This window comes from Polaribacter vadi (assembly GCF_001761365.1).
Taxonomy (GTDB): domain Bacteria; phylum Bacteroidota; class Bacteroidia; order Flavobacteriales; family Flavobacteriaceae; genus Polaribacter; species Polaribacter vadi.
Genome location: NZ_CP017477.1, coordinates 1,060,044 through 1,175,386, shown reverse-complemented (window position 1 = coordinate 1,175,386; position 115,343 = coordinate 1,060,044). Strand labels below are relative to the sequence as shown.

The 115,343-nt window shown below is 29.5% G+C and carries 93 protein-coding genes, 6 tRNA genes and 1 pseudogene (2 of these 100 cut by a window edge); 71 read left to right on the top strand and 29 right to left on the bottom strand.

Features of this window, described 5'->3' with window-relative positions; translation table 11 throughout:
- The 20 genes from LPB03_RS05220 to LPB03_RS05125 all read left to right on the top strand — a co-directional run.
- Positions 1 to 804, top strand: partial view of a zinc-dependent metalloprotease gene (locus LPB03_RS05220; RefSeq protein WP_065318943.1) — the 3' portion only. It extends 996 nt beyond the left edge of the window; the window shows 804 of its 1,800 coding nt (coding positions 997–1,800); its start codon lies beyond the left edge, outside the window; it ends in the stop codon at positions 802 to 804.
- Positions 805 to 922: 118 nt separating this feature from the next.
- On the top strand, positions 923 to 1,342 hold the full coding sequence (locus tag LPB03_RS05215; RefSeq protein ID WP_065318944.1) for a hypothetical protein: 420 nt from the start codon (positions 923 to 925) through the stop codon (positions 1,340 to 1,342).
- A gap of 250 nt (positions 1,343 to 1,592) precedes the next feature.
- On the top strand, positions 1,593 to 1,790 hold the full coding sequence (rpsU, locus tag LPB03_RS05210) for a 30S ribosomal protein S21 (protein WP_026777225.1): 198 nt from the start codon (positions 1,593 to 1,595) through the stop codon (positions 1,788 to 1,790).
- 101 nt (positions 1,791 to 1,891) lie between these two features.
- The gene (locus tag LPB03_RS05205) at positions 1,892 to 2,779 is read left to right on the top strand and encodes a tyrosine-type recombinase/integrase (RefSeq protein WP_065318945.1); all 888 of its coding nucleotides are present in this window, start codon (positions 1,892 to 1,894) and stop codon (positions 2,777 to 2,779) included.
- Between the two features lie 3 nt (positions 2,780 to 2,782).
- Positions 2,783 to 3,091 carry a ribosome hibernation-promoting factor, HPF/YfiA family gene (gene hpf / locus LPB03_RS05200; protein ID WP_065318946.1) on the top strand — a complete coding sequence of 103 codons (309 nt, stop codon included), beginning with the start codon at positions 2,783 to 2,785 and terminating at the stop codon, positions 3,089 to 3,091.
- 105 nt (positions 3,092 to 3,196) lie between these two features.
- Positions 3,197 to 3,270: transfer RNA gene (locus tag LPB03_RS05195), tRNA-Thr, on the top strand.
- Between the two features lie 42 nt (positions 3,271 to 3,312).
- Positions 3,313 to 3,394, top strand: a tRNA-Tyr gene (locus LPB03_RS05190).
- A gap of 14 nt (positions 3,395 to 3,408) precedes the next feature.
- Positions 3,409 to 3,481 (top strand) — tRNA-Gly (locus LPB03_RS05185).
- Positions 3,482 to 3,498: 17 nt separating this feature from the next.
- A tRNA-Thr gene (locus LPB03_RS05180) sits at positions 3,499 to 3,571 on the top strand.
- Between the two features lie 59 nt (positions 3,572 to 3,630).
- The gene (gene tuf, locus LPB03_RS05175) at positions 3,631 to 4,818 is read left to right on the top strand and encodes an elongation factor Tu (protein ID WP_065318947.1); all 1,188 of its coding nucleotides are present in this window, start codon (positions 3,631 to 3,633) and stop codon (positions 4,816 to 4,818) included.
- A 76-nt stretch (positions 4,819 to 4,894) separates the two neighbouring features.
- Positions 4,895 to 4,966, top strand: a tRNA-Trp gene (locus tag LPB03_RS05170).
- A gap of 21 nt (positions 4,967 to 4,987) precedes the next feature.
- Positions 4,988 to 5,188: a preprotein translocase subunit SecE gene (secE, locus tag LPB03_RS05165; RefSeq protein WP_065318948.1), complete on the top strand. Its 201-nt coding sequence runs from the start codon at positions 4,988 to 4,990 to the stop codon at positions 5,186 to 5,188.
- A complete protein-coding gene (gene nusG, locus LPB03_RS05160; RefSeq protein ID WP_065318949.1) occupies positions 5,188 to 5,739 on the top strand; it encodes a transcription termination/antitermination protein NusG in 552 nt (183 codons plus the stop codon). The genes secE and nusG overlap by 1 nt, the downstream gene beginning before the upstream one ends.
- Positions 5,740 to 5,812: 73 nt before the next feature.
- Positions 5,813 to 6,250: a 50S ribosomal protein L11 gene (rplK, locus tag LPB03_RS05155; protein ID WP_065318950.1), complete on the top strand. Its 438-nt coding sequence runs from the start codon at positions 5,813 to 5,815 to the stop codon at positions 6,248 to 6,250.
- 20 nt (positions 6,251 to 6,270) lie between these two features.
- Entirely contained in the window at positions 6,271 to 6,960 is a 690-nt protein-coding gene (rplA, locus tag LPB03_RS05150) for a 50S ribosomal protein L1 (protein ID WP_065318951.1), read from the top strand.
- 19 nt (positions 6,961 to 6,979) lie between these two features.
- A complete protein-coding gene (gene rplJ, locus LPB03_RS05145) occupies positions 6,980 to 7,495 on the top strand; it encodes a 50S ribosomal protein L10 (protein WP_065318952.1) in 516 nt (171 codons plus the stop codon).
- A 50-nt stretch (positions 7,496 to 7,545) separates the two neighbouring features.
- Positions 7,546 to 7,920, top strand: coding sequence for a 50S ribosomal protein L7/L12 (rplL, locus tag LPB03_RS05140; RefSeq protein WP_026777234.1), 375 nt, complete (start codon positions 7,546 to 7,548; stop codon positions 7,918 to 7,920).
- Between the two features lie 145 nt (positions 7,921 to 8,065).
- Complete coding sequence (gene rpoB / locus LPB03_RS05135; protein ID WP_083187094.1) at positions 8,066 to 11,875, top strand: DNA-directed RNA polymerase subunit beta; 3,810 nt, start codon at positions 8,066 to 8,068, stop codon at positions 11,873 to 11,875.
- Between the two features lie 97 nt (positions 11,876 to 11,972).
- On the top strand, positions 11,973 to 16,247 hold the full coding sequence (gene rpoC, locus LPB03_RS05130) for a DNA-directed RNA polymerase subunit beta' (RefSeq protein WP_065318953.1): 4,275 nt from the start codon (positions 11,973 to 11,975) through the stop codon (positions 16,245 to 16,247).
- 142 nt (positions 16,248 to 16,389) lie between these two features.
- Entirely contained in the window at positions 16,390 to 16,701 is a 312-nt protein-coding gene (locus LPB03_RS05125) for a DUF3467 domain-containing protein (protein ID WP_065318954.1), read from the top strand.
- A 136-nt stretch (positions 16,702 to 16,837) separates the two neighbouring features.
- Here LPB03_RS05125 and LPB03_RS05120 read toward each other — a convergent pair whose 3' ends face one another.
- From LPB03_RS05120 to aroC, 4 genes are all read right to left on the bottom strand, one after another.
- Positions 16,838 to 17,608, bottom strand: a complete 771-nt coding sequence (locus LPB03_RS05120; RefSeq protein WP_170324202.1) for a carboxylesterase family protein — start codon at positions 17,606 to 17,608, stop codon at positions 16,838 to 16,840.
- Positions 17,609 to 17,744: 136 nt separating this feature from the next.
- Positions 17,745 to 18,833, bottom strand: a complete 1,089-nt coding sequence (locus LPB03_RS05115) for a heparan-alpha-glucosaminide N-acetyltransferase domain-containing protein (protein WP_083187096.1) — start codon at positions 18,831 to 18,833, stop codon at positions 17,745 to 17,747.
- Positions 18,834 to 18,952: 119 nt separating this feature from the next.
- Complete coding sequence (locus tag LPB03_RS05110) at positions 18,953 to 20,425, bottom strand: glycosyltransferase family protein (RefSeq protein ID WP_065318957.1); 1,473 nt, start codon at positions 20,423 to 20,425, stop codon at positions 18,953 to 18,955.
- 176 nt (positions 20,426 to 20,601) lie between these two features.
- Positions 20,602 to 21,666 carry a chorismate synthase gene (gene aroC, locus LPB03_RS05105; RefSeq protein ID WP_065318958.1) on the bottom strand — a complete coding sequence of 355 codons (1,065 nt, stop codon included), beginning with the start codon at positions 21,664 to 21,666 and terminating at the stop codon, positions 20,602 to 20,604.
- 240 nt (positions 21,667 to 21,906) lie between these two features.
- Here aroC and LPB03_RS05100 point away from each other — a divergent pair.
- From LPB03_RS05100 to LPB03_RS05010, 20 genes are all read left to right on the top strand, one after another.
- Positions 21,907 to 21,991, top strand: a tRNA-Ser gene (locus LPB03_RS05100).
- Positions 21,992 to 22,229: 238 nt separating this feature from the next.
- Positions 22,230 to 23,453 carry a site-specific integrase gene (locus LPB03_RS05095; RefSeq protein ID WP_065318959.1) on the top strand — a complete coding sequence of 408 codons (1,224 nt, stop codon included), beginning with the start codon at positions 22,230 to 22,232 and terminating at the stop codon, positions 23,451 to 23,453.
- Between the two features lie 77 nt (positions 23,454 to 23,530).
- Positions 23,531 to 26,245 carry a hybrid sensor histidine kinase/response regulator transcription factor gene (locus LPB03_RS05090; protein ID WP_231953138.1) on the top strand — a complete coding sequence of 905 codons (2,715 nt, stop codon included), beginning with the start codon at positions 23,531 to 23,533 and terminating at the stop codon, positions 26,243 to 26,245.
- A gap of 243 nt (positions 26,246 to 26,488) precedes the next feature.
- Positions 26,489 to 27,808: a sugar porter family MFS transporter gene (locus LPB03_RS05085; RefSeq protein ID WP_065318961.1), complete on the top strand. Its 1,320-nt coding sequence runs from the start codon at positions 26,489 to 26,491 to the stop codon at positions 27,806 to 27,808.
- An 11-nt stretch (positions 27,809 to 27,819) separates the two neighbouring features.
- Positions 27,820 to 29,361, top strand: coding sequence for a glycoside hydrolase family 32 protein (locus LPB03_RS05080; protein WP_065318962.1), 1,542 nt, complete (start codon positions 27,820 to 27,822; stop codon positions 29,359 to 29,361).
- 10 nt (positions 29,362 to 29,371) lie between these two features.
- Complete coding sequence (locus tag LPB03_RS05075; RefSeq protein ID WP_065318963.1) at positions 29,372 to 32,479, top strand: SusC/RagA family TonB-linked outer membrane protein; 3,108 nt, start codon at positions 29,372 to 29,374, stop codon at positions 32,477 to 32,479.
- Between the two features lie 14 nt (positions 32,480 to 32,493).
- A complete protein-coding gene (locus LPB03_RS05070; RefSeq protein WP_065318964.1) occupies positions 32,494 to 34,188 on the top strand; it encodes a RagB/SusD family nutrient uptake outer membrane protein in 1,695 nt (564 codons plus the stop codon).
- Between the two features lie 24 nt (positions 34,189 to 34,212).
- A complete protein-coding gene (locus LPB03_RS05065; protein ID WP_065318965.1) occupies positions 34,213 to 35,631 on the top strand; it encodes a DUF4960 domain-containing protein in 1,419 nt (472 codons plus the stop codon).
- Between the two features lies 1 nt (position 35,632).
- Positions 35,633 to 37,171 (top strand): glycoside hydrolase family 32 protein, encoded by a 1,539-nt coding sequence (locus LPB03_RS05060; protein WP_065318966.1) that lies wholly within the window; start codon positions 35,633 to 35,635, stop codon positions 37,169 to 37,171.
- A 76-nt stretch (positions 37,172 to 37,247) separates the two neighbouring features.
- Complete coding sequence (locus LPB03_RS05055; RefSeq protein ID WP_065318967.1) at positions 37,248 to 38,141, top strand: carbohydrate kinase family protein; 894 nt, start codon at positions 37,248 to 37,250, stop codon at positions 38,139 to 38,141.
- A gap of 52 nt (positions 38,142 to 38,193) precedes the next feature.
- On the top strand, positions 38,194 to 39,036 hold the full coding sequence (locus tag LPB03_RS05050) for an RteC domain-containing protein (RefSeq protein WP_065318968.1): 843 nt from the start codon (positions 38,194 to 38,196) through the stop codon (positions 39,034 to 39,036).
- 260 nt (positions 39,037 to 39,296) lie between these two features.
- A complete protein-coding gene (locus LPB03_RS05045) occupies positions 39,297 to 39,575 on the top strand; it encodes a helix-turn-helix domain-containing protein (protein ID WP_065318969.1) in 279 nt (92 codons plus the stop codon).
- A gap of 543 nt (positions 39,576 to 40,118) precedes the next feature.
- Positions 40,119 to 40,832 carry a hypothetical protein gene (locus tag LPB03_RS05040; protein WP_065318970.1) on the top strand — a complete coding sequence of 238 codons (714 nt, stop codon included), beginning with the start codon at positions 40,119 to 40,121 and terminating at the stop codon, positions 40,830 to 40,832.
- Between the two features lie 342 nt (positions 40,833 to 41,174).
- Positions 41,175 to 41,846 (top strand): ATP-binding protein, encoded by a 672-nt coding sequence (locus LPB03_RS05035; RefSeq protein ID WP_065318971.1) that lies wholly within the window; start codon positions 41,175 to 41,177, stop codon positions 41,844 to 41,846.
- A 38-nt stretch (positions 41,847 to 41,884) separates the two neighbouring features.
- On the top strand, positions 41,885 to 42,049 hold the full coding sequence (locus LPB03_RS16595; protein WP_157579352.1) for a hypothetical protein: 165 nt from the start codon (positions 41,885 to 41,887) through the stop codon (positions 42,047 to 42,049).
- 197 nt (positions 42,050 to 42,246) lie between these two features.
- Positions 42,247 to 42,861, top strand: coding sequence for a hypothetical protein (locus LPB03_RS05030; RefSeq protein WP_065318972.1), 615 nt, complete (start codon positions 42,247 to 42,249; stop codon positions 42,859 to 42,861).
- Between the two features lie 384 nt (positions 42,862 to 43,245).
- A complete protein-coding gene (locus LPB03_RS05025; RefSeq protein WP_065318973.1) occupies positions 43,246 to 45,441 on the top strand; it encodes a type I restriction-modification system subunit M in 2,196 nt (731 codons plus the stop codon).
- Positions 45,441 to 46,694 (top strand): restriction endonuclease subunit S, encoded by a 1,254-nt coding sequence (locus LPB03_RS05020; RefSeq protein WP_065318974.1) that lies wholly within the window; start codon positions 45,441 to 45,443, stop codon positions 46,692 to 46,694. Before LPB03_RS05025 ends, LPB03_RS05020 begins: the two co-directional genes overlap by 1 nt.
- Before the next feature lie 6 nt (positions 46,695 to 46,700).
- The gene (locus LPB03_RS05015) at positions 46,701 to 50,960 is read left to right on the top strand and encodes an NACHT domain-containing protein (protein WP_065318975.1); all 4,260 of its coding nucleotides are present in this window, start codon (positions 46,701 to 46,703) and stop codon (positions 50,958 to 50,960) included.
- A gap of 6 nt (positions 50,961 to 50,966) precedes the next feature.
- Positions 50,967 to 54,050 (top strand): type I restriction endonuclease subunit R, encoded by a 3,084-nt coding sequence (locus LPB03_RS05010; RefSeq protein ID WP_065318976.1) that lies wholly within the window; start codon positions 50,967 to 50,969, stop codon positions 54,048 to 54,050.
- A 29-nt stretch (positions 54,051 to 54,079) separates the two neighbouring features.
- Here LPB03_RS05010 and LPB03_RS05005 read toward each other — a convergent pair whose 3' ends face one another.
- Positions 54,080 to 54,853 carry an XRE family transcriptional regulator gene (locus LPB03_RS05005; RefSeq protein ID WP_065318977.1) on the bottom strand — a complete coding sequence of 258 codons (774 nt, stop codon included), beginning with the start codon at positions 54,851 to 54,853 and terminating at the stop codon, positions 54,080 to 54,082.
- A gap of 52 nt (positions 54,854 to 54,905) precedes the next feature.
- On the opposite strand from LPB03_RS05005, the gene dinB reads away from it, so the two are divergent.
- From dinB to LPB03_RS16510, 13 genes are all read left to right on the top strand, one after another.
- Positions 54,906 to 56,120: a DNA polymerase IV gene (gene dinB, locus LPB03_RS05000; RefSeq protein ID WP_065318978.1), complete on the top strand. Its 1,215-nt coding sequence runs from the start codon at positions 54,906 to 54,908 to the stop codon at positions 56,118 to 56,120.
- A 3-nt stretch (positions 56,121 to 56,123) separates the two neighbouring features.
- A complete protein-coding gene (locus LPB03_RS04995) occupies positions 56,124 to 59,078 on the top strand; it encodes a DNA polymerase III subunit alpha (protein WP_065318979.1) in 2,955 nt (984 codons plus the stop codon).
- A 1,183-nt stretch (positions 59,079 to 60,261) separates the two neighbouring features.
- Positions 60,262 to 63,141 (top strand): helix-turn-helix and ligand-binding sensor domain-containing protein, encoded by a 2,880-nt coding sequence (locus LPB03_RS04990; protein WP_065318980.1) that lies wholly within the window; start codon positions 60,262 to 60,264, stop codon positions 63,139 to 63,141.
- Between the two features lie 261 nt (positions 63,142 to 63,402).
- Entirely contained in the window at positions 63,403 to 65,832 is a 2,430-nt protein-coding gene (locus tag LPB03_RS04985) for an Ig-like domain-containing domain (protein ID WP_083187099.1), read from the top strand.
- Positions 65,833 to 65,886: 54 nt separating this feature from the next.
- Complete coding sequence (locus tag LPB03_RS04980) at positions 65,887 to 69,003, top strand: SusC/RagA family TonB-linked outer membrane protein (protein WP_065318982.1); 3,117 nt, start codon at positions 65,887 to 65,889, stop codon at positions 69,001 to 69,003.
- A 10-nt stretch (positions 69,004 to 69,013) separates the two neighbouring features.
- Positions 69,014 to 70,933: a RagB/SusD family nutrient uptake outer membrane protein gene (locus LPB03_RS04975; protein WP_065318983.1), complete on the top strand. Its 1,920-nt coding sequence runs from the start codon at positions 69,014 to 69,016 to the stop codon at positions 70,931 to 70,933.
- Positions 70,934 to 70,945: 12 nt separating this feature from the next.
- On the top strand, positions 70,946 to 72,142 hold the full coding sequence (locus LPB03_RS04970) for a DUF4959 domain-containing protein (RefSeq protein WP_065318984.1): 1,197 nt from the start codon (positions 70,946 to 70,948) through the stop codon (positions 72,140 to 72,142).
- Between the two features lie 14 nt (positions 72,143 to 72,156).
- On the top strand, positions 72,157 to 74,847 hold the full coding sequence (locus tag LPB03_RS04965) for a carbohydrate-binding protein (RefSeq protein WP_083187102.1): 2,691 nt from the start codon (positions 72,157 to 72,159) through the stop codon (positions 74,845 to 74,847).
- Positions 74,848 to 75,258: 411 nt separating this feature from the next.
- A complete protein-coding gene (locus LPB03_RS04960; protein WP_170324203.1) occupies positions 75,259 to 76,116 on the top strand; it encodes a glycoside hydrolase family 16 protein in 858 nt (285 codons plus the stop codon).
- A gap of 101 nt (positions 76,117 to 76,217) precedes the next feature.
- Positions 76,218 to 78,014: a glycoside hydrolase family 3 protein gene (locus LPB03_RS04955; RefSeq protein ID WP_231953137.1), complete on the top strand. Its 1,797-nt coding sequence runs from the start codon at positions 76,218 to 76,220 to the stop codon at positions 78,012 to 78,014.
- A 49-nt stretch (positions 78,015 to 78,063) separates the two neighbouring features.
- Positions 78,064 to 79,569 carry a glycoside hydrolase family 30 protein gene (locus tag LPB03_RS04950; protein ID WP_065318985.1) on the top strand — a complete coding sequence of 502 codons (1,506 nt, stop codon included), beginning with the start codon at positions 78,064 to 78,066 and terminating at the stop codon, positions 79,567 to 79,569.
- Positions 79,570 to 79,581: 12 nt separating this feature from the next.
- Positions 79,582 to 81,120, top strand: a complete 1,539-nt coding sequence (locus LPB03_RS04945; RefSeq protein WP_065318986.1) for a sugar porter family MFS transporter — start codon at positions 79,582 to 79,584, stop codon at positions 81,118 to 81,120.
- A gap of 538 nt (positions 81,121 to 81,658) precedes the next feature.
- Positions 81,659 to 81,919 (top strand): SOS response-associated peptidase family protein, encoded by a 261-nt coding sequence (locus LPB03_RS16510; RefSeq protein WP_083187108.1) that lies wholly within the window; start codon positions 81,659 to 81,661, stop codon positions 81,917 to 81,919.
- A gap of 1,082 nt (positions 81,920 to 83,001) precedes the next feature.
- On the opposite strand, the gene LPB03_RS04940 is transcribed toward LPB03_RS16510, so the two are convergent.
- From LPB03_RS04940 to LPB03_RS04925, 4 genes are read right to left on the bottom strand one after another with little or no spacing between them, the layout of a single operon-like run.
- Positions 83,002 to 83,184, bottom strand: coding sequence for a hypothetical protein (locus tag LPB03_RS04940; RefSeq protein WP_065318987.1), 183 nt, complete (start codon positions 83,182 to 83,184; stop codon positions 83,002 to 83,004).
- A complete protein-coding gene (locus tag LPB03_RS04935; RefSeq protein ID WP_065318988.1) occupies positions 83,174 to 83,422 on the bottom strand; it encodes a hypothetical protein in 249 nt (82 codons plus the stop codon). The genes LPB03_RS04940 and LPB03_RS04935 overlap by 11 nt, the downstream gene beginning before the upstream one ends.
- On the bottom strand, positions 83,400 to 83,822 hold the full coding sequence (locus tag LPB03_RS04930) for a DUF5675 family protein (RefSeq protein WP_065318989.1): 423 nt from the start codon (positions 83,820 to 83,822) through the stop codon (positions 83,400 to 83,402). Before LPB03_RS04930 ends, LPB03_RS04935 begins: the two co-directional genes overlap by 23 nt.
- 2 nt (positions 83,823 to 83,824) lie before the next feature.
- Positions 83,825 to 84,580: a hypothetical protein gene (locus LPB03_RS04925; protein ID WP_065318990.1), complete on the bottom strand. Its 756-nt coding sequence runs from the start codon at positions 84,578 to 84,580 to the stop codon at positions 83,825 to 83,827.
- 149 nt (positions 84,581 to 84,729) lie between these two features.
- On the opposite strand from LPB03_RS04925, the gene LPB03_RS04920 reads away from it, so the two are divergent.
- On the top strand, positions 84,730 to 84,927 hold the full coding sequence (locus LPB03_RS04920) for a hypothetical protein (protein WP_065318991.1): 198 nt from the start codon (positions 84,730 to 84,732) through the stop codon (positions 84,925 to 84,927).
- Between the two features lie 418 nt (positions 84,928 to 85,345).
- Here LPB03_RS04920 and LPB03_RS04915 read toward each other — a convergent pair whose 3' ends face one another.
- The 17 genes from LPB03_RS04915 to LPB03_RS04835 form a co-directional block, all read right to left on the bottom strand.
- The gene (locus LPB03_RS04915; protein ID WP_065318992.1) at positions 85,346 to 85,798 is read right to left on the bottom strand and encodes a pyridoxamine 5'-phosphate oxidase family protein; all 453 of its coding nucleotides are present in this window, start codon (positions 85,796 to 85,798) and stop codon (positions 85,346 to 85,348) included.
- 63 nt (positions 85,799 to 85,861) lie between these two features.
- On the bottom strand, positions 85,862 to 87,079 hold the full coding sequence (locus tag LPB03_RS04910) for a metallophosphoesterase (protein WP_065318993.1): 1,218 nt from the start codon (positions 87,077 to 87,079) through the stop codon (positions 85,862 to 85,864).
- Positions 87,080 to 87,670, bottom strand: a complete 591-nt coding sequence (locus tag LPB03_RS04905; RefSeq protein ID WP_065318994.1) for a CDP-alcohol phosphatidyltransferase family protein — start codon at positions 87,668 to 87,670, stop codon at positions 87,080 to 87,082. It abuts the gene before it with no gap.
- A 4-nt stretch (positions 87,671 to 87,674) separates the two neighbouring features.
- Positions 87,675 to 88,586: a mechanosensitive ion channel domain-containing protein gene (locus tag LPB03_RS04900; protein ID WP_065318995.1), complete on the bottom strand. Its 912-nt coding sequence runs from the start codon at positions 88,584 to 88,586 to the stop codon at positions 87,675 to 87,677.
- A gap of 64 nt (positions 88,587 to 88,650) precedes the next feature.
- Complete coding sequence (locus tag LPB03_RS04895) at positions 88,651 to 89,418, bottom strand: energy transducer TonB (protein ID WP_065318996.1); 768 nt, start codon at positions 89,416 to 89,418, stop codon at positions 88,651 to 88,653.
- Positions 89,419 to 89,694: 276 nt separating this feature from the next.
- On the bottom strand, positions 89,695 to 89,991 hold the full coding sequence (locus tag LPB03_RS04890; protein WP_065318997.1) for a chaperone modulator CbpM: 297 nt from the start codon (positions 89,989 to 89,991) through the stop codon (positions 89,695 to 89,697).
- Between the two features lies 1 nt (position 89,992).
- Entirely contained in the window at positions 89,993 to 90,874 is an 882-nt protein-coding gene (locus LPB03_RS04885) for a DnaJ C-terminal domain-containing protein (RefSeq protein WP_065318998.1), read from the bottom strand.
- Positions 90,874 to 91,086 (bottom strand): hypothetical protein, encoded by a 213-nt coding sequence (locus LPB03_RS04880; RefSeq protein WP_065318999.1) that lies wholly within the window; start codon positions 91,084 to 91,086, stop codon positions 90,874 to 90,876. Before LPB03_RS04880 ends, LPB03_RS04885 begins: the two co-directional genes overlap by 1 nt.
- Before the next feature lie 8 nt (positions 91,087 to 91,094).
- Positions 91,095 to 91,547: a hypothetical protein gene (locus LPB03_RS04875; RefSeq protein WP_065319000.1), complete on the bottom strand. Its 453-nt coding sequence runs from the start codon at positions 91,545 to 91,547 to the stop codon at positions 91,095 to 91,097.
- A gap of 73 nt (positions 91,548 to 91,620) precedes the next feature.
- The gene (locus LPB03_RS04870; protein ID WP_065319001.1) at positions 91,621 to 92,295 is read right to left on the bottom strand and encodes an ABC transporter ATP-binding protein; all 675 of its coding nucleotides are present in this window, start codon (positions 92,293 to 92,295) and stop codon (positions 91,621 to 91,623) included.
- Positions 92,296 to 93,558 carry an ABC transporter permease gene (locus LPB03_RS04865; RefSeq protein ID WP_065319002.1) on the bottom strand — a complete coding sequence of 421 codons (1,263 nt, stop codon included), beginning with the start codon at positions 93,556 to 93,558 and terminating at the stop codon, positions 92,296 to 92,298.
- Positions 93,555 to 94,637 (bottom strand): efflux RND transporter periplasmic adaptor subunit, encoded by a 1,083-nt coding sequence (locus LPB03_RS04860; protein ID WP_065319003.1) that lies wholly within the window; start codon positions 94,635 to 94,637, stop codon positions 93,555 to 93,557. Before LPB03_RS04860 ends, LPB03_RS04865 begins: the two co-directional genes overlap by 4 nt.
- A gap of 2 nt (positions 94,638 to 94,639) precedes the next feature.
- Positions 94,640 to 95,728: a site-2 protease family protein gene (locus LPB03_RS04855; protein WP_065319004.1), complete on the bottom strand. Its 1,089-nt coding sequence runs from the start codon at positions 95,726 to 95,728 to the stop codon at positions 94,640 to 94,642.
- Positions 95,729 to 95,741: 13 nt separating this feature from the next.
- Positions 95,742 to 96,353 (bottom strand): WG repeat-containing protein, encoded by a 612-nt coding sequence (locus tag LPB03_RS04850; RefSeq protein ID WP_065319005.1) that lies wholly within the window; start codon positions 96,351 to 96,353, stop codon positions 95,742 to 95,744.
- Between the two features lie 102 nt (positions 96,354 to 96,455).
- Positions 96,456 to 97,157 carry a purine-nucleoside phosphorylase gene (deoD, locus tag LPB03_RS04845; RefSeq protein ID WP_065319006.1) on the bottom strand — a complete coding sequence of 234 codons (702 nt, stop codon included), beginning with the start codon at positions 97,155 to 97,157 and terminating at the stop codon, positions 96,456 to 96,458.
- Positions 97,158 to 97,448: 291 nt separating this feature from the next.
- Entirely contained in the window at positions 97,449 to 97,847 is a 399-nt protein-coding gene (locus LPB03_RS04840; protein WP_065319007.1) for a DUF302 domain-containing protein, read from the bottom strand.
- A complete protein-coding gene (locus tag LPB03_RS04835) occupies positions 97,844 to 98,251 on the bottom strand; it encodes a hypothetical protein (RefSeq protein ID WP_065319008.1) in 408 nt (135 codons plus the stop codon). The genes LPB03_RS04840 and LPB03_RS04835 overlap by 4 nt, the downstream gene beginning before the upstream one ends.
- 128 nt (positions 98,252 to 98,379) lie before the next feature.
- Here LPB03_RS04835 and LPB03_RS04830 point away from each other — a divergent pair, with 128 nt between their 5' ends.
- The 17 genes and pseudogenes from LPB03_RS04830 to LPB03_RS04750 all read left to right on the top strand — a co-directional run bounded on the left by LPB03_RS04830 (position 98,380) and on the right by LPB03_RS04750 (position 113,275).
- Positions 98,380 to 99,621: a PAS domain-containing sensor histidine kinase gene (locus LPB03_RS04830; RefSeq protein WP_065319009.1), complete on the top strand. Its 1,242-nt coding sequence runs from the start codon at positions 98,380 to 98,382 to the stop codon at positions 99,619 to 99,621.
- Positions 99,621 to 100,673 (top strand): response regulator, encoded by a 1,053-nt coding sequence (locus LPB03_RS04825; RefSeq protein WP_065319010.1) that lies wholly within the window; start codon positions 99,621 to 99,623, stop codon positions 100,671 to 100,673. Before LPB03_RS04830 ends, LPB03_RS04825 begins: the two co-directional genes overlap by 1 nt.
- Positions 100,674 to 100,918: 245 nt before the next feature.
- Entirely contained in the window at positions 100,919 to 101,758 is an 840-nt protein-coding gene (locus LPB03_RS04820; RefSeq protein ID WP_065319011.1) for a universal stress protein, read from the top strand.
- Between the two features lie 12 nt (positions 101,759 to 101,770).
- Positions 101,771 to 102,157 carry a hypothetical protein gene (locus tag LPB03_RS04815; protein WP_065319012.1) on the top strand — a complete coding sequence of 129 codons (387 nt, stop codon included), beginning with the start codon at positions 101,771 to 101,773 and terminating at the stop codon, positions 102,155 to 102,157.
- 1,001 nt (positions 102,158 to 103,158) lie between these two features.
- Positions 103,159 to 103,461: a ribosome hibernation-promoting factor, HPF/YfiA family gene (gene hpf, locus LPB03_RS04810; protein WP_065319013.1), complete on the top strand. Its 303-nt coding sequence runs from the start codon at positions 103,159 to 103,161 to the stop codon at positions 103,459 to 103,461.
- A gap of 91 nt (positions 103,462 to 103,552) precedes the next feature.
- A complete protein-coding gene (locus LPB03_RS04805; RefSeq protein WP_065319014.1) occupies positions 103,553 to 104,401 on the top strand; it encodes a universal stress protein in 849 nt (282 codons plus the stop codon).
- Between the two features lie 24 nt (positions 104,402 to 104,425).
- The gene (locus LPB03_RS04800) at positions 104,426 to 105,268 is read left to right on the top strand and encodes a universal stress protein (RefSeq protein WP_065319015.1); all 843 of its coding nucleotides are present in this window, start codon (positions 104,426 to 104,428) and stop codon (positions 105,266 to 105,268) included.
- Positions 105,269 to 105,355: 87 nt separating this feature from the next.
- On the top strand, positions 105,356 to 106,186 hold the full coding sequence (locus tag LPB03_RS04795; protein ID WP_065319016.1) for a universal stress protein: 831 nt from the start codon (positions 105,356 to 105,358) through the stop codon (positions 106,184 to 106,186).
- 68 nt (positions 106,187 to 106,254) lie between these two features.
- Positions 106,255 to 107,091: a universal stress protein gene (locus tag LPB03_RS04790; RefSeq protein WP_065319017.1), complete on the top strand. Its 837-nt coding sequence runs from the start codon at positions 106,255 to 106,257 to the stop codon at positions 107,089 to 107,091.
- A gap of 36 nt (positions 107,092 to 107,127) precedes the next feature.
- Positions 107,128 to 107,979: a universal stress protein gene (locus LPB03_RS04785; protein WP_065319018.1), complete on the top strand. Its 852-nt coding sequence runs from the start codon at positions 107,128 to 107,130 to the stop codon at positions 107,977 to 107,979.
- A gap of 12 nt (positions 107,980 to 107,991) precedes the next feature.
- Positions 107,992 to 108,399, top strand: a complete 408-nt coding sequence (locus LPB03_RS04780) for a hypothetical protein (RefSeq protein ID WP_065319019.1) — start codon at positions 107,992 to 107,994, stop codon at positions 108,397 to 108,399.
- 18 nt (positions 108,400 to 108,417) lie between these two features.
- Positions 108,418 to 109,268 (top strand): annotated as a pseudogene (locus LPB03_RS04775) (ATP cone domain-containing protein).
- A gap of 1 nt (position 109,269) precedes the next feature.
- The gene (locus tag LPB03_RS04770) at positions 109,270 to 110,643 is read left to right on the top strand and encodes an MBL fold metallo-hydrolase RNA specificity domain-containing protein (RefSeq protein ID WP_065319021.1); all 1,374 of its coding nucleotides are present in this window, start codon (positions 109,270 to 109,272) and stop codon (positions 110,641 to 110,643) included.
- A gap of 10 nt (positions 110,644 to 110,653) precedes the next feature.
- Complete coding sequence (locus tag LPB03_RS04765; protein WP_065319022.1) at positions 110,654 to 111,073, top strand: hypothetical protein; 420 nt, start codon at positions 110,654 to 110,656, stop codon at positions 111,071 to 111,073.
- Positions 111,074 to 111,383: 310 nt separating this feature from the next.
- Positions 111,384 to 111,833 carry a hypothetical protein gene (locus LPB03_RS04760; RefSeq protein ID WP_065319023.1) on the top strand — a complete coding sequence of 150 codons (450 nt, stop codon included), beginning with the start codon at positions 111,384 to 111,386 and terminating at the stop codon, positions 111,831 to 111,833.
- Between the two features lie 23 nt (positions 111,834 to 111,856).
- Complete coding sequence (locus tag LPB03_RS04755; protein ID WP_065319024.1) at positions 111,857 to 112,528, top strand: hypothetical protein; 672 nt, start codon at positions 111,857 to 111,859, stop codon at positions 112,526 to 112,528.
- Positions 112,529 to 112,546: 18 nt separating this feature from the next.
- Positions 112,547 to 113,275, top strand: coding sequence for a sulfite exporter TauE/SafE family protein (locus tag LPB03_RS04750; RefSeq protein ID WP_065319025.1), 729 nt, complete (start codon positions 112,547 to 112,549; stop codon positions 113,273 to 113,275).
- Positions 113,276 to 113,279: 4 nt separating this feature from the next.
- Here LPB03_RS04750 and LPB03_RS04745 read toward each other — a convergent pair whose 3' ends face one another.
- The 3 genes from LPB03_RS04745 to hemH form a co-directional block, all read right to left on the bottom strand.
- Positions 113,280 to 114,113: a universal stress protein gene (locus LPB03_RS04745; RefSeq protein WP_065319026.1), complete on the bottom strand. Its 834-nt coding sequence runs from the start codon at positions 114,111 to 114,113 to the stop codon at positions 113,280 to 113,282.
- Between the two features lie 303 nt (positions 114,114 to 114,416).
- Entirely contained in the window at positions 114,417 to 115,016 is a 600-nt protein-coding gene (locus LPB03_RS04740) for a CopD family protein (protein WP_065319027.1), read from the bottom strand.
- 225 nt (positions 115,017 to 115,241) lie between these two features.
- Positions 115,242 to 115,343: the final stretch of a ferrochelatase gene (gene hemH, locus LPB03_RS04735; protein WP_065319028.1), read on the bottom strand. Its footprint extends 918 nt past the window's final position; only the last 102 of its 1,020 coding nucleotides appear in the window; its start codon lies beyond the right edge, outside the window — the gene reads right to left on this strand; it ends in the stop codon at positions 115,242 to 115,244.

Sequence of the window (115,343 nt, the reverse complement as noted above, 5' to 3'; positions counted from 1 at the left end):
GAAAACTTAACAAAGTCTTTAGGGGGAATTTCACCAACAGGAAACACTCCTGCATCTGTTGTAGAAACTACTTGTGTCCCACCAAGTTTAGGTGCTAATATTGGAAATTTTCAATTTGGAATGACTTTAGTTGAAATAGGTAGTATTAAAAATAACAGTGATGCAAGTAATAGTAGTAATTCAAACAAAGCGTATTATGACTATACAACAAATGGCTGTCTAACAAATGCTTATTCTACAGAATTGGTAGTTGCAAATAACCCTCAAACTATTAAATTACAAAACGGGGGGCCAAATCCTGGAATCTATTCTGCTTGGATTGATTATAATAATGACGGTCTTTTTTCTTCTGAGGAGTTAATTGTAACAGATCAATCTATAAGGTCAACAAGTGATGGGGAATTTTCTTTTACAATTCCTTCTGCTAATGTAATATTGGATATTCCTTTAAGAATGAGAGTAATTGGAGACAGGCTAGCAAATAGTACAACACCTTGTGGATCTTTAGAATATGGGGAAGCTGAAGATTATATAGTTATTTTAAGAGCTACTACATTGGGCGTTAAGAATTTTGTTTCTGAATTTGTTATATCACCAAATCCTAGTTTAGGTATTGTAAATATAAATTATGATAAAATTATTTCAGAAGTAACTGTTGTTAACATTGCAGGACAAACTGTATTTAATCAAAAGTATGATGAAAATAAGGTTAGTTTAGATATAAGTAATTTATCTCCAGCTATTTATTTTATTAAAGTTAAATCAGAAAATAAAATTACGACGAAGAAAATTATAAAAAAATAAATTACTATTAACTATTATTAATTAAGGCTACTATGTAAAAGTAGCCTTTTTTCATTTAATTATCGTTTTAAAACTTTAGATATAGTAAATTTACTATACAATTAAAAAAAATACTCTCATGAAAATATTCTTAATCATACTCTCTACGCTATTTTTCGCAAAAGGATGTTCTAACCAAATAAATATTGAAGAAGTAGAAATTCAATATGTTGCAGAAACAAGAGGTTATTATTATTCGATAAAAATTGAAGATAAAAATTTCTATGTTATCAACGCTCGAAATGATAAACCTAAAGAAGTCCATTTAAGCAAAAATGAGTGGAACGTATTATCTAAATTATTTAACGAGATAGATTTAACAACTTTCGAAAAATTAATTGGAGAAACGAATGAACGTGATTTTGATAAAAGACCATTTGGAAATTTATTTATTACGAAAAACGATAAAAAATTTCAAACAAAAGGATTTGATCACACTATCCCTCCAAGAGAAATTAAGCCTTTTATAGATTTGATTTTGCAGTATTCTAAAAAATAATATACATTCTCAAAAATTAAGTGAATTTTCGGGCGTTTCCTAAAAAGGTCGGGCTTTTCACTATATCTTTTTTGTGAAAAACAAAAAAGGATGTCGTTTCAATCCCTAACGCAAAATTCGTCATCAAAAATAATTTAATTAAAAATTTGTAATTCGCAATTAATAACTACATTTGCAAACTCAAAAAAAGATAATCAGCAGTACATCTGCATTAAAATATAAAAGATACGATGAAGGGAGGTGCCAACATATGTTAATTATACCTATTAAAGAAGGAGAAAATATAGATAGAGCTTTAAAACGTTACAAACGAAAGTTTGACAGAACGAAAACAATGAAGAACTTACGTAACAGAAAGAACTTTACAAAGCCATCTGTAGCGAAAAGAGCTCAAAGAATAAAAGCCTCTTACGTTCAAAGACTAAGAACACAAGAAGAAGTAGGATAGTATTATCTTATTTTAGAAAATTAAACTCGCATCAAATAATTTGATGCGAGTTTTTTTATGAGCTATTTTTTGTAAATTTACTTTAATCAAAAACTAAAAAATTGATAAATTCATTTTTAGAGTACATTTCACTTGAAAAAAAATATTCTGTAAACACAATTACAGCATATAAAAACGATTTAATCTCTTTTCGTGATTTTTTACTTTTAGAATATAATCAAGATAACTTATTAGAAGTTCATTACCCTCAAATAAGAAATTGGATTGTTTCTTTAGTAGATGCAGATATTTCTAACAGAACAATTAATAGAAAAGTAAGTTCTTTAAAGTCTTTTTATAAATACCTGCAAATAAGCGAGCAGATAGTTATAAATCCACTTAGCAAACACAAAGCATTAAAAATTGCTAAAAAAGTACAAATTCCTTTTACAGCAAAAGAAATTAATTCTGTTATCGAAAATATTGGCCAAGAGAGTAGTTTTACCTCTATTAGAAATAAACTAATTGTAGAACTATTTTATTCTACAGGAATAAGAAGAACAGAGCTTATCAATATAAAAGAAAACAATATAAGCTTTTCGAATGGAACAATTAAAGTATTGGGGAAAAGAAATAAAGAACGTTTTGTTCCTTTATTAAAATCAGTTTCAGTAACTTTAAAGAGTTATTTAGAAATTAAAAAAAAATACACCCAAAACTTAGAAGAACTTTTCATTACGGAAAATGGAAATAAAATTTATGAAACGCTTGTATACAGAATTATAAATTCATATTTTAGTCAAGTCTCTTCAAAGGTTAAAAAGAGTCCTCATATTTTGAGACATTCTTTCGCAACACATCTATTAAATGAAGGGGCAAATTTAAACTCGGTTAAAGAATTGCTAGGGCATTCTAGTTTAGCCTCAACACAAGTCTATACTCACAATAGTCTTGATGCTTTAAAAAAAGTATATAACCAAGCTCACCCTAGGAGCATTAAAAAAGAATAATTTATGAAAGTATTCACACAATCAGTTAATTTCAACGCAGATAAAGAGTTAATTAACTTTGTAGAAAAGAAAGTTGGTACATTAGTAAAATTTCATGATAAAATTGTAGATGCAGAGGTTTTTTTAAAAGTTCAAAATACTAGTGATAAAGAAAATAAAATTACAGAAATAAAAATAAATATCCCAGGAAATGAATTAATTGTAAAAAGAGAAACAAAAACCTTTGAAGAAGGTGTAAATACAGCAGTAGATAATTTAAAAAGACAGTTAAAAAGATCAAAAGAAAAGCTTCGAGATTCTATGATTTCATAAAAAGTAAAAAAAAATAAAAAAAATATTACAAATAGTTTTTAAATATAAAAAAACTTTATACATTTGCAATCCGTTAGAAATAGCGGATTGTTTTTTTTATAAAAAGCCGATGTAGCTCAGCTGGCTAGAGCAGCTGATTTGTAATCAGCAGGTCGTGGGTTCGAGTCCCTCCATCGGCTCAATAAAAAAGAAAAATAGTTCATTGAAATAGTAAATTTATAGGGGAGATACTCAAGCGGCCAACGAGGACGGACTGTAACTCCGTTGACTACGTCTTCGCAGGTTCGAATCCTGCTCTCCCCACAAATTTACATTTTGCGAAAGTAGCTCAGTTGGTAGAGCGTCAGCCTTCCAAGCTGAATGTCGCCGGTTCGAACCCGGTCTTTCGCTCAAATTAAATCAACAAAGCCGGTGTAGCTCAGTTGGTAGAGCGCATCCTTGGTAGGGATGAGGTCGTGGGTTCAAATCCCATCGCTGGCTCATTTAATAAGTATTATTAGACACTATATATTTAAAAATAAAAATTAAAATCAATAATTATGGCAAAAGGAACTTTTGACCGTTCGAAACCACACTTAAACATTGGTACTATCGGACACGTAGATCACGGTAAAACAACTTTAACTGCGGCTATTACTAAAGTATTAGCTGATGCAGGATTCTCTGAAGCTAGGTCTTTTGATCAGATTGATAATGCACCAGAAGAAAAGGAGAGAGGTATTACTATTAATACTTCGCATGTTGAATATCAAACAGCGAATCGTCACTACGCTCACGTAGATTGTCCTGGTCACGCGGATTATGTTAAGAACATGGTTACAGGTGCTGCACAAATGGATGGAGCTATTTTGGTAGTTGCTGCTACAGATGGTCCAATGCCTCAAACTAGAGAGCATATTTTGTTAGGTCGTCAGGTAGGTATTCCTCGTATGGTTGTTTTCTTGAATAAAGTAGACATGGTTGATGATGAGGAGCTTTTAGAGTTGGTTGATATGGAGGTTAGAGAATTGTTGTCTTTCTATGAGTACGATGGTGATAATGGACCTGTTGTTTCTGGTTCTGCTTTAGGGGCGTTGAATGGAGAGCAAAAATGGGTTGATACTGTTTTAGAGTTAATGGAGCAAGTTGATGCTTGGATTGAAGAGCCTTTGAGAGAAATTGATAAGCCGTTTTTAATGCCTGTTGAAGATGTATTTTCTATTACAGGTCGTGGTACAGTAGCAACTGGACGTATCGAAACTGGAATTGCAAATACTGGAGATGTTGTTGATATTATTGGTATGGGGGCTGAAAAAATGACTTCTACTATTACTGGTATTGAAATGTTTCGTCAGATTTTAAATAGAGGAGAAGCTGGAGATAATGCTGGTATTTTATTAAGAGGTATTGCAAAAGAAGATATTAAAAGAGGAATGGTAATCTGTAAGCCAGGTTCTGTAACTCCACACGCTAAATTTAAGGCAGAGGTTTATGTCTTGAAAAAAGAAGAAGGTGGACGTCACACTCCATTCCATAACAATTATCGTCCACAGTTCTATGTTAGAACTACAGATGTTACAGGTACAATTAATTTACCTGAAGGAGTTGAAATGGTAATGCCAGGAGATAACTTAACAATTACTGTAGACTTAATTCAGCCTATTGCTTTAAATGTAGGTTTAAGATTTGCTATCCGTGAAGGTGGTAGAACTGTAGGAGCAGGTCAAGTAACTGAATTATTAGATTAATATTAATTATTTGTTAATTGATAAATATAAAAGGTATTCCGTTTTTAACGGAATACCTTTATCAATGAATAAATATACGGGCGTAGTTCAGCGGTAGAGCACTGGTCTCCAAAACCAGCTGTCGGGAGTTCGAATCTCTCCGCCCGTGCAATAAAAACATAAATATAATATGAATTTTATACAATATATCAAAGATTCTTTTGATGAGTTAAGTAATCACATGACTTGGATTTCAAAAGAGGATGCACAAAAGACAACAGTAACTGTAGCTGTTTTTACAATATTGTTTGCATTGGCAGTAGCTGGTATAGATTATGTTTTTCAAACAGGATTAGATAGTTTTTTCGAAATGTTTAAACCTAATTCATAATGGCAGCTGATTCAGTAATGAAATGGTATGTTGTTAGAGCCATTGGAGGACAAGAAAATAAAGTGAAAGCTTATATAGAAACTGAAATTTCTAGAGTAGGTTTATCTGATTATGTTAACCAGGTAATTGTTCCAACTGAAAAAGTTATACAAATACGTAATGGTAAAAAAGTTAACAGAGAGAGAGCTTTTTTTCCAGGCTATATTATGGTTGAAGCAAATCTTTCAGGTGAAGTTCCTCACGTAATTAGAGCTATAACAGGAGTTATTGGTTTCTTAGGTGAAGTTAAAGGTGGAGATCCTGTTCCAATGCGTAAATCTGAAGTTAACAGAATGCTTGGTAAAGTTGATGAACTTTCTGTTCAAGATGAAAATATGGCTATTCCGTTTAATATTGGAGAAACCGTAAAAGTTGTAGATGGACCATTCAATGGATTTGATGGTACTATTGAAAAAATAAATGAAGAAAAACGCAAGCTTGAAGTAATGGTAAAGATTTTTGGAAGAAAAACTCCATTAGAATTAAGCTACATGCAAGTAGAAAAGGTATAATTGTTACACAAATATATAGATCGATTTATTTTGATGCTTCCAAAGTTAAAATAAATCATTAAACATTTTTAAAATGGCAAAAGAAGTTAGTAAAGTAGTTAAGTTACAAGTAAGGGGAGGCGCAGCGAATCCATCGCCGCCGGTTGGACCCGCTTTAGGTGCTGCTGGTGTTAACATTATGGAGTTCTGTAAACAGTTTAATGCAAGAACGCAAGACAAGCAAGGTAAAGTTTTACCTGTTGTTATTACTGTTTTCAAAGACAAATCGTTTGATTTTGTCGTAAAAACTCCTCCTGCAGCAGTTCAGTTACTAGAAGCGGCCAAAATTAAAAAGGGTTCAGGAGAACCAAACAGGAAAAAAGTAGCATCAGTTACTTGGGATCAGATTAAAGTAATTGCAGAAGATAAAATGGTAGATTTAAATGCCTTTGAAATTTCTTCAGCAATGCGTATGATTGCAGGTACAGCACGTTCTATGGGTTTAACAGTTAAAGGAAATGCACCAGCATAAGCTTTATAAAAAGTAGTAAAATGGCAAAATTAACAAAAAAGCAAAAAGAAGCTCACGCGAAATTAGATCGTTCTCAATCGTATGATTTAGCAGCAGCTTCAGCGTTAGTCAAAGACATTACTAATGTAAAGTTTGATGCATCAGTAGATTTAGCAATACGTTTAGGAGTTGATCCTCGTAAAGCTAATCAAATGGTTCGTGGTGTAGTAACATTACCTCATGGAACAGGAAAAGATGTAAAAGTTTTAGCATTAGTAACTCCAGATAAAGAAGCAGAAGCTAAAGAAGCAGGTGCAGATTACGTGGGATTAGATGAGTACCTTCAGAAAATTAAAGGAGGTTGGACAGATGTAGATGTAATTATTACTATGCCTGCAGTTATGGGTAAATTAGGTCCTTTAGGTAGAATCTTAGGTCCTAGAGGTTTAATGCCTAACCCAAAAACAGGTACTGTAACTATGGATGTTGCTAAAGCTGTACAAGATGTAAAAGCTGGTAAAATCGATTTTAAAGTTGATAAAACTGGTATAGTACATGCATCAATTGGAAAGGTATCTTTTGATGCTGTAAAACTTCAAGAGAATGCAAACGAGCTAATACAAACTATTATTAAATTGAAACCTACAACTGCTAAAGGCGTATATGTAAAAAGCGTTTTTATGTCTAGTACAATGAGTCCTAGTATCGCTGTTGAAGTAAAAACTGTTTAATACGTTAAAACTTATAATTATGACTAGAGAAGAGAAATCACAAGTAATACAAGATTTAACAGGAGTATTAGCAGATACTAATACGTTATATTTAGCAGATATTTCTGGATTAAATGCACAGACTACTTCTAATTTACGTAGAGCATGTTTTAAAGCAGGTATTCAGTTATCAGTTGTTAAAAATACATTACTTGCGAAAGCAATGGAAGCATCAGACAAAGATTTTGGTGAACTTCCAACAGTATTAAAAGGTAATACTTCTATGATGATTTCTGAAGCAGCTAATGCTCCAGCAAAATTAATCAAAGAATTTAGAAAAAAATCTAAAAAACCATTATTAAAGGGAGCTTTTGCAGAAGAGTCTGTTTATATTGGTGATGATCAGTTAGACGCTTTAGTTGATATTAAATCAAGAGAAGAGTTAATTGGAGAAATCATTGGATTATTACAATCACCAGCTAAGAATGTTCTTGGAGCATTACAATCAGGTGGTCAAAAACTTTCAGGTATTTTAAAAACCTTATCTGAAAAATAAACAAGCGCACAAATAAACTATAATAAACAAAATTTTTAAAAACAATTAAAATGGCAGATTTAAAAGATTTCGCAGAGCAATTAGTTAACTTAACAGTAAAAGAAGTTAATGAATTAGCTACTATCTTAAAAGACGAATATGGTATTGAGCCAGCAGCAGCAGCAGTTGCAGTAGCAGGTCCAGCAGCAGGAGGTGAAGAAGAAGCAGATGAGCAAACTGAATTCGATGTAATTTTAACAGCAGCAGGTGGTTCTAAACTTGCAGTAGTAAAATTAGTTAAAGAATTAACTGGTTTAGGATTAAAAGAAGCAAAAGGTATCGTAGATAGCGCTCCTGCAGCAGTAAAAGAAGGTGTATCTAAAGATGAGGCAGAAGGTCTTAAAAAATCTTTAGAAGAAGCTGGAGCTGAAGTAGAGCTTAAGTAAGCTTTAATCCTGATTTCATTTATTGAAATTAGGACAACAAATTTAGGTTTAGGTACTAAAAACATATGTTTTTAGTCCTAAACCATTTTGTGTATATATTCGTTCTTTATTTTAATTCAGATTTTAATCAAAAAAATATTCTCTTTTGGCAACGAAAAACACTACTGAAAGAATCAACTTCGCCACTTCTAAAATGATTAAGGAGTATCCAGATTTCTTGGATATTCAGGTAAAATCTTTTCAAGATTTTTTCCAACTTCAAACAAAAGCAGAAGAAAGAGGTGAAGAAGGTTTGTACAAAACCTTCATGGATAACTTTCCTATTACAGATACAAGAAATCAATTCGTTTTAGAATTTTTAGATTATTTTGTAGATCCACCAAGATATTCAATACAAGAATGTATTGAAAGAGGTCTTACACACAGTGTTCCTTTAAAAGCACGTCTAAAACTTTACTGTACAGACCCAGAACACGAAGATTTCGAAACTATTGTACAAGATGTTTATCTTGGTACAATTCCTTATATGACAAACTCTGGTACCTTTGTAATTAATGGTGCAGAGCGTGTGGTAGTTTCACAATTACACAGATCACCAGGTGTATTTTTTGGACAATCTTTCCACGCAAATGGTACAAAATTATATTCAGCAAGAGTAATTCCTTTTAAAGGTTCTTGGATAGAATTTGCAACCGATATCAATCAAGTAATGTATGCTTATATTGATAGAAAGAAAAAATTACCAGTAACAACTTTATTCAGAGCCATTGGTTTTGAAAGAGATAAAGATATTTTAGAGATTTTTGATCTTGCTGAAGAAGTTAAAGTTTCTAAAGCTGGTTTAAAGAAAGTATTAGGACGCAAATTAGCAGCTAGAGTTTTAAAAACTTGGCATGAAGATTTTGTGGATGAAGATACTGGAGAAGTTGTATCAATCGAAAGAAATGAAATAATTTTTGATCGTGATACAATTCTTGAAAAAGAACACATTGATGAAATAATAGAAGCAGGTGCTAAAACCGTTTTACTACATAAAGTAGATAACGATTTGGCAGATTATGCTATTATACATAATACATTACAGAAAGATCCTACAAATTCAGAAAAAGAAGCTGTAGAACATATTTATAGACAATTACGTAATGCAGAACCGCCAGATGAAGAAACTGCAAGAGGTATTATAGATAAGTTATTCTTTTCTGAGCAAAGATATAATTTAGGTGAAGTTGGTCGTTTTAGAATGAACACCAAACTTCAATTAAATGAACCTATAGATCAAAAGGTATTAACGAAGTTAGATATTATTACTATTATAAAATATCTAATTGAATTGATAAACTCTAAAGCAGAAGTAGATGATATCGATCACCTTTCTAACAGACGTGTAAGAACAGTTGGAGAGCAGTTAGCTGGTCAGTTTGGTGTTGGTTTAGCTAGAATGGCTAGAACAATTCGTGAGCGTATGAATGTACGTGATAACGAAGTTTTTACTCCTATTGATTTAATTAACGCAAAAACGTTATCATCAGTAATTAACTCATTTTTTGGGACTAATCAGTTATCTCAATTTATGGATCAAACAAATCCATTAGCAGAGATTACACATAAGCGTAGATTATCTGCACTTGGACCTGGTGGTTTATCAAGAGAAAGAGCTGGTTTTGAGGTACGTGATGTTCACTATACTCATTATGGACGTTTATGTCCTATTGAAACACCAGAAGGACCAAACATTGGTTTAATTTCATCACTTTCCGTATTTGCAAAAGTAAACAACTTAGGATTTATTGAAACTCCATATAGAAAAGTTGATAACGGAATTGTTGCTGGTGATGAACCAATCTACTTAAGTGCTGAAGAGGAAGAAGGAATGAAAATTGCTCAATCTAATTTAGAACTAGAAGAAGATGGTACTATCGTTTTAGATAGAGTTATTGCAAGAGAAGAGGGAGATTTTCCTGTTGTTAATCCAGATGAGATTAATTATATGGATGTTGCACCGAACCAAATTGCATCTATCTCTGCATCTTTAATTCCATTTTTGGAACATGATGATGCCAACCGTGCTTTGATGGGATCTAACATGATGCGTCAAGCAGTTCCTTTATTACGTCCTGAATCTCCTATTGTTGGAACTGGTTTAGAACGTAGAGTTGCTAAAGATTCTAGAATCTTAATTAACGCAGAAGGAGCAGGAGTTGTTACTTATGTAGATGCAAATCAAATAACAATAAAGTACGATAGAACTGAGGAAGAAAAAATGGTAAGTTTTGATTCTGATGAAGTTTCTTATAACTTAATCAAGTTTAGAAAAACAAACCAAGGTACTTCTATCAACTTAAAACCGATTGTAGAAAAAGGAGATAGAGTTGAAGAAGGTCAAGTTCTTTGTGAAGGTTATGCAACACAAAAAGGAGAATTAGCTTTAGGAAGAAACATGAAAGTAGCCTTTATGCCTTGGAAAGGGTATAATTTTGAGGATGCAATTGTAATTTCTGAAAAAGTTGTTCGTGAAGATATATTTACATCTATTCATATCGATGAGTATTCTTTAGATGTTAGAGATACAAAATTAGGAACTGAAGAGTTAACTAATGATATTCCTAACGTTTCTGAAGAAGCTACCAAAGATTTAGATGAAAATGGAATGATAAGAATTGGAGCAGAAGTTAATCCTGGTGATATCTTAATTGGTAAAATTACACCAAAAGGAGAATCTGATCCAACTCCAGAAGAAAAATTATTACGTGCTATTTTTGGTGATAAAGCAGGTGATGTAAAAGATGCATCATTAAAAGCTTCTCCATCTTTAAGAGGTGTAGTAATTGATAAAAAATTATTTAGAAGAGCTGTTAAAGATAAGAACAAGAGATTAAGAGATAAAGAGGCAGTTGCAACTTTAGAACAATCTTTCGTTTCTAAATTTGAAACTTTAAAAGATGAATTAATTGATAAATTATTCACTTTAATAAGCGGAAAAACATCTCAAGGAGTTTTTAATGATTTAGGAGAAGAAGTTTTACCAAAAGGTAAAAAGTACACGCTTAAAATGTTAAATTCTGTTGATGATTATATTCATTTAACAGGTTCTTGGACAACTGATAAAGATTTAAATACTTTAGTTGGTGAATTAGTTCACAATTATAAAATTAAAGTAAATGATTTACAAGGTTCTTTAAGACGTCAAAAATTTACAATTTCTGTTGGGGATGAATTACCAGCTGGAATTTTAAAATTAGCTAAAATTTACATCGCTAAAAAACGTAAGTTAAAAGTAGGTGATAAAATGGCAGGACGTCATGGAAATAAAGGTATTGTAGCTCGTATTGTAAGAGCTGAAGATATGCCTTTCTTAGAAGATGGAACTCCAGTAGATATCGTTTTAAATCCATTAGGTGTACCATCTCGTATGAACATTGGTCAGATTTATGAAACTGTTCTTGGTTGGGCAGGTCAAAAATTAGGAACTAAATATGCAACACCAATTTTTGATGGAGCATCTTTAGATCAAATTAATGAAATTACAGATACAGCAGGTGTACCAAGATTTGGACATACTTATTTATATGATGGTGGAACAGGAAAACGTTTCGATCAACCAGCAACAGTTGGTATCATTTATATGATTAAGTTAGGACACATGATTGAAGATAAAATGCACGCTCGTTCTATTGGACCATATTCTTTAATTACACAACAACCTTTAGGTGGTAAAGCACAGTTTGGTGGTCAGCGTTTTGGAGAGATGGAAGTTTGGGCGCTTGAAGCATATGGAGCATCAAGTATCTTAAGAGAAATCTTAACAGTAAAGTCTGATGATGTTATGGGTAGAGCTAAAACATACGAAAGTATTGTAAAAGGTGAAGCAATGCCAGAACCAGGTTTACCAGAATCTTTTAACGTATTAATGCACGAACTGAAAGGTTTAGGTTTAGACGTTAGATTAGAAGAATAATATTAGTAAACAGTTAATCAGTATTCAGTAAGCAGTCAGCTTCTGAATACTGAATACTGAATACTGCCAATTGAATACTGAATACTTATTTAAAGACATGGCAAGAAAACAAGAAAAGTACACTGTAAAAAAGTTTAATAAAATCTCTATTGGTTTATCGTCACCAGAAGCAATTCTAGAAATTTCTAAAGGTGAAGTTTTAAAACCAGAAACTATAAATTATCGTACACACAAACCAGAAAGAGATGGTTTATTTTGTGAGCGTATTTTTGGTCCTGTAAAGGATTACGAATGTGCTTGTGGAAAGTACAAAAGAATACGCTACAAAGGTATCGTTTGTGATAGATGTGGTGTAGAAGTAACAGAAAAGAAAGTACGTAGAGATAGAGTAGGGCATATCAATTTGGTAGTGCCTGTTGCTCATATTTGGTACTTTAGATCATTACCTAACAAAATGGGTTACCTTTTAGGTTTGCCATCTAAAAAGTTAGATATGATTATTTACTACGAAAGATACGTAGTAATTCAGCCAGGTATTGCTAAAGGTCCTGAAGGAGAACCATTACAAAAAATGGATTTCTTAACTGAAGAAGAATATTTAGATATTGCAGATGAACTTCCACAAGATAATCAATATTTAGACGATTCTGACCCTAACAAGTTTATCGCTAAAATGGGTGCAGAGTGTTTAATTGATTTATTAGCACGTATCGATTTAGAATCTTTATCTTTTGAATTAAGACACAAAGCAAACACAGAAACGTCTAAACAACGTAAAACTGAAGCTTTAAAACGTTTAAATGTTGTTGAAGCATTTAGAGATTCTCAAAAGAACAGAGAAAATAATCCTGAATGGATGATTATGAAGGCTGTGCCTGTAATTCCACCAGAATTAAGACCTTTAGTTCCTTTAGATGGTGGTCGTTTTGCAACGTCAGATTTAAATGATTTATACAGAAGAGTTATTATTAGAAACAATCGTTTAAAAAGATTGGTTGAAATAAAAGCTCCTGAAGTTATTTTACGTAATGAGAAACGTATGTTACAAGAATCTGTAGATTCTTTATTTGATAACACACGTAAATCATCAGCAGTAAAAACTGAATCTAACAGACCTTTAAAATCTTTATCAGATTCATTAAAAGGTAAGCAAGGTCGTTTCCGTCAAAACTTATTAGGAAAACGTGTTGATTATTCTGCACGTTCTGTAATTGTTGTTGGACCAGAAATGAAATTGTCTGAATGTGGATTGCCAAAAGATATGGCAGCTGAACTTTACAAGCCTTTTGTAATTAGAAAATTAATTGAAAGAGGAATTGTAAAAACAGTTAAATCTGCAAAGAAAATAATAGATAGAAAAGAACCAGTTGTTTGGGATATTTTAGAAAATGTAATTAAAGGTCATCCTGTTTTATTAAACAGAGCTCCTACTTTACACAGACTTGGTATTCAAGCATTCCAACCAAAATTAATTGAAGGTAAAGCAATTCAGTTACACCCATTAGCGTGTTCTGCATTTAATGCCGATTTTGATGGAGATCAGATGGCTGTTCACTTACCATTAGGACCAGAAGCTATTTTAGAAGCACAAATTTTAATGTTGGCTTCACACAATATCTTAAATCCTGCAAATGGTGCTCCAGTAACTGTACCTTCTCAGGATATGGTTTTGGGTCTATATTATATGACTAAAGAAAGAATCTCTACTCCAGAAGTGAAAATTAAAGGAGAAGGATTAACTTTTTATTCACCAGAAGAAGTTACTATTGCTTTTAACGAAGAAATGGTAGATTTAAATGCTGGTATTAATGTAAGAACTTACGATGTTGATGAAAATGGTGAGCAAGTAAGAAAAATAATAAAAACTACTGTTGGTAGAGTATTATTTAATGAAAAAGTTCCTGCTGCTGCTGGTTATATTAATGAGGTATTAACTAAAAAGAACTTACGTGGTATTATTGGTGCTATTTTAAAAGCAACAGATATTCCTACAACAGGAGAATTTTTAGATGAAATAAAAAATATGGGATATAAATTCGCCTTCCAAGGTGGTTTATCATTCTCATTAGGAGATATTATTATTCCTGCTGAAAAGCAATCTATGATTGATGAAGCAAACAAGGAAGTTGATATTATTGTAGGAAACTACAACATGGGTATGTTAACGCAAAAAGAGCGTTATAATCAGGTAATTGATGTTTGGGGATCTACCAACAACAGATTAACTGAATTATCTATGAAAAACTTACGTGAAGACCAACAAGGTTTTAACTCGGTTTATATGATGCTTGATTCTGGTGCAAGGGGTTCTAAAGAACAAATTCGTCAGTTAACTGGTATGCGTGGATTAATGGCAAAGCCTAAAAAATCGACTGCTGGTGGTGGAGAAATTATTGAAAACCCGATTTTATCTAACTTTAAGGAAGGTTTATCAATTTTAGAATACTTTATCTCTACTCACGGAGCTCGTAAAGGTTTAGCAGATACCGCTTTAAAAACGGCAGATGCTGGTTACTTAACACGTAGATTAGTAGATGTTTCTCAAGACGTTATTATTAACGAAGAAGATTGTGGAACTTTAAGAGGATTAGATGTTGAACCTTTAAAGAAAAATGATGAGATTGTAGAATCTTTATCAGATAGAATTGAAGGAAGAATTTCTTTACAAGATGTTTTTCATCCTTTAACAGATGAACTTCTTTTACAAGCAAATCAACCTATAACATCTAAATTAGCAGATGCTGTACAAGCTTCTGGTATTGATTCTGTTGAAGTAAGATCTGCCTTAACTTGTGAGTCTTTAAAAGGAATTTGTGCAAAATGTTATGGTTTAAGTTTATCAACTCGTAACAAAGTTCAAATTGGTGAAGCAGTTGGTGTAATTGCAGCACAATCTATTGGAGAACCAGGTACACAGTTAACATTACGTACATTCCACGTTGGTGGAGTTGCAGGAAACATATCTGAAGAAAACAAATTAATTGCTAAGTTTGATGGTAATGTTGTTATTGATGATTTAAAAACCGTTATTGGTAAAGATAATGAGGGTAAAGAAGTAGATATCGTAATTTCGAGAACTGCTGAAATTAAAATTATTGATAAGAAAACAGATATTACTCAAAGTACAAATATCTTACCTTATGGTTCTATTATTTTTGATAAAGATAGAAAGACCATCAAAAAAGGAGATGTTATTGTACAATGGGATCCATTTAATGGTGTAATTGTTTCTGAATTTGGAGGTAAAGTGAAGTTTGATAATTTACAGCAAGGTATTAACTACTCTGTTGAAATTGATGAACAAACAGGTTTCCAAGAAAAAGTAATGACGGATTCTAAAAACAAAAAAATCATTGCTTCTTTAATTATTGAAGATAAAGACGGAAATGATTTACGTTCTTACAGTTTACCAGTTGGTGCACACTTAATGGTTGATGATGGAGAAATGGTTGAATCTGGACATACGTTAGTTAAAATTCCAAGAAAATCTGGTAAAGCAGGTGATATTACTGGAGGTTTACCACGTGTAACAGAATTATTCGAAGCACGTAATCCTTCTAACCCTTCTGTAGTTTCAGAAATTGATGGTGTTGTTTCTTTCGGAAAAATAAAAAGAGGTAATAGAGAAATTATTGTAGAATCTAAAACAGGAGATATTAGTAAGTATTTAGTAAAACTTTCTAACCAAATTTTAGTTCAAGAAAATGACTTTATTAAAGCAGGTATGCCATTATCTGATGGAGCAACAACTCCTTCTGATATTTTAAGAATTAAAGGGCCATCTGCAGTGCAGCAATATTTAGTAAACGAAATTCAAGAAGTATATCGTTTACAAGGTGTAAAAATTAATGACAAGCATTTTGAAGTTGTAGTTCGTCAAATGATGCGTAAAGTTAAAATTATTGATTCTGGAGATACTTTATTTTTAGAAAATCAATTAGTACATAAAATTGACTTTATACAAGATAATGACGCTATTTATGGAATGAAAGTTGTTGAAAACGCTGGAGATTCTGAAAACTTGAAAGAAGGTCAAATTATTTCTGCTCGTCAATTAAGAGATGAAAATTCTTTATTGAGAAGAAATGATCAAAACTTAGTTGAAGCTAGAGATGCAAAACCAGCTACTGCTGAACAAGTTTTACAAGGTATTACAAGAGCTTCTTTACAAACAAAATCGTTTATTTCTGCAGCTTCTTTCCAAGAAACTACCAAAGTATTAAACGAAGCTGCTGTAAGTGGTAAAGTAGATACATTAGAAGGCTTGAAAGAAAATGTAATTGTTGGTAAGAGAATTCCAGCAGGTACAGGTATGAGATCTTACGAAAATATTATTGTAGGTTCTAAAGATGAAATGGAACAAAGTTTCTAAATAAAAACGTGTAAACGTTTTAAGTTTTAAAAAGTTGAATTGTTTACTGTAATTTAAATTATAGTATTCAATTCAACTTTTTTATTTTTAGTATTTTTACAATTATAAAGTTCAATAATTATACAATTTGATAACATCAATCATGGAAGAAAATAAAAACAAAGAAGGACAATTAAATATTGAGTTAGATCAAGAAGTTGCTGAAGGAACCTATTCTAATTTGGCAATAATAAATCATTCTGTATCAGAATTTATTGTTGATTTTATAAATATTATGCCAGGAGTTCCTAAGGCAAAAGTAAAATCTAGAATTATATTAACTCCACAACATGCAAAAAGATTGGCAAAAGCTTTGGCTGATAATGTTCGAAAATTCGAACAGCAAAATGGCGAAATAAAAGATTACGAGCAACCTCCAGTTCCGATGAATTTTGGACCTACTGGACAGGCTTAAAAATATAAAATCCTAAACTTTTAAAGTTTAGGATTTTTTTATTTTAGAATTAAATTATCAAGCTTAAAATAAAGAGCAGCGTTTCATTTTTTTTAAACATTAGATAAATAAAATTCAATAAAAATTTCAAGTGTTTTTATATTGCAATTTCAGTTTGTCTATTATTATTTTTTAAAACATCATAATATAAAAAATCAACAATTTCTTTTCTGCATTGGTTCATAGGTCTTCCAGACCAACTATGATTTCCTTTTTTAATAGTGAATAAATAAAAAGGTTTATCAATTTCTTTAAGTTTATTGGCTATAGCTTTTGAGCCATATAATTTTAAATATCCTACACTATTTTTATCACAATAATGATGAGGAGCAATATTATAAGGCACTAACTTATCATCAGTTCCATGAAATAATTGGGTAGGAATTGCTGTTTTACTGTTTATTTTATCCAAAGTAATTATAGCACCAGCCATACTAATAACACCCGCAAATTTAAAATCTTTTGATAATATTTTATTATCGTGCACATAGGCTAAATTCAAAACAGCTTCTGCTCCAGCACTTGTGCCCATTAAGATGATTTGTTCAGGATTAATATTAAATTTCTCTTTATATTTTATTAAATAATTAATAGCATAACTAATATCATTAGATACAGAATTAAATGTATTTATCTTATCTGTTGAATTTGTGTTGCAATCAAAACCAAGGTTTTGCCTGGTTAATTGATAAGAGATTGAAGCAACAGCATAACCACGTTCAGCCATATTATTAGCGAACGATTCTATGTATTCATCATCTCTTTTTCCTCCAGAAAAACCACCTCCATGAGCATATAAAATTAAAGGGGTTTTAGAATCCATTTTTCTTGGTTTGTAAAAATCTAATTTTAATTTAATACTATCCAATTTTTTATAAGTACGTGTTTTTTTCGAAACTTTGGTAACTTCATCTAAAAATAGGGTTTGAGAAAAACTTTTATGTAGAACAAGGCAGCATAAAAAAGTGAAAAATATCTTCATAAATTATAAGTCGTTATTAAGGTTACTTTCCTTTCAAGTTATTAAAAATATTTCTGAAATATTTATATAAAAATGCATTTGTTTTCACATAATAAAAAGAGATAAAACAAACACAAGTAATAAAAGTTAATGCTCCAAAAACAGCTTGCCAAGGAGTTAGTGTTTTGCCAATTAATTTTAAACCAACCCCTGTAAAACTACCATAAATTATAATAAAATGTATTACATAAATAGATAAAGTTTTTTGTCCAATTTTAAGAATTAACGGAAATTTTAAGAATCTTTCTAGGGAATAAAAGAAAGCAAAATAAATAAAAACATTCCCTAACCTTGTAAAAAGATAATTATAACTCGCAGAATCTAAAAACAGTTTGATGTTCGTTACTTTAGAAATTTCAGATAAAATGTATGAAGAATAAAAAATTAGTAGAATACCAGTTATAAAAAAGGATATAATAGCTTTAAGTTTAAACCTTTTTTTATATAAATTTTTGTGAAAAAGTGTAGCCAAAAAAGCCCCAAAAGCAATATAACCAAACCAAGGAATTATAGTAAAAATAGATCCATTATTTTTTGAAATATAGTTACTGATAAATATGGGTAAATTTTCAAAAGATAATCCACGATATAAAGGTTCTGTTAAGAAAATTAAAATACCTATTGATACTGATAGTATTGAAAATAAAGTTGTTTTTTTTGCTGATAAAAAATATAAAATAATTATTAAAATTAAACTTAATCCAATACATTGTAAAACATCTATCACTAAAAAATAGTTGTTAAAACTTCCAGAAAGCCATTGTAAGATTGGAGATCTTATTAAATAGCCAACAAAAATTAAAAAAAAACCTCTAATAATTCCTTTTCGCATTCGTTTTTTTTCATCTCCTTTTTCTTTAGCTCTTAAAAGTAAATAGGTGAAAATTAATCCAGAAATTGTAAAGAAAGTAGGTGCAGTTATCCCTCTAAAATAATACCAGATTGCAAAGGGAATAGTATTTAAGTCTCTATATTCAATAGCTAAAAGTGTATCAATAAAATGCCCTTGCAACATCATGATTATTGCAAAAGCACGTATAATATCTATAAAATATAATCTTTTAGATTCCAATATTTAAAATTTATGCGTTAAATGTAACTATATATTTAGAGACTAGTACATTCAATTAAAATAAAGTAAATGGATTTTTTTATTTTATACAAATAAGTAATTTTTATCAATATAAAACATCAATCACTATAAAGTAAAAAAACTTTATCTCCCATATTTATTTTTTTAAAAAGATGAAAAGAAAAGCTCGGAAATGTTTTAGTAATTTCTTTCATTTTCATTTGTTTAATAATTTTTTTTATTTGATCTTCTTCAATGTCATTTATTGAAGTTATTAAAACATTTCTGGTTTCATTCTTTTCAAAAGAAATTTTACTTAAAGATAAAGTGTCTATATTAATAAAATTAGCATTTTCTTCTTTGTAGAAATTTGAATTTAACAGCCAACGATATTTAGGGTTGTAATCTTTAGTTATAAAAATATTTAAATTTGGTTTATTATTTAAGTAATGTATTTTCTCTACAATTCCTGCTCTACCTTTTCCTACTGGTCTAAAACTAGCAAATCCTAAACAAAAAATATTTATTACAAATAAAAATATAAAGATTTTATAAATGATTTTTTTATTTTTTTTGTACCAATTCATTTTAAAAATAGAATCTTCAAAAGCTTTAACAATTATAAACGGAACAAAATTAATAATAGGAAAAAGAAAACGTATTTCTTTGTGAGCCACCATAGAGTGTATAATAAAAAATGGCACTATTGCCCAAGTAATTAGGCTTTTGTGGTTTTTATTTACAAACAATGTAATTGTAGCCAGTATAATTATCCCAAAAGGAGCAAACGAAAAAATTAGAACAAGTAAAATATAGTTATACCAAGGAGAAACTCCAAACTCAGAAGCTTTATCCTCAATAATATTTACATTAAAATAATTGTAAGTTGTAAAAGTCCATTCGTTGTAAAACCAAGAATCTATTAAAAAACCTAAAAACAATATGCATAAAAACCCAATTGAAAAAACAACAATTTTCGATATTTGTTCTCTTTTTATAAAAATTAACCAAAGGAATATTCCAAACACAGCAAAAGCAATTTGGTATCTAAAAAGAAAACTAAAACCTATAATTAAGCCTATTAAAGCAAATTTATAATGATTATTTTTATCATTTAAAATGATTGCTATTGATAATAAAAACAATAATCCAGACCAAGTTTCTGATGAAAAGCGAATGTTAATAAATGGTAAAAACCATAAAAAAAAACTTAGCAGCAAAAATAGTTTCCAGTTTTTTGGAGATAAAAACTTTTGACAACTTTTTGTAAAAAAAATAATAATTATAATTGATACTAATGCAGTAATCAACCTTAAAATAAATGTTTTTATATAGGGATCTGTTAGAGAGAAAAATGATAAAACTTCAAAAATGATGTATGTTAGTATAGGTTGAATTGCAGGTCTAATTTTTCTTTCATATTCCCAAGGAAGATCTGTTGGAGTAGTTGTACCATCTAATAAACCCGCAAATTCAATAATTTGATAATGTTCATCTGCGTTAAAATATCCAATACTAAAAAATGCGGTTAAAAAATATATTATTATAGCTAAGAAATAAATATAGTTTTCAAATTTGAATTTATAAATCATAAGCTAATATCAAAAAAATATAAAAAATTTAACTTAATTTAATTGATATTAATAAATGAATAGTAAAATAAAAACATCAATATTTATTTTATTAATCACCAAAATATTTTTAAGACGTAAGATAAAATTTTGCTAGAAATAATTAAAAAAATATTAATAAATTTATAAAATTAAAATCAAATCTTTCTAATTTTATTGATTAACCAAAAATCAGCTAAAACTAAAGCAGTCATTGCTTCAATTATTGGCACAGCTCTAGGCACTACACAAGGATCATGTCTTCCTTTTCCAGTAATTTCTGTTATTTCATTTTCAGAATTTATAGTCTGTTGGCTACTCATAATTGTTGCTACAGGTTTAAAAGCAACTCTAAAATAAATGTCCATTCCATTACTAATTCCACCCTGAATTCCTCCAGATAAATTAGATTGTGTGGAGCCATCTGCATTAAAAATATCATTGTGTTCAGATCCTTTCATTTTTGCACCACAAAACCCACTACCAAATTCAAAACCTTTTACAGCATTTATAGAAAGCATTGCTTTGCCTAATTCTGCATGCAATTTATTAAAAATAGGTTCACCTAAACCAACAGGCATGTTTTGCGCAACACAGGTAATTGTACCACCAATTGTATCTCCAGCTTTTCTAATTTCCTTAATTTTAGAAATCATTTTTTCTGCTGATTTTGCATCAGGACAACGAACAATATTATCTTCGGTTTTAGAAAAATCTAATTCTTGATAAGGTTTATCAATAAAAATATCTCCAACTGACGAAGTAAACGCGTTAATTTTTATGCTTGCAACTAATTGTTTTGCCAAGGCTCCAGCTACAACCCAATTCGCAGTTTCACGAGCAGAACTTCTTCCACCACCTCTATAATCTCTAATTCCGTATTTTTGGTCATAGGTGTAATCTGCGTGCGAAGGTCTGTAAACGTTAGTATTATGGTTATAATCGTTACTTTTCTGATTTGTGTTTCTAATGATAAAACCGATTGAAGTTCCTGTAGTTTTACCTTCAAAAATTCCAGACAAAAACTCTACAGTATCTGGCTCTTTACGTTGTGTAACAATTTTAGACTGTCCAGGTTTACGTCTGTTTAATTCATTTTGAATTGCGTCAAAATCGACTTGTAATCCTGCAGGAAATCCATCTATGATTCCGCCAATAGCAGTTCCATGAGATTCTCCATACGTTGTAACTTTTAATAAATTTCCAAAAGAATTAAATGACATAATTAAATATTATAATTAATGTACAAATATAACAAAGAACATAAAAAATATAACTTTAAATAGTATAAATACCGATTTCTAAAATTAAACAAAATATTTTAAGGATTGATATTTAGAAGATTAGTTTAAAAAAATAAGGATATTCAAAAAAAATAAAAATTTTTGATTTTTTTGTTTCAGAAATTAAAAAAAGGTTTCTATATTTGCACTCGCAATTAGGAATACCTAATGAGATGCGCTGGAGAAATGGCAGAGCGGTCGAATGCGGCAGTCTTGAAAACTGTTGACTGTAACAGGTCCGGGGGTTCGAATCCCTCTTTCTCCGCTTTGAGAATCACAATTCTCAATAAAAGCCCATAAACATTATGTTTATGGGCTTTTTAACTTTCCACTAATATCATATAAAAGCAACGAAATACAATGGTTTGGTGACCAATTAGGGGTCACTTTTGTGTTTTTTTAAGTGACCCCTAATTTGATTTAATTTACTGTCAATTAGTTAGTTATAGTTGTATTTGTAATTAGTTTTTTGTATATTTATTACGAATTAATAACTGACACCTATGAATAATTTATTTTCTTTCATCTTTTATATCAAGCGTAGTAAGGCAGATAAGAACGGAAAAGCGAATGTATACTTGCGTATAACAGTGAATGGTAAACGTTCGGAGCTTAGTATTTCAAAAAAAGTAGATGTAAATAAATGGGTAGCAACAGCAGGTAAACTAAGAGGTGGTTCAGCAGAAGCTCAACAACTAAATAGATATATAGATGACATTTCGAATAAGATTCATAAAATACATCAGAAGTTGGTGGAAGAGAATAAAAAAATTACTGCTCTTAAAATAAGAGAAATATTTTGTGGTAAAGATGAAAATCAAAAAATGCTTCTTGTAATATTCCAGGACCATAATAATCAAGTAGAAAGATTAGTTGGAAAAGATTTTGCTCCAGGAACACTTGAAAGGTATAAGACAGCAAAAAAACATTTAGAAGCTTTTATCAAATTAGAATACAAGTTAGAGGATATCAATATAAAAGATGTGAATCATAAATTTATTCGTGGTTTTGAATATTATTTAAAGACAGAAAGAAACTGCAGCCATAATACGGCTATTAAGTATATAACTAATTTTAAGAAGATAATAAGAATCGCTTATGCTAATGATTGGATAAGTAAAGATCCTTTCTATAATTGGAAAGCAAGGCTTAAAACTGTTGATAGAGAATTCTTATCTAAAGAAGAAATTCAAAAATTAGTAGAAAAATCTTTTTCGATTAAACGTTTAGAACAAGTTAAAGACATATTTTTGTTTAGTTGTTTTACTGGTCTAGCATATTCAGATGTCAAGAAATTGTCTAAGAATGACCTTGTAATTGGAATTGATGGTGATATATGGATAAAAACCAAAAGAACAAAAACCAATACTAGAAGTAATATTCCATTACTAACTACTGCAGAAGCTATTTTAGATAAATATAGTGAACACTCAGGTGTTGAGCAAAGTGAATTCTTATTACCGGTTTTAAGTAATCAAAAAATGAATGCCTATTTAAAAGAGATCGCAGATGTTTGCGAAATTAATAAAAACCTAACCTTTCATTTAGCGCGTCATACTTTTGCTACAACTGTGACTCTTACAAATGGTGTTCCTATAGAATCAGTTAGTAAAATGTTAGGGCATAAATCATTAAAAACGACCCAACACTATGCGAAGATTTTAGATAGAAAGGTAAGTGAAGATATGCAAGAACTTAAACAGAAATTAAAAATTGCTAACTCTTAAATAAATTATTCACTAATACTGTGTGTTATTTTAAATATTATTTTTTTCCTTTGAAAATTATCATAAAACCAAATATATTGAATTCACATCAAAATATAAAAATTAAAATTGTAACCTTTTTAAGTCTACTTTTATTTATTTCTTGTTCTATGGAAAATGAGGAAACAAAATACAAAATTGGTTTTTCTCAATGTATTAGTACAGATGACTGGCGAAAATATATGGATTATGAGATGACTGTAGAAGCTTCATTATATTCCGAAATCGATTTAAAAATTTTTCAAGCAGATGGAGATGTGGAAACTCAAAAGCTGCAGATAGAATCAATGATAAAAAATAATTTCGATGTCATTATTATTTCTCCAATAGAACCAGAACCTCTTGTAAATACTGTTGAAAAAGCTTTTGAGAAAGGTATTCCTATTATCATTATTGATCGGAAAATAAATTCAGAAAAATTTACAGCTTTCATTGGTGCAGATAATTTAGAAGTTGGTAGAAATGCTGCTAATTATATTTCTTCTACTAATGATGGAGTTGTTAATGTTTTAGAAATAAAAGGAAGTGGAAATTCATACCCAAAGATAGAGAGAAACTTAGGATTTCACGAAATAATTAATAATGAGCCAAATATTAAAGTACAATATAGTTATGATGTAGATGAAGTAGGTAAAACTGCTAATGTATTCGATTCTATAAATTTGATTCCTATAGATTATGTATATGCATTTAATGATGATCTAGCTTACGATGCTTGGAAAATTGCAAAATCTAAAGGACTAGAAAAGAAAATTAAGTTTATAGGAGTTGATGGATTAAACGGAGAAAATAATGGAATTCAATTAGTAAGGAGAAGAGTATTAGCGGCTACTATTTTATATCCTACAGGTGGTGATGAAGCAATTAAGATTGTTAGAAAAATTTTAAGAAAAGAAAATGTTTTAAAAAATAATATTCTTAATACTACGGTAATAGATTACAGGAATGCCGATATAATGAAAAATCAGTTTGATAAAATTAGTCAGCATCAAAATGATATAGAAAATCAACAATTAAAGATAAAACAACAAGAAGAAACATATACCACTCAAAGTAATACCCTAAAATTACTTTTAGTCCTATTAATACTTATTATTTTATTGGCAGCTTTCAGTATTTATTCTAGTTTTAATTTAAAGAAAAAGAAAAGAGAATTAGAAATTCAGAACAATAAAATTACAAATCAACGTAATCAAATTAAAAAAATTAACGAAGCGAAGACCAATTTTTTTACGAGCCTTTCCCATGAGTTTAAAACGCCAATAACTCTCATTCTGTCCTCTATAGATTCTCTTTCTGAAAACAAAAATATTAGAGACAATAAACTTTTAAAAGAAGTTGGTTTAATTTTTAATAATTCAAAACGATTATTACGTTTAATTAATCAATTAATAGATTTTAGAAAAGGTGAAGATAAAAAATTTATTTTAAGAGCATCAAAAACAAATTTATACCAATTTTCAAATACAATTTTTAAAGATTTTGAGAGAGAAGCTCAAAAAAGAAATATTAAGTTTTTACTAAATACAAATAATGAATATTTAGATATCTATTTAGATAGAAACTTAATGGATAAGGTTTATTTCAATTTACTTTCAAATTCTTTTAAGTTTACTCCAAACAACGGTACAATTAAAATTGAAATTGAAGACATAAAAGAAAGTAATTTTGTTAAAATATATTTTAAAGATTCAGGTATAGGAATTCCTGAAAATGAAATAGATAAAGTCTTTAAAGCTTTTTATCAAGGATCTAATAATAATAAATCGAGTTCAGGTATTGGTTTGCATTTATCAAAAGAGTTTATAGAATTGCATAAAGGAGAAATTGAAGTAAGTTCAAATAATGGAACTGAATTTATGATTACTTTATATAAAGATAATGTGCATTTGAGTTCAGATGAAATTGTTTTTGAACCAGCTATTATAGATAATCCATTGCTAAACTTTAATTTAGATTATGAAGATGATGCTTTTACAGTACAAAATGATTTAATTGAAGAAAATAGAGATTCAATATTAATTATTGATGATAATGAAGATTTGGTTAAATACTTAAGTAGTAAGTTAAAATTAGAATACAATGTAAGTATAAATAATGGTAATAGTGTTTTAGAAAAAGCATTTGAAGTAATGCCAGATATTATAATTTGCGATGTTAATTTACCAGAGAAAAATGGATTTGAAATTTGTGATATATTAAAAAAAGATATAAGAACATCGCATATTCCATTTATTATTTTAACAGCTTATGATAATAAAGAATCTTATATTCAGGGTTTAGAATCTGGAGCAGATTTATTCTTAACGAAACCGTTTAGTTTTGCGATCCTATATAGGTCAATTAAAAACCTTTTATATAATCGTGAGAAACTTCGTAAACATTATATTAAAAATATATATAAGTCTGAACCAATTAAAAAAAATGGTTTATTTGAACAAGATTTTATAGAAATAATGAACAAACATATATATGAAAATATAGATGATTCAAGTTTTTCTGTAGAGCAATTAGCTACTAAATTAAGTATATCTAGAGTACAATTATATAGGAAAATCAAATCAATATTAAATATTAGTATAAGTGATTATATTTTAAATATTAGATTGGAAAAAGCAAAAACATTGCTTCAAGATTCTAAACTTTCGATTTCAGAAGTTGCATATTCTGTTGGTTTTTCTTCACCTAGTTATTTTTCTTCATCTTTTAAAAATAAGTTTGGTAAAACTCCAAAATTATATAGGAAAAATTAATAATTTTTAGTTTATAAAATGTGTTATTGCTCTTTTTTACGCAACTATATTAACTATAAATGTATCTAAATTAACATATTTTTTATTTAATTATTATATTTTCAGTAAATAATAATATGCTAAGTATTTGATTTTTAGTTATTTAGATTCTTTTGTTTGTTTTTTTATTGAATGTAACAATCCTTATAATCTAGAAGAGGTTGGTTTTATAGTTTTATAGAAACTTTAATACCAATAATTATAATGAATAATAAAATATTAGTTTGGTCAATTACAGCAGCTTTAGCAGGTTTCTTATTTGGTTTTGATACAGTAGTTATTTCAGGTGCAGATAAAAAGCTACAATTATTATGGAATTCTTCAGATGTATTTCATGGTAGTGTTGTGATGGCAATGGCTCTTTGGGGTACAGTTATTGGGGCTATTTTTGGAGGCATTCCAACTAATAAATTAGGAAGAAAGAAAACATTATTAATAATAGGAATACTTTATACCGTATCAGCTATAGGTTCTGGCTTAGCAAATGACCCATATACATTTGCTTTTTTTAGGTTTTTAGGTGGTTTAGGAGTTGGTGCATCTACAATTGCAGCACCAGCTTATATTTCTGAAATCGCACCCGCTAAATATAGAGGGCGTTTAGTTGCCTTATATCAATTTAATATTGTTTTAGGAATTTTAATAGCATTCTTATCTAATTACTTATTAAATGATATTGGTGAAAATGCATGGAGATGGATGGTAGGTGTAGAGGCAATTCCTGCACTTATATATTCACTTTTTGTACTAACTGTGCCTAAGAGCCCTAGATGGCTATTATCTAAGTTTAGGAGTGATGAAGCTAAAGAGGTCTTGTCTATAATTAATCCTGATGTAGATCCAGAAATATTATTATTAGAAATGAATTCTGATAATAAAAAAGAAGATTTAAAAGAAACAATTTTTTTAAAGAAATACAGGTTCCCTTTAGCTTTAGCTTTTTTGATAGCAATGTTTAATCAATTATCAGGTATTAATGCCTTTTTATATTACGCGCCAAGAATTTTTGAGGAAGCTGGTTTAGGAGAAAGTACAGCATTATTAAGTAGTATAGGGATAGGGATAACCAATTTAATTTTTACATTATTAGGTGTTTTTCTTATAGATAAATTAGGACGAAAAACACTCATGTATTTGGGATCAATAGGATATATTATTTCTTTAAGTTTAGTAGCATGTGCATTCTTTTTTGGATGGACAGGTATGGCTGTCCCAATATTCCTATTCTTATTTATAGCATCACATGCAATTGGTCAAGGAGCAGTAATTTGGGTATTCATTTCAGAAATATTTCCAAATCATTTAAGAGCTTCAGGTCAATCTTTTGGGAGTACAACACATTGGTTTTTAGCAGCATTAATACCAGCATTAATACCAACTTTATTTTCTACAATTGGGGCGGGCGTGGTATTCTTGTTTTTCGCTGTTATGATGGTGTTTCAGTTGCTTTTTGTAGCTTTTATGATGCCTGAAACCAAAGGTCTTTCTTTAGAGGAATTAAGCAAAAAAATATTAAAAAAATAAGAAAAATAATTATGAAAAAAATTGAATTATTATTGATTATGGTCTTGTTGGGTGTTGGTTGTAAAAATGCAACTAAAACTAACAAGTATTTTCAATCATTAAATATCAAAGAAGGTGTGGAAGTGGTCGAAAAATATCGTCCTAAATTCCATTTTACTCCAGAAGAAAATTGGATGAATGACCCCAATGGATTGGTTTATTCGAAAGGTTTTTATCATTTATTTTATCAATATTATCCAGATGGGATAGTTTGGGGGCCTATGCACTGGGGACATGCAAAAAGTAAAAACTTATTAAATTGGGAACATATGCCTATAGCACTGTATCCAGACAAATTAGGTTATATTTTTTCTGGTAGTGCGGTGATTGATAAAAATAATTCTGCTGGTTTTGGTAAAGATGCAATGATAGCAATTTTTACTTATCATGATCCTGTAAAGGAAAAAGAAGGTAGGATAGATTATCAAACTCAAGGAATTGCTTTTAGTTTAGATGATGGACTAACATGGAAAAAATATGATCAAAACCCAGTAATAAATAATCCAGGGATAAGAGATTTTAGAGATCCAAAAGTATTTTGGAACGAAGATAAATTAGTATGGCAATTAGTATTAGTTGCTAAGGATCATGTCCAAATTTATGATTCTAAAAACCTTAAACAATGGACAAAAATAAGTGAATTCAGATTCCAAGATAAACCTGCATTAGGTGTGTGGGAATGTCCGGATTTATTCAAACTAAAAGTAAATGGAACGAATAAAGAAAAATGGGTACTTATAATTAGTCACGGAGGTGAAAGTGCACCAAATGGTGGTTCAGGAACAAGGTACTTTGTAGGGGATTATGATGGAACAACATTTACTACAGATCAAAAAGAAAGTCAATGGATAGATTATGGAACTGATAATTATGCTGGTGTAACATATAATAATATACCAGGTAATAAAAGAATCTTTATTGGTTGGATGAGTAATTGGAATTATGCAAATGAAACTCCAACAAAAAAATGGAGAAGTGCAATGACAATTCCAAGAGAATTAAAATTAATTAAAAAGAATGAGAACTTCCTTGTTAAAAGTGAAATTATTGAAAATTTCCAGACTCTTTCTACTGAGGTTCTAAAAGAGGAAGTATTAGGCGATTTTCCTTATAACTTTCAATATCAAAATCTACAGCAAAGTAAAATATCCTTTGATGCAATAGTTGAAAATAAACTAGAAATTGTTTTATCAAATACAAAAAAAGAGAAGTATATAATTTCTTATAATAAGGTAACAGGGGTATTTGCTATTGATAGATCGAAATCTGGTAAAGTAGATTTTAATAAAAATTATAAAAATGCTGCTATTCAAGAAATGACGATTGGTAATGTTGATAAATTATCTCTAGATATAGTGTTAGACGCATCCTCAATAGAGATTTTTATAAACCAAGGAGAATATGTCATGACAACTCAAATATTTCCAACAAAAGATTTTACTAATTTTAAAATTAATCACTCTAGTATATCTAGCATTCAGAATGCAAAAATTAAATCAATTAAATTAAACTAAATTAATGATTATGAGATTCAAATTTATTACTTATCTTTTTTTCTTTACCTCTTTTTTCTACGCAGCGGCTCAAGAGATTAATGTTAAAGGAAAAGTAACTTCTAAGGATGATGAAATGCCATTACCTGGAGCATCCGTAATAGTAAAAAATACAGATAACGGGGTCGTAACGGATTTTGATGGTGATTTCATCATAAACAGAGTACCTATCAATTCAATTTTAGTAATTAGTTATTTAGGCTATAAGACCATGAGCATTCCAGTAAATGGTCAAACAACTATCAATATTAAGTTAGAAATAGATAAAAATGAGCTTAATGAAATTATAGTAGTTGGGTATTCGAGCCAAAAGAAGGCAGACATTACTGGTGCGGTTGCAGTAGTGGATATGGAAGAACTGAATAAACAAGTAGAACCGAATCCAATAAAAGCTTTACAAGGGAGAATTCCTGGAGTTCAAATTAGTACAGATGGATCACCTAGTGGGGGAAATACAGCTATATTAATACGTGGTGTTGGAACTCTAAATAATACATCGCCACTATTTGTTATAGATGGTGTACCTACAAAATCTGGTATGCATGAGTTAAATCCTAATGATATTGCTTCCATACAGGTTTTAAAAGACGCTTCCTCTGCAAGTATTTATGGGTCGCGTGCATCCAATGGGGTTATTATTATAACAACAAAGCAAGGAAAGAGTGGAAAGATGAGGGTTGAGTTTAGTTCCTATCTAACGGCTTCTTCTTATGCCAATAGATTAGACGTTCTAAATGCTAAAGAATACGGAGAAGTGCTTTGGAAAGCCAATATTAATGATGGTCTGAATCCTAATGATAATAACTTAAGCTATCAATTTGATTGGAGTTTTGACTCGGACAATAATGCTGTATTAGATTATATTACAGTTCCTGAATTTTTAGATAGTGAGCAAACTTTAAAATCTGCTGATACAGATTGGTACGATGAAATATCACAAACAGGAATAGCTAGTTCTTATAATTTAAATGTTTCCAATGGAACTGAAAAAGGGAATTATTTACTTTCACTAGGATACTTAGATAATGAGGGTATTGTTAAAAATTCAAATTTTGAACGTATTTCTTTACGTTTAAATACCAGTTACAAACTTTTTAATAATAAGCTTGAAATAGGTGAAAATTTATCTTTAAATAAAACGGAGGAACTTCAAATACCTGGGGTATTAGATTTAGCGTTGAAAGCGTCTCCTATTATTCCAGTAAGAACTGTTGATGGTGCAGGATGGGGTGGTCCAGTTGGAGGTATGAATGATAGGCAAAATCCTGTTCGTTTATTGGATGCAAATAAACATAATGGTTATGAATATCATAGATTATTTGGTAATGTGTTTGCAAATTTGGAGCTCGCAAAAAATTTGATTTTCAAAACAAATTACGGATTGGATTATAGTAATTTTTATAAAAGATCATTACAGTTCAGTTATCAATCAGGCTATTTAAAAAATGATCAAAACGCAGTTAATATTGAAAACTTTAGAAGTACAAAGTTTACATGGACCAACACCCTAAATTATAAGCTTAACATAAAAAAGCATAACATAGAAGCCTTTATTGGTTCAGAAATCTTTAAAGATAAATTTGAAAATTCTTTTTTAAGGGCAGAAGATTTTACAATTGAAACGCCAGACTTTATGTTTCCCGATGCGTCAACTGGTCAAAGAACTAATTCTGGATCAGAAACAGCCTATACTTTAGTGTCATATTTCGGAAAACTAAGTTATGATTTTGATGGAAAGTATTTATTCTCTGCAACATTAAGACACGATGGCTCATCTAGATTTGGAAGGAGCAATCAGTTTGGAACATTTCCTGCTTTATCAGCAGGTTGGAGAATTAGTAATGAAAAATTTATAGAAGATAATTTCTCTAAGATATCAGATTTGAAATTTAGGGTAGGCTGGGGACAGACAGGAAATCAAGAAATAAACAATAGTGCAATTTATTCTTTATACGTAGCGGATTATGCAGGAGGAGACCCAACGTGGAATACATCTTACGGAACTGCTTATGATTTATTTGGCCAAGGCTCAGGTTTATTGCCTTCAGGATTTAGATCGATTCAAATTGGAAATGATAATTTGAAATGGGAAACAACTACTCAAACAAATTTTGGACTTGATTTTGGATTTTTTAATCAAAAACTTTATGGTTCAATAGATTATTATAAAAAAGAAACTGAGGATATTTTGGTTTTACCTCCCTATCTAGCAGTAATAGGTGAGGGAGGAAATAGATGGGTAAATGGGGCTAGTATGGAAAATGAAGGTCTGGAGTTTTCAATAGGCTATAGGAATAAAACTTCAGGGGGTTTCACTTATGAAATCAATGCTAATATTTCATCAAATAGAAATAAAATAACCAAGCTTCCAGAAGAGGTGAAAAATAATTATGGAGGTAATGGTGGTGACGATAATATTTTGGGAAGACCATTAAATTCGATGTATGGCTACGTAGCGGATGGGTTGTTTACGACAAATGAACAAGTGTTAAATTCTGCCGAACAACAAGGAAAGGATCTAGGGAGAATTAGGTACAGAGATTTAGATGGGAATGGCATCATCAATGATGATGACAGGACTTGGATAGGTATACCTTATCCTGACTTTGCTTATGGTTTAAATATAAATCTAGAATATAAAGATTTTGATTTTACCATGTTTTGGCAAGGTATAGGAGAAGTTGCTATTGTAAATCAACTTAAATATCAAACAGATTTTTGGAGTGTGGATGACATAGGTTCAAACAAAGGCTCGCGTCTTTTAAATGCTTGGTCCTCAAGCAATCCAAATTCAACTATTCCAGCATTAACAACTATTGATACAAATGCAGAATCTCGTTTCTCAACCTATTACATAGAGAATGGAAGTTACCTTAAATTAAGAAATATTCAATTAGGGTATTCACTACCAGAATCCATTTTGGATAAATACGCTATAACTAAGTTTAGAATTTACCTTGGAGTTCAAAATTTGTTGACCATATCATCCTCTGGTTTCACGGGTGTTGATCCAGAAAATGCTGGCTTTGGCTACCCACTACCTTTAACATCAACCCTTGGTTTTAATATAACATTTTAACAAAAAAAAATATCATGAAGAATATAAAATATTTATTTGGACTCATTATTTTAGTCATCACTACTGGATGTTCTGATTTTTTGGAAGAAAGTCCTAGGTCAGTTTTATCTGAAGAAGAACTAATTACTCCAGACAATATAGATGGATTTGTGACTGCAGCGTACGCTTCTTTGGGTAACGATCATTATGACATGCCATTCAGTTTATGGCCTTATGGAAATGTAAGGTCTGATGATGCATATAAAGGAGGTAGTGGACCTAATGATATTCAAGTATTTCATTTTTTTGAAATATCTGAAAATATACGTACAGACTTTGGGGAGTTAGATAAATTCTGGTTTAATAGTTATATAGCTATTTCTAGAGTTAATCGAGCAATAAGAAACTTGAATAAATTAAGTGTTGGCGATTTTCCTTTGAAAGAAACAAGGATTGCAGAGATGAAGTTCTTAAGAGGGCATTTTTATTTCATGCTTAAAATAATGTTCAAGCATGTGCCATATATAACAGAAGATATTCCAATCGAAGATTATGGTACTATCTCTAACAGAGATCTTACAAATGATGAATTATGGGATGCTATTGCTGGAGATTTTCAGTCAGCAACTGCAGAACTTCCAGTTTCACAGCAAAACATTGGAAGAGCAGGTAAAACAGCAGCTTATGCTTATTTGGCAAAAGTAAGACTTTATCAAGCCTTTGAGCAAGATGATAATAATCAAGTAACAAACATTAATCCGGCTAAATTACAAATGGTTATAGATGCTACGAATAATGTTCTAGGTCTAGGTTCTTTAGAACCTGATTTCGCAAATAATTTTTTACCGGGTAATTATGAAAATGGATCTGAATCTATCTTTGCCATTCAATATACAGATAGTGATAATACACTACATGGAAGATTAAATTTTTCTGACGTATTATCAACTCCTCAAGGACTTGGCTGTTGTGATTTCCATAAGCCGAGTCAAAACCTTGTAAACGCTTATAAAACAGATGCTAATGGTCTTCCGTTATTCAATACCTATAATGACGCAAATGTTGATTATAACAATTTGAATGCTGTTAAGGTTGATCCACGTTTGTATCATACAGTAGCAATACCAAATTTACCATATAAATATGATAACGATTATTTATATGTAGAGAGTTGGGTTAGATCACCTAATCCTTACGGCTATTATGCTTCATTAAAAGAAAATGTATCACCAAACTGTGGTAGCTGTTTTGTAAACATTGATCCGTTTTATGGTAACTCAAAGAATAGAATTCAAATTCGATATGCCGATGTTTTACTTATGCGAGCTGAAGCATTAATTGAACTAGGTCAGTTTAACGATGCTTTGCCTATAATAAATGAAATACGAAATAGAGCTTCACAAAGCACAGGCTTTATTGGATATGCGAACAATTTAAATGTAAGTCCATATATAGATGGTGTTAATTGTACTTGGACCCAAGATTTTGCTAGACAAGCTTTAAGATGGGAACGTAGATTGGAGTTTGCCATGGAGGGAAGTCGTTTTTTTGATTTAGTACGTTGGGGAATTGCTTCAGAAACACTTAATAAATATTATCAAGAGGAAAGCGATGAAGTCGAATATTATGGAGGTGCTAATTTTAATTCATCTAAAGAAGAATATTGTCCAATTCCTCAGGCACAAATTAATTTTAGTCAAGACGTTTACAAACAAAACAAAGGATATTAAATTAATCTATTAAAAAATAATATTATGAAACATATATTAAATATAATAAAGATAACAATACTAAGCTTATTTGTTATTATAAATTATTCTTGTTCTCAAGATCGTGAAATAGAAGCTACTGCTGATGCTATAGTTCCTTCAGTAGAAAATTTAAAGGTGGAATTAGTAGGTGATATTGCTAAATTAACATGGAATAACCCTTCATACGCAGGAAATGTTACAACTATATTAAAACATAACAGCGGAGTGGAATTACTTGATTTTGAAAAATCAAGTTATGAATTTGAAATTCGTGAAGTTAATGTAGAATATTTATTCACTCTAAAATTTAAAGATAATGATACAGGAAATTTCTCTTTAGGAGAAACAGTTAGCTTAACTAGGGAAGGGCCAAAGCCAGTTTTAAATTTTGCTGGTACACAAGAAGAAACTAACGTTATTTTGACATGGGGTATCCAAGATACCAATATTACTGGTATAAAATTAACTATTGATGGCTCTGAAGTGATTGATTTGCCTAGTAATGCTGCAACATACACACTTTCAAACGCAGAACTTAAAGAATATAGTTTTAAAATAAATACTATTAATTCACAAAACCAAGAATCACCATCTAGAAACTTAATTTTTAAGGTTGGGAAAACTAAAATAGGTTATTTAGGTGTGGCAGCAGATCTTACTTCAATTAGTGATGATGACGAAATTGCATCAGCTGCATGGCTTTTCGAAAATTATCCAGATGCGGAATATATTTCATTTGCCGATATAGAGAACGGAAAAGATTTAAGCGATTTTAGAGTGCTTTGGTGGCATTATGACAAAGATGATGGTAATCCAGAACTTCCAACTGAAGCGCTAAGTTCAAATGTAGTTTCTGCAATTACTAATTTTCATGCCAATGGTGGTGGACTTTTACTTAATACGTTTGCTATCGAATATTTATGGACAATAGGTAGGATTAATAATGAATTTTTTAAACTTAAAGAAGCTGGAGCAGGCTTTGAAAATGGAGATACTTGGTCTATTGGTATAAATATTGGACTAATGCATGACGAAAGTACACATCCTGTTTATCAAGGAATAGAAACAATCTCACCAGACGAAAGAAAAATGATCAGGCTAATAGGACCTGGGTATAGAGAGAATCATAATTTTGTTTTATGGAAATTTGGAGATTGGTATCAATTACCAAATAATGACGAGCAGATATATTCTAATTTATTCAATAATGAAAAAATTAGACATCTTGGAAACTGGGATGGTGAGAGAGAATATTGGATGATGGCAAATTTTGAAGCAATGCCAAATAATGAATTTAAAGGAACTGCTATTGCCATTGGAATAGGTGCTTTTGAATGGAATCAGAACAGCGGTAAAAATCTATTTCAAGACAATATAGAAGGAATAACTAAAAATGCTTTGGAATACTTAAAAACCAAATAATATGAAAATGATAAAAAGTATTAGAATATTATTGTTTGCAATTATATTAATTGTATTCTCAAACTGTAATGAGGATGATATATTTTCCAAATCAAATGCTGAATTAGTAACAATAAGCGACAATGATTATAGGCCAGATTTTCATTTTACACCACAATCAAATTGGATGAATGATCCTAATGGAATGGTATACTATGCAGGTGAGTATCATTTGTTTTATCAACATAATCCAGATGCAAATGTATGGGGACCTATGCACTGGGGGCATGCAATTAGCAAAGATTTAGTTAACTGGGAAGAATTGCCAATTGCTTTATATCCTGACAATTTAGGAAACATTTTCTCAGGAAGTATTGTTGTTGATTCGAAAAATACATCTGGTTTTAAAACAGGTAGTGAGAGTCCTTTAGTGGCTATTTTTACCCATCAAAATCCAGCTAATAATAATCAAACACAAAGTCTAGCATATAGTAATGATAAAGGTAGGAGCTGGACTAAGTATGAAAACAATCCTGTTTTAGTGAATAATGTTAAAGCAGACTTTAGAGATCCTAAAGTGTCTTGGCATAAAGAAACACAAAAATGGATAATGGTTCTTGCTGCTGGCGATGAAATTATGTTTTATGCATCATCAGATCTAAAGAATTGGGAATATAAAAATAGTTTTGGAAAAGATGTGGGAGCGCATGGTGGTGTATGGGAATGTCCAGATTTGTTTAAAATTGAAGACGAAAATGGTCAAGAAACTTGGGCTTTATTGGTCAGTATTAACCCTGGTGGGCCAAATGGAGGATCTGGCACACAGTATTTCTTAGGAGATTTTGATGGTGAAACATTTACATCTTTACAAGAAACCACCTTATGGTTAGATTATGGAACTGACAATTATGCAGGTGTAACCTGGAGTAATGAGCCTAATAATAGAAATCTATTTATGGGATGGATGAGCAATTGGAGTTATGCTCAAAATGTTCCAACCTATAGTTATAGAAGTGCTATGACATTTCCAAGAACTTTACATTGGCAAAAAAGTAATGGCGAAAGCATAATTGTTAGTAAACTACCAACGGAGATAATCTATGCAATTGGTGGTAAAATTATTGAAAACAATAATGCTGCAAGTAGATTTGAATTGTTGAATGATGAAACATTAGGAGGAGGTAAATTCTATATTGAAACTACTCTAGATTTTAGTGATATTAATGAAGCAAAAATTGAATGGGGTAATAAAAGCTCGAGTATTGTTATAAACTATAACAGAATTAATGGTGAATTAATATTAAATAGACAAGAATCAGGATACTACTTTAACAACTTGAATAGTAATATTATAAAATGCCCATATGTTTTACCTGCTTCGAATCAGCTAAAAATAAAAATGCTGGTCGATAAATCTTCAATGGAAATTTTTCTTAATAATGGAGAACGTGTCGTAACTGCTTTAGTATTTCCATTAGCACCTTTTAAAAATTTAGAGATTACTGCTAACGAGGAAATACAGTTTATTAAACAAATAAAAATAAATAAATTAAAAGAATAATTTGTGTAATTAATTTGAGTTTTTCCCATTAGAAGTTAAATTTAACTTCTTCTGGGATTTTTTTTAAAGAAATATTATGGCGAGAATAGTATGTTTTGGTGAAGTGTTATGGGATGTGTTTCCTACGCATAAAAAAATTGGAGGAGCTCCATTAAACGTGGCTAGTAGAATAAGTTCATTCAACCATAAGGTTGCAATGGTAAGTGCAATAGGGCAAGATGAATATGGTCAAAAATTAATTGAGTATTTAAATCAGAATAAAGTCGATACAGAAAATATTCAAATTAAAAAAGAATTCCAAACTGGTAAAGTAAATGTAATGCTCAATGAAAAAGGTTCTGCATCTTATGACATTAAATATCCAAGGGCATGGGATAAAATAAGATTTACAGAAGGAGCAAGAAATTTAGTTCTAAATGCTGATGCCTTTGTTTTTGGAAGTCTTGTTGCAAGAGATGAAACTTCTCGAAATACATTATTCCAATTAATTGAATTTGCAAAATATAAAATCTTCGATTTAAATTTAAGAGAGCCTTACTATACATCAGAAGTCTTAGTTTATTTAATGGAAAAAGCAGATTTTATAAAATTTAATGATGATGAGTTGTATGAAGTATGCAAAACATTAGGCTCAAAATATAATTCATTAGAACAGAATATAAAATTTATTGCAGAAAAAACCAATACAAAGCATGTTTGTGTAACAAAAGGACCACGTGGTGCAGTTTTACTATATGATAATAAATTTTTTTATAATAGTGGATTTCAAATTAAGGTAATAGATACTGTAGGTGCTGGAGATTCTTTTTTAGGATCATTAACAAGCAAATTGTTAAATAAAGAGAATCCACAAAAAGCAATAGATTTTTCTTGTGCAGTAGGTGCTTTGGTAGCTCAAAGTGAAGGTGCAAACCCTAAAATAGCAAAGGAGCATATAGAACAGTTTTTAAATCCATATGACAAATCATAGATAAAATGAAATAGAAAACCAACTCTATTTAAGAGTATAATTGTAAACTGTATTGAAAAAATATGAAGAAAAAGTAAAAGAATTAGAAAATAAATTAGAAATTTTAGAATCTGAAATAGAAGACATTTTACAAGTTGCAGAAAAAGGTATTAAAATAACTAAGAAAATACTAATTGAGATTAGAAATACTGTTGTTAAAAAAGAATTCAAAAGTAAATTAAATGAAATAAAATTTTTTAAAGTATACAAACCTCAGGTATATAGTAAAGTAATATACTATGTAACTTTATTTAATATAGAAAGTAAGAGGCCTAGAAGTAGTAATAAGTCTAAAGTTAAGTATCTCAATAATCATATAGATAAATTACAAGTTTATTTCAATGAAAACTTAGAGTTTTATCAATATTATAGAAGGGGTGCTACTTTTTTAGATGAACAATATTTTTTAAGAGGGAAAGCAAATTTGCGTTTGTATCCAGATACGTTTCATTTTTTAACAGACGAACAATTTTCTACAAGTCACGATAGCATAATAGCTACAATTTTAGCTTTTGATATGCTAATAATCCATCTCAAGAAAGAAGTTGATAAACTAGAAGACAATGGTATGGAAACAAATTTAGATGTTTTTCAAGTACAATCCAAACTATTTTGGACAGGAAATAAAACAGAATTAGTAGAGCTTATTTATGCACTGCATAGCGCTGGTAAAATAAATAGCGGTACTGCAGATATTAAAGAATTGGCAATGGCATGTGAAGAAATGTTCAATATTAATTTAGGGGATTATTATAGAACATTCCTTGAAATACGTTCAAGGAAAATAAATCAAACAAAATTCATTGATAAACTTAAGGAATCCCTAATAACTAAGATGCTTGAATCCGATGAATAGTTCCCCAACTTGGGTTTTTAAAGTGCAAATTATATTCATATAGTTTGCACTTTTTTACTGCTTCTTTTTTTTATGTTGAATAACAAATTAAAGTATTTTAAAGTATTGTAAATGAGTCTTTAAAACACCCAACTTGGGTTGGTGTTGTGAGTAGTTTTTAAATATTAAGTTCATATTTGTCTTAGAAAAAATAACTAAACTAAAAAGAAGTTGAGAATAATGTTAGAACATGTATCAAATACTTTTCCAAAAAAAAAACTATGCCAACAGCAATCATCACCACAGACGATTTAAGAGAATTCAAAGAAGAACTATTAGAAGACATCAAAGCAATCATTAATCATCAATCGGGTTTTTCGCCTAAAAAATGGTTAAAATCTCCAGAAGTCAGAGATTTATTAAGCATTTCTGCAGGAACCTTACAAAATTTTCGAATAAACGGAACATTACCATACTCCAAAGTTGGAGGGGTTATCTATTACGACTATGAAGAAATTCAAAAGGTATTAGAACATAACCGTATTCATAATAAATTCTAAAGCTTCTGTAATACTCAAGATGTCACCTTGAGCGCAGTCAAAAGGTTATTCCAGAATCTTTTAAATGAAGTAAAACGTAGAATTCGAGAAAAATAAAAGTAAGTCTTGATTTTTTGTGAAGCCTGTGCTGAATTTATTTCAGCATCTATCAAGGCAAAATGAAAAAGTTATACTCATGCAAAACGTAAACTACATAAAACATCTAAAAATATTTGAAATACAGTTAAAATACAATGTATTAAGATTTATGAACGTGCTTTTATGCTAGTAAGAATCTAAACCGACCTATTTTATTTTTAGTATGAATCTCATTTGTCATAGCATCTGGCAGGCGAGCGTCAATCATTTGAAAATAGCGTAAAAAGAAAAGCTGTCTGACACTGACTAAAAGGAAGTGGAGTTCTTTTCTTTTAGCTATTGAAAATTGATTTGACCGCAGAAGATGCAAGACTAGATTTTTTTGTTACGAAGCCTGTGCTGAACTTGATTCAGTATTGATCAATGCAAAAAAGTAAGAAGTAAAAAAATAGAAAAATAGTAGAAATGCAAAACGTAAACTACATAAAACATCTAAAAGGAATTTTTATTCAATTCTCTAAAGACAATCGGTTAAATCCAACACACATAAGTCTATACATAGCATTATTCCAAATTTGGAATAACAATCGATTTTTAGAGGAATTTTACATCAATCGCGAAGAAGTAATGCGTTTCTCTAAAATTGGCTCAAAATCAACCTATCATAAATGTATTAAAGACTTAAGTCATTGGAAATACATAGTGTATTATCCATCACACAATCCATACAAAGGCAGTAAAATTAAGATGTTCAAATTCGAGACAAGTACTGGACAAGCTCTGGTACACAGCAATACCAATATCAAGACAAGCAGTGAACAAGCACTGGTATCTATTAATAAACATATACAAACTAATAGAAACAATAAAAACATTAATAAACTTGACCAGCCAAAAAATGAAAAAGAAGTAATTATTTTTTTTAAAAAAGAAAATTGGCCAATAATTGAAGGGCAAAAATTTTTCAATCATTACCAGGGTATAGGATGGAAAGTTGGCGGAAAAACAAAAATTGTCAATTGGCAAGCCACAGCTAAAAACTGGATGATAAAAGCGGAAGAAATTTTGTCATCTCGAGCATATTCGAAAGAAAAAAATAAAGAAATACTAAAAGCAGCTAGCCAAAATATGGACAACCTCAAGACGAGTAAAAATAAAAACTACAATGAACCGCTCTAAATATCGTTGCGAGGAGGTTACGACGTGGCAATCTCTTAATCTAATATTAAAAATAAGTATAGAAAGCATAACAAAGAATTTAGAATTTAATAATAAAACTAGTCATAATTTTTAATTGACATAGGATTTGCAAGCGAGTGTCAATTATTTGAAAATGGTGCAAAAAGAAAAGCTGTTTGAGCGAAGTGAGTTCTTTTCTTTTAGCTATTGAAAATCAAATTGACCGCTGAAAATCCAAGTCTTGAATTTTTGGTTCGTTTTGTTTCAAGACAAAATGAACAGATCATTAGTATAAAAAACAACGCGTCATTCCTGTGCAGGCAGGTATCTATTTAAAAAACTATGTATAATACACCTCACATAATTCAAGTAGAAGGCATCCAATACCAATTAGGCGAACTAAAAGGCAATACAATTCACTACGATTTTCAAAAAATCCTAACCTATTTAGAAGCAAAAGGAAAAGCCTTATTTGGCAAGAACTTCAAAATCTATAAAGAAGATTACTATATCGTATATAAATTATGCGTGTATGCAATTCAGGACGAAAAAAACTGTAAAAGATTAAAAATAGATCCCCATAAAGGAATCTTATTATCGGGCCCTGTTGGGTGCGGAAAAACAACGTTAATGAAATTAGTAAGACACCTAACACCACATAAAAGAGCCTATAAAATAATTCCGTGCAGAAATGTTGTTTTCAGTTTCAATTATTTAGGATTTAAAACCATTGAAGATTATGGAAATGATGATTTTTATTGTTTCGATGACATCGGTGTAGAACCAATCGGTAAACATTTCGGGGTGGAATCCAATGTAATCGGCGAAATTTTACTTTCTCGGTACGATCTTTTTTGTCTCCCTGAGCGCAGTCGAAGGGTCAAGACACACGGCACCACAAACCTAAATGCAGATGAAATAGAAGAAAGGTACGGAAATCGAGTACGTTCTAGAATGAGAGAATTATTTAATTTAATTGCATTCGATAAAGAAAGTATTGATAAAAGGTGTTGAGAATAATTTTAAAAGTTTAGTTTTATGCTAAAAATAGTATGAATAAAAGTCAAGAAAATTTTTATAAATCAGATTCACTTTGGAGCGTTTATGGTATAAATTCTAAAGAAGAATTTTACAAAAAAATAAACTTATCTCCTAAATTTCATGAAGGTGTTCCAGAAGATCAAGCAATGAATTTAAAACCATTGAGTATCTTATAGTTTTATCATATCACCATGCAGGTTTTTTAGATGAAGCCGTAACAAAGGCTTTAGTTGCAATTGAAATTGCTATTAAATTAAAGGCAAAACAATTAGAAATTCCATTAGAGGAGAAAAACAAAAAAAATGGTAAGAACAAAAGTATAAGATTAGTCGATTTAATAGAAGAGGTTTTAAATAAAGTTGGGTTATCATCATTGCAGTTAGATTTTGATAGAGCAAGAAGAATGCGAAACGGCAGAGTTCATAAAGATTCTCATAGTTTTATGGGAGTTGTTGGGTATCCAATAAATAATATCAGGTTAATAATTAACTTAATCAATCAACTATTTTTAGAAGAATCAGAAATAAAAAATAATATTAAAAAAGAAAATGAATATAAGAAGCAAATATTAAATTTTCAATACAAGCCAATGATATTGGAATTTAATAATAAAAGAATTCTAATAAATAATATTCTATCATTCAAATATATTAAATATAATAAAACAGAGTTGCTATTGCTTTTAGTAGAACCAGTATTAACCGATACATTTAACCTTTTAGAAGAAAATCCTTCAAGGAATCCATTATTAATAACTTTTAAAGACTTTAATGTAAATAAAGAGCAAATTATTGGGTTAGATCAAAATGATAAGCAGCAAAGCATCAAGTTTACAAATAAAGATGAAAACATAATTGTGTATAATAATTTTGTTGATGACAAGGGTAGGTTATCAGATATAAACAAAACAGTTTATGATTTAGGTATCATTGGAGATGCTCCTTGGGAAATGGAAAAAATAATGTTCGATAACTCTTGGAGCAAATAAATCTAGTCAATTAAACTTCTATACTCTTTAAAAAATACTCTTAAAATTTTAAAATAATTTATTTTACTTCCTTTTGCTTTGTTTAAGTAGAATGTATACCTTTAGTTTTTATCTTTTTAGTTGAAAATTGCTTATAAATAACTAAATTTAATTATCACTTTTTAGTGTTTCTGAATGTCACTTTTGAATAAGAGACTTTCAGCATTTTCTGAGGACAAGGAATTTATGTTTAATAATGAATAAAAATCCACTATTAAATAAGCAATCCTAATGAACTAAAATATCATTTGTTAAAAAACAAACAAGGTAATGTAGTAAGTAAAATATTTGAAAGTGAAAAAACATTCATATTAAAATTAAAAGAAGAAGTAAAAATTTACATTAATGAAGCAAAAAGCACACAATAAAGTAGTAAATTTTATCTGGGGGATAGCAGATGATGTTTTAAGAGATGTATTTGTAAGAGGAAAGTATAGAGATATTATTTTACCTTTTACAGTTATTAGAAGGTTAGACGTATTACTTGAAAAATCAAAAGAAAAGGTACTAGAAAATGATCAATTTTTAATTGATAATAAAATTGACGATAAATCTGCATTGAATAGATTCTCTGGTTATCCTTTTTATAATACTTCTCGTTTTACAATGGGAAAAAATGGTCCTACAGAAGCAAAGTTTAAGTATGTGTCTTTAATGTCTGATCCGGAAAATATAGATTCAAATTTAGAAGAGTATTTAGATGGATTTGGACCAAACGTTCAAGAGATTATTTCTAAGTTCAAAATTAGAAACCAGCTTCAAACGATGCAAGAAGCTGGAATTACTTTTGCATTAATTGAAAAATTGGTTTCCAATGAAATCAACCTTGGTCCAAATGATGTAACCAACTCAAAAGGTGAAAAACTACTTGGTTTATCAAATTTAGGAATGGGGTACGTTTTTGAAGAGTTGATTAGAAAATTCAACGAAGAGAATAATGAAGAAGCAGGAGAACATTTTACGCCAAGAGAAATAATACGTTTAATGACACATGTTGTTTTTGAGCCTTTAAAAGGACAGATAAAAGAACATGCACGTTATTCTATTTACGACCCTGCTTGTGGTTCTGGAGGTATGCTTACCGAAGCAGAACATTTTGCAGAAGAAATTACAAATAACAAATCTAAGTTTGTTTTGTATGGGCAAGAAGTAAACCCAGAAACATATGCTATTTGTACTTCTGACATGCTAATTAAAAATGAAAATCCTGAAAATATCGCCTATGGTTCAACGCTAGGGAATGATGGATTTATGGGAAAGGAATTTGATTTTATGCTTTCTAATCCACCATACGGAAAGAGTTGGAAAATTGATATCGATGCTATTCAGGATGGTAAAAAAATATTAGATCCGAGATTTTCTGTAGGGACACCTAGAAGTAGTGATGGACAATTGTTGTTTTTAGCTAACATGGCTTATAAAATGAAGAACAATACAGATTTAGGTTCTCGTGTGGCTTCTGTACACAATGGTTCGGCATTATTTACAGGTGATGCAGGAAGCGGTGAAAGTAATATTAGAAAATGGTTAATAGAAAACGATTGGGTAGATTGTATTATCGGTTTACCAAAGAACATGTTTTATAATACAGGTATTTCTACCTATATCTTTATTCTTTCTAATAGAAAATTAGAACACAGAAAAGGTAAAGTACAATTAATAGATGCGACCGAAATATATAAAAAGAAGCGAAAAAGTTTAGGTAATAAATCTAATGAATTAACGAAAGATCATATTAGACAGATTACTGATATTTATTTGAATTTTGAAGCTACTGAAAAGTCTAAAATATTCAAAAACTCCGATTTTGGCTATCAAAAAATTATTATCGATAGACCTTTGCGTTTGTCCTGCCAATTTACACAAGAAAAAGTAGACGGATTAAGGTTTCATAATGCACTACAAGATGAAATGGAGTACATCTACGAACAATTTGGAGAAGATGTATACACAGATATAAAACAGCACAAAGAGTCTTTGTTAAAATACTGGGAAGCCAATGAGATTAAAGTTTCTCCAGCAAATAAGAACAAATTGTTTGATGTGAAATATTGGAAGGTTCAAAAAGGAATAATGGATGCAGCACAAAAGCTATTTAACCATTTTGGAGATACTGTTTCTAATGATTTCAATATCTATAAAGGAGAATTGGATAAGAGTATTAAAAAACTTAAAATAAGTATAAGTCCTTCTGAAAAAAAGCAAATTATTAATGCCATTAGTTGGAAGAATGAAGAAGCAGAACCAATTGTAAAGAAGAAAGAAAAAGATGGGACCATTATTTACGAACCAGATTCTGACTTAAGGGATTCAGAAAATGTACCGTTACTTGAAGATATTGATATCTATTTTAAAAGCGAAGTATTACCTCATGTTTCAGATGCTTGGATTGATTATTCTAAAACAACAATTGGTTACGAAATATCATTTACCAAGTATTTTTATAAATACAAACCTCTTAGAAGTCTTGAAAGAATAACCAAAGATTTGATAGCATTGGAAAACGAAAGTGACGGTTTAATTAAAAACATCCTTACTTAATGAGTAATCATAATACTTATCCTAAATATAAAGATTCACAAATAGGATGGTTAGGAGGAATTCCTGAGCATTGGGAAGTTAAAAAATCTAAGTACTTGTTTGATATAACCAAACGTATTTCTGGCGAATTAGGACACAATATACTTTCTATTACTCAAAAAGGTATTAAAATTAAAGATACTGAAAGTGGTGGAGGTCAATTATCTATGAATTATTCTAAGTATCAAATAGTTGATAAAGGAGATTTTGGTATGAACCATATGGATTTGTTAACTGGTTATGTTGATATCTCAAAATATGAAGGTGTTATAAGTCCTGATTATCGTGTTTTTAAATTAAAAGACAAGGAATCAGATGCTAGGTATATGTTATACTTATTCCAAAAAGGATATTGGGACAAATTATTTTTTCCTTTAGGACAAGGAAGTTCTGAATTGGGTAGATGGAGATTACCCGCAGATGAATTTAACTTATTTCAATTACCAGTTCCTCCTAAAAAAGAACAAATAGAAATTTCTAATTTCTTAGACAAAAAAACAAGTGAAATCGAACTCTTAATTTCTGATAAAGAAAAAACGATAAAACTTTTAAAAGAGAAGGCTTATAAATTATCAATCAATGGTTTTCAAGAGCCTAAAGAAGTTTCTGAGTGGGAAGATAATTTTCCAAAAGATTGGAAAACTTTAAAAGCAAAATGGATTTTTAATGAAATTAAAATTAAAAATAAACCACAAGAAGAATTGCTTGCTGTTACTCAAAATAGAGGAGTATTACCAAAATCTATGTGTAGCGAGAATTTTGTTTCACCTGATGAAAAAGGATTGTTAAGCCAAAAACTTGTTTTAAATGAGAGTTTTGTAATTAGTTTAAGAAGTTTTCAAGGAGGAATAGAATTTTCTTATTATCAAGGTATAGTAAGTCCTGCTTATACAGTATTTGTGATAAAAGAAGAATTCGATAATGAAAAATTAAGAATATTTTACAAGTATTTCCTAAAATCGAAACCTTTTATTGAGTTATTGAATACCATTATTTCTGGTATTAGAGATGGACAGAATATTAGTTTTACAGACTTTAGTACATTAAATATCCCATTACCAGATGCTAAGACTCAAGAAGCAGTATTTGAGCTTGATAAAGTAATCAAAGAGCAAGAAATCAAGGCAAAAAAAGAAATAACCTTATTAAAAGAATACCAACAAAGTTTAATAAGTGAAGCTGTAACCGGTAAAATTGATGTTAGGGAAAAATAAAAGAATATGAGAGAAGATACTTTAATCATCAGATTCTTAAAAAGAGTATGGTATTTAATTGAATACTGGTGGACAAGGTTTGTGGATTATAAATATAAAAAGTCTATATTTTCTATTTTATTAAAATGGTTTAGCATAAGTTTAATTGCTGAATTAGCAAAAGTTGGCGCAGACTTAATATTTGATGACGTTTATGAAATTATCAAAATTAATTTTGGTGTTAATTGGGAACTGTTTGCTAGAATAATTATAGACGGAATTTTAGGAGGTTTTACTATCGGATATCATTGGGTTTCTATTATAATAAAAGTTTACCTTATTACGTTATTTGCAATTCTAGAGCATAAAAAAATAAATAATGGAAATGTAGGTCGACAATTCATCTTAAAAAACATTCTATTTTGGAAGTGGAATTGGAGAGTCGTTTTTAACGTTGATATTGAATTAAATTTAATTAAAGTTGTTTATCAAAATAGTAATGAAAATTGGCAACTATCAAATAAATGGTTTAAAGAAATAAACGAAACTTATAGATTAAATAAGAACAAATTCATTAAAGAACTTCATGTTGAAAGTAAACTTGAAAAAAAACTATTTGAGCAAATAGTTAATGAACATATTAAAGTTTCTGAATACACAGAATCATTTAATACTTGTAGAAAAGCCCTTACAAAATTAAGATCAAAATTAAATGAATTAAACATTCTTATAGAAGATAATCGGGATCCTTTAATAATTAGTGATAAATCAGATTTATTTTTAGATTATCAAAGAGTAATAGACACAACAATAACAATTGATCAACATCTAAATGAAATAAGTGTATTAAGTCAAGTTAGGTCCAATCAAGATATCAGAATAGAACAGGTTTATTTTCCTATTTCAAGTTATGAACTTCGTGATTATATAGAATCAAGTAATTTTGATCTTATAAAATTAAGTACTTCTGATAAAAAGAATAATATAAGCAAGATTTTTGATGCATTTTCGCCCATACTATTATCTATTCAAGATCTAAATGAGACTATCGAAGACTTAAATAATAAAAAAGACGAGATCATTAGAAATCATTTCATTGTGCATGCAGCTGCTGGTATTGGTAAAACATATTTTGCAGCTCATATTTATAGTTCGCTCAAGAAAGATGGACATTTTCCCTTATTTATAACCGCTTCAGCATTTAGTGGAAACCATTCTAGCTTGTCACATGCTTTTCAAAAAGTTTTTAAATATTCTGAAGCAACAAGTATAATTTCTTTCTTTTCAAAATTGAATGAATTTGCAAAAAAGAAAAAGAAAAGGGTTATAATAATTATTGATGGTATGAATGAAACCACTTATAATTTGAGTGGATTTAGTCCTATTTGGGGAGATGGAATTGAGAATTTAACAGAAGATATTTCTAAATATGAATATTTAACTTTTTTAGCTACTTGTAGAACATCTTACCTCGAAAACAGTATAGAAAGAAATTTTTCTTTAGACTGTTCTCATAAACTTTCAGGTTTTGAGGCTTTTGAAACTAGAAAAAAAGCGATTGAACAATACTTTAAGCATTATAAAATTGAATCTAATGTTATTAATAGAAACAATAGTCGATTGTTTTCAACTCCACTAATTTTAAGAATCTATTGCATTAGTAAAAATGGAGACAGAGCAGGTAACGTTAAAGTGAGATTAAACCACAGTTCTTATGAAGAAACCTTATTTAAATTTATAGAAGAAGAATGTATAGATTTAGCTAACAAACTAGATAGACCATCAGCAAGACCAATTTTTAATGGAATTTTTAGAAGCTCCGAAAAATTTATTCAAGAAATTTCAGGTTCATTAAATTATAATACTTTTTTGGAATTAACACAAGGGAAATCAATTGATGAAATAATCAAATCAACATCAATAGGGTATAAGTTTCTAGAAAGCGAATTACTTTTTATGAAAGATTTTCAACCTTATTTTAAAGGCGAAAAAGTAGTTCATACATTTCAGAATGTTGGTGGTTATATATTAGCACAATTTCTTTATAATAAATATAATAAGCCAAGTGATTTTGTAAAATCAGATGAATTTTCTAAGTTATTATCAGGAATAAAAAAGAATAGAGCTGATGGAAGTTTAAATAATAACGCACATCAATTGGGATTAGATATAATGCTATTTATGGTTTATCGATATTCCAAAAGTAAAGATCCAAAATATACAGATGATTTACTAGATTATACTCAAGATCCATTGGTATTGGAATATTCATGGAGGTTTGTTTCAGATTATTCAGGTAATACTGCAAGTACTAGATTAGAGCGAAAATTAAAAGAATTAGTTACAAACTTAAATTTATGGGATGGACTATTAGAAAATAATATTGAACAATATATAGATACTGATTTTCCTTTAAATTTTCTATATATCAAAGATTTTTTACTTGAAGTTAATCCTTTTCTTATAGAATTAACTTGGGTCAAAAATATTTATGAAAACAGTTCAATTTTTCAAGACTTTTTAAAGGAAGATTTTTCTACTTTTGATTCTAATCAGTTAAATATAGCACTTGAGTTAACAATTTGGCTTCTAGAATCTACAATTCATGAAATAAGGGATTCTGCTTCTAAAAACCTTTTAGAATTTGGATGTAATAATCCAGAATTCATACTTTTAAAAGTAGAAAAATATTCTAAAGTAAAACGTTTATACATATTCGAACGTTTAACAGGTATAGCATACGGAATCTGTTTACGTAAACAAAATGATCAATCATTTGTTAATAATCAATTAAAGCCATTAGCTAATACAGTATATAATCTTCAATTTAAACCAGAACCTGCTGAACCTTCATATCATTACATAGTAATTGATAGTTTCAAACATATTATTGACTTAGCAATTTATTTAAAAGTTTTTGAATTGCCTGTCCAAGAATTAGCGAGATTGAAACAGTATAAGTTTAACGCATCTGCAGTTTGGGATGACATTAGTGATGATGACAGAAATAAAGTATCCTTGAAATGGAGTAGTCATCCGGATCCAGATCCATTTTCAGGGGATTTTGTCACTTATACAATTCCAAGATTATTAGATATTAATAATGAAGGTCATTTAGACGCAGTGGCACACATATTTAAGCGGTTAATAGATTCTGGTTATGAACAAAAAGTTTACAAAGATTTTCCTGAAGGAATTGAACAAGATTTTTATTTTGGATCAAGTAAGTCAGATATTAAAGGTAAGGTTGATAGGTTGGGTAAAAAATATTCTTGGAATGCTTTTTTTGAATATGCTGGTTACCTTCTAAATCTAGGAGAATTGCCTGTTTTTTATGATGGAGAAAAAGACTCAAGTGTTACAAGTTTTTATGATCGATTAAGTGATGTTGAGATTGAGGTTAGTAATCCGCAAAAAAAATATCTGAATAAAAAGTTATTTTCAGAGAAACTATTGAAAGATAAAACAGATTCACAGGAGTGGCCATATAAAGAAAAGTTCAAATCCCTTGATGAAGTTTTTAATTATCAATTCGATTCAAATGATTATACTTTATTATATGGTTATTTTGAGGAAGGTGAAAAAAGTAAATTTTCTTACGATGTAAGATCTTTTTTACTTGTAACATCTTTTCTTGTTAAAAAAGAGGACCTATTAGGTAAAGAAGATCAAATATTAAATAAAACATTGAATTGGGATTTTGATTTACACTCAAATAATTCTATTGATAACACTTATTTTGGAGAACTTTATTGGGCCGATTCTATACCCGAAATAAAAAGAAATAGAGAGTCTATTGTTTACTATAAACCTAATGGCAAAGATAAAAGTCTTATTAAAAATAAGTTGTCAGGATTTGAAGGAGAAGAAACCAAAGAGATTATTAAAAAAGGGATCGAACTAGATACTGTTCAAGTTCAAGTACCAATTGAAGTTGAACCTGCTTTAGTAGAATACTCTTGGGAGACTAATTCAAAAGTTTATCCTGCTTTAAGAGGGAATATACCTTCTCCGAATATAGGTAAGCATCTTAATTTGAAAGCAGATGCTGAAAATTTTCAAATACTAGATAAAAATAATAAAAGAGCATTTGTATCTGTTGAATTCGAAGAAGAGGGTATACTTAGACAGAATTCAGATTACATCCGAACAGATTTATTGAGAAAGTATCTAGACGATAAAGACTTAGTATTAATGTACCAAATAAAACAACATACTTTTGATAGAAAAGCAGGTGATGGAAGTGGAGACTTTAGAGGTATGCAGTTCAAAATTAAAGAATTATAAATTGATATGATAAAACCAAAAGACACATCCGAAAAAGCATTACAAAAGCTAATTGTAAAGCAGCTTGTAGTAAAACATGGCTATATAGAATCTGTATCTAACGATTTTGACAGGGAGTTTTGCATCAATAAAGAGCAATTGATGGCTTTTTTAGAAGAATCGCAGTTAGCTAACTATAATTACATTCAACAAAAAGGAGAACGCTCATTTCTGGTTCGTTTAGACAAACGAATTCAAGATAAAGGGATTATAGAATTACTCCGTAAAGGGTTTAAGTACAATGATAAAACCATCATGTTTTTTTATCCAGAACCTAATTCTAATTACAATTTAAAAGACCAAGCAAAATATGATGCTAATATATTCTCAGTTACAGAAGAATTAATTTATACAGACAACAACAAAAATAGATTAGATCTAACCATTTTCTTAAATGGGTTGCCAATAATTACAACAGAGTTAAAGAACGCATTTACATATCAGGCAGTTCAAAACGCTATAAAACAGTATATGTATGATCGTAATCCAAAGGACAAGATATTTAACTTAGGGCGTTGTATGGTTCATTTTGCTGCTGATACGACCCAAGTGTATATGACGGGTTCGTTAGCTCATAAGAATACTGCGTTTTTTCCATTTAATAAAGGACAAAATGAAGGAAAACCATATGCTCCTTTTGGTGCTGGAAACCCCATAAATCCAAATGGACTAAAAACTGCATATTTATGGGAAGAAGTGTTAAGTAAATCAAGTTTAAGTAACATCATTCAAAAGTTTGCTACGCTTATTTCTGAGATCAATCTTGAAACAGGAAAAACAAAACGTATTCAAATTTTTCCAAGGTATCATCAATTAACGGCAGTTAGAGAGATTTTAGCAGATACTAAAGAAAATGGAGTAGGAGGTCGTTATTTAGTGCAACACTCAGCAGGTTCTGGTAAGTCGAATTCCATAACTTGGTTAACGCTTCAGTTAGTCTCTTTATTTGGAAAGGATAATGGTACATCATTATTTGATAGTGTTATCGTTGTAACTGATAGACGAGTTCTAGATGAACAAATAAGAAAGAATATAAAATCTTTTGCCCAAGTGAAAAAAATGGTGGAAGCGATTACGGGAGATGCAAAAGATATAAAAGCATTAGATCCTAATGAAGATTCTTTTAGTAAAACGACTCATATGCGATTGGCTTTGGCTAATAATAAGAAAGTGATTACATGTACAGTTCAAACATTTCCATTTGTTCTTAAAACAGTTCAAGATATGGCGACTAAAAATGTAGCTATTCTAATTGATGAAGCTCATAGTAGTCAGAGTGGGGAAGCAGCAGCTAGTATGAATGCGTTGTTTGCAGATATAAATGCAGATGATATTCCAAGAGACGAAGAAGGAAAAATAAGTACTGAAGATTTACTAAATCATCTAATCGAAGGGCGTAAAATGCTCAACAATGCAAGTTATTATGCATTTACAGCAACTCCAAAGAACAAAACTCTTGAAACATTTGGTTTTGAGCAAGCTTATAAGGATGAGCATGGAGAGGAGCATTTTGAATATTTACCTTTCCATACGTATAGTATGAAACAAGCTATAGAAGAGGAGTTTATATTGGATGTTCTAAAGAATTATACTACTTGGAAATCTTTTTATAAAGTAAAACAGGAACAAGATGCGACTGGAGAAGAACAGTTTGAAACAAAAAAAGCAAATAAGCAAATTAGAGCCTTTGTAGAAGGTCATGAATTGGCTATTGCAGAGAAGTCAAAAATAATGATAGACCATTTCAATGAACATGTTCGCATGCGTATTGAAAATAAAGCCAAAGCTATGGTAGTTTGTAGGTCTATAGAGTCTGCAATGAAATACAAGGAAGCCTTTGATAAATATTTAAAAGAAATTAATTCTTCGTTTAAGACGATTGTTGCATTTTCAGGAAAGAAAAAACATTGGGCAACAGGAGAGGAGCTTACTGAAGAAAAAATGAATGCTTTCGAAGATGGCTTAAATGATATTCCTAAACAGTTTAACACAGACCAATATCGTTTTTTAATAGTTGCAGATAAGTATCAAACAGGTTTTGATCAACCATTACTGCATACAATGTACGTAGATAAACAGTTGTCAGATGTCCAAGCAGTTCAGACTTTATCGAGGTTAAATAGAGCAAAAAAACCACATAAGAGAGAAACTTTTGTATTAGATTTTTTCAACGAAATAGATGATATTCAATCAGCTTTCCAACCATATTACACAACAACTATTCTTAGTAAAGAAACAGATCCAAATAAGCTTAATGATTTACAAGAAGAATTAGATGAACTTCAAATCTATGATGAAGATTTAGTGAAAGTATTTTTTGAAGATTATTATGACGAAAAAACAGATAGAAGCACGTTAGATAATATAATAGATCAAATTGTTAGAAATTTTAATGAAGATTTAATCCTTGATCAGCAAGTTTTATTCAAAGGAAGTGCAAAGTCTTTTGTTAGAACTTATAGTTATTTATCTCGCATATTAAAATTTAAACAACCATATTGGGAAATGTTGTGGTTAACATTGAAACATTTAATTCCACATTTGAAAATTGAAGATGAGCCAAATGAAGAAAATGTACTTGAAGTAATTGACATGGACAGCTATCGTACAAGTAGAATGATAGATAAAATAAATATATTATTAGAAGATGCAGAAGGTTATGTAGAACCAATTCCTGTACAAATGGGTGGCGGAATGGCAGATTCTGAATTTGACACTTTAGAAAATATTGTTAATTCCTTTAATAACCGTTTTGGTGATATTGATTGGGGTGAAGGTGTAGATGCAAAAGAGGCAGAAGCCATTTTAACAAAAGATATCCCAGAACGATTAGAGAATAATTTAGAAGGATTGATGTCTATTTTAAACTCTGATAAAACCAATGCTCGTGAAGAATCTAATATTTTAGTGAAAACATTAATGCAAAATATGATGTTTACGAATACAAGTATTTATAAGAAGTATGCAGATGATGATAATTTTAGAAACCGTTATCAAGAGTTTATTTTTGATATGTTGTGGAGTAAATCTCAAAAGGATCTGAGGAAATAAAATAGAATTTATTTTTTTTTAAAATTTACCTAAATCAAAGACTTCTTCAAAGCCTCCAATTCCACACCCAAATCAGTAAACATGGTAATAATACTGCTCAATTTCAATTCGTGTTCCTCATATTCTTGAGTATTGATGCTACACGTAAATTTCCACAATTCCAAAACTTCAGAAATAGGAACCTCATAAGGTTGGTATGTTGGATTATCAGGTTTCAATAAAAAAGATTGCTTTTCAGCCACTTGATTATAAACCCTCTTATAGGTCATACCATCATCTTTCGTAACGACAATATAAGAATGACCACTTTTGGCATTTTGTATATCCTCAACAAACTTAGCAACCAAATAAGAACCATCTTTCATAGGCAACATAGAATCTCCTTTAATAGGGAAAGCTCTATGTTTTCCTTTTGGTAAAAAAGGGAGTTTAATCTTTTGTAGCTGTTCAATGTATTCAGGATCATCATACCCCAACAAATAACCTGCAGAGGCTTTTGCAGGCACCACTTCAATCAAGTTTTCATTATCATGATCTACACTGATAGGAAAAAGAACACGTTGATTACCCACTTCTATAAAGGAAACGTCAGTGGCTTTGGTCAAATCATTTTTAATAATGATGTCTATAGGGATACCAAAGTAGTTAGAAAAAGCTATCAAAAAGTCAATGGTAGGGGAAGATCTATTTTCTTCATAAGAGCTAATCCTCGATCGGGTCACCGATAATTCTTCAGCCAAAGATTCTTGTGTTAACTTTTTGAGAGTTCTTAAATGTTTGATGTTTTTTGATAAATTATTCATAATGCTACAATATGGAGCAACAAATGTATGAATTTGTAGCTAATTTTACAGCGTGAAAAAATATATTTTACATCTCGATTTAGATACTTTTTTTGTTTCCTGCGAACGTTTGATAGATAGCAGGTTACAAAAAAAACCATTGTTAGTGGGGGGCACTGGAGACAGAGGAGTCGTAGCTGCGTGCAGTTATGAAACAAGAAGATTCGGTATTCACTCAGGCATGTCCATGAAAATTGCCAAAAGATTATGCCCAGAGGCTACCATCATCAGAGGAAATACAGGAACCTATTCCAAGTTCTCAAACATAGTCACAGAAATTATCAAAGAGAGTGTGCCTGTTTTTGAAAAAGCAAGCATCGATGAATTCTATGCAGACCTTTCAGGAATGGATGCGTTTTTTGGAAGTTATAAATATGCTTCAGAATTACGCCAACGAATCATCAAAGAAAGCGGACTGCCCATTTCATTTGGATTGTCGCAAAATAAAATTGTTTCAAAAGTGGCTACTGGCGAAGCAAAACCAAACAACCAATTGCTAATAAACAAAGGGTTTGAGAAATCTTTCTTAGCGCCTTTATCCATTCGAAAAATTCCTTCAGTCGGTGAAAAAACCTATAAAATATTAAGAAATTTAGGAATAGACAAAGTAAAGCTGATACAGGAAATGCCATTAGAAATGATGATCAGTGTTTTGGGGGCAAACGGAAAAACAATTTGGAAACGTGCAAATGGCATCGACAATCCTCCAATCATTGCTTTTCATGAGCGCAAGTCATTGTCTACGGAAAGAACCTACACAAAAGATACAATTGATATGAATAAGTTGAAGGAAACCATTTTCGCAATGGCAGAAAACCTAGCATATCAATTAAGAAAAGGAGATAAATTGGCAGCAACCATAAGCGTTAAAATTAGGTATTCAGATTTTAATACCTACAGCAAACAGGTAAAAATTCCCTATACTAGTGCCGACCATATCATCATTCCTACAGTCTTAGAATTGTTTCAGAAATTGTATCAAAGACGTTTGTTAATTCGATTGGTAGGGGTAAAGGTTTCCGATATTGTGAGTGGTAATTATCAAATAAACCTCTTCGATGATACCGAACAAATGCTCGATCTATACAATGCCATGGATAATGTCCGTAATAAATATGGCGAAAAAAGCATCATGAGAGCTGCAGCAATGGGAGCTAAATCAATTGGGAGGTTTAACAACCCATTTAACGGCGAACCGCCATTGGTGTTAGCACATAGAAAACAATAATAAATGTATCTAAATTGTCATACATATTATTCACTAAGATATGGGACGTTTTCTGAAACCGAATTGCTACAACTGGCGTTAGAAAATAACGTCCACACATTAGCGTTAACAGACATCAACAATACATCTGCCTGTATGAATTTTGTGCAACAGGCTAAGAAAGCAAACATCAAACCAGTGGTAGGGGTAGATTTCAGAAATGGGAATACTCAACAATTTGTGGCCTTGGCTAAAACCAATTTAGGGTTTCAAAATATCAATCGTTTTTTATCCTCTTTTTTAGAGTCAAAAACTAGCATACCAGAACAACCTCCTTTTTTAGAAGAGGTGATTATTATTTATCCTTTCGAAAAAGTTTTAGAATTAAATATAACCAACTTTAAAGAAAATGAGTTTATCGGCATCTCATTGGCTGAGGTCAATAAATTACGGTTCTCTTATTTGAATGAATTCACAGATAAAATAGTAATCCAACAACAAGTTACAATAAGAAATAAAAAGGATTTCAATGCACATAGGATATTAAGAGCAATTGATAAAAATACCTTACTAAGCAAGTTGGAGGCATCAGAGCAATGCCTCGAAACGGATAAAATGTACCAGGTAGATGATCTGCAAAATCATTTTAAAGATTTTCCGAATGCCATTAAAAATACCCAAGTCATACTTAACCAATGCAATATCAATTTTGGTTTTGGCAAAGAGCGTACAAATCAAAACTTACAACGATATAACAATAGCTTCGAAGAGGATTGCAAACAGTTAAATCAGTTGTGTCAGAGTAAAATTGCAAAGAGATATAAAGAGATCACAGAGGAGGTGAACAACCGACTTCAAAAGGAACTAAAAGTCATCATCGATTTAAAATTTGTGTCTTTTTTTCTGATCAATTACGACATAATTCAACACGCAAATAGTAACAATTTTTTTCATGTGGGTAGAGGTAGTGGCGCAAACAGCATTGTGGCGTATATTTTAGGAATTACAGATGTAGATCCCATTGAGTTAGATTTATATTTCGAAAGATTTATCAATCCTTTTAGAGCTTCTCCTCCAGATTTTGATATCGATTTTTCATGGAAAGATAGAGATATAATGACCCAATATATTTTCGATCGATTTAAAAATGTGGCACTGTTAGCAACTTATGTAACCTTTAAATACAAAGCTGTAGTGCGAGAATTGGGTAAGGTGTTTGGCTTGCCAAAAGAAGAAATAGACAAACTAAGCAAAGGAATTGTTGTAGGGCAATTAGATGAGATGGCTAATTTAGTTTTAAAATATGGAAAACTTATCGAAGGATTTCCAAATTATGTAAGTGTACATGCTGCAGGCGTTTTAATTCTAGACAAACCAATTCATTACTATTCAGCTACCAACTTACCGCCTAAAAATTTTCCGACAGTACAGTTTGATATGAATATTGCGGATGATGTAGGGATTTTTAAATTCGATATTTTAGGGCAACGTGGCTTGGCAAAAATTAAAGATGCCTTAGAGATTATCAAAGAAAATAACCCTGATGCTCCTAAAATTGATATTACAGATGTAGCAACGTTTAAAAAGGATAAAAACATCAACAACCTTTTAAAAACAGGAGGTGCTATTGGTGCGTATTATGTAGAATCTCCTGCAATGCGTGGTTTAATGCAAAAATTACAAACCCAAGATTATTTAGGTTTGGTAGCCGCGAGTTCTATCATAAGACCAGGAGTTTCTAGTTCTGGAATGAAAGAGGAATTCATCAAAAGACATCGTTTTCCTGAAAAACGAAAAGAGGCAAATCCAATATTATTAAAAATAATGCCTGAAACTTATGGGGTCATGGTATATCAAGAAGACGTAATGAAAGTGGCGAATCAATTTGCAGATTTAAAGTTGGGAGAAGCCGATGTGTTACGAAGAGGAATGAGTGGCAAATACCGTTCACTCAAAGAGTTCAAAGCTGTAGAAGAAAAGTTCATTGCAAATTGTAGAAAAAAGGGACATAAAGACGAGTTAATTTTCAAAGTATGGGATCAAATCAAAAGCTTTGCAGGCTATGCTTTTGCAAAAGGGCACTCGGCTTCGTATGCTGTAGAAAGTTATCAGAGTCTATTTTTGAAATGCTATTACCCTATAGAATTTATGGTGGCAGTATTAAATAATGGTGGAGGTTTTTATACAGCAGAACATTACATTCACGAAGCAAAAATGTGTGGTGCTAAAATCGAATTGCCTTGTATCAATCAAAGCGACCATGCAAATAGGGTAAAAGGCAAAACCATTTTTTTAGGGTTTGGGTATTTAAAAAGTTTAGAGCAATTAACCATTCAGCGTATTTTAAATGAAAGACAATTGGTTGGCACTTTTAGCTCTTTGGATGATTTTCTAGAACGTGTAAGAATTTCGATAGAACAGCTCAGTATTCTAATTCGCATGGACGCATTTCGTTTTACAAACAAAGCCAAAACCACTTTGTTGTGGGAGGCCACATTTAAATTAAATGTCTCAAAAAATAGAAAAAATCAACAAGCAGCATTATTTCGCATACAGCAAAAAAAGTTTCAGATACCAGAACTACAATCAAATTGGGTAGAAAATTTTTATGACGAAATCGAGTTGTTGGGCTTTACCATTCAAAATTACTTTTCATTGGTGATAGATGAATTTCATCCCCACATCAAGGCAAAAGAAATGGCACAATTTCCAGATCAAAATGTCTTATTATATGGACAATTAGTAACCACGAGATTTAACCAAACTTCCCAGGGTAAGTTAATGCGATTAAGCACGTTCATAGATGCTGAAGGCAATTATTTCGATGCAGTTCATTTTACAAATGTGGTCCATCAATATCCTATAAACGGAATGGGAGTCTATGCCTGTTATGGTAAAATCACCAACCGATTTGGTTTTTGCAGCATGAATATTATCCAATCAAAAAAAATGAGCATCGCAACAGACCCAAGAAGTTAATTTGAGCCTGCGAAAAATCTAATTTTAAAGAAATAAACATACAGCTACAACATCCCAAACCGACATAGAACTTGGAAGCGAGTGTCAAACATTTGAAGAATCCGTAAAAATAAATGCTGTTTGAGCACAGCGAGTTCATTTATTTTAGGATTTAAAAATAGTTTAGACCGCTGAAAGTTCAAGTCTAGATTTTTTTGTTACTTTTTTCATCAATGGAAAAAAGTAAAGAGTAAAAAAACACACACAAACAAAAATACACAACCACAATCTTGAACTAGCGAAAGAATATCATTTTAATAAAAAAGATATAACTACAACCTCCCAAACCGACATACTATGGTTTTCGTAGCAATTCAAATCTTATGAAACGGCAAGTGTCCAAAGCTTGTTCTCAACTTTATTGGGGACCTTAATAAAAAGCCTGGATACGATAATGGAATAGGATGTAGAATCCATGACTACCAAAACCAAAATATATTTTGGTTGTAGTTAACTCGCATAACGAATAGGTAGTTTAGATTTTTTTGTTACTTTTTTCATCAATGGAAAAAAGTAAAGATTAAAAAAAGCAACTATAATTTTAAAAAAGAGTTGCAATAAATTCAGTATCCATCAATGGAAAGAAGTAAAGAGTATTAAAAAGCATCCATAATCTTGAGCCAGTCGAAAGATCTTCCATTTAAAAAAAAATTTTGAAGATAGCAAGCGAAGCTTAGTTCTTTTTTTAAGATTCAAAAATTGTTTTGAACGCAGTAAATTCAAATTTAACATTCACAATTCTTCTTACTTCTGCATCATCTGTAACATCACTTTGAAAATGTTAGTGTTCGGATAATCTTCTTTTACTTTTTTTAAGTTTATATAGTTTTCTACCTTTTAGCTAGCGCCAGTAATTTCTGAAATAATTTTATGGAGTGAAAAAAATAAGCAATAAAAATATTGAAATGGTTATAATATTGAAGGAGGGTTCAATCAAGATAAATCAAAAGTTACAGCAAGTATTCAAAATAATTATCGTAAAATTGTTAGTAATATTTTAGGTTTTTAGTCCATTTTTAATTACATATATCTCTAAAAATAGCTTATTTACACAAGTAGTAAGCTTAAAAAAAAGTTATAATATGAATAATTCAAAAAGCAGTTTATTTACATCCAAAATTATAATGTTTAAAAGTAATTATTTATGAGAATTATAAATACCTTTTTTTTTCTAATTATTATTTGTTTTTCAAATCCTTTATTTGGTCAATTTACAAATCTTCCTGGTGTTCCATTCATTAAAAATTTTTCAAAAGAAGATGTAAAAAAAGATTTAAAGGTTTTTGATATTTCTCAAGATAAAAATGGCGTCTTATATTTTGCTGCACCTGGTTCGTTAATCGAATTTGATGGGTTTAGATGGCAAAGCTATTCTTTTGAAAATCAAACAGATCTTAGAGCCGTTTTATTTAAAGATGACCAGCATATATATACTGCAGGGCATGGTGGTTTTGGGGTTTGGTCTAAAACTAATAATGGAAAGCTTCAGTACAAAAGTTTGTACTTTAAATATCCAACTAAAGAAGCGCCTTTACTACCTGTATTTAGTAATATTATTGAAATTGATGGAAAAATTTTATTCCAATCTTTTCAGCTAATTTATGTTTATAATCCCTTAACAAATACGTTAACTAATCTACAAGCTAAAAAAGGCTTTAGCAATCTTTTTTTCTCTAAAAAAAGAGGTTTTTTTCAAGATGTTTCTATTGGTTTATTTGAAATTATAAATGATACTGAAAGCAAATTAATTAAAGGTACTGAAAATATTTCGATGGATGTTGTTGGGGTCTTTGTAGAAGAAGATAATTCAATATTAATTGCAACAAAAAATAATGGTTTTTGGTGTCTTAAAAATAATGTTTTATTAAAAAAAGATTGGATAGAAAACACCAAATTCAAGAAATTTATTCTCACAGATATAGAAAAATATAAAAGTAATCAATTTATTGTTGGTACACTAAGAAACGGTTTTTATATAATTTCTGATAAAGGAAAAATAATAACCCATATTAATAAAATACAAGGATTAAATAATAATGCTATTTTGAAAGTTTTTAATGATTTTCATAACAACATTTGGTTAAGTACAGAGTCAGGTATAAGTTATATTGAAGTTAATAGTAATGCAAAATATTTTTTAGATACCAATAGTAACTTCGGTACTGTTTACACTACTTTTCTTAAAGACTCTATATTATACTTAGGTACTAACCAAGGCTTGTTTATGAAAAATATGAATAAGCAGGAATCAGAACCGAAATTATTAGATGAAAGCACAGAAAATATTTGGGAAATTAAGGAAGTTGATGGCGAAATATTAGTAGGTAGCCATAAAGGTCTTTCTTTACTTAAAAATAACTCTTTAAAAACTATCCATTTAGAAGGTGGTGGGTGGATTTTTAAAAAACATCCAAAGTTTAAAGATCTTTTATATGTTGGTTTTTACTCTGGAGTTGCAGTTTTTAAAAGAATAAATGGCGAATGGAAATTTATTAGAAAATTTGAAAATTTTGGAGAATCTTCTCGTTTTTTAGACTTTGATCAATATAATCAAATATGGGTATCTCATCCTTCTAAAGGATTTTACAGATTAAGGTTATCTTCAGATGGTTTAGAACTAGAAGAAGCGGAATTTTATGGTGTAGAAAATGAAAATGTAGAAACTCCAGCTTATTTTTCTAAAATTGATGGTAATTTGGTGTTTTACAGCCCTAAAGGTTTTTTTTATTATGATGCAATAGATAATTTATTTATAAAAGCAAAATATCCCACAGAAATTTTTAAAGGCTTAAATACTATTACGCATATTTATCAGAATGAAAATATATTTTGGTATTCTACTCCAAAGCAATTAGGATATGTTTTAAGAGATCAAAATCATTTTAATATTAACCAAGCTTCTTTTTATAATTTTTGGGATAAACATTTAAATGACTTTAATAAATTTACAGAAATTGATAAAAATGTTTATGGAATTGGAATTGAAGATGGAATTGTTTTCTATAATATAAATAGAAATAAAAAAATACAATTTAATGATTTACCATTAATAAGATCTATTGAGTTAATAAGTACCAGAGATACGATAAGAGCTATAATAGACACAAAGGAAGAATTAAAAATTCCATACTCAAATAATTTTTTAAAGGTTAAAATAGCCTTGCCAAAAACACCTTTAGGAAACTCTAAGTTAGTACAATATAAACTAAATGGTTTTAAAGATAGTAATTGGTCTAATTGGTTAAATGCCAGTGAATTAAATTTTCCAGGAATTTCTTCGGGCGCATATGTATTAGAAATAAAAACCAAAGCCGAAAACGAAGTAGATTCTAAAATAATTAAAATTCCTTTTTATATAGCATATCCATGGTATATAAGTAAATGGGCTATAGCTTTTTACATATTCACTTTTATTGTTATCTTTTTTAGTTATAGGGCATATATAAATAGAAAAAATATAAAATATGTTAATCGATTAAAGCTGTTAGAAAAACAAAAAAGAGAGCGTCAAAAGGAAAAATTTGAGTTAGTAAAATTAGAAGCAGATAAAAAATTATTCTTATTAAAAGAAGAAAACCTAAATTTAGAAATTAAAAAGAAAAACGCAGCCTTAGCCTCTTCTACCTTAAATAACATCAAGAAAAACGAATTGTTATCCGATTTAATTAATGATATCAAAAAAATAGATGAAGAGTTGATGAATAGCTCATTGCATTACCCTATAAAAAAAGTAGTTAAAAAAATTAATAATCATTTAGTGGATAAGGAAGATTGGTTAACCTTTCAACTGCATTTCAGCAATTCTCACTCACAATTCTTCGAAAAATTAAGAGAAAAACATCCCAATTTATCTTCTAATGAAATTAAGTTAAGCGCCTATTTAAAACTAAACCTTTCTTCAAAAGAAATTGCTTCGTTAATGAATGTTGCTATTACAAGTGTAGAACAAAGTAGATATAGATTACGCAAAAAATTTAATTTAGATAAAGAAGAAAACTTAGTAAACTACATTCAAAAGTTTTAAAAAATCACAAAAAACTAAAAATCAGCGCTTTATAATTTTTAACAAAGGTTTTGTAGAGGTAGTTTTATCTATAATATAATTTTTGTAGAGGTTAATAAATTGTTAAATAACAAGTTTTAATCCAATTTTGGGGTCAAATATAATTACGGTCTTGTTCGTAACTATTTTCGTGATGAAACAAAGTTATGACTTATTCATAGTACCAACAACAAAGTAATTATCTAAAATGTATGTTATTTTAACCTAAATTATTAATTTATTATGAAACTAAGACTACTTTTAATGTTATGTTTAACTTTTGGCATAGCAAATGCTCAAGAAGTTACTCACGTAGATTTTGACACAAACAACCCTAACATTGTTTTTAACAGTTGGAATACTTCTTCTACTTTTGCTAAAGTTGCAAATCCTGTTCAAGATGCTACAAATACCTCAAATTTTGTAGGTCAATTTACAGCTGGTACCGATAACGGAATAGGAATTGGGGTTATAGATGCAAACTCTATATTTCCAATGCCTTTCAATTTAGCATCAAATCCGATATTTAAAATGAAGGTTTTTGCAACTGAAGAAATAGATGTTACATTTCATTTAGAAAATGCACCAGATTATGGTAATAATATAGAAGTTACTTCTTCTGTTACTGCTACTAATATTAATGAATGGGTAGAACTAACTTTTGATTTTAGTAATTACGATAATATTTACATGAATAATATTGTAATCATAATTAGAGGGGCAAATACTACTGAAGGAGATGTCTATTTTTTTGATGATATTAAAGGGCCAGCTATGTACGCTTTACCAGTAGCAGCATATAGCCCCGCTAATAGTGCTACAGAGATTGCTATTAATACCAACTTAGAAATTGGAACAAATGGTAATTTCAGAAATTTAGACGATTCTGAATTAACAGATTTAGTAGGAAAAGTTGCTTTAAAAATTGGCGACATAAATGGATCAGATGTACCTTTTTCTGTAAGTATAAATGGCGATAAAAATAAAATTACAATTGATCCTATAAACGATTTAAGTAATTCAACTACCTATTGGTATGGTGTTATAGATAATGCTATCGAATTTTCAACAGATGAAACTGTCACAGGATTTTCTGCAAGTTTCACTACAAAAGCAGCTATTACAGGTGATGTTAATGAAATATTATTCGATTTTGATACAACTAATGAAAATGTAGGTTTTGAATCTTGGTCAGGCACAGGTTTTGCAAAAATTGCAAATCCAGATGTATCAGGAATAAATACTTCCGCAAACGTAGGCGAGTATACTCACGCAGGTAACGATTCTGGTTTAGAAAATAGTTTAGTAGCTAATGCAACACCTTTAGCACCTTTTGATTTCTCTGAAACTCCTTTTGTTAAAGTAAAAGTTTGGGTAAGTAAACCTGTAGGGGTAACTGTAAGAGTTCAAAACTATCCAGATTATGGTAATGGATCTGAACAAATAATTAATGTCACTGAAACCGATAAATGGGTAGAATTGATTTACAATTTTGGAGCTGTTACAGCAAGTAATTACGATAGAGTTCAAATTTATTTTGATAGAGATAGCTCTGGAGGTTCAGTAGCTGGAGATGTCTATTATTTTGATGATTATTTAAAAAGCAATGTACCACCAGCAGTAGAAACAGCATTAACGCCTTCTAATAGTGCTACAGAAGTTTCACAAACAGTAGTACCAAAAATATCATCAAATTTTCAATTTGTAAATTTAGATGGATCTACAATTACAGATGTTTTGCCTTTTGTAGAGCTTAGAGAAAATGACGCTTCAGGTTCACTTGTTACTGTTACAGCTACTATCAATGATGCAAAGAACACTATTTCTATAGCACCATCTGACTTACTAAAGGCAAATACACAATATTGGTTTGGTATAAAAGATGATGTGATTAAATACAAGGAAAATAACACAAATGTTACAAGCACATCAGCAATATTTACCACAAAATCAACAGCAATAAGTTTTACAACTTATAACGATTTTGATGGAACTTCATTAACAACAGTTTCAGAATCTATGGGAGATACTCCTGGAGCTTACGAAACAGTTTCAGATCCTGCAGGTGGCACTAATATGGTTACAAAATGGACTAAAGGAGATACTTGGGGAGGATGGGAAAGAATCCATTTTCAATTAAACGCACCTTTTGATGCAACTAGAGATGATATTTTTTCTTTCAGAGTATACGCTTCAGTAGCAACAAATTTTATGTTCAAACTTTCTGATGCAAAAGAAGATGGTGATCAAAATGCAAATCTTGAAATTTGGGGCGATATTATAGCAGCCAATCAATGGCAAACAATTTATATTGATGCCTCAGAGTTAGCTGATGGTATTAGCTTTGACCATGTTTTTATTCTTATTGGCCCAGGTAATGGAACTATTACTGGAGATTTTTACATTGATGATTTAAAGGGTCCTCAATTGCAAGGTGCTGCATCTATAAATGATTTTGATAAAACAAGTTTTAATTTTTTTCCAAATCCTGCAAATGATATGATTCGTTTTAGCAATTTGGATGGAAAAAAGGACATCAGAATTTTTGATATCAATTCAAAACAAGTGTTAAAAAAGACAATAGAAACAAATGAACTATCAATAGAAATTTTAAAACCTGGGTTTTACTTTATAGAAATTAATGGAATGTTTAAAAAGTTAATTAAAGAATAAAATTATAGCACAGCAAGAGTCTTTGCTTTTGCTGTGCTATTAAATAATCAATCAATGAAAAAAATAAAAATATTATTTTTTAAATTTTTACCCTTTCTAATTCTTTTAATTACATTTTCTTCCTACGCTCAAACTATAGTAGTTTCTGGTGAAGTTTATGATGATACAGGAAATTTACTTCCTGGAGTTTCTGTATTAGTAGAAGGAACAACAAATGGTGTAACTACAGATTTTGACGGTAAATATGCAATCAATATAAAAACACCAAATGCAACCTTGGTTTTCGCATATTTAGGTTATGAAACAAAAAAAGTAATTGTTTCCGATCAGAAGAAAATTAATGTAATTTTAAAAGAAAGTTTAGATCAATTAGAAGAAATACAGGTTGTGGCGTTTTCTACACAAAAGAAAACTAGTGTTGTTGGTTCTGTCACTTCAATGAAAGTTGCGGATTTAAAACAACCTACCGCGAATATAACTAACGCATTAGCTGGGCAAATTTCTGGTTTAATTTCTTATCAAAGATCGGGAGAACCTGGTGCAGATAATGCTGCATTTTTTATACGTGGTGTTACAACTTTTGGTTTTAATAATAGCCCATTAATTTTATTAGATGGTTTACAAATTACCACAGACGATTTAGCTCGATTAGAACCAGATAATATTGCTTCTTTCTCTATCATGAAAGACGCAACAGCAACTTCTTTATATGGAGCAAGAGGTGCAAATGGAGTTGTTTTAGTAACCACAAAAGAAGGTAAAAAAGGAAAAGCAAAAGTATCAGTTCGTTATGAAAATTCAATGTCAGGGCCTTCTCAAGTAAATAGCTTTTTAGGCGCTGTAGATTATATGGAATTATATAACAGAGCACAAAGAATGAGAGACCCTTCTGCTACATTATTATATTCTAAACAAAAAATAGAAGGTACAAGAAATGGTTTAAACCCTAATATTTATCCAGATGTAAATTGGCACAATGAATTGTTTAAAGATTTTACGATGAATAGAAGGTTTAACGCAAACATAAATGGAGGTGGAGAAGTAGCGCAATATTATTTATCCGTTACAAGCGCAAAAGAAACTGGTTTGTTAAAGGTAGATCCTTTAAATAATTTTAATAATAATATTGATATCAGTAGATCTAATTTAAGAGCGAATATTAATATAAACTTAACCAAGACAACAAAAGTTGCTGCTAAATTTTATTCTTTGTTCGAAAGATATAATGGTCCTGTTGTAAGTGCAACAGATATATTTTATCAAGTTTCGCAAGCAAATCCAGCAAATTTCCCAAAAGTTTATAAGGCAGATGAAAACACTCAGTTTTTTAATCACACGCTTTTTGGAAATAAAGGGAATGGTGGTTTTCCAAACCCTTATGCAGAAAGTGTTAAGGGGTTTAGAGATCGTTTTTCCAACACAACTTTGGCTCAAGTTCAAGTAAAACAAGATTTAAAGTTCATTACAGAGGGTTTAAAATTACGTGCAATGGCTTCTGTAAGAACCTATACAGAAAACCAAAATCAAAGTAGCTTTACCCCATTTTATTATGGAGCTAATGAGATACAAACACCTACAGGAATTGAACATTCTTTATATACTATACAAGAAGGGACAGAGTTTTTAACCCAACCAGAGGTGGGTAATTATGGTAATAGTAATTTTTACTATGAAGCAGTTTTAGAATATAACAAAACATTTAATGAAAAACACACAGTTAGTGGTTTATTGGTTAATTATTTTCAAGAAGCTTTAAATACAATTGGCGGAGGTACAACTTTTACAACTTTACCATCAAGAAATACTGGAGTTTCTGGAAGAGCTTCCTATAGCTTTGATGATCGTTATTTTAGCGAATTTAATTTTGGCTATAATGGATCAGAAAAGTTCGCAGAGGAAAATCGTTTTGGATTTTTTCCTTCTGTAGGATTTGGTTGGATCATATCTAATGAGGCATTCTTTGAAAAAAACTTACCAGCTGTAAACTTATTTAAAGTAAGATATTCTTATGGTTTAGTGGGTAATGATGCAATTTCAAGTCCTAGTGATCGTTTTTTCTATTTGTCTGATGTTAACCTAAATAATGGCGGTACAGGGTATTCTTTTGGCTCTAATTACAACAACTATTATAATGGTTTTATCATCAATAGATATGCAAATGAAAACGTAAGTTGGGAGATAGCTACAAAGTCTAACATTGGTATAGAATTTGGACTCTTTAATAAATTAAATATTATTGCAGATATTTTTACAGAAAATAGACGAGACATTTATATGGAACGTCAATTTATACCAGAAACTTCTGGATTAACCACTGTAATTAGCAGTAATATTGGTGAAGTAAAATCAAATGGTATCGATTTATCTGTAGATTATAATCACGCATTTAGTGGAGATTTTTACATTACAGCAAGAGGTAATTTTACGTATGCCACAAATGAAGTTTTGGTAAATGGTGAACCAGAATTTCAAGATCAAAATTTAAGTAGAATAGGTCATCCTGTAAATCAACAATGGGGTTATATGGCTGAAAGATTATTTGTAGATCAAGAAGATATAGATAATTCTCCAGAACAATTTAATGGTTTTTCTACAACAAACTCTTATTTACCTGGAGATATTAAATACAAAGACATTAATAATGATGGTGTTATCAATGAATCTGACGAAGTGCCAATAGGTAGGCCAAATGTGCCGGAAATTGTATATGGTTTTGGATTTTCTGCAAAATATAAAGATTTCGACTTTTCCGTTTTTATGCAAGGGGTAGCAAGAACATCATTTTTAATAAATCCTAATGATATTTCTCCTTTCGTAAATGAACGAAATGCACTAAGTATTATCGCAGATAATCATTGGTCAGAAAACAATCCAAATCCTAATGCATTTTGGCCACGTTTAGCTACTTATGCTATAGATAATAATGAAAAACAGTCTACTTGGTGGTTAAGAAGTGGAGATTTTTTAAGGCTAAAAAATGTTGAATTTGGGTATACGTTACCAGAATCTTTAGGTAAGGTTTTTTCTGATACCCAAACCAGGGTTTATTTTACAGGGGTAAATTTACTCCATTTTTCAAAATTTAAATTATGGGATCCAGAAATGGCAGGTAATGGTTTAGGCTATCCACCTCAGAGAGTATTTAATATAGGAGTTCAAGTTAATTTTTAAAACGAAAAAAATGAAAATAAAAAATAAAATTATACTAGTATTCTTTTTCTCAATCTTCACTTTCAGTAGTTGTGAAAAATATTTAGATATCGTACCAGATGGAACACAAGAATTACGCTTACTTTTTAACAGAAAAGAAACAGCCTATAATTCGCTAGCTAATTGTTATAGTTATTTACCTCAAAATGATGGTGCATATGCAAGTTATGTGCTTTTAAGTGATGAATTGGCTGTACCAGTTCCAAAAGAACCAAATGCAATTAGAGTTATGAAAGGGCAACAAACAGTTTCTAATCCTTTAATGGGCTATTGGTCTGGCTTTGGTGCTATTGGTCGAGGACAAGGATCTTTATGGGAAGGAATTCGGAGTTGTAATATCCTTATTGAAAATATTGATTTGGTTGTTGATATGAATCAATCAGAAAAAAATCAATGGAAGGCAGAAGTAAGTTTCTTAAAAGCATATTATCACTTTTTATTGCTGAGTAATTATGGCCCTATTCCAATTATAGATACTAATTTACCAATAGATGCTTCTGATGAAGAAGTAAGATTAGATAGGGAAACAGTAGATGAGTGTTTTTCTTATATTGTAAGTACTATTGATGATGCAGTTGCTAATTTACCTGAAAGAGTTATTGGTAATAATGATTTAGGAAGAATAGATAAAGTAATAGCAAAAGCAATAAAAGCAAGAGTATTATTATATAGTGCTAGCCCTTTATTTAACGGGAATTCTGAGTTTTACTCTAATTTCATAAATAAAGACGGTGTACATTTTTTTAATCAAAACTTTGATGAATCTAAATGGCAATTTGCAGCAGAAGCAGCAAAAGAAGCTATTGATGCTGCTATAACTCAAGGGGTAAGTATGTATTATTATACAGATACTCCACCTACTTTTGATGCGAATAACTTTCAATTTAAGTTTATTAGAGATCAATACAACAATCGTTTTGCGATTACAGAGCCTTGGAATTCTGAGTTAGTTTGGGGTAACTCAAGCCCAGTAACGAATGGGCAGTTTTGGCAAATTCAATCTCCAGCTTTAATGAAAGACCCAAACTCATCTTCTGTAGAAGCTGCTTGGCAATGGTTATCGCCAACTTTAAGAATGGCAGAAACCTATTATACAAAAAACGGATTACCAATTGATGAGGATAAAAATTTCGATTATTCCAATAGATATGATATCGCTACAATTGCCTTTAATCAAAGATTTTACGCGCAATTTGCAAATAGAACTGCAAAATTAAATTTAGATAGGGAGCCACGTTTTTATGCCTCTTTAGGTTTTGATAGAGGTATTAATAGAACCTGGGGTAGTATTTGGAATTTAAAAATGAGAAGTGGAGAAACACATGGTAGGGTTGCAAATACAAATGATTTTTTAGAAACGGGTTATGCATTAAAAAAACTTGTACACCAAGATACAGAAGGTGATGCTTATAATAAAGCAATTTCTTATCCATGGCCAATGATACGCTTAAGTGAATTGTATTTAAACTACGCAGAGGCTTTAAACGAGGCTAATGGACCATCAGCAGAAGCTTATGAGTCTTTAAATATGATACGTCAAAGAGCAGGAATACCTACTGTTCAAGATGCTTGGAGTAATACAGATAATGCAATTACAGTAAATAAACATTTAAGTAAAGAAGGTTTAAGAGAAATTATACAGCAAGAACGATCTATAGAAATGGCTTTTGAAGCACATCGTTATTACGATGTTAGAAGATGGAAATTAGCAACACAGTATTTTACCACGCCAATTAAAGGTTGGTCTGTTAATGAAGAATCTGAAGCAAATTACTACCAAATTAGAGAAATAGGTCAACGTTCATTTAACTCTCCTAGAGATTATTTTCAGCCCATAAGCTTTACAGAACTCTCTAGAAATCCAAATTTAATTCAAAATCCAGGTTGGTAAAAATAGATTATTATGAAAAAACAAATGCACAAAATAGCGCTTTTATTAGTATTTATTTTAACAATTTTCGCTTGTTCTAATAATGAAGATGGAGATTCAATTCCACCAGGAATAGTTTCTAATATTACAATAGTACCAACAAATGGTGGAGGTATTATTAATTATTCACTGCCAGCAGATGATGATATTTTATACGTTAAAGCAATTTATACAAATTCGCAAGGAGAAGAAGTTTTTAAAGTGGCAAGCAAGTACAATACTTCTTTAGAAGTAAATGGATTAAATCAATCTACACCCGTAAACGTAAAGTTATATGTAATTGATTTGAATGAAAATGTATCCAATTTTGTAGAAGTCAATTTTACACCTTTAGAATCTTTTATTTTTTTAGTGCAAGAGAGTATCGATATTACTCCAGATTTAGGAGGCGTAAAAATAACTTGGGAAAACATAGCATCTAAAACTGTCTTTGTATATGTTCATATTCTTGACGATGGGGAAGAAACCATTAGAATATTATCATCAAACAATTCTCAAGAAAGTATTTTTTTAAGAGGTTTAGCAGCTAATGAACTTACAATTTCTACTAAAGTTGAAGATTTTGAAGGAAATATAACAGCGTTAGAAGAAAAAGGGAAATACACACCTTTGTTTGAAGAAAAAATAGATAAATCAAGCTGGACACTTATTGCGAATCAATCTATAAATGGAAATGCTTATGAAGGACTAACCGTAAACTTCTGGGATGATGTTGTAGATACAGTTGAAACAGATGCTGATAACAGTTATTTTATTATTAATAGAGATGATAATGGAGGTAGCTTAAATTTTCCATTAGATATTGTAATTGATTTAAATAAAAACATCAAAATTCAACGATTTAAAGTTTGGCAAAGAGCATTTTGGTATAATGGTGGTGGCGTTACCTATCATTATCAAGAAGAAAATTTAAAGTCTTTTGATTTATATGCTAGCAACGATGCACAAACTTGGGATTTATTAGGGCAATTTGATATTGGAGACCCAAGAGATGCAGCTGGCAATATTCCTTCACCAGCTTTTCAAGAAGCTATAGAAGGTCACGAATTTAGTTTACCAAACACATCAGATCAATTTCGATATTTAAAATTCTCAATCACTTCAAATTACGGTAGTACTCAGATTACAGTTGGCTCAGAAATTACCTTATATGGTTTAGATAATTTATAAAAAATAAAATAAAAATGATAAAAAAATATGTAATGTACCTGTTTTTAATAGGTGCAATTTCTCTGAACGCCCAAGGTTTAAGAACTTTAGGTAAAAAAATCATCAACTCAAAAGGGGAAGAAGTTTTATTAAAAGGAATAGGCTTAGGTGGTTGGATGTTACAAGAAGGCTATATGATGAATTCTTCTGGAGCCGCAGATACTCAGCACGAGTTTATAGAAAAGTTAAACCTGTTAATTGGCGAAGAAGAAACCAAAACTTTTTACTCTAATTGGCGAAAGAATTTTTTCCAAAAACAAGATTTAGATTCCATTAAAAAATGGGGATATAACAGCGTGCGTTTAGCTATGCATTACAATTTGTTTACACCACCCATAGAAGCTGAACCTATACAAGGCGAAAATACTTGGTTAGAAACAGGTTTCGAAATGGTTGACGAACTCTTAACTTGGTGCGAAGCAAATGAAATTTATCTTATTTTAGATATGCATGCAGCTCCTGGAGGCCAGGGGCAAGATGCTGCCATTTCAGATTATGACTCAGATAAACCTTCTCTTTGGGAAAGTGAGCTGAATAAAAGTAAAACAATGGCTTTATGGGGTAAGTTAGCGGAAAGATATAAAGACAAAGAATGGATTGGCGGTTATGACTTACTCAATGAAGTCAATTGGCCTTTGGGAGATAGCGTACTTCGCGATTTATATGTTAGAATTACCAACGAAATAAGAACTTATGATTCCAATCATATTCTTTTTATAGAAGGAAACTGGTTTGCCAATGATTTTTCAGGATTAACACCTCCCTGGGATTCCAATATGGTCTATAGTTTTCATAAATATTGGACCTATAATGATACTGCTTCCATTCAGTGGGTTTTAGATCTGAGAAATCAACACAACGTACCTCTTTGGATGGGAGAATCTGGTGAAAATTCGAATGTTTGGTACACAGAAGCTATCAATTTATTTGAAGACAATAATATTGGTTGGTCTTGGTGGCCTTGGAAAAGAATTGCGACAACAGTGAGTCCTTTTTCAATAAATTCAAATCCAAAATACGAAGCTATCATTAACTATTGGAAAGGGGAAGCTGCAAAACCATCTGTGCTAGATGCTATAGATGGATTAAAACAAATAACAGACGATTTGTTAGTAGATAACAACAAATACTATAAAGATGTGGTTGATGCTTGTATTAGACAACCACAAGATGAAACTCATATTCCCTATAAAAACCATACAATTCCTGGAGTTATTTATCTTTCTGATTATGATTTAGGAACAAACGGAATCGCTTATAATGATATTGATTATGCAAACTATTCATTATCTACAAATGAATATAAAGCATGGAATTCTGGGTGGAATTATAGAAATGATGGTGTAGATATACAAACCAATACAGACAACACCAATAGCAATGGGTATCATATTGGCTTTACACAAAAAAACGAATGGTTAAAATATACCGTAAATGTTGAAGAAACAGGTTTTTACAATTTCAAATTTAGATATGCTACAGAACAAAGTGGTGGAAAACCAAAGTTCTTTTTAGATGAAGTTGATTTTGCGGGAGATGTTACTTTAGGAAGTACAGGAGGTTGGAGTAATTTTGTATTCCAAACCGTTTCCAATAAATATATGGAAGCAGGCAAACATATACTAAAAATTTTGGTTGATGGTAATGCATCCTACAACATGAGTAGTATTGAGTTCTTAAAATCAACAGAAACTATACCCAGTTTTAATGTTTTAAGTGCCAGCACAAATGATGATGAAAAATCGCTTAAAATCGTTTTAAATCAACCTCTAAATAATCAAGAACTTACAAATAATCCGTTTGAAGTAACCGTAAATAATGCCACGAGAACCATAACATCAGCAGCAATAGACCCTTCTAATAATCGATTAATTGTTATTGAGTTGGCTAAATATTTATTCTATCAAGATGAAATAAAAGTAAGCTATATAGGAAATAGTATTACATCAACTTACAATGTTGCACTATCTAATTTTCAAAATAAATTAGTTAATAATAATTTGATAACGCGTTTATTGATTCCTGGAAAAATTCAAGCCGAAGACTTTTCTACACAACAAGGGCTAGAAACCGAAAATACAACAGATACTGGCGCAGGTCAAAACATTGGTTATACAGATGCTGGAGATTACGCAGAATACTTAATTTATATTTCTGAAAGTGGTTACTACAACTTAAACCTTAGAACTGCAGCAGAATCTAGTGCTGGGAAAATTGAATTTGAACTTTCACATAATGAAGTTACTCAAAGTATTTCTACCATAGACTTACCAGTAACTGGTGGTTGGCAATCTTGGCAAACAACTGCAACACAAACAACTTTAAACGAAGGTATTTATACGTTAAAAATGAAAGTGTTACAAAGTGGTTTTAATATGAATTGGTTTGAGTTTGAATTTACAAGTAGCTTAAGTACAGAAGATGTAATTAAAAATGGTGTAAAAATTTTCCCAAATCCATTTACAGATAATTTTAATATTAAATTAAACAATCAACAAATCATTAAAGATTTAAAAATTATGGATTTAAATGGTCGTTTGATAAAAAATATACACCCTACAGAATCTAATGGAGTTTATAATTTATCTAGCTTAAAATCAGGAGTATATTTATTATCAATAGAAACAGACAAAGGGAGTTTTCAAAAAAAACTCATAAAAGACTAAGTAGTTAGAAATTGAAGAAAATTGTAGCATCTTTTACAATTGTGTATTTAATTTTTAAACTTCCTTTTGCAATATCAAAAGGACAATAAAGAAGAGTGCTAAAAATTATTAAAGACCATTTTTCTAAAACAGGACATAACAAGAAATAGAAAATAGAAGCAGTTATCAATTATATAAGTCATAAAAGAACAAATTATGTAGTATTTGAAAGTAAAAAACCTTTTATAGCGATGAAGAAATGGATGATAATTTAGCAGATTTAAAAAGTCAAAAAAATGATTCATCTAATATTGATATTTTTAGTAAAATACTGATTTTGATATTTGTATATGACAATTAATGGTGTTTTGCAACGGAGTCCTTCATAAAAAAAATAATATTTTATAAAGAATATAATTTAAAAACCATATAATGAAAAAAAGATATTTAGCAACGCTAATGCTAATTGCAACGCTAATAGTTGCCTGTAAACCAAAAGAAAAAAAAGATTCAAATAAGAACCAAACTTCAAGTGAATGGAAAGTAGATTTTCTAGACAATTTTGATAAATTTAATTCAAATAACTGGCAAGACCAACGCATTTGGGTAAATAATGAAACACATTGCTATGTGCCAGAGGGTGAATTTGGAACAAGAGAAGTGAGTCAGGGTACCTTAAAATTGAAAGTGGTAGATACTGGCAAACCAAGCCCCTGTGATAACTTGGATAAAAATGGAAAACAGCATCCAGAAACACAATATGTAGCAGGACGTATTGTATCTAAAAATAAAAAAGAATTTATTAAAGGTAAATGGACAGCTAGATTAAAATTAGGTAGTAATGGTGAGCCAAGTATGTTTCCTGCTTGGTGGATTTTAGGTGCACAAAATAACGAGTCACCCGTACAAGAAGAAGATGAGAATATTTGTTGGCCTTTAAAAGGTTCTGGTGAGATAGATATTTTTGAACATCATGGAGATCATCAAAAAGACCATTTTACAGCAGGCGCTATTAAAAGTTTAGGCGAATGTGATAAAGGTGATTGGTGGAGCTTGAGAAAAGGTTTCGATGTTACTCTAAATGAATATCATGAGTACTCTGTTGAGTGGGAAGGTAGTGACTTGGTATATAGAGTTGATGATAAAGAAATTTATAGAAATGTTGGCGAAGGTGATAAATACCCTGAACCCATGTTTGCGATTCTAAATTTTGCAAAAATTACAGATTCACCGATGTCAGGTAAAGAATGGGTTATGGAAGTTGATTGGGTAAAACACGAATATAAATAAGCATTAAATTTTATAAAAATCAACTTTACAAACCTAATTTATCAATAAAATTTTATAGACAAAATTATATGATTCCATACAGGATTAACCCTAAGTTTTACTTGCTATCAATTGTTTTTTTAAGTTCATTTTTAAATGGATGTAAAAAAAATACTTATTTTGATGAAGATAGACTCATTGAAAACAAAGTTGATTCATTATTGACATTAATGACTTTAGATGAAAAGATAGGACAAATGTCTCAAGTAAGACATTTTGCAGATATGGATTCAGATAATGATATTGCTACAAAACTCATTGGATCTGTAATCCATACCCAAGGTCCAAATCCAGGGAAAGATGCTTTAGGATGGCAAAACAGATTTAAAACTTTGCAAGAAAAAGCTTTGTCAACGCGTTTAGGAATTCCATTATTATTTGGCGTAGACGCAGTTCATGGTCAAAATACATTTCAGGGTGCAACTATTTTTCCTCATAATATTGGTTTGGGCGCAACTCAAAATACAACTTTGGTAAAAGAAGTTGCTCAGATTACGGCTTTAGAAGCTCAAGCTACAGGCTTTAATTGGACATTTTCTCCTTGCATTGCAGTTCCTTACAATGAAAAATGGGGAAGAGTGTACGAAGCATTTTCAGAAAACACAGTATTAACAAGTAAAATGGCAAAAGCTTCAATAGAAGGCCTTCAAGGAAATTTAAAAGACAGTCATACAGTAATGGCTACTGCCAAACATTTTATTGGTGATGGAGCTACAGATTTTGGAATAGAAGGAGGAAATACGTCTTTATCTATGAAAGAAGTTTCAGAAAAATTATTGCCACCTTACAAAGCTGCAGTAAAAGCCAAAGTAGGTGCAGTAATGGCTTCATTTAACACGTTAACAGGTATGCCAATGCACACTCATAAAGCTTTAATTAACGATACGTTAAAAAAAAGCATGGGTTTTGACGGAATTGTCATAACCGATTGGAAAGGGTATTCTAGGTTTGGTAGAAATGAGGTTATTAATGCTGGCGTAGATATGGTAATGGCTGTTGATGGTGATTTAGATATATTTCAAAATGGATTAAAAAATGCAGTTGCGAATGATGCAGTTTCTATTGATAGAATTAATGATGCTGTAAAAAGAATTTTAAGACAAAAGTTTAGACTAGGCTTGTTTAAAAATCCATATACAAAAACCTCTTTAATTTCTGAAATTGGCAGTCAAAATCATCGAAATAAAGCAAGACAGGCTGTAAGAGAATCTTTGGTATTATTAAAAAATGAAAATGCTACTTTACCAATAAGCCAAGAAATAAAAAAAATAATAGTAGTAGGAGAGCATGCCAATAATTCAGGATTGCAATCTGGAGGTTGGACAATGGCTTGGCAAGGTACAAGAGAAAACTATAAAGGTGCAACTACAATTTTAGATGGGATAAAAGCTAAAACAAACGCAGATGTAATCTATGATAAAGAAGCTAAAGGAAATTATTTTGATGCAGATATAGCTATCATTGTGGTTGGTGAAACGCCTTACGCAGAAATGTTTGGAGATATAACTGATGGCAAAGGAGAACGCAGACTTACATTAAGTGAAAAACATCAAAAATACATAGAAACCTACACTGCAAAAGGTGTTAAAACAGTGGTTGTTTTAATTTCTGGAAGACCTTTAGTAACAACGAAACAAATAAATTTATCTGATGCGTTTATAGCAGCTTGGTTGCCTGGTTCTGAAGGTGATGGAATCGCAGAAGTTCTTTTTGGTAATTTTGATTTTAAGGGGAAATTACCACATTCATGGCCAAAATCAGTAGAAGATTTTAACGAAAAATATGGGGTCAATTTTTGGGATAAATCAAAAAAACCATTGTTCGATTTCGGGTTTGGTTTAACCTATAAGAACAATTAAAGGAATAGTAAATAGTTATCAATAAATTTAATTTTAAAAGAATAAAAAGATGAAAGAAAGTTTAAAAAAACAAGCCTTATATTTTTGTGTACTTTTTCTTTCTTTTGGTTTTTTTCAATGTAAAGAATCAAAAAAAAATGATCAAAAAGATCATAATAAAGAACAAATTTCTTTTGATATTAGAACTGCAAAAGCAATAGTGTATACCACAGCTCACAACTCAAAATTAAAACTTACACTAACAGACACCATTTTATTTTCAGATTTTAAACAGCCTTTAGAAACTGAAATTGATATAATGGTAGATCCTAAAAATGAGTTTCAAGAATTTGTAGGAATAGGTGCAGCATTAACAGATGCTTCTGCAGAAACTTTTTATAAATTAACAAAAGAAAATCAAGAATTGTTTTTAGAGGCTTATTATGATGAAGAGAAAGGTATTGGATATTCTTTAGCAAGAACGATTATTCATAGTTGCGATTTTTCAAAAGCAAGTTACACTTATATAGAAGAGGATGATAAAGAATTAAATACTTTTTCTATAGAGCATGATAGAAAATATAGAATTCCATTTACCAAAAAAGCAATTGAAGCAGCAGGCGGTCAATTAACCATGTACGCAAGCCCTTGGAGCCCCCCTGCATTTATGAAAACCAATGATAATATGTTAAGAGGAGGTAAATTAAAGAAGGAGTTCTACCAACCTTGGGCAAATTATTATGCTAAATTTATAAAAGCCTACGAAAAAGAAGGAATACCAATTTGGGGCCTTTCAATTCAAAATGAACCAATGGCAGTGCAACGTTGGGAATCTTGTATTTATACAGCAGAAGAAGAACGCGACTTTTTAAAAGATTATTTAGGACCAACTTTAGAAAAAGAGGGTTTAGGAGATAAAAAAATAATTGTTTGGGATCATAATAGAGATTTATTATATCAAAGAGCTAGCACTATTTTAAACGATCCAGAAGCAGCAAAATATGTTTGGGGTACCGGTTTTCATTGGTATGAAGACTGGAAAGATGATAACCCAATGTTTGAAAATGTAGCAAGTGTAAATGAAGCTTACCCTGATAAAAAATTAATTTTTACAGAAGGATGCAATGAAGGATATGATCTTGAAAGATTAGAAAATGAAGATCCATCATTAGCAGAACGTTATGGAAAAGCAATGATTAAAGATTTTAATAACGGCACTGTTGCATGGACAGATTGGAATATCCTTCTAGATGAAACAGGAGGTCCAAATCATGTTGGTAATTTATGTTTTGCACCAGTGCATGGAAACACACAAACAGGGGATTTAAATTTTACCAACTCATTTTATTATATAGGTCATTTTTCTAAATTTATAAGGCCAGGAGCAAAAAGAATAAGCAGCGTTACAAGTTCTAATAGTATTATTTCTACGGCTTTTAAAAATAAAAATAATAGTATTGCTATTATAGCTATGAACACTTCTAATAAGATGTTAGATTATACCGTTACAATTGATTTAAATACAGCTAAATTAAAAATACCACCTCATTCAATTCAAACAATTACACTTAATTAAAATAATATTTATATGACCAAAAAATTAATATTTATTGCCTTTGTAGTTTCTTTGGGTGGGTTTCTTTTTGGCTTTGATGCAGGAATTATTTCAGGAGTTATGTCTTACGCTGGTCCTGAATTTAATTTAAGTGATATTCAATCTGGATGGGTAGTGAGTTCTCCTTCTTTTGCAGCAATGATAGCAATGCTATTTTCTGGAAGATTAAGTGATAAGATTGGTCGTAAAAAAATGTTGCTTTTTGTTGCTTTTTTATATGCAATTTCAGCTGTTTTTTCGGCTTTAGCTTGGTCTTACGAAATCCTTTATATTGCAAGAATGATTGGTGGTTTGGCTTTTGGTGCAGCCTTGGTTTTAGCACCAATGTTTATTGCAGAAATTTCAACAGCCGAAAATAGAGGGAAATTAGTTGCTATTCAGCAATTGAATATTGTTCTTGGTTTTTTTGTTGCTTTCTTAAGCAACTATTTCTTTAATAAATATAACATTTCTGGTGATACGTTTTTGACTGATGAAAATGTTTGGAGATGGATGTTAGGTGTAGAATTAATACCCGCTCTTTTATACTTTATATTTTTATTCTTTGTGCCAAGAAGTCCACGTTGGTTGTATTTAAGAGAAAAATTTGATGAAGCAAAAGAAGTACTTCATCAAATTCATGGTAAAGTAAAAGCAGAATCAGAAATAGCTTCAATTGATAAAAATGTACAATCAGAAAAAAACAAATCAACTTTAAAAATTAAAGATTTACTAAAACCTTCTTTGCGTTTTATTTTAATGGTAGGTTTAGTTGTTGGAATTTTACAGCAAATTACAGGAATCAATGCCGTTTATTTTTATGCAACATCTATCTTTAAACAAACAGGTGTTGGAACAGATGCTTCTTTTTCATCTGGAATTTTATTAAGTACAATTACGGTAATTTTTACTTTTATTGCCATGTATTTAATTGATAAAATGGGTAGAAGACCTTTGTTGTTAATTGGCACTGCAGGTGTAGCAATAAGTTTATTATTATGCGCCTATGGTTTTAATCAGGCAACTTATCAATTAACTGAACAAAAAGTAAAACAGTTTGATTTTCAAGATTCTCAAAAATTGTTACAAATAATTGATAAAGTCTATGATAATGATGTTGATTTTAAAGATGATTTAAAAACTATATTAGGTAATAGAATTTATAGTAAAAATGATGGTGTAATTATAGAAGCTGCAGCCAATATAAATGCAAACTTAATTTTGGTAGGAATTTTAGGATTTATTGCATGCTTTGCATTTTCATTAGGGCCAGTAATGTGGGTGTTATTGTCAGAGCTATATCCAATTAAGTATAGAGGTCTGGCAATTGGGGGTATTGCTTTCGTAAATTCTTTAATTAGTTCTATAGTTCAATTAATATTTCCATGGGAGTTATCTAATTTTGGAAATGCGTTAACTTTTTTTATATTTGGAATTATAGCTTCTTTAGGTTTTATAATTTTTATCAAAATTTTACCTGAGACGAAAGGAAAATCTCTTGAAGAATTAGAAGCAGAATTGATCAAAAATTAGTTGTAAATAAATTTTATAAAAATTGTTGTGTTTTTATTAAATTGAAATGTTTTTTTAGTCTAATAAAGTCTTTATTTTTATAAAAAAAAATAACGAAATCGCGTAAAGTAAATTATTAAAATAATCCAATCTAAGCTATACCCGTTTTAGAACACGATTTTAAAATAAATAGGGTAAAAAAGGTCTACTATGTAATTGAATTATTCAGTGCTAAAAATTTACCAGGGTAGTGTCACTATCTGATCATGGTCAAAGATTACTATGAAAGGAAAAAAGAACCTTAACCCTATCTTTAACTAGACACAGTATTCATCAATGGAAAAAAAAGTAAATTTAAACAACAATTGAAGAAGTAATTATAACGCAAATTGTACTCAATTCACAACAACATCAACAACAACAACAACAACAACAACAACAACGACAACAACAACGACAGATGTGTTTTCATACCAAGCAAAATAAAATAATAAAAGAAGTGGCAAAGAAATTCAAAGCGTAATTAGAAGAAGGAGCTGTTGCAAAACCCAGCAAGCATATCAATGGTTTTTATGAATGGCAGCATCGAGGCAAAGAAAAGATAAAATGCGAAATAGATTTTAACAGTCAATTATCTGATTTTGCAGGATTATACACAAACAATACCTATACAATTACAACTACAGAGGCAATGGGAGTAGGGAGTGTAATTCTTAATACAAAATTAAGAATGCCATTTAGTTTAAAAACAGAAAGCGATATGCAACGTTGGTTAAATAATGAAGAACTAGCTCCTCAATACAATTTTACCCCGACATAATTAGATTTTACACAACCTACATTATTCTAAAAGAACCCTAATTAAAAAGTTTAAGAGGGTATTATAAACTCCCCACAATACAAAATCCAGTTTTTTGCAAAAAAGCAAAAAGCCTCTGTCTTTTGTGTTGTTCCGCGCGCCACTCCAAGTTTAGAGTTTTAATATTCTAGCGGTACTTGCATTTTAAAGCTGATTTTTTCGCACACTCAAAAACAACTGTAAAAAGCAATCTTTAATATTGTTTTCATAAAACACAAAACTCCCCAAAGCTATCTTTACATAATGCGCAGTTATACTGCTTTTTCGTAAAAACTCCAGGCACTATAACGCCATTATGTAAAATAGCCGCACATCCAACACGCATATAGGATAGTAATAATAACAATTTGATATTTTAACAACAGGCAGTAGTTAATGCATTTGTTTTTACAAGTGCTTATGGGTACAATAAATAGTAAGTAGTAAAATATAAATGTGTCCAGTAATATTCAAGTCTCTTTTAAAGCACCTATAAAATCAAAAAAAGCCAATAAGAGTATAAATTTTTATTTTTAAAACATTTAAGCGGTTACCGTTTTCACTAAAAGCAAATGCGTTGGAATTTTTAAAGCATTCAGGAAAATAATAGAAGTCAGTAATATAAAAAAGTTGTAGTAGCATTCACTTTTAATAAAACCTAATAAAAGTGGTTAAGTACAAATAAAAATTTACACACTTATTCTCGCTGCTGCCAACGCACTACGTACTTCGTCTTTAATTAATTTAAAAAAAAGAAACCCACTTCTGGCAAGAAGCGGGTTAAAATTACGACAATTGTAAATCTAAATATTTAGATTCATTTGAAAAAGTATTTAAATATACGAAAAAAAATGTAAATTTTTGATTTTCAATCCATTATTATGTAATTCAATCGCCATTGGGCTCGCATTTTAAAAGTTTGATAAACTCCACGCGCTAACCAGCCTCTGTTTATCAAACTTTAAAAACGATAAAATTAAATGAGTTTTTTCCTCAGCTCATTCTTTAAGGAAAAAACACACATTATTTTTAGAATTCAATTTCGAAATTCTGAATTTCAATAGTTATTTTTTTGTTTTTATTTTAACCTTGTTGTGAAGCCATTTTAAAACAACAGAAACAAAAAAACTCACAACTGCACCCACAATTGCCAAAACAATGGTAGTAATTATATCTTCAACACCTATATGAACAATTGAAGATAAAAATAAACCACCAAAAAAACTGGCTTTTGTATTATGATCCATTTTTTTTAGAATTTTTCTCCTTTTCTGAAGTATCATCATCTTTTATCACTGCCTGACTTACAGCTGTGGCAACAGTTCCTGCCACTGTCATATAGGTAGCAATGGTAATGATGGTTGCAGGTATACTTAACGGAGCAGCAATAATTGCACCTCCTGCAGTAGCTAATGCAATACCAATATTTCTTAAAACTTTAAAAAATTTTGGAGTAGGTTTTTTATAACGTTCTATAATTTTCATAATTCTGTGATTTAATAATTAATAAGATTTTTTCTTTTCGGTCTTTAGCTTGATATGATAATGACAATAATTTTTGCATCGCATCTCTGGAATAGACACCTTTTCCGATACCACTTAAGTAAGTTACAGGAGCAATGCAGCCTTCTAAATCTCGTTTAGCATCATTGGCAGGATGAAATAAAATAAAGCTTCTACCTTTCACATTTTTCAAAATCAAATGATGCTTGAAGCGTTTTGAAAATCTTGGCTCAATTTGATATGCTCCTTCAGGAATGCAAGAAATAGTTCGTTTGTTATTTTTCCAGGGCAACTCAATCGTATGACAAAGAAATTTGTCAGAACAAAAGAGAGTACCATTAGTACCCTCTTTAAAATAAGCTCTTTGAAGTAATAACTCCATTCCTATGGCTTGTCAATAATAGTAACTGAAAGGGCATTATATGTGCCGTTTTTTAAAGAGTACATTTCTCCATTTACCTCTTGATAAAACTCTACCCCTAAAACTTGAACCACAGGTAATGTTGAGTTTGCAGTAATTGAAGCTGATAATGCAATAGCAGCTGTATCTGCAACTGTATAAGGTAAAATTGCAGTTTCATCATTTTCAAAAGTTGAGGTTTCATTCTCAAAATCTAATTCTGATGCTCCCATTACTACTTTAAAATGTGTTGTTCCTGCAGGAGCTGCAATTCTAACAGTTGGAGAAAAAGCTGCTAAATCTAAAGTTGCTTCTCCAGTAACTCTATCAAATGCTTTCGTAAATGGAGCAAATAAAGTAGCACCTAATTTTCCATTCAAATTAAATTCAAAAGCCTCTAAAAGGTTTAAGTTTCCTTCTTGTAAAGTTCTTGAGCCTCTCTCGTTAACAATATCCGTTTTGGTAATTGCAACCAAAATTTTTGTCAAACGAGAGACCACTCTTCTGTCTTTTGCATTTTGTAGAAGCACACGAATTGCATTACGTAATACTTTACCTCCCTTTCCTGCTCGTCCAAATTCAGAGCCATTTTCACGCGTTCTTTGAAACGCAGGATCATTCTGGATTCTCTTCTTATCCACACCACCTTTTTCACGAGCCAAATGCCCATCAGAAGTTTTGTAGAAAGAAATTCCACCAATAGTTCCCTTTAATTTGATAATTCCTGTTTGTTTTGCCATGATATTATATTTTTATGTTTAGGCAAAAAACCATACTTTTAAAGTAGAAATCAAAAATCATTAGTCAACCATTCCGAAACCTGTTATTTTTTCCGATTTAATATGGTGGCACTATCTAAAAAGTATAGATAAAGCATAGATAAAGTATTATGAATCCAAAAAGAGCTTGTATATATCCAAAAGATATTCAGCGCATCACAGGGCGCAGTGAACGTTATGGTCGCAAGTTATTAAATGATATAAAAAGTTTTTTAGACAAAGAACCTCATCAATTTGTTACTGTAAACGAGTTTTCAGAGTATTCTGGTATTCAGGAGGATATCGTAAATGAGTACATTAAAGACTAAATTAAAGGTTTACTATTCGGTTACCTATAGTTTTTTAAACTATGTATCTATCTGTATTTTAGTTAATTAACATTGTATGGTTAGTTCCTCTTTCTCCGCTGATAGATTTTCAATAATCATCAAAACCCTTTAAAACTTATGTTTTAAAGGGTTTTTGCTTTTCTATCAAACCCATAAAACTAATTAAATCAGGATTAAGTCCAAAAATTCTGCTTTTTATCTTTATTCCACAACTTTTGGACTTGATCTGATTTAAGATAAAAATAATAATAATATAGTTAGACAAGAAATTATACTTTAAGTTAAAAATCTAGATAAAAATTGTGAGGATAATTTCGTGCTTAATGGATGTAATATGCAACTCTTAAAAATTGTAAATTTAGTGATTATGGGTAAATTTGATTCCGTAAAATCTTTATTAATTAATTCTGGTTTTTCCTGTTAACTCATTTATAGTAATTTTACCAACAATAGGAATTTCTTCTTTGTTTATTTTGCTTGAAAACTCACCAATAAAATGTAAATTTATTTCTTCTTTTCTTAGGATAATATTTTTAATACCATCTGCAAATTCATGTAAATTATGTTTTGCATCAATACCAGAAAGCTCTTCAAAATTTCCGTGAGCTAAAACAGAATTCCAATTATCAATATTTTTTATTTCTGAAACCTGAAGAGAAACGTTATTATTTTTACGCATTGCATTTATTTTGTGTCCCTCAGAAGAATAGATAATTATTGTTTTTTTTCCATCAAAAAAATAAGTTATGGGCACAATAAAAGGACTATTTTTAGAGATATAACCTAAATAACCAATATAATTATCTGCTAAAAGCGTAGCGCATTCTTTTTGATTTAAACTTTGTCTCATGATATTGGTTTTTAATTCTTGGACTAAATTAGTTCATACATGAAATAAAAACAATGATATTTATCAGTTAAGAATTTCGAAAAGTGTAATTTCTGGTCTCATTCCTAATCTGCCAGGAAAACCTAACCAACCTAAACCTCTATTCACATATAAAATTTGATTATTATGTTTATACAAGCCAGCCCAATGTTTGTATTTTAATTTTATAGGACTCCATTGAAAATTTTTAAATTGAAAACCAGCTTGCATGCCATGTGTATGACCAGATAAAGTGAGCGAAATGGAAGTTTTATCAATGACTTTTTCTGCCCAATGAGAAGGGTCATGAGATAATAAAATCTTAAAAGGAATTTCTTGAACTTTTTGGAGTGCTTTTTGCAAATTTCCATACTGTTTAAAAGGAGGTTTCCCCCAGTTTTCTACTCCAATTATGGCAATTTTGTTATTTTTTTTATCTTCAATAACAGTTGCTTCATTCATTAATAATTTAAAACCAATATCTGTGTAAAATTGTTTAATTTTTTCAAAATTTTCTTTCTTTTTTTCTTTTGAATCCCATTCGCTATAATCTCCATAATCATGATTTCCTAAAACGGAATATTTTCCTTTTTTAGCCTTTAATTTATTAAATATTCTTTCCCATCCAATTAATTCCCAAGCATAGTTATTTACTAAATCTCCAGTAAAAAAAATGTAATCTGGGTTTAATGAATTTATTTTTTCGATAGCATTATTTAAAATAGAAAATTGATTATTAAAACTACCAATATGGATATCAGAAATTTGCACAATTTTTAATCCACTAAAGGATTTAGGCAACTTATTAAAGTGAAGTTTATGAGTGTGAATTTTAAAATGATACAAGGATTTAAAAATGCCATATAGAATAACAAAAAAAGGTAAGAACCCAGAAAATAATCCTACTAAAGGAACAAAAATTAATGAAGCAGTTTCAGAAAGTAAATAATTTGTAAAATGTAATATTGAAATTATAATTACAAAAATAAGTTTTGGAATAAATGAAGAAATAGCAAGTCCATAAAATGAAGAAATTAGCAATTGTTTTTTTGTAGGATTTATATTGTCTAATCTTAATTTTATTATCAGAATAGCTGTAATTAATCCTAATGTAAAAGTCCAGAAGAGGATATAGATAATATTTCTTAAAATATCAGAAATAATGAATTGTGTAATAGTTTGTAGCCAATAAAAAGCAAATATATCTACAATTAAGATGGCAATACATAAGAGAATAATTGTAAAAAACGAATATGATTTCATCTATAATTTTTTCTTTAATCGTCTTTTATCTCTAAGTGCCCAGTAAATACCTTTTACATCAGAAGCCCAATTATCATACATAAAAATGAGTGTAATTTCTTCAAAAGTTTCTAATAAACCTATGATTATCATTATATAAAATAGACTGTATTCTGGAGAAAAAAATAATGCCCAAAGAATAAAAACGCTTTGTAAAATGGCAGAAAGTTTTGCAAAATAAGTATGAAAAGCAGTGGCTTTTCCGTACTTAATATAAGCAATAATCATTTGTAATAGATAAGGAGTAAATACAATTAATATTAAAACTAAATTTTTTTGAATAAAATTGGTTTCGAAACATAACAAGCCAATAAGCCCAATAACCAATGTTATTTGATCGCCAATGGAATCTAATTGAGAGCCTCTAGCACTCGTTATTTTTAGTTTTCTAGCAAGATATCCATCAATGGCATCTGTTAAATAACTGATTAATAAAAACCACGTAAAGAGTAATTGTACATCAAACCAAATTAAGAGTAGTAAAAAAGGTGCAGCAAAAATTCGATAAAATGAAAACCAATCTGCAATATTAAAATTTTTAAATGTGAACATATATTTAAGTATTAATTGGCGTTTTTAAATCAATTTTTACATCTGGAATTTTTATCACTTCTAAAGTGGTAGAAGCTAGAATAACAGCATCATTTGTTTTCTCAATTTCTTTTCTAATTTTATCATGCAAAACATGTTTTGTAAGCCTTCTTTTTTTGAAATCGACAATATATCTTAGGTTGAATTGTATCCAATTATCTGTAAGTGTAATTGCTAAAGTAGGATCTACTTGTGCATCTTCAATATAATATTTATTAACCACAGCATTCCATTGTGCTTTGGAATTCATTGTATATTCTGAAAGTGTTTCTGTAGCGGTTTTAATAATTATTGATTTTGCCAAATCTATATTAGAACCATATCTTATAGGTAAATTAAATTCATCCCAAATAAAAGGAAAATCTTGAGAGTAGTTGTATACTGGCCCTTTAAAAACAAAGGCATTACTTAATTTAACAATTCTCCCTGTATAATTATCGCTGTTAACCCATTGTCCTATTTCCATCATTGTTGTGTAAATACTATCTACATCAATTACATCTCCTTTTATGCCATTAATTTCAATTCGATCTCCAGGTGTATATACTTTTACTAGAAAGATATAGACAGAACCTGCAATACTTAAAATTAGTTCCTGTAAGGTAAAAGCCAATCCTGCTGTAAATAAACCAATTATTACAGTAAAATCTTTAATAGTTCCTGTAAAATAGATGATTATGATAATCAATAATACAATATACCCAATAATTTCAACCCCTTTTTGAGATTTATAACGTACAGTTAAATTCGGAATTTTCTTTTTTAGATATTTCCTTAAATAATTTATTATGAAGAATACAAACAGAATTATAATAAGGAATTTCATAATACTCCATAAAAAAGGAAACTCATTTATAAGGTTTTCAAAATATTCCATTTTCTGAATGAATTTATTAGAGGCTATGGTAATTTAATTTATCTGTAGTACGATTTTATTAGTATTAATATATAACCTCAAATGTGATAGGAATACTATAGCTGACGGTTACTGGGATGTCTCTTTGTTTTCCAGGGATCATTTTTGGCAAAGAGTTAATTATTTTTATCACTTCTTCTTGTAATACAGGATGTGGTGCTCTCGCTTTCACATCAATCACATTACCTTTAGTATCTATTCTAAATAAAAGAAGAATTCTTTTTTTTCCTTGCTCTAAACCTAGATCTTTAGCTAAGTTTTTATCAAAATTTTCAGAAAAATATTGAGCTATTTTTTGAGAAAAACAAGATCTTAACTGTTTATTATTACCTTTACAACCTGGATAAATAGGCACATTTTCAATTAGTACAAAAGGTACATCCTCTATAATTTCTTCATCTTCTTTAACTTCAATAATACTACTTATAGCTTCACCATTAGCTGTATCAGTACTTAAATTAATTACGTCAGATTCATCTGTTTCTGTTGTACCTATAATATTTTCAATTATTTCTTTAGTATCTTCTACAATCTCTATTTTTTCTAATGAAGGTGGAGGAGGAGTTTTACTCATTGCAGGATTATATGTTTTTAATTTTATGATTGGTATTTCAACATCATAATCTGACTCGCTAGTCATTGTAAAGACTCGATTTATTTTTGCTGTTTTTCTGTCAAACTTTTTAATTTCTAATAAATTGTGAATAATAAATAATGACAAAACTAGCCCAATTTGAAAAAAAATTTTACTGTAATTTTCAAGTTGTAATTTTTTTATTTTTTTTTCTTCCATCTTAGTGCTTTTTAGAATGTTATAAAATGAAAATAGCTATTAAGAAATAGTTTCTATGATTTTTTCAAATTCATAGAATTTGCTTTATTTACCTATTATCAGGTAATAAAGATAGAAAGTGCCAACAGATTTAAATATGATAATTCTCATACTTAAAAACTTTTACTGAAAAAAAAGGGAAAATCTAAACTTTTGAATTTTAAAAAAAAAATAGCATCATGTGACATTGTTTTAAATTGAAGACAAGAGTTTTAAAAAGAAAGTTTTGTGAATTATTTATAAATTTTCATAAAAATTCAACTTGTTATTTAACATCACTATTTCATCTTGAAGAGTTTCTACTCGTTTTAATAAACTATAAATAGCATCTACACCTTCTAAGTTAATTTGAAGCTCATAATGCAAACGGATTATTTTTTCAACTTCTTTTATTTGTGATTTTGGAAAGCATAATGTTTCTTCCATTGTAATTATTTCAACCAACTCCAATTCTTGCAACTGATTTATAAAAGATACTGGAACTTTGTAGTGTTTACAAAATTGTTGTACCGAAATTAGATTTGTTAACTCCATGTCATCTTAATTTAGATAATTCTGTGAAAAGCTCTTTTTCTTTGGTGGATAGTTTTGTAGGCGTTTTTATAGTATAAGTGATATACAAATCTCCAAATTCATTTTCTTTTTTATACTTTGGAAAACCCTTTCCTTTCAATTTTATTTTAGTTCCGTTTTGAGTTTCTGGTTTTATGGTAAGTTTTACTTTTCCGTTAAAAGTAGGAATTAATATTTCTCCTCCTAAAATTGCTTTGTATAAATCGAGATCTACAGAAGTGTGTAAATTATCTCCATCTCTTTTAAAGTTAGTATTATTTACAATTGAAAATTGAATATACAAATCTCCATTTGGGCCACCATTTATTCCTTTACTTCCATACCCAATAATTTTTATAACTTGTCCGTTTTCTATACCTGCAGGAATAGTAATTCGTATGTTTTTATTGTTTATGGTTAACGTACGTTTGTGTGCAGTATAAACATCTTTTAAATCAAGTTGCAATTCTGTTTTATAATCCTGACCTCTAAATTTTACGCTACTATCTTGAGTTCTTTGGGAACTACTGCCAAACATATTTTCGAAGAAATCTGAAAAATCTTCTTCAGAATGCCCTCTAGATTGTCGATTACTATTAGAATTTGGTCTTTGTTGTTGAGCTTTTTCATATTCTTCTCCATGTTCCCAATGCTCTCCATATTTGTCGTATTTTTTTCGATTTTCTACGTTACTCAATACTTCATTCGCTTCATTAACTTCCTTAAATTTCTTTTCGGCTGTTTTATCATTCGGATTTAAATCTGGGTGATATTTTCGAGCCAGTTTTCTGTAGGCTTTTTTAATATCCTTATCCGTTGCTTTTTTATCAAGCCCTAATATTTTATAATAATCAATAAATGCCATTATGTTGTAGGATGATTTTTGATGTAGTGATCTAGTATTTGTTTTAAACTATCTAAATAATCTTCCAAAATAGCGATGTCCATATGAGGATGTATTTCAGAAGGAATCGTCATCGGCGTTTCATCTAAAATAGCATATAATTCAGGATAATTCACCTCAATATTATTTGTGATTTTCACTATTTTATTGATACTTTTTTGAAAGGTTTTCATAATAGATTTTAGTTATATTTCCAAAGTAGTTTGGATTTTTGTTCTTCAATAATTGCTTTTATTTTACTATAAACAGTATATCTAATTATTTTTAACGATTCAACATAATAAGATATTTCATCTTCAAAAAACTCTTGCTGACCTCTTAAAGTACCATTCTTTTCATAATAAGATTCCTCAATAATTTCTGTAATCGAAGACAAATGAAATTGCAGATTTTCTAATAATTCTACACCTCTTTTTTTTAATTTTTTACTGTCTAATTGTAGTTCATTTATTTCTTCGACATTTTCATAAATAAGTAATTTTATAAAATAAGTATTTATAAGTAACTCTAAAAAACTTATTTCTGAAACGTACAATTCAAAGTCATTTATCCAACTTTCTGTAAGTATATATAAATCTTCTAATGATGCTTCTTGTAAATAATTATCTTTAGGTCTGTTTTTATAAGTACTCATTACCATAGTTTTAGAAGCTAAAAGTAATTCGGAATTTAGTGATTAAAAATGACAAATATCATAAACAGCGAAACTAACTGATAATTCTTCCATCACCCATTTCTATAATTCTATCGGTTTTATTTGCAAAGTCTTGGTCATGTGTTACTATTAAGAGTGATAAACCTTGCTGAATACTTAACTCTTTAAAAATATTAAAAACATTTTCTGCGTTTCCACTATCTAAATTACCTGTAGGTTCATCGCCCATAATAATAGAAGGATTATTAATAAGTGCTCTTGCAATTGCAACGCGTTGTTTTTCACCACCAGAAACTCTAGAGGCTCGTTTTTTTGCTAAATGCTCAATACGTAACATTTTTAATTTTTGCATAGCATCAAATTCAATTTCTTTTAATGATTTTTCAGCTAACTTTTTTGCTGGCAGCATTACGTTTTCTAAAACAGTAAATTCTGAAAGTAAATAATGAAACTGAAAAACAAAACCAATATGTTTATTTCTTATATAGGAAAGATGGTTTTTATCCTGACCTGTAATAAGTTGATTGTTTAAATATAATTCACCTTCATAATCAGTATCCATAGTAGATAAGATATATAATAAAGTTGATTTTCCACAGCCAGATTTTCCCATAATAGAAGCAAATTCTCCTTTATTCACCTGAAAATTAATATCTTTTAAAACATGAAACGGAACAGGTTTTTTAAAATATTTATTGATATTTTTTGTTTTTAAAACAGCTTCCATTTATTGTCCTCTTATAATTTTAACTGGGTCTATTTTTTTTGCTTTAATAGATGGTAAATAACCAGCCAAAAAAGTAGATATCATTGCAAATAAAAACCCAATTAAAAAGAATATAGGATTCATATTTATAGGATACGTTTCTACAGTTGGCAATGCTTCTGTTTTAAAAGGTATTGTACTTATAAGACTGGTTAATCCATAACCTATAAGTAATCCTAAAATTCCGCCAACAAAACCAATAATCATTGCTTGGCTCATAAATATATATTGAACATCTTTACCAGAAAAACCAGTAGCTTTTAGAATGGCGATGTCATTCATTTTCTCATAAATTAACATATTTAAAATGTTATAAATACCAAATCCTGCTACAATTAGAAGTGTTATTGAAACAGCATAGGTAATTAAATTTCGGATGGTTGTTCCTGTTTCAAATTGAGCATTGGCGGTTTTAATATCAATAGCAGTAAGGTTAAACTGTTTTTCTATTTTTTTTGATAAAGGCAACGCTTCTTCAATATTGTACAATTTTATATTAATATCAGTAATATAATTCTCTGCTTCTCCTAAAATTTTCTGTGTTGTTTTAAGGTTCACAAAACTTTGGATATTATCAATTTCGGAAATTCCACTTTGATATAAACCCACAATTTTAAGCGGAAATAAATCTCCTTTTATCGTGCTTATTTGTACACGATCACCAACTTCTAAAGACATTTTTTTAGCAATTCCAATTCCTAAAAGAATACCATTTTCGTTATTACGTAAATCAGTAGGAGAACCTTCTATTACGTAATCTTGTAGATTAAATAGTGCTGCTTCCTCTATAGGTTGTATACCTGTTAAATTACCTCCCAATTCTATAGATCCTGCTATGTAAAATATAGTTGCTTTTATTTGAGGAATTGCTCCACGTACATTTTTATTTTGATTTAGGTAATTAATAATTGGTAATGCATTATGAATTTTTTTCTGACTTAATTTTGGCTTTATGGAATGAATTACTGAAAATGTATTCTCAAGGTTACTATAAAAATCTAAAGGTTGTTTTTCTGAGGGTTCAATTTCATTATAAACATGAATGTGAGGCGTTTGATTTAAAATTAAATCGTCTAACATTGTATTTAATCCAGTCATAAAACAAACAAGCGTAATGTAAGAACCAATACCAAAAGTAACACCTAAAGCTGCTATAGCTGTTTGTTTTATTTTGGTAAGTAAATGCGTTTTTGCAATGTTTAATATAACTTTCCAATTGATCATTTCTCCGTTTTATAAATATACGTGTCTTTTGTAATTCCAGATAAAACCTCTACATATTCTAAATTTTGTAAACCCAAGGTTATGGTTACAAATCCGTCATCCGTTTTTACTTTATTATTTTCTATTAAGTATTCTTTAGGAATAGTTAAAGCATTTTGTTTCTTTGCAATAATAATGTTTGCTTCACCTGAAAGTCCTGGATACAATTTTTTAGGAGCTTCATTAAAAATAGCTTCCACTTTAAAAGTTTGATTACGCTCATCCTTTTTAGGATAAATTTTAGAAACTTTTCCTGTAAACACAACTCCTTTGTAAGCATCTAAATTTAGAATTACTTCCATTTGATTTTCTATTTGAACAATATCCACTTCATCCACCAACATTTCAATTATAAAACGAGTTGCACTTCCAACGAGTGCAATTGGTTCTTGGACAGTTACCAATTCTCCAGGTTCTTTTTTTAACTCATATATTTTACCATTAATTTTACTTTTTATCGTAAAATCTTTAGTGTTGATAAGCGATGTACGATAATTATTTTCTGCTTGTTTTAATGAGGTTATTAATTGATTTTCTGTTTGATTGTATTTACTCTTTAAAAGCAGTAAATTATTTTGCGATAATTGATATTTTAACTGTTTTGTATCATACTCTATTTTTGATCCAATTTTCTGGTCCCAAAGATTTTTTTGTCTATGAAAATTGATAGAATCATTTTTTAAAGAGAGTGTTGCTGATGCAATTTCATCTTTAATACTTTTTAAAATAGTTGCACTTCCTTGGTAATTTTCTTTAGCAAAGGTTAAAGCCAAACGTGAATTTTCTGTATTCAGTAATGGAGTATTATTTATAATTTGAATTAGAGCTTGTTTCTTTTTTATAATAGCTCCTTCTTCTACCAAGTTTTGATCTATGATTCCAGAAACAATAGAATAAACTTGATACAAACTATCTGGTTGAATAATTACTGAAGAATAGACAGATTCTATTAATTCCCTCTCTGAAGGAAGTATTTTATCTTCTTGTTTAGAACATGATAAAAACAAAAATGAAACAACTATATAATAGAATAATTTCATAATTAATGAGATAATTTGGCTTGAATTAAAAGGTATTCATTCAGATTTACATAATCTATAACACCAACGAATTGATCTTGTTTTACTACAGGAAAAAATGAATTAGATTCGCTGTAAACTAATTCGTAAACTTTTTTAAGATCATCTTTATCTTGAAGAACCTTAAATGTAGTAGTCATAATATCTTTTACCAACCAATTTTTTTTGTTAGAATTTTCTATAATATCTTTATGATAAAGGATGCCTATAATTACAGCCTCTTTTAATACCACAAAATTATTTTCAGTACCAGAAATAATGGTTTTTAAAACCTTACTAACTGTATCATTAGGATTAAAAGTGGTAATATCTGTCATCATTGCTTCTTGTACTTTATGTCCTTTTAGAATCGATAAATGATTCACTATTTGGTTTTCTCCATAAGCTCCAAGAAAAATAAAAAGTGCTATAAATATTAAAATCGGATTGTAAAGCAAGCCTAAAAGTAAAAATACAGCTGCAAAAAATTGACCAATATTTACAGCTATTTGAGTAGCTTTTACACGATTCATCTTCATTGCTAAAATTGCTCTTAAGACTCTTCCTCCATCCATAGGAAAAGCAGGAATAAGATTAAACAAAACCAAGCCTATATTTACTATAAATACATAAAAAAGAAAATTTCGAAGATTAAAACGAGCAAGAAATTGTAAAGAATCATTTAAATTTTGATTCAAAATATCATTTATAGGAATTGTAAAATATAATAATGTTGCTATTAGCAGATTTACTAAAGGACCAGCAATAGAAATAAGAAATTCTTGTTTGGGAGATTCTGGTATTTTCTCAAGACTTGCAATTCCGCCAATAGGTAATAATGTTATTTTTTTAGTGTTAATTTTAAAACGTTTTGCCATAAAAGCATGCCCCAACTCATGTAATACTACACATAAAAAAACAGTAAAAATAAAGGCTACATTATATAAAATACTTTCGGTGTTTCCACCTCTTTTAATTTGATCGAAAACAATCCAAATAATTAATAAAAAAAAAGTCCAATGTACTTTAATTTTAATTCCAGCAACACTACCTAAATTTAAATTTGCTTTCATCTTGTATATTTAATTAGTTAGCAATTTTTTTAATTATCCATTTTTGATGCTCATCAAGAATTAAAACCAGTTTATCTGAAAGGAATTTTGATGTGATTTTTGGAGGTTTAGAAAGATTTTTTTTAGATAAAACTACATTTTTAGGTACTGTTAAATTCTCTTTTATTTCACCTTCTTTATTTATAATTACTTCTAAATAAGTGTAATAAACAATGTTCTTGCCTAGCACATTGTTAAAACCTGCCTTCTCTTTATTTAATTTTAAAACAATTGCAATACTGTTTTGAAAGTTAATTGCATTTAAAAAAGTAGGGTTTATAACTGTTTTTCCTGAAGAATCAATATAGCCGAAATAAGAAATTTTATTTTCTTCTTTTACAATTATACATCGGTTATTCTTAAAAATAGGATATTCTTCATTATTGATTTTAGTACTAACTAAATCATCTCTAAAATCAATTACAATAACACCTTCTGTATTTATAAATGCCCATTGATTTCCTTTTTTTACTGCAGAAAAACCTTCATAAAAAGGAGAAACATAATCGAATGAAATTGAAGTTTGGGTAAATCCAATAAATGGAGTTAGAAATGTTAAAAGAAATAGTATAACGACTCTTTTCATGACATAATTATTTAATAATTAATACTATTCAAAAATAGAATAGTACCTTCTATTATAAAATGACATTCATCATACAATACTTCTTTTTTAACTTTAATTGTTTTAAAACAAAGTACTTAAAGCGATTTCTATCATAGTGTAAAAAGTGCTTTCTCGTTCTTCTGAAGTTGTTTTTTCTTTGGTAACCAATGAGTCTGAAACTGTTAATATAGACAGGGCTTTTACATTAAATTTTGCAGCAATAGTATATAAACCTGCTGTTTCCATTTCTACACATAATACGCCAAAATCGGCCCATTTTTTATACGAATCAAATTCATCTTCATAAAATTCATCAGCAGATAAAACATTTCCTGCTTTTATGGGGATTTGTTTGTCTTTCGCATACAAACATGCTTTCATAAATAAGTCGAAATTTGCAGTTGGAGAATAATCTGCATTTATAAAGCGTGAATTATTAATGCCAGATGTAGAAGAGGCTGCCATAGCTATAACAATATCACGAATTTTTACTTCTTTTTGATAAGAACCTGTAGAGCCAACTCTAATAAGGTTTTTAACTCCATATTCGTTTATTAGTTCATGGCAATAAATAAGTGCAGAAGGAATACCCATTCCTGTACCTTGTACAGAAACCTTTTTTCCTTTATAAAAACCTGTATAACCAAACATTCCTCGTACATTATTATAACAGACAGCATCTTTTAAAAATTTTTCTGCAATCCATTTAGCACGCATTGGATCTCCTGGTAATAAAATTGTATCTGCTATTTCTCCTTTTTTGGCTTCAATATGAATACTCATTTTTTATTTTTTTGATTGTATAAGTTGTTTTAAATTTTCTTTCTGATGAACTCCTGGATCTCACCAAACCAGTTTTCCGACTTTTAAAAAGTAAAATACTGTAACACTTCACTTGATAGTTACATGCTAATTTTTAGTTTTTATCTACATCAATTTTTATAATTTTTACATTATGTCTAAATATGTTTTTTACTTCTTATATAATAACACTTAACGTTTTCTATGAACCACATCAATCAGCAGAAAAAAACAACTAAAACAATAGGGAGTGAATTAATAATGCTATTAAAATCATTTTTCATTGTGCATATTTTTTATAACATTTTCTAATTTATTACTAACCTCTTTAGCAATATCCTCTAATTGATTATTATTAACAGCTTGCATGGAAACTAAAGGGTTTATTGCTGAAACTTCAATCGTATTTACAGCAATTTCTTGCACAATAATATTACAAGGCAACATTGTTCCTATTTTATCTTCTGCTTGTAAGGCTTTATAAGCAAAAGACGGATTACATGCTCCTAAAATGGTGTATTTTTTAAAAGTAACATCTAACTTATTTTTAAGTGTTTGTTGTATATTAATAGTTGTTAATACTCCAAAACCTTCCTTTTTAAGTTCATTTGTTACTTTATCTATAATAATATCAAAATTTCCTTTAATTATTGTTGTAAAATAATATTTCATGATGTTTTAGTTTTTAAATTAAGATCCAGTTTTGCAAGCATAATTAACTCAGATTTATTTTTACCTGCATATGAAGATGCTATTTTATCTGCTGTTTTCATGATTAATGAATTTAATTGGTCTGTAAAAAAATAAGAATGTTTATTCTTATACTCGATAAACTCATTATAACAATCGTAAGCATCTAAACCTTTAAATTGCAACCCTTCAAATACAAATTCAATTTGATATGCAGCATCTGTGCTATATTCATCTTCGCTTTCATCTAAAGTTAACCATTCTTTTTTTACAATTTTTTTTAAAGCAGTAAACTCTTCTTCTTTTATAACTTTGTCTACAGCAGCAATAGCATAAAATAATTTAGCCACATTTTTGTAAAAATTGGTATTTAGTTTTTTATACATAACATCTAATTTATATTTACAAAAGTATAATTCATAGTCTATCTTAAGAATGATATATATCAGGATTGATTTTTTGTATATATATTGTATCTTTAACTCACTAATCACTAATATAATTAGCTCTAAAAATGTTTACGCAAGACCAAGATATCTTTAATGTTCTTTTAGGAGCTGTTTCTGAGGGAGTTATTGTAGTTGATGAAAACCAAACTATTGTAGAGGCTAATGTTTCTGCCAAACGTATGTTTGGGTATAAAGCTGATGAACTTATAAAACAACCCTTAAATGTTTTAATTCCTCAAAATTTTCGTGCAGGACATGGAGCACATTTTAAAGGCTTTATGAAACAACAAGAAAGTCGTCAAATGGGCGTTGGTCGCGATATTTATGGAGCTAAAAAAGATGGAAGTATTTTTCCTATAGAAGCAGGTTTAAATCCTTTTTCAATTTATGGTAAAAATTATGTTATGGCTTTGGTTATAGACATAAGTGTTCGTAAAAAACAAGAACAAGAAATACAAGAATTAAATAATGATCTTGAGTTTAAAGTAAAAGAACGAACAAAAAAATTAAATCATGCTATTGCCGATTTAAAAACACTAAATATAGAGCTTGATGATGAAAATAAAAGAAGAATTAAAGCTGAAAAAAATGTAAAAAATGCACTTAAAAAAGAAAAAGAACTTAATGAATTAAAGACCCAGTTTTTGTCTTTAGTATCACATGAATTCAAAACACCTTTAAGTGGCATATTAACTTCTGCAATGTTGTTAGGTAAATATAAATTGGCAGAGCAACAACAAAAAAGAGATAAGCATATTAAAACAATTACAGATAAAGTTCATTATTTAAATAATATACTGAATGACTTTTTATCTGTAGAAAAGTTAGAAAGTGGTAAAATTATGTATAAGCCAACAACTTTTAAGTTGAGTAAGGTGCTTAATGAGGTAGTTTATAATGCTAACATGCTTTTAAAAGAAGGTCAAAAAATTAATTATCCTGAGAATATTGATGATTTTTTATTAAGCCAAGATGAAAAAATAATAGAATTAACGTTTTCTAATGTAGTACATAATGCCATAAAGTATTCGTCAGAAAATACAATTATAGATATTTTTATAACTCAAGATGATTCAAAAACTGTTTTTAAAGTAAAAGATAATGGTATTGGAATACCAGAAAAAGATCAAAAAAATATCTTCAACCGTTATTTTAGAGCAGGCAATGCCTTACTAAATCAAGGTACTGGAATTGGATTGAATATAGTAAAAAGTCATATCGAAAATCTTGGAGGTACCATTTCTTTTACAAGTAAGGAAAATATAGAAACAATATTTACAATTACAATTCCCAATAAAGCAACATAATGAAAAAAGTATTATTAATAGAAGATGATGCCATCATAAGAGAAAATACAGCAGAATTATTAGAGCTATCTAACTTTAACGTTATAACAGCTCCTAATGGAAAAATTGGTGTAGAATTAGCAAAAAGAGATACTCCAGATATTGTAGTTTGCGATATTATGATGCCAGAATTAGATGGCTATGGAGTAATTGAAGCTTTATCAAAAAATAATGACACTAAATATATTCCTTTTATATTTTTATCAGCAAAAACAGAACGCACAGATGTAAGAAAAGGAATGGATTTAGGTGCTGATGATTATATTACAAAACCTTTTACAGAAGAAGAATTAATTAGTGCTATAGAAAGTAGATTAGCAAAAGCAGCGATCTTAAGAGATGAAAGAAACAATCAAAATGAAAGTGTTCCTGAAAATGAAGATGAGATAAAAACACTAAATGATTTAAAAAACTTTTTTGATGATAATGGAGAAGTCTTTAATTTTAAAAAAGATGAAATTATTTATAATGAAGGGTATAATTCTAACTTGATTTATTTGGTCATTAAAGGTGTTGTAAAATCTTATAAATTAGATGAAAAAGGAAAAGAACTTGTTACAGCACTATATAAAGAAGACGATTTATTTGGCTATACTTCTTTTACACAAAACATTCCTTATCAAGAAACTACAAAAGCTATAAAAAATTTAGAATTAGTAGGTATTTCTAAAAGTAATCTTACAAATGTATTAGCTAATAACCACACAGTTACCTTAGAACTTTTAGAGTTATTGAACGATAATCTTACAGGAGTTAAAGATCAATTATTACAAATGGCATATAGTTCTGTTAATAAAAAGACCGCTATTACCATACTTAAATTTGCTGAAAAACTAAACACGAAGCCAGAAGAACCTATAAAAATTTCTCGTAACGATTTAGCAAGTGTTGCAGGCATTGCTACAGAAACACTCATAAGAACCATGTCTAACTTTAAAAAGCAAGGACTTATAGCTATTGAGGGTAGAAATATTAGAATATTGGATATTCAAAAGCTGCAAAATATTTATTAAGTAACGCCTTCTTTATTTCTTTTTTTAAAAAAGTAATTCTCTATTGAATTCATAATGACACTTATTTATCTTTTCTGATATTTTTAGTGTCAATAGAAATCTATTGGATCACATAGTCTTATGTTTTCTATATAGAAAAATTAAACACTTCATTTTAATGTAATTACTTCATAAATACTAAATATGATGAATATCATATTTTATAAGGCACCTTACTTTTAAATTTGTTTTCAAAGCAAAAATTAATGAAAAATATTTTATTACCTACAGACTTTTCAGAAAATTCTTGGAATGCTATAGTATACGCCATCAATTTTTATAAAAATGATGCGTGCACTTTTTATTTATTAAATGTAGGTGGTTTTGCCAGTATTGTAACAGATACACCTTATATTCCTGACTCTAAAGTTTTAGAACAAGATTACATTAATCCTGCAAAAATAAAATTAAGAAATATTATTAAACGTATTTCTGTTGAATTCCCAACAAATAAAAAACATAAATTTTATATGTTGGCAGAGTACAGTTATTTGATTGATGCCATACGTAAACATGTAAAAGAAAAAAAGATAGACATTATTGTAATGGGCACAAAAGGCGCTTCTGGTCTTAAAGAAAAAATAGTAGGCAGTAATGCAGGAGATGTTATAACAAAAGTAGCTTGCACCACTTTAATTGTGCCAGAGAATGCAAAATTTAAAGAGCTTAAAGAAATTGCTTTTCCAACAGATTTTGTGCTACATTATAATATACAAGCATTGGAACCTATTTTTGAAATTACAGAACATAAAGAGGCTTCATTACGAGTTGTTCATATTAGTAAACAAGAGGCTGTTTTAAATATAGATCAACAAAATAATAAGAATTTACTAGAAGATTTACTCTATAATCGCAACTACAGCTTTCATACATTAACCAATAAAAAAGTGGAAGATGCAGTGCAGTGTTTTGTAGAAAGCAGAGATATAGATATGATTGTAATGGTTGCTAAAAACTTAAACTATTTTCAACAATTATTTTTTCACACAAAAGTTGAAAAAATTAGTTATCATACTAGTGTTCCTTTTTTTGTATTACATGAATAAAACAAATTTATAATGGATGTTTCAATTTTTTTAGCAAAGTTCTGGGGATGGTATTTAATCATTTTCTTTTTGATTTTAAGTTTTAATCCTAAAAGATCAAGACAAATATTTAATGATTTAAAAGACGAGAAATTTCTAATCTTATCATCATTGATAGCTATTATTGTTGGTTTACTCAATATAATGTTTCATAATATTTGGGAGCTAAACTGGAAAATCATAATCACTTTAATTGGGTGGATTTCATTATCAATTGGTCTATCCTTATTTGTATTACCAAAACGTACGGTTGTTTGGTTAGAGATTATGAATATTAAATTTGTGCAGGTTATATATACACTGCTGTTTTTTATTGGCGTCTTTTTATTAAATACTGCATACGGAATTGTGCTTTTTTGAAATAATTTTTAAAAAAATCTCAAAACTGATATATATCATATTTCAATTTTAGAAAGTGTTGTAATTTAGTATCATAATTAGAAAACGTTCTTTGAAATCACCTAAAATTAAAAAAATATAGCTTTATAGATTGAAAGATTTATAGAGCAAACAGAGAGTTTAAAAACAGTTATTTAATTAGCTTCAATTTTAATGAGTTTTTTAGCAATAAAAAATATATTTAAAGTTTGTGGATTAAATAATAAAGATAAACTCTCATAGGAAACAGGAAGTTTCGGCTTCCTGTTTTATAAAGTACACAGGTTTTAAATTGTAAAATATTTTAATCTGCTATGAAGTGTCGAAATTAGAATTTAACAGTAAGGAATTTTTAGGATTTCTTGTTAGCAATAACTAGAAGGATTAAAATTACTAAAAGTTAAAGATTTAGTTGAGTAACTTCAGAAACAGGAAGTTTCGACTTCCTGTTTTATTTAAAAAAATAATTAATTTAAAATATGCCTATAATTATCTATATGGTAATTTAGGAGGACATGAAGATGTTTTAGCTATTATAAAACGTAAAAGTTTTCTAATAATTTTAAGAATCTTCTGCTATGGGGAGTTAAAACTCCCCATTTTTTTGTCTAAAAAATAAGACTTAATTCCTATTTCGAAATTCAATTATTTCAATATTAATGATTTTAAATCATTTAAAATAGTTGTGAAATTCTTTAAATTTATGCTTTAATTCTGTGAATTGTTTGCTTCATTTTATATATCAGTTCCTAACTGATTATAGTTTACAATATGCGTCGATTTGTAGTTATTTAATTTATGAGAATAGATTTATCACTTCTATAGATTCTTTCTTTAAATTCCATTTTATCATTATTTAATTGAATTTTTCATCTATCATTTGTATTCTCATTTTTTGGTGTTGATCAAAACCTGATAAATATCATTCTAAAAATTCTTTAAAATACATAACTTTGAGTAAAACAATTCAAAATACATATAATATGAAAATAGATATTCAATTTGTTAATATGTCTACAAGTGAAACGATGGAGGCATACACCATTAAAAAACTACAAAGACTTTTTAAAATATACGACACAATTATAGCTTTACAGGTATTCTTTAAAAATGAAAATGATCCTAAAGGAAATGGCAAAATTTGCGAAATAGAAGTAAGTCTTTCTGGGCCAAGATTGTTTGCGTCTTCAAATGAAAAAAATTATGAACTTGCCGTTAAAAACACCATAAGCGATCTCGAAAAGCAATTAAAAAAGAGAAAAAGCATTGTAAAACCTTATTTGTAAAACTTCAATTTTTAGTTTTTTACTGATATATATCATTGTTTGTTAGGGAATTGAAATGTAATTTTAGAGAATACTTAAAATACATTTCACCATGAAAAAGATAGTGCTTCCTACAGATTTTTCCGAAACTGCAATGAATGCCATAAAATATGCTGTTAAGCTATTCGAAAACGATTTATGTCGTTTTTATATTTTACACGCTTATCAACAAGATGTGTATGAAAGTGATGTTTTAATTACCAAAGAAAATTTGCATGAAGTTACTAAAACTGCCAACGAAAATTCTCAAATACACTTAAAAAAAGCCTTAAAGCAAATTAAGGAACTTTCACCAAATCCAAAACACAATTATAAAATTATGTCCGCTAATAATATTTTAGTAGATGAGGTAGATGAAATTGTGGAAGAAAGAGATATTGATCTTGTTGTTATGGGTACTCATGGTAAGACAAATAATTCTAAATTAACTTTTGGGAGCCATACATTACAAGTTTTAAAGTATATAAAATGTCCAGTATTGGTAATTCCAAAAGGTTACAAATACACAGTACCCAAAGAAATTGTTTTTTCTACGGATTTTTCTATGCCTTATCAGCAAAGAGAGTTAGGTTTTTTAAGTGAAATTGCTTCAGATTATCAAGCTCAAATAGATGTTTTATATGTTTCTGAATTAAAAAAACTATCATTAAGAGAAGAAAAAAATAAACACTTTATAGAAGAAAGTTTTAAAAATAATAAAACCTCTTTTATTACTGTAGATGGTAAAAATATTATAGATACCATTCGCACTTTTGTGGAAAATCATCCTACAGATCTTTTGGTGATGATTAATAGAAGACATTCTTTTTTAGAAAATATTTTGTTTCAAGACACCATAAATAAAATGGGATTAAGCATAGACATTCCTTTTTTTGTATTACAAAATATCAACCGCAAATAAAGAATACAACTAAAACTAAAGATTATGAAAAATATCCTTTTACCAACAGATTTTTCTGATAATTCTTGGAATGCAATTCAATATGCACTTCAATTATTTAAAGATCAAAAATGCACTTTTCATTTATTAAATGTGTATACACCAATCATATATGATATTCAGTATTTTGAGGTAGGAGCTGCACAAGCTGGACTAATTGATGCAATGAAAGAAACATCAAAAAAAGGATTAGACAAGTTACTTGCCAAAATTAACAAGAGCTTCAAAAATAAAAATCACACATTTAGTACCATTTCTTCCTTTAATACTTTAGAGAGAGAAATAGCTGAACTTTACCATGGTAATGTTGTCGATTTTATTGTTATGGGCACTCAAGGAGCAAGTGGTTTAAAAGAGGTTTTATTTGGTTCAAATACCGTTCATGTTATTAAAAACACAAAGTGCCCGGTTTTAGCAATACCAAATAATTTTACTTTTGAAACCCCTATTGAAATCTTATTTCCTTCAGATTATGAAATTGATTTTCAAGACAAACATATTAAACCAATTAAAGATTTAGCAGCTTTATTTAATACAAGAATAAATATTTTAAATGCTTCTTTTGGATATCCTTTATCAGAAAAACAAGCAGAAAACAAGCAGAAATTAGTTACTTATTTTAAACATATTGCACATTTATTTCATAGTGTAAGTAATCAAAATGTACCAGAAGCAATTAATAACTTTCAATTAAAAACGCGGATTAATTTATTGGTGATGATTAACAACAAGCATTCGTTTTTTGAAAATCTTTTTTTTAAATCGAAAGTAAAACAAATTGGTTTTCATTTAAATGTTCCTTTTTTGGTAATTCCTTCAAAAATATAATTCTAATACATTGGTAAACTGACTAATATCATTGTTAGTGATGCTGTTTTATTTTAATTTTAGTGTATTAATTATAAAACAATTATCATGCAAAAGAAAATATTATTACCTACAGATTTTTCAGACAATGCATGGAATGCTATTATTTATGCATTAAAATTATACGCAAACGAAACCTGTGATTTTTATTTACTGAATTCAATAAAAATCAAAGGATCTACAATGTCAAATTTTTCAAGTAAACTCTCAAATACAATCAGAAAGTCGGCATTCAAAGACATGTTAGAGTTAAAACAAATGATAGAAAGAGTTAATGCAAATGCGAATCATAATTTTGAAATTTTAGTTAGCAATGCAGATTTAAAAGATGCACTAGAAACTGCCATTAAAAAACATACTATACAGTTGATTATTATGGGAACTAAAGGTGCAAGTGGTGCTAAAGAGTTTTTCTTTGGTAGTAATACCGTTAACGTGATTAATAAAGTTAGACTTTGCCCAATTTTAACGATTCCAGATCAATTTGATTTTGTTGAACCAAAAAAGATTGCTTTTTCAACAGATTTTAATCGTTTGTACAAAGAGGAAGAATTAGCGCCATTAAAAGAGGTAACAGATTTATATAATTCCGAAATAAATATTGTGCATCTCAATAATGAAGAACACCTTAATGAGGTTCAGGAGTATAATTCTAAAATACTGGAGAACGATTTAAAAGACTATAATCATCATTTTTTTTGGATTCCTAATTATGGTAAAAAAGCAAACGATATTAATGATTTTATAAAAGAGCAAAATATAAATATGCTTGCTATGGTAAATTATAAACATAGTTTTATTGAAAAAATCACCAAAGAACCTGTTATAAAAACAATTGGATTTCAGCCTTTTATTCCTTTTTTAGTGATTCCAGAGTAACTGATAAATATCATAGTAGAGTTCATAGTATTCAAGTAATTTTATATCAGATTTTAAACTAAAATAGTATGAAACGTAAAATATTATTACCCACAGATTTTTCAGAAAATGCATCGAGTGCCATTAAATATGCTATAAAATTATATGATACTGAACCTTGTGTGTTTTATCTTTTACACACATGGACTTTTACAAATACTGGCACTCGTACTTATATAACCACTTCATATATAGACGATTTAAAAGAAACATCAGAAAAAAAATTAAAAGCACTTAAAGAAAAAGTTGAAGCGGAAAGTAATAATGCCGATCATGAATTTAAGACATTGTTTTGTGTTAATGATTTTTTGAAATGTATGGAGTTAAACGTGGAAAAGTATAAGATTGATATGATTATTATGGGCACAAAAGGCAGTTCTGGTATTCATCAATTTTTATTTGGTAGCAATACAGTTGCATTAATGAATAAAATACAAAGCTGTCCCATATTAGCAGTGCCAGATGAATTTGAATTTGTAACACCAAAGTTTGTAGGGTTTCCAACAGATTACAATCATTTTTATGACAACGAACTGGAACAAATAAAAGATTTATCTAAATTATATGACTCTAAAATTAAAGTATTTTATGTGAGTAAAAAGTGTATTCTATCAGAAAAACAAAACTATAATTTCACGATGCTTAAAGCTTATTTAGAGGATTATCCTACTAGTTTTCATTGGGGAGAAGGAGTAGATAATAAGGAAGTTGCTATTAACACATTTGTTAACGAATTTAAGATTGATATTCTCACCATGATTAATTATAAACACAGCTTTATAGAAGATATTGTGAAGGAGCCAGTTATAAAAAAAATAGGCTTTCATCCTAAAGTACCTTTTTTAGTAATACCAAGTGTTGGCTAAAGTAAACTAGATATCCATTTTTTAAAATGCATTATTATGAGACGTAAAATATTATTACCTACAGATTTTTCAAAAAATGCTTGGCATGCCATTAAATATGCATTAGAACTCTACAAAAAAGACAATTGTGATTTTTATATTTTAAATGTTTTTTCTGCTACAAGAAATGTTATAAACTTAACAAATATAGAACCTGGTAGTGAGCTTTTTGAAATGGCAAAAGCGAGATCTAAAGATGGTTTAAAAAAAATAATTGATCTTATAAAAATGGAAGGATATAATAATCCTAAACATCATTTTGAAGCAATTTCAGTTTTTAACAATCCGTTAGAAGCCATTAAAAATATGGTTGAAAAAAAAGACATCGAAATGATTGTAATGGGAACTAAAGGAGCTGCAAATAAGACAAAAGTAGCCTATGGAAGTACCTCTATTTATGTGATGGAAAAAGTTAGAAACTGCCCAGTAATTGTAGTTCCTGCAAATGTAAAACAGAATTTACCTAAAGAAATAGTATTTCTTACTAGTTACAAAACGCATTATAAAAGACGTGAGCTAAATACGATGGTAGATATCGCTAAGAAATGTGATGCAAAAACTGCAATCTTACACATTTCTAAAGACAGCAAATTAAATGATAATCAAATGGAAAACAAGCAAATGCTTGAAGAAATTTTTGAAGAAATCTCATATGAATTTCACGAATTAACACATCATTCCATAGAATCTGCATTAGACATTTTTGTGGAAAGTAGAGATAGTGATATGATTGCATTCATCAATAAAAAGCATTGGCTTTTTGGAAGTGTTTTAACACAACCTTTGGTAAAAGAAATAGGTTTTATTTCAATAGTTCCAATACTGGTAATGCACGATTTAAGAAACTAAAAATAGAATATTATGAAAAATATTGGAGTCTGGTTAGACAAAGAAAAGGCACAAATAATTACCATAGAAAACGGAAAAGAAACTTTAAAAACGATTGTTTCTGAGGTAGAAGATTTTCATATTCATGGTGGTTCTGGAACTCGATTAAAAGGAGGTCCACAAGATGTTGTGCAGGATAGTAAATATTTAGAACGTGAAAAACATCAACTTAAAAGATATTTTAAAAATATTTCTGAAGAAATTAAGGATGCAGATGCAATTGTACTTTTTGGTCCTGCAGAAGCGTATTTAAAGTTTCAGAAAGAATTACAAGAAAACTATCAACACCTGAACATAAAAATTAAAGGTGCAATAAATGCAGATAGTATGACAGATAATCAAACAATTGCTTTGGTAAGAGATTTCTTTAAAAATCAATAAACAGTTCTTTTAGCTAGTATGGAAAATCAAGATATAGATATTGTAAAATCTTCTGGAAAAAAAGTAAAATTTTCTTTACATAAATTAAGTAAATCTCTAAAAAGAACTGGAGCAGATGAAGATACAATAAATAAAATTTTAGATAAAGTTAGAGATGAATTGTATCAAGGAATTTCTACAAAAGAAATTTATAACAGAGCGTTTGTATTACTCAAAAAAAAGAATAGTTATTTAGCCTCAAAATACAAGCTTAAAAAAGCAATTTATGAGCTAGGTCCAACAGGTTTTCCTTTTGAATATTTTATTAGTGCTGTTTTAAAAAATTCAGGTTACGTTACAGAAGTCGGTAAAATACTTCAAGGAAAATGTGTCTCTCATGAGGTAGATGTAATCGCTCATAAAAATAATGAAACAACGGTTATTGAGTGTAAATTTCATAGTCAACAAGGCTATAACTGCAATGTAAAAGTTCCTTTATATATAAACTCACGATATCAAGATATAAAAACACATTGGGATACTAACAAAAAAATAACACGATTCTAACTCCAGGATGGGTAGTTACAAATACACGTTTTACAGAAGATGCCATAAAATTTGGTAACTGTATTGGGTTGTACTTATTGAGTTGGGATTATCCAGAAAATGATGGACTAAAAGATCGAATAGACAGACTTGGATTGTATCCTATTACCACTTCCACATTACTTACAAACAGAGAAAAACAGTTTTTGTTAAGCAGAGAAATTGTTTTGTGTAGAGATCTGATTGGAGATGTATTTTTTTTAGATCATTTAGGTATTTCTGAAAGCCGTAAAAAAAGAATTTTAGAGGAGTTAGAACAATTATGTAATTATAAAAAATATTAATATGACACAGTTAGCAAAAATTCATTTTTTAGGCGGAGTTGGTACTGTTACAGGATCAAAATTTTTGATTGATTTACAAGAAAAAAAAATCCTAATAGATTGTGGTGTTTTTCAAGGTCTTAAAGAATTAAGAGAACAAAATTGGCAAGAGTTGTCTTTTAATGCTTCTTTAATTGATGTTGTTTTGTTAACGCATGGACATTTAGATCATGTTGGTTATTTACCAAGATTGGTACAACAAGGTTTTTCTGGAAAAATTATAGGAACTGCACCAACATTAGCAATTGCCGAAATTATTCTTAATGATAGTGCTAAAATTTATGAAGAAGAAGCAGAAAAGGCAAATAAAGAAAAATATACAAAACATCAGCCTGCATTGCCTTTTTTTACTAAAAAAGATGTAGAGAAAACCATTAGTTTTTTCGAGTCAAATCAAGAAGATAAATGGATTTCATTGTCAGAAAATATTAAGTATAGATTTCAATATAATGGACATATTATTGGTGCAACTTTTATAGAATTAGATATATACAGCAAACGATTTGTGTTTTCTGGTGATATTGGTAGAACTGATGATTATTTATTAGACAATCCTAAAAAACCAGCATGGGCAGATTTTCTTTTTATAGAAAGCACGTATGGTAACAAGTTACACCCTGAAGAAAATGTTGAAGCTGTTTTAACAAAAATAATTAGAGAAGTAATTGATAAAAAAGGAAATCTCATTATTCCAAGTTTTGCTGTGGAACGTTTGCAAATGCTCATGTATGTACTTTGGAAATTATATAAAGAAAATAAAATACCTAATATTCCTATTTATGTAGATAGTCCAATGGGAAATAACGTTTTAGACGTTTTTAAGCGTTTTTCTAAATGGCATAAACTTTCCGAATCTGAATACAATTCCATGTGCAATCACATAAATATTATACAATCGTATAGAGAAACTTGGGAAACAATTGATAACAAAGTATCTAAAATTGTAATTGCAGGAAGTGGTATGGTTACAGGTGGAAGAGTACTTACGTATTTACAACAATTAATTGATGAAACTGCTACAACTGTTTTATTGGTTGGTTATCAAGCTGAAGGAACAAGAGGAAGACAATTACAAGATGGTGCAAGCGAAATCCGTTTTTACGGAAAATATTACCCAGTGAAAGCAACCATAAAATCGATTGAAAGTTTGTCTGCTCATGCAGATCAAAAAGGATTATTAAACTGGATGAGCTCCATAAAAAACATCCCAGAAAAAGTATATTTAATTCATGGAGAACCTACTTCTTTAGATGCATTTCGTGTAAAAATAAAAAATACTTACAAATGGAATGTTACCATTCCAAAATTAAATGATATTGAAGAAATTATGATTTAAAATAATACTTATGAAAACTAAAAACGAATATAAAAGTTTTAATACAGACAAAAGTATTAAAGAGTTGAAGTACAATCTACTTCAACAAAGAGAAACTTTTGGCAATTTAATTATCGAGCAAGAATTTTACAAAAAACTTTTAAATGCCCCAATTTATCAATCGGAAAAACTAAACTTATTTGAAAAATTAGAAGGTTTTAAAAATGAACTTAAACAAACTGCAGAAACCAATAAATTGTTGTTAAATGAGATAGGTGTGCAATTATTTCAAATTGATAAAAAAGTGGAGTGTGATGATTTATTTTGCGATAATTTCTTTATTAAAGAAATTGATACTTTAGAATTAAAAATTCATAATTTTTTAATTAAAATTACGGCCTTAAAATTACAAATGATTGAATATTTTCAAGATGTAATGATTGAAAACTAACTGTTTCTTCTTTTTATAACAAACTGATATATATCATTTTAAAAAGCAGCTTAAATAACTAATTTAGTATAGCAATTATAAACATAGTTTAATCTTAAATTTATGTATATGTCACTAATTAAAATAAATCAAAATAGCTTATTTCCTTGAACCAATAAAGATAAAAGTAACTTATAAAAACGGAATTTTAAACTTAAACCTGCTTAAAAAAGAAAGCAGGAAAAAAAATTATAGAGGTTGTATAAAACTTCTTTTTAAACAGGAAGTAATAGGGGATTACTTTCTGTTTTTCATCTAAAAAAATAATATCATGAAAACAACACACACAGATAGAAGTATAAAACTTATTGAATGGTTAAGTGCAGATGATATGCATAGTAATTCTAAAGAATGGTTATCTGAATTAGAATTTGTAAAAGACGAACATCTCTTTTTAGAAGATTTAATAAAATCATTTACACTTCAATTAATTGACAAAGAGCATTTTAAGGAAAATAAAAAAGTTATTGAAACAATAAGTAGTTTTAAGAAAGAAAATGAAACACTTCTTAAGCTAGTAAATAATCACAAAAATAACCTTAAAATTTTGGTTGATGGAATTGATCAACCAAAAGAAGAAGAGAGATACAAAAATGAACATAAACATTTAACAGTAACCGTTCATAAATTTTTAAAAGATTACAAATTACTTAAAATTCAACTGTTTGATATTATAAAAGATATCAAAAAAACTGGAAAACAAAAACGCTTGCTTGAATAATTAATTTATTAAAATTCAAAATTATGAGACGCTACTTATTTTTAATTATGATGTTCTTTTTCATAAATTGTACAACTACACAGTTGACAGATAGTTGGAAAAGTCCAAATGTTGAATCTTATACAGCAGACAAAGTTTTAGTGGTGGGAATGACGCAAGATACAGTAGCAAGATTAAAATTTGAACAGCATGTAAAGAACGAATTAGAATTACGAGGAATAAATGCGATAATGAGTATAGAAATTTTTGACCCTTCTTTAAGAACAGAAAAAATGACGAAAGAAGAATTAAAAGAATTCGAAAAAAAACTTACAGATGATGGTTTTGACACTGTTTTGTTTTCAAAAGTGATAGGTGTAGAAGATAAAATTGCCTATAAAGAAAGTTATTATAAATTACAGAAAACTAATAGAAGATTTAAGGACGATTATTTAAAGTATCAAGATATTTATTACAATCCAGAATATTATAATGAATATAAAGTATATCATGCAGAAACATCTTTGTACTGTATTTGTCCAACAAAAGATAGTGAGTTAATCTGGAAAGGGTATATAGATATTATAAATCCAGAATCAATACAAGAAACCGTTTATGATTATGTAAACCTTATGCTGCTTGTTTTAGAGGATGAAAAACTAATCAATCAAAAATTATTGGATGAAGAAATTACTAAAAGTAAAACTATAAATTAAACGATTAATTTCTTATTGATGCTCTCAAGATATTTACCTGTTTTTATAATACTCTCTTTAATAGCAGAAGTCTTGGGAACTGTTGGTGGTTTTGGATCTTCTGTTTTTTTTGTACCTATAGCTAATTTTTATTTCGATTTTCAGTCAGTTTTAGGAATTACAGCCTTATTTCATTTATCAAGTAATGCAAGTAAAATAGCTATTTTTAAAAAAGGTTTTGATAAAAAAATCGTTTTAAATTTAGGAATTCCTGCTATCTTGTTTGTGTCAGTTGGTGCTTATTTTAGCAAGTTTTTAGATCCTAAAATACTTACTTATATTTTGGGTATTTTTCTTATTCTTTTAAGTCTTCTTTTTTTGATTTTTAAAAAGTTAAAAATAAATCCGAATAAAAAAAATGCAATTGTTGGTGGTTCATTATCTGGATTAAGTGCAGGACTTTTAGGAACTGGAGGCGCCATTAGAGGTATAACTTTAGCCGCTTTTAAGATGGATAAAAATAAGTTTATTGCTACTTCTGCAATAATCGATTTAGGTGTAGATTTTAGTAGATCTATTATCTACTATTTTAATGGATATATGCATAAAGAACATTTATATTTAGTACCAATACTTATAGTTGTTAGTATTTTAGGTACTTGGATAGGTAAAAAATTATTAGATAAAATTTCTCAAGAACAGTTTAGAGTTATTGTACTTTTACTTATTCTAGTAATTGGAATTGTGAGTATAAGTTCTAATTTATAAATTTTTAGTTATGGAAAACTAGTAAAGGTTTATTAATAGTATAACTTATTTTAGTGGTGGAAGAGCCTGTGAAAAATCTGTCAAAAAAACTTTCCTTTTCCACTAATAACGAAATTAAATCTATAGAATGCGTTTGCATGTAAAAACTTACTGCATACTGCATTGGTACATTGCTTATCCTATAATATTTAAAAGATAATTTTTTTGAGAATTTACTGATGTTTTCTTTATCATTTTTTTCTTCTATAGAAATTTCATTAGTAGGTTTTATTCTTAAAATATGTAATGTATTAGTAAAGTTTTTTGCAAAAACTAAAAGCTTTTTAAATGCATTTCCGCTTAAAGAATCTAATATATCTAAAGGTAAAAGTATTTCTTTTGGTAGTTTATAGATGCATCCTTCAGGAATAACTAATGTTGGACAATTAACTTTTCTTAGCACATTTATAGTATTACTACCAAAAATAACTTCTTTTGCACCAGTAGCACCATTAGTGCCCATTACAATTAAATCAATTTTTTTTATTTTTTTTATTTGATTTATCACAGCTACAAAATCGTTATAACTAACTAGAGTATCGTAAGAAAAGTTTTTATTCTCAAATTCATTTTCTAATTTAACAATAAGTTTATAAATCTTATGCTTAGTTTTTTTAATAACATTATCATAAATACTTTCATGATCAGCAGAAATTAAATCTACAGCAGCATATCCAGAAGGACTTCTTACATTAAGAATATGAAAAGTACATATATCATTTTCAAATAAATTTAAAGCATAGCGAATGGCATTAATTGAGTTTTTCGAAAAATCTGTGAGTAAGAGAATGTTTTTCATAAGTTGATTTTTTATTTTTAAAAATAATCATCATTTATAACAAACAATATGATATTAATCATCAAACAGTTTTTTTTAGATATTTATTAAATAGCTAAAGAAAATAATTATGTTTTTGGATTTTTTTGAATTGCAGCCAGGAATAATTTAGCTGAAAGCTGATTAAGAATAACAGACGAAGATGTTCATAGTTATTTATCTACCTTTAACAATGGCTCTCAGGAATTATGCTGTTGTTTTATTTGCCTATTAGAAAAATAATAAAAAGAAGATTTATATGTTTTTAAAATAGTATAATTTTAATTACAAAGTTTTTTTATTTTCATCTTTTGGGGCATTTAAAATCTCTTTTTCAGTTTTTTCCCAAGAATTTTTTTCTCTAATTCTTTTATAAAGTTTGATGCCTAACATCATTAAAATGCCAAAAAGGATAATACCAACAACTCCCCAAATCCAATTGATAGCACTTTTTACAGTAACTAAAAAAACAACTGCAAAAAGGATTATGGTAGAAATTTCATTGAAAATGCGCAATTTAAAAGCGGAGTATTTTATAATATCTCTCTGAAGTTTGTTATAGATCTTTTGGCAAAATCCGTGATAAAAATACAACGCAAAAACAAATGCTATTTTTACCAACATCCAAGGTTCTGATAAATAATATGGATTTTGAATAAGCATCCAAATGCCAAAAATACTGGCTAAAATTGCAGAAGGCCAAGTAATAATATACCAAAGACGTTTGGTCATTAACTTATATTGTGTTTGTAAAATTGATTTTGCAGGTTCTAACTTGTCTTCGGCTTCAGTTTGATAAATAAACAATCTAGGTATGTAAAATAACCCAGCAAACCAAGTTACCACAAATATGATGTGTAATGCTTTTACGTATAAAAAATCCATAGATTAAAAAAAAAAATTTTAGTTTATACTTTTTGTTTGCAAACAGGTTTAGCCCTGATTGAAATGACATCCTTTTTATGCTGAACTAGATTCTATATCTGCTAAATTAAATAAATTAGCTTTTAAATAAGAACAGATGCTGAAATAAATTCAGCATAAAAAGATATAATGGAAAGCAGGAAATAGCTTCAAATAATTAAATGGAATTCATAAATTATTTAAAATTTAACTGCTGATTTTCCAATCATAAATCCAGTTTTTCATCACATCAACCCAATCGTCATTATCGTTCATGCAAGGTATGTGTTTGTAATTTGTTCCACCAGC

Bases quoted from the DNA above. Each gene is read 5' to 3' on its own strand.
- LPB03_RS04865 (WP_065319002.1), bottom strand. From the start codon at position 93,558: ATGATCAATTGGAAAGTTATATTAAACATTGCAAAAACGCATTTACTT.
- LPB03_RS04950 (WP_065318985.1), top strand. From the start codon at position 78,064: ATGAAAGAAAGTTTAAAAAAACAAGCCTTATATTTTTGTGTACTTTTT.
- LPB03_RS05110 (WP_065318957.1), bottom strand. From the start codon at position 20,425: ATGATTTATAAATTCAAATTTGAAAACTATATTTATTTCTTAGCTATA.
- rplK (WP_065318950.1), top strand. From the start codon at position 5,813: ATGGCAAAAGAAGTTAGTAAAGTAGTTAAGTTACAAGTAAGGGGAGGC.
- LPB03_RS04985 (WP_083187099.1), top strand. From the start codon at position 63,403: ATGAAACTAAGACTACTTTTAATGTTATGTTTAACTTTTGGCATAGCA.
- LPB03_RS04765 (WP_065319022.1), top strand. From the start codon at position 110,654: ATGAAAACTAAAAACGAATATAAAAGTTTTAATACAGACAAAAGTATT.
- LPB03_RS05075 (WP_065318963.1), top strand. From the start codon at position 29,372: ATGAGATTCAAATTTATTACTTATCTTTTTTTCTTTACCTCTTTTTTC.
- LPB03_RS04760 (WP_065319023.1), top strand. From the start codon at position 111,384: ATGAAAACAACACACACAGATAGAAGTATAAAACTTATTGAATGGTTA.
- LPB03_RS04785 (WP_065319018.1), top strand. From the start codon at position 107,128: ATGAGACGTAAAATATTATTACCTACAGATTTTTCAAAAAATGCTTGG.
- tuf (WP_065318947.1), top strand. From the start codon at position 3,631: ATGGCAAAAGGAACTTTTGACCGTTCGAAACCACACTTAAACATTGGT.
- LPB03_RS04875 (WP_065319000.1), bottom strand. From the start codon at position 91,547: ATGAGTACTTATAAAAACAGACCTAAAGATAATTATTTACAAGAAGCA.
- LPB03_RS04910 (WP_065318993.1), bottom strand. From the start codon at position 87,079: ATGAAATCATATTCGTTTTTTACAATTATTCTCTTATGTATTGCCATC.
- LPB03_RS04825 (WP_065319010.1), top strand. From the start codon at position 99,621: ATGAAAAAAGTATTATTAATAGAAGATGATGCCATCATAAGAGAAAAT.
- secE (WP_065318948.1), top strand. From the start codon at position 4,988: ATGAATTTTATACAATATATCAAAGATTCTTTTGATGAGTTAAGTAAT.
- deoD (WP_065319006.1), bottom strand. From the start codon at position 97,157: ATGAGTATTCATATTGAAGCCAAAAAAGGAGAAATAGCAGATACAATT.
- LPB03_RS04930 (WP_065318989.1), bottom strand. From the start codon at position 83,822: ATGGAGTTATTACTTCAAAGAGCTTATTTTAAAGAGGGTACTAATGGT.
- LPB03_RS04940 (WP_065318987.1), bottom strand. From the start codon at position 83,184: ATGGATCATAATACAAAAGCCAGTTTTTTTGGTGGTTTATTTTTATCT.
- rplL (WP_026777234.1), top strand. From the start codon at position 7,546: ATGGCAGATTTAAAAGATTTCGCAGAGCAATTAGTTAACTTAACAGTA.
- LPB03_RS05095 (WP_065318959.1), top strand. From the start codon at position 22,230: ATGAATAATTTATTTTCTTTCATCTTTTATATCAAGCGTAGTAAGGCA.
- LPB03_RS04800 (WP_065319015.1), top strand. From the start codon at position 104,426: ATGAAAAATATCCTTTTACCAACAGATTTTTCTGATAATTCTTGGAAT.
- LPB03_RS04860 (WP_065319003.1), bottom strand. From the start codon at position 94,637: ATGAAATTATTCTATTATATAGTTGTTTCATTTTTGTTTTTATCATGT.
- LPB03_RS04920 (WP_065318991.1), top strand. From the start codon at position 84,730: ATGAATCCAAAAAGAGCTTGTATATATCCAAAAGATATTCAGCGCATC.
- LPB03_RS05015 (WP_065318975.1), top strand. From the start codon at position 46,701: ATGAGAGAAGATACTTTAATCATCAGATTCTTAAAAAGAGTATGGTAT.
- LPB03_RS04770 (WP_065319021.1), top strand. From the start codon at position 109,270: ATGACACAGTTAGCAAAAATTCATTTTTTAGGCGGAGTTGGTACTGTT.
- LPB03_RS04980 (WP_065318982.1), top strand. From the start codon at position 65,887: ATGAAAAAAATAAAAATATTATTTTTTAAATTTTTACCCTTTCTAATT.
- LPB03_RS05020 (WP_065318974.1), top strand. From the start codon at position 45,441: ATGAGTAATCATAATACTTATCCTAAATATAAAGATTCACAAATAGGA.
- LPB03_RS05035 (WP_065318971.1), top strand. From the start codon at position 41,175: ATGTATAATACACCTCACATAATTCAAGTAGAAGGCATCCAATACCAA.
- rplA (WP_065318951.1), top strand. From the start codon at position 6,271: ATGGCAAAATTAACAAAAAAGCAAAAAGAAGCTCACGCGAAATTAGAT.
- hpf (WP_065318946.1), top strand. From the start codon at position 2,783: ATGAAAGTATTCACACAATCAGTTAATTTCAACGCAGATAAAGAGTTA.
- LPB03_RS05060 (WP_065318966.1), top strand. From the start codon at position 35,633: ATGAAAATGATAAAAAGTATTAGAATATTATTGTTTGCAATTATATTA.
- nusG (WP_065318949.1), top strand. From the start codon at position 5,188: ATGGCAGCTGATTCAGTAATGAAATGGTATGTTGTTAGAGCCATTGGA.
- LPB03_RS04900 (WP_065318995.1), bottom strand. From the start codon at position 88,586: ATGGAATATTTTGAAAACCTTATAAATGAGTTTCCTTTTTTATGGAGT.
- LPB03_RS04740 (WP_065319027.1), bottom strand. From the start codon at position 115,016: ATGGATTTTTTATACGTAAAAGCATTACACATCATATTTGTGGTAACT.
- hpf (WP_065319013.1), top strand. From the start codon at position 103,159: ATGAAAATAGATATTCAATTTGTTAATATGTCTACAAGTGAAACGATG.
- LPB03_RS05010 (WP_065318976.1), top strand. From the start codon at position 50,967: ATGATAAAACCAAAAGACACATCCGAAAAAGCATTACAAAAGCTAATT.
- LPB03_RS04850 (WP_065319005.1), bottom strand. From the start codon at position 96,353: ATGAAAAGAGTCGTTATACTATTTCTTTTAACATTTCTAACTCCATTT.
- LPB03_RS04990 (WP_065318980.1), top strand. From the start codon at position 60,262: ATGAGAATTATAAATACCTTTTTTTTTCTAATTATTATTTGTTTTTCA.
- LPB03_RS04880 (WP_065318999.1), bottom strand. From the start codon at position 91,086: ATGAAAACCTTTCAAAAAAGTATCAATAAAATAGTGAAAATCACAAAT.
- LPB03_RS04965 (WP_083187102.1), top strand. From the start codon at position 72,157: ATGATAAAAAAATATGTAATGTACCTGTTTTTAATAGGTGCAATTTCT.
- LPB03_RS16595 (WP_157579352.1), top strand. From the start codon at position 41,885: ATGAATAAAAGTCAAGAAAATTTTTATAAATCAGATTCACTTTGGAGC.
- LPB03_RS05005 (WP_065318977.1), bottom strand. From the start codon at position 54,853: ATGAATAATTTATCAAAAAACATCAAACATTTAAGAACTCTCAAAAAG.
- LPB03_RS04790 (WP_065319017.1), top strand. From the start codon at position 106,255: ATGAAACGTAAAATATTATTACCCACAGATTTTTCAGAAAATGCATCG.
- LPB03_RS04750 (WP_065319025.1), top strand. From the start codon at position 112,547: ATGCTCTCAAGATATTTACCTGTTTTTATAATACTCTCTTTAATAGCA.
- LPB03_RS04795 (WP_065319016.1), top strand. From the start codon at position 105,356: ATGCAAAAGAAAATATTATTACCTACAGATTTTTCAGACAATGCATGG.
- LPB03_RS04905 (WP_065318994.1), bottom strand. From the start codon at position 87,670: ATGTTCACATTTAAAAATTTTAATATTGCAGATTGGTTTTCATTTTAT.
- LPB03_RS04885 (WP_065318998.1), bottom strand. From the start codon at position 90,874: ATGGCATTTATTGATTATTATAAAATATTAGGGCTTGATAAAAAAGCA.
- LPB03_RS04805 (WP_065319014.1), top strand. From the start codon at position 103,553: ATGAAAAAGATAGTGCTTCCTACAGATTTTTCCGAAACTGCAATGAAT.
- LPB03_RS04890 (WP_065318997.1), bottom strand. From the start codon at position 89,991: ATGGAGTTAACAAATCTAATTTCGGTACAACAATTTTGTAAACACTAC.
- LPB03_RS04815 (WP_065319012.1), top strand. From the start codon at position 101,771: ATGGATGTTTCAATTTTTTTAGCAAAGTTCTGGGGATGGTATTTAATC.
- LPB03_RS05080 (WP_065318962.1), top strand. From the start codon at position 27,820: ATGAAAAAAATTGAATTATTATTGATTATGGTCTTGTTGGGTGTTGGT.
- LPB03_RS05070 (WP_065318964.1), top strand. From the start codon at position 32,494: ATGAAGAATATAAAATATTTATTTGGACTCATTATTTTAGTCATCACT.
- LPB03_RS04975 (WP_065318983.1), top strand. From the start codon at position 69,014: ATGAAAATAAAAAATAAAATTATACTAGTATTCTTTTTCTCAATCTTC.
- rplJ (WP_065318952.1), top strand. From the start codon at position 6,980: ATGACTAGAGAAGAGAAATCACAAGTAATACAAGATTTAACAGGAGTA.
- LPB03_RS04945 (WP_065318986.1), top strand. From the start codon at position 79,582: ATGACCAAAAAATTAATATTTATTGCCTTTGTAGTTTCTTTGGGTGGG.
- LPB03_RS04830 (WP_065319009.1), top strand. From the start codon at position 98,380: ATGTTTACGCAAGACCAAGATATCTTTAATGTTCTTTTAGGAGCTGTT.
- LPB03_RS04970 (WP_065318984.1), top strand. From the start codon at position 70,946: ATGAAAAAACAAATGCACAAAATAGCGCTTTTATTAGTATTTATTTTA.
- LPB03_RS05025 (WP_065318973.1), top strand. From the start codon at position 43,246: ATGAAGCAAAAAGCACACAATAAAGTAGTAAATTTTATCTGGGGGATA.
- rpsU (WP_026777225.1), top strand. From the start codon at position 1,593: ATGTTAATTATACCTATTAAAGAAGGAGAAAATATAGATAGAGCTTTA.
- LPB03_RS04840 (WP_065319007.1), bottom strand. From the start codon at position 97,847: ATGAAATATTATTTTACAACAATAATTAAAGGAAATTTTGATATTATT.
- rpoC (WP_065318953.1), top strand. From the start codon at position 11,973: ATGGCAAGAAAACAAGAAAAGTACACTGTAAAAAAGTTTAATAAAATC.
- LPB03_RS04755 (WP_065319024.1), top strand. From the start codon at position 111,857: ATGAGACGCTACTTATTTTTAATTATGATGTTCTTTTTCATAAATTGT.
- LPB03_RS04995 (WP_065318979.1), top strand. From the start codon at position 56,124: ATGTATCTAAATTGTCATACATATTATTCACTAAGATATGGGACGTTT.
- LPB03_RS05065 (WP_065318965.1), top strand. From the start codon at position 34,213: ATGAAACATATATTAAATATAATAAAGATAACAATACTAAGCTTATTT.
- LPB03_RS04915 (WP_065318992.1), bottom strand. From the start codon at position 85,798: ATGAGACAAAGTTTAAATCAAAAAGAATGCGCTACGCTTTTAGCAGAT.
- LPB03_RS05125 (WP_065318954.1), top strand. From the start codon at position 16,390: ATGGAAGAAAATAAAAACAAAGAAGGACAATTAAATATTGAGTTAGAT.
- LPB03_RS05085 (WP_065318961.1), top strand. From the start codon at position 26,489: ATGAATAATAAAATATTAGTTTGGTCAATTACAGCAGCTTTAGCAGGT.
- LPB03_RS05045 (WP_065318969.1), top strand. From the start codon at position 39,297: ATGCCAACAGCAATCATCACCACAGACGATTTAAGAGAATTCAAAGAA.
- LPB03_RS04870 (WP_065319001.1), bottom strand. From the start codon at position 92,295: ATGGAAGCTGTTTTAAAAACAAAAAATATCAATAAATATTTTAAAAAA.
- LPB03_RS05040 (WP_065318970.1), top strand. From the start codon at position 40,119: ATGCAAAACGTAAACTACATAAAACATCTAAAAGGAATTTTTATTCAA.
- LPB03_RS04960 (WP_170324203.1), top strand. From the start codon at position 75,259: ATGAAAAAAAGATATTTAGCAACGCTAATGCTAATTGCAACGCTAATA.
- LPB03_RS04835 (WP_065319008.1), bottom strand. From the start codon at position 98,251: ATGTATAAAAAACTAAATACCAATTTTTACAAAAATGTGGCTAAATTA.
- LPB03_RS04780 (WP_065319019.1), top strand. From the start codon at position 107,992: ATGAAAAATATTGGAGTCTGGTTAGACAAAGAAAAGGCACAAATAATT.
- LPB03_RS04820 (WP_065319011.1), top strand. From the start codon at position 100,919: ATGAAAAATATTTTATTACCTACAGACTTTTCAGAAAATTCTTGGAAT.
- LPB03_RS05055 (WP_065318967.1), top strand. From the start codon at position 37,248: ATGGCGAGAATAGTATGTTTTGGTGAAGTGTTATGGGATGTGTTTCCT.
- LPB03_RS04935 (WP_065318988.1), bottom strand. From the start codon at position 83,422: ATGAAAATTATAGAACGTTATAAAAAACCTACTCCAAAATTTTTTAAA.
- LPB03_RS05215 (WP_065318944.1), top strand. From the start codon at position 923: ATGAAAATATTCTTAATCATACTCTCTACGCTATTTTTCGCAAAAGGA.
- LPB03_RS04745 (WP_065319026.1), bottom strand. From the start codon at position 114,113: ATGAAAAACATTCTCTTACTCACAGATTTTTCGAAAAACTCAATTAAT.
- LPB03_RS04895 (WP_065318996.1), bottom strand. From the start codon at position 89,418: ATGGAAGAAAAAAAAATAAAAAAATTACAACTTGAAAATTACAGTAAA.
- LPB03_RS04925 (WP_065318990.1), bottom strand. From the start codon at position 84,580: ATGGCAAAACAAACAGGAATTATCAAATTAAAGGGAACTATTGGTGGA.
- aroC (WP_065318958.1), bottom strand. From the start codon at position 21,666: ATGTCATTTAATTCTTTTGGAAATTTATTAAAAGTTACAACGTATGGA.
- LPB03_RS04855 (WP_065319004.1), bottom strand. From the start codon at position 95,728: ATGAAAGCAAATTTAAATTTAGGTAGTGTTGCTGGAATTAAAATTAAA.